The organism is Streptomyces griseoluteus, from assembly GCF_004784465.1.
Taxonomy (GTDB): Bacteria; Actinomycetota; Actinomycetes; order Streptomycetales; family Streptomycetaceae; genus Streptomyces; species Streptomyces griseoluteus.
In genome coordinates, this window is sequence record NZ_SRRU01000013.1 from 56,313 (window position 1) to 160,300 (window position 103,988).

Annotated in this window: 87 protein-coding genes and 6 pseudogenes; 53 read left to right on the forward strand and 40 right to left on the reverse strand. The window is 70.4% G+C overall.

Features of this window, described 5'->3' with window-relative positions:
* The first annotated feature begins 23 nt into the window (after positions 1-23).
* From E5082_RS28950 to E5082_RS28965, 4 genes are all read left to right on the forward strand, one after another.
* On the forward strand, positions 24-1,121 hold the full coding sequence (locus E5082_RS28950) for a UDP-glucuronic acid decarboxylase family protein (RefSeq protein WP_135794206.1): 1,098 nt from the start codon (positions 24-26) through the stop codon (positions 1,119-1,121).
* Between the two features lie 104 nt (positions 1,122-1,225).
* A complete protein-coding gene (locus E5082_RS28955; RefSeq protein WP_135794207.1) occupies positions 1,226-3,115 on the forward strand; it encodes a glycosyltransferase family 2 protein in 1,890 nt (629 codons plus the stop codon).
* Between the two features lie 35 nt (positions 3,116-3,150).
* Positions 3,151-4,173, forward strand: coding sequence for a UDP-glucose 4-epimerase GalE (gene galE, locus E5082_RS28960; protein WP_229919001.1), 1,023 nt, complete (start codon positions 3,151-3,153; stop codon positions 4,171-4,173).
* A 50-nt stretch (positions 4,174-4,223) separates the two neighbouring features.
* The gene (locus E5082_RS28965; RefSeq protein WP_167514170.1) at positions 4,224-5,684 is read left to right on the forward strand and encodes a UDP-glucose dehydrogenase family protein; all 1,461 of its coding nucleotides are present in this window, start codon (positions 4,224-4,226) and stop codon (positions 5,682-5,684) included.
* Here E5082_RS28965 and E5082_RS28970 read toward each other — a convergent pair.
* Positions 5,681-7,303, reverse strand: a complete 1,623-nt coding sequence (locus E5082_RS28970) for a right-handed parallel beta-helix repeat-containing protein (RefSeq protein WP_229919000.1) — start codon at positions 7,301-7,303, stop codon at positions 5,681-5,683. The two genes, E5082_RS28965 and E5082_RS28970, sit on opposite strands and share 4 nt — an antisense overlap.
* 485 nt (positions 7,304-7,788) lie before the next feature.
* Between E5082_RS28970 and E5082_RS28975 the strand changes: the two genes are divergently transcribed.
* Positions 7,789-8,397 carry a hypothetical protein gene (locus E5082_RS28975; RefSeq protein WP_135794210.1) on the forward strand — a complete coding sequence of 203 codons (609 nt, stop codon included), beginning with the start codon at positions 7,789-7,791 and terminating at the stop codon, positions 8,395-8,397.
* Positions 8,398-8,540: 143 nt separating this feature from the next.
* Positions 8,541-9,956, forward strand: coding sequence for a sugar porter family MFS transporter (locus tag E5082_RS28980; RefSeq protein ID WP_135794211.1), 1,416 nt, complete (start codon positions 8,541-8,543; stop codon positions 9,954-9,956).
* Between the two features lie 10 nt (positions 9,957-9,966).
* Here E5082_RS28980 and E5082_RS28985 read toward each other — a convergent pair whose 3' ends face one another.
* Positions 9,967-10,392 carry an ATP-binding protein gene (locus E5082_RS28985; RefSeq protein WP_135794212.1) on the reverse strand — a complete coding sequence of 142 codons (426 nt, stop codon included), beginning with the start codon at positions 10,390-10,392 and terminating at the stop codon, positions 9,967-9,969.
* Between the two features lie 109 nt (positions 10,393-10,501).
* Between E5082_RS28985 and E5082_RS28990 the strand changes: the two genes are divergently transcribed.
* Complete coding sequence (locus tag E5082_RS28990) at positions 10,502-11,203, forward strand: SDR family oxidoreductase (RefSeq protein ID WP_135794213.1); 702 nt, start codon at positions 10,502-10,504, stop codon at positions 11,201-11,203.
* Between the two features lie 71 nt (positions 11,204-11,274).
* On the opposite strand, the gene E5082_RS28995 is transcribed toward E5082_RS28990, so the two are convergent.
* The 7 genes from E5082_RS28995 to E5082_RS29025 all read right to left on the reverse strand — a co-directional run bounded on the left by E5082_RS28995 (position 11,275) and on the right by E5082_RS29025 (position 21,187).
* Positions 11,275-11,658 (reverse strand): DUF3618 domain-containing protein, encoded by a 384-nt coding sequence (locus E5082_RS28995; protein ID WP_135794214.1) that lies wholly within the window; start codon positions 11,656-11,658, stop codon positions 11,275-11,277.
* Positions 11,655-12,071: a phage holin family protein gene (locus tag E5082_RS29000; RefSeq protein ID WP_135794215.1), complete on the reverse strand. Its 417-nt coding sequence runs from the start codon at positions 12,069-12,071 to the stop codon at positions 11,655-11,657. The genes E5082_RS28995 and E5082_RS29000 overlap by 4 nt, the downstream gene beginning before the upstream one ends.
* Positions 12,072-12,201: 130 nt before the next feature.
* Positions 12,202-13,227, reverse strand: a complete 1,026-nt coding sequence (gene sbnA, locus E5082_RS29005) for a 2,3-diaminopropionate biosynthesis protein SbnA (protein ID WP_135794216.1) — start codon at positions 13,225-13,227, stop codon at positions 12,202-12,204.
* 35 nt (positions 13,228-13,262) lie between these two features.
* Positions 13,263-14,330, reverse strand: coding sequence for a 2,3-diaminopropionate biosynthesis protein SbnB (gene sbnB, locus E5082_RS29010; protein ID WP_135794217.1), 1,068 nt, complete (start codon positions 14,328-14,330; stop codon positions 13,263-13,265).
* Positions 14,327-15,331, reverse strand: coding sequence for a TauD/TfdA family dioxygenase (locus tag E5082_RS29015; protein WP_135794218.1), 1,005 nt, complete (start codon positions 15,329-15,331; stop codon positions 14,327-14,329). The genes sbnB and E5082_RS29015 overlap by 4 nt, the downstream gene beginning before the upstream one ends.
* 46 nt (positions 15,332-15,377) lie before the next feature.
* A complete protein-coding gene (locus E5082_RS29020; RefSeq protein WP_135794219.1) occupies positions 15,378-18,602 on the reverse strand; it encodes a non-ribosomal peptide synthetase in 3,225 nt (1,074 codons plus the stop codon).
* Between the two features lie 11 nt (positions 18,603-18,613).
* Positions 18,614-21,187, reverse strand: a complete 2,574-nt coding sequence (locus E5082_RS29025; RefSeq protein WP_135794220.1) for a Pls/PosA family non-ribosomal peptide synthetase — start codon at positions 21,185-21,187, stop codon at positions 18,614-18,616.
* A 325-nt stretch (positions 21,188-21,512) separates the two neighbouring features.
* On the opposite strand from E5082_RS29025, the gene E5082_RS29030 reads away from it, so the two are divergent.
* Both E5082_RS29030 and E5082_RS29035 read left to right on the forward strand, forming a co-directional pair.
* Positions 21,513-22,472, forward strand: coding sequence for a Dyp-type peroxidase (locus E5082_RS29030; RefSeq protein WP_167514171.1), 960 nt, complete (start codon positions 21,513-21,515; stop codon positions 22,470-22,472).
* A 90-nt stretch (positions 22,473-22,562) separates the two neighbouring features.
* A complete protein-coding gene (locus E5082_RS29035) occupies positions 22,563-22,955 on the forward strand; it encodes a VOC family protein (RefSeq protein WP_135794221.1) in 393 nt (130 codons plus the stop codon).
* 63 nt (positions 22,956-23,018) lie between these two features.
* Here the strand turns inward: E5082_RS29035 and E5082_RS29040 are convergent, their stop codons facing one another.
* The 3 genes from E5082_RS29040 to E5082_RS29050 form a co-directional block, all read right to left on the reverse strand.
* Entirely contained in the window at positions 23,019-23,324 is a 306-nt protein-coding gene (locus tag E5082_RS29040; protein ID WP_031183373.1) for a DUF4235 domain-containing protein, read from the reverse strand.
* A gap of 28 nt (positions 23,325-23,352) precedes the next feature.
* Entirely contained in the window at positions 23,353-24,369 is a 1,017-nt protein-coding gene (locus E5082_RS29045) for a glutathione S-transferase family protein (protein WP_135794288.1), read from the reverse strand.
* Positions 24,370-24,708: 339 nt separating this feature from the next.
* Positions 24,709-26,169 carry an MFS transporter gene (locus E5082_RS29050; RefSeq protein ID WP_341869180.1) on the reverse strand — a complete coding sequence of 487 codons (1,461 nt, stop codon included), beginning with the start codon at positions 26,167-26,169 and terminating at the stop codon, positions 24,709-24,711.
* Between the two features lie 60 nt (positions 26,170-26,229).
* Here E5082_RS29050 and E5082_RS29055 point away from each other — a divergent pair, with 60 nt between their 5' ends.
* Positions 26,230-26,709 carry a winged helix-turn-helix transcriptional regulator gene (locus E5082_RS29055; RefSeq protein WP_229918998.1) on the forward strand — a complete coding sequence of 160 codons (480 nt, stop codon included), beginning with the start codon at positions 26,230-26,232 and terminating at the stop codon, positions 26,707-26,709.
* 55 nt (positions 26,710-26,764) lie between these two features.
* Positions 26,765-27,373: a type 1 glutamine amidotransferase family protein gene (locus E5082_RS29060; RefSeq protein ID WP_135794223.1), complete on the forward strand. Its 609-nt coding sequence runs from the start codon at positions 26,765-26,767 to the stop codon at positions 27,371-27,373.
* A 204-nt stretch (positions 27,374-27,577) separates the two neighbouring features.
* On the opposite strand, the gene E5082_RS29065 is transcribed toward E5082_RS29060, so the two are convergent.
* Positions 27,578-28,369: a hypothetical protein gene (locus E5082_RS29065; RefSeq protein ID WP_135794224.1), complete on the reverse strand. Its 792-nt coding sequence runs from the start codon at positions 28,367-28,369 to the stop codon at positions 27,578-27,580.
* Between the two features lie 77 nt (positions 28,370-28,446).
* Here E5082_RS29065 and E5082_RS29070 point away from each other — a divergent pair, with 77 nt between their 5' ends.
* Both E5082_RS29070 and E5082_RS29075 read left to right on the forward strand, forming a co-directional pair.
* Positions 28,447-29,364: an aminoglycoside phosphotransferase family protein gene (locus E5082_RS29070; protein WP_135794225.1), complete on the forward strand. Its 918-nt coding sequence runs from the start codon at positions 28,447-28,449 to the stop codon at positions 29,362-29,364.
* A 56-nt stretch (positions 29,365-29,420) separates the two neighbouring features.
* A complete protein-coding gene (locus E5082_RS29075) occupies positions 29,421-30,149 on the forward strand; it encodes a hypothetical protein (protein WP_135794226.1) in 729 nt (242 codons plus the stop codon).
* A gap of 37 nt (positions 30,150-30,186) precedes the next feature.
* On the opposite strand, the gene E5082_RS29080 is transcribed toward E5082_RS29075, so the two are convergent.
* The 3 genes from E5082_RS29080 to E5082_RS29090 all read right to left on the reverse strand — a co-directional run bounded on the left by E5082_RS29080 (position 30,187) and on the right by E5082_RS29090 (position 36,559).
* On the reverse strand, positions 30,187-31,614 hold the full coding sequence (locus E5082_RS29080) for an alkaline phosphatase family protein (RefSeq protein WP_135794227.1): 1,428 nt from the start codon (positions 31,612-31,614) through the stop codon (positions 30,187-30,189).
* 272 nt (positions 31,615-31,886) lie between these two features.
* The gene (locus tag E5082_RS29085; RefSeq protein WP_229919006.1) at positions 31,887-34,031 is read right to left on the reverse strand and encodes an OmpL47-type beta-barrel domain-containing protein; all 2,145 of its coding nucleotides are present in this window, start codon (positions 34,029-34,031) and stop codon (positions 31,887-31,889) included.
* Between the two features lie 50 nt (positions 34,032-34,081).
* On the reverse strand, positions 34,082-36,559 hold the full coding sequence (locus E5082_RS29090; protein WP_190045413.1) for a ThuA domain-containing protein: 2,478 nt from the start codon (positions 36,557-36,559) through the stop codon (positions 34,082-34,084).
* A gap of 208 nt (positions 36,560-36,767) precedes the next feature.
* On the opposite strand from E5082_RS29090, the gene E5082_RS29095 reads away from it, so the two are divergent.
* The 17 genes from E5082_RS29095 to E5082_RS29175 all read left to right on the forward strand — a co-directional run bounded on the left by E5082_RS29095 (position 36,768) and on the right by E5082_RS29175 (position 57,431).
* The gene (locus tag E5082_RS29095; protein WP_135794291.1) at positions 36,768-37,739 is read left to right on the forward strand and encodes a multicopper oxidase domain-containing protein; all 972 of its coding nucleotides are present in this window, start codon (positions 36,768-36,770) and stop codon (positions 37,737-37,739) included.
* A 146-nt stretch (positions 37,740-37,885) separates the two neighbouring features.
* Positions 37,886-39,067, forward strand: a complete 1,182-nt coding sequence (locus E5082_RS29100; protein ID WP_135794229.1) for an ROK family transcriptional regulator — start codon at positions 37,886-37,888, stop codon at positions 39,065-39,067.
* A 134-nt stretch (positions 39,068-39,201) separates the two neighbouring features.
* Positions 39,202-40,719, forward strand: a complete 1,518-nt coding sequence (locus tag E5082_RS29105; protein ID WP_135794230.1) for a sugar ABC transporter ATP-binding protein — start codon at positions 39,202-39,204, stop codon at positions 40,717-40,719.
* Positions 40,716-41,735 (forward strand): ABC transporter permease, encoded by a 1,020-nt coding sequence (locus E5082_RS29110; protein WP_135794231.1) that lies wholly within the window; start codon positions 40,716-40,718, stop codon positions 41,733-41,735. The genes E5082_RS29105 and E5082_RS29110 overlap by 4 nt, the downstream gene beginning before the upstream one ends.
* A 17-nt stretch (positions 41,736-41,752) precedes the next feature.
* The gene (locus E5082_RS29115) at positions 41,753-42,805 is read left to right on the forward strand and encodes a substrate-binding domain-containing protein (protein WP_135794232.1); all 1,053 of its coding nucleotides are present in this window, start codon (positions 41,753-41,755) and stop codon (positions 42,803-42,805) included.
* A gap of 58 nt (positions 42,806-42,863) precedes the next feature.
* The gene (locus E5082_RS29120; protein ID WP_135794233.1) at positions 42,864-44,054 is read left to right on the forward strand and encodes a Gfo/Idh/MocA family protein; all 1,191 of its coding nucleotides are present in this window, start codon (positions 42,864-42,866) and stop codon (positions 44,052-44,054) included.
* Positions 44,055-44,079: 25 nt separating this feature from the next.
* A complete protein-coding gene (locus E5082_RS29125) occupies positions 44,080-45,078 on the forward strand; it encodes a sugar phosphate isomerase/epimerase family protein (protein ID WP_135794234.1) in 999 nt (332 codons plus the stop codon).
* 116 nt (positions 45,079-45,194) lie between these two features.
* Positions 45,195-47,672, forward strand: a complete 2,478-nt coding sequence (locus E5082_RS29130; protein ID WP_135794235.1) for a PQQ-dependent sugar dehydrogenase — start codon at positions 45,195-45,197, stop codon at positions 47,670-47,672.
* A 14-nt stretch (positions 47,673-47,686) separates the two neighbouring features.
* Entirely contained in the window at positions 47,687-49,015 is a 1,329-nt protein-coding gene (locus E5082_RS29135; RefSeq protein ID WP_135794236.1) for a ThuA domain-containing protein, read from the forward strand.
* Between the two features lie 79 nt (positions 49,016-49,094).
* Complete coding sequence (locus E5082_RS29140) at positions 49,095-50,213, forward strand: inositol-3-phosphate synthase (RefSeq protein ID WP_135794237.1); 1,119 nt, start codon at positions 49,095-49,097, stop codon at positions 50,211-50,213.
* Positions 50,210-51,133: an SCO3242 family prenyltransferase gene (locus E5082_RS29145; protein ID WP_135794238.1), complete on the forward strand. Its 924-nt coding sequence runs from the start codon at positions 50,210-50,212 to the stop codon at positions 51,131-51,133. Before E5082_RS29140 ends, E5082_RS29145 begins: the two co-directional genes overlap by 4 nt.
* Positions 51,130-52,110, forward strand: a complete 981-nt coding sequence (locus E5082_RS29150) for a sugar phosphate isomerase/epimerase family protein (RefSeq protein WP_135794239.1) — start codon at positions 51,130-51,132, stop codon at positions 52,108-52,110. Before E5082_RS29145 ends, E5082_RS29150 begins: the two co-directional genes overlap by 4 nt.
* A 79-nt stretch (positions 52,111-52,189) precedes the next feature.
* A complete protein-coding gene (locus E5082_RS29155; RefSeq protein WP_135794240.1) occupies positions 52,190-52,846 on the forward strand; it encodes an EboA domain-containing protein in 657 nt (218 codons plus the stop codon).
* The gene (locus E5082_RS29160; protein WP_135794241.1) at positions 52,846-53,721 is read left to right on the forward strand and encodes a TatD family hydrolase; all 876 of its coding nucleotides are present in this window, start codon (positions 52,846-52,848) and stop codon (positions 53,719-53,721) included. Before E5082_RS29155 ends, E5082_RS29160 begins: the two co-directional genes overlap by 1 nt.
* 3 nt (positions 53,722-53,724) lie before the next feature.
* A complete protein-coding gene (gene eboE / locus E5082_RS29165) occupies positions 53,725-54,894 on the forward strand; it encodes a metabolite traffic protein EboE (RefSeq protein WP_135794242.1) in 1,170 nt (389 codons plus the stop codon).
* A complete protein-coding gene (locus E5082_RS29170; protein ID WP_135794243.1) occupies positions 54,891-56,306 on the forward strand; it encodes an alkaline phosphatase family protein in 1,416 nt (471 codons plus the stop codon). Before eboE ends, E5082_RS29170 begins: the two co-directional genes overlap by 4 nt.
* Positions 56,307-56,393: 87 nt before the next feature.
* Positions 56,394-57,431, forward strand: a complete 1,038-nt coding sequence (locus E5082_RS29175) for a sugar phosphate isomerase/epimerase family protein (protein ID WP_135794244.1) — start codon at positions 56,394-56,396, stop codon at positions 57,429-57,431.
* Between the two features lie 84 nt (positions 57,432-57,515).
* Here the strand turns inward: E5082_RS29175 and E5082_RS29180 are convergent, their stop codons facing one another.
* From E5082_RS29180 to E5082_RS29200, 5 genes are all read right to left on the reverse strand, one after another.
* The gene (locus E5082_RS29180) at positions 57,516-57,965 is read right to left on the reverse strand and encodes a spore-associated protein (protein WP_086693469.1); all 450 of its coding nucleotides are present in this window, start codon (positions 57,963-57,965) and stop codon (positions 57,516-57,518) included.
* Between the two features lie 92 nt (positions 57,966-58,057).
* On the reverse strand, positions 58,058-58,312 hold the full coding sequence (locus tag E5082_RS33110) for a hypothetical protein (RefSeq protein ID WP_229918997.1): 255 nt from the start codon (positions 58,310-58,312) through the stop codon (positions 58,058-58,060).
* Positions 58,313-58,915: 603 nt separating this feature from the next.
* Positions 58,916-59,314 (reverse strand): hypothetical protein, encoded by a 399-nt coding sequence (locus tag E5082_RS29190; RefSeq protein ID WP_135794245.1) that lies wholly within the window; start codon positions 59,312-59,314, stop codon positions 58,916-58,918.
* Positions 59,311-60,159 (reverse strand): IS5 family transposase, encoded by an 849-nt coding sequence (locus tag E5082_RS29195; protein ID WP_135794246.1) that lies wholly within the window; start codon positions 60,157-60,159, stop codon positions 59,311-59,313. The genes E5082_RS29190 and E5082_RS29195 overlap by 4 nt, the downstream gene beginning before the upstream one ends.
* 102 nt (positions 60,160-60,261) lie before the next feature.
* Entirely contained in the window at positions 60,262-60,588 is a 327-nt protein-coding gene (locus E5082_RS29200; protein ID WP_135794247.1) for a hypothetical protein, read from the reverse strand.
* Positions 60,589-60,842: 254 nt separating this feature from the next.
* Here E5082_RS29200 and E5082_RS29205 point away from each other — a divergent pair, with 254 nt between their 5' ends.
* Both E5082_RS29205 and E5082_RS29210 read left to right on the forward strand, forming a co-directional pair.
* Entirely contained in the window at positions 60,843-61,730 is an 888-nt protein-coding gene (locus E5082_RS29205; RefSeq protein WP_135794248.1) for an MBL fold metallo-hydrolase, read from the forward strand.
* 381 nt (positions 61,731-62,111) lie between these two features.
* Positions 62,112-62,432 carry a hypothetical protein gene (locus tag E5082_RS29210; protein WP_135794249.1) on the forward strand — a complete coding sequence of 107 codons (321 nt, stop codon included), beginning with the start codon at positions 62,112-62,114 and terminating at the stop codon, positions 62,430-62,432.
* 238 nt (positions 62,433-62,670) lie between these two features.
* Here the strand turns inward: E5082_RS29210 and E5082_RS29215 are convergent, their stop codons facing one another.
* Positions 62,671-63,453, reverse strand: a complete 783-nt coding sequence (locus E5082_RS29215) for a hypothetical protein (RefSeq protein ID WP_135794250.1) — start codon at positions 63,451-63,453, stop codon at positions 62,671-62,673.
* Between the two features lie 588 nt (positions 63,454-64,041).
* A complete protein-coding gene (locus E5082_RS33805; protein WP_135794252.1) occupies positions 64,042-64,332 on the reverse strand; it encodes a siderophore-interacting protein in 291 nt (96 codons plus the stop codon).
* Positions 64,333-64,513: 181 nt separating this feature from the next.
* Here E5082_RS33805 and E5082_RS29230 point away from each other — a divergent pair, with 181 nt between their 5' ends.
* A complete protein-coding gene (locus E5082_RS29230) occupies positions 64,514-65,296 on the forward strand; it encodes a helix-turn-helix domain-containing protein (RefSeq protein ID WP_135794253.1) in 783 nt (260 codons plus the stop codon).
* Between the two features lie 207 nt (positions 65,297-65,503).
* On the forward strand, positions 65,504-66,676 hold the full coding sequence (locus E5082_RS29235) for a 4-hydroxybenzoate 3-monooxygenase (protein ID WP_135794254.1): 1,173 nt from the start codon (positions 65,504-65,506) through the stop codon (positions 66,674-66,676).
* Positions 66,677-66,858: 182 nt separating this feature from the next.
* Here the strand turns inward: E5082_RS29235 and E5082_RS29240 are convergent, their stop codons facing one another.
* Positions 66,859-68,877, reverse strand: coding sequence for an N-acetylmuramoyl-L-alanine amidase (locus tag E5082_RS29240; protein ID WP_135794293.1), 2,019 nt, complete (start codon positions 68,875-68,877; stop codon positions 66,859-66,861).
* Between the two features lie 425 nt (positions 68,878-69,302).
* Here E5082_RS29240 and E5082_RS29245 point away from each other — a divergent pair, with 425 nt between their 5' ends.
* The 3 genes from E5082_RS29245 (at position 69,303) to E5082_RS29255 (ending at position 71,227) form a co-directional block, all read left to right on the forward strand.
* Positions 69,303-69,515, forward strand: a complete 213-nt coding sequence (locus tag E5082_RS29245; protein WP_229918995.1) for a hypothetical protein — start codon at positions 69,303-69,305, stop codon at positions 69,513-69,515.
* Positions 69,516-69,679: 164 nt separating this feature from the next.
* Positions 69,680-70,222, forward strand: coding sequence for an MOSC domain-containing protein (locus tag E5082_RS29250; protein WP_190045412.1), 543 nt, complete (start codon positions 69,680-69,682; stop codon positions 70,220-70,222).
* A gap of 486 nt (positions 70,223-70,708) precedes the next feature.
* Positions 70,709-71,227: a hypothetical protein gene (locus tag E5082_RS29255; protein WP_135794255.1), complete on the forward strand. Its 519-nt coding sequence runs from the start codon at positions 70,709-70,711 to the stop codon at positions 71,225-71,227.
* 735 nt (positions 71,228-71,962) lie between these two features.
* Here the strand turns inward: E5082_RS29255 and E5082_RS29270 are convergent.
* Entirely contained in the window at positions 71,963-72,385 is a 423-nt protein-coding gene (locus E5082_RS29270; RefSeq protein ID WP_135794256.1) for a hypothetical protein, read from the reverse strand.
* A 320-nt stretch (positions 72,386-72,705) separates the two neighbouring features.
* Between E5082_RS29270 and E5082_RS29275 the strand changes: the two genes are divergently transcribed.
* Entirely contained in the window at positions 72,706-73,689 is a 984-nt protein-coding gene (locus E5082_RS29275) for an AraC-like ligand-binding domain-containing protein (RefSeq protein WP_135794257.1), read from the forward strand.
* A 537-nt stretch (positions 73,690-74,226) separates the two neighbouring features.
* On the opposite strand, the gene E5082_RS29285 is transcribed toward E5082_RS29275, so the two are convergent.
* Complete coding sequence (locus E5082_RS29285) at positions 74,227-74,757, reverse strand: winged helix-turn-helix transcriptional regulator (protein WP_135794258.1); 531 nt, start codon at positions 74,755-74,757, stop codon at positions 74,227-74,229.
* 119 nt (positions 74,758-74,876) lie between these two features.
* Here E5082_RS29285 and E5082_RS29290 point away from each other — a divergent pair, with 119 nt between their 5' ends.
* The 3 genes from E5082_RS29290 (at position 74,877) to E5082_RS33125 (ending at position 77,031) form a co-directional block, all read left to right on the forward strand.
* Positions 74,877-75,389 carry an SRPBCC family protein gene (locus E5082_RS29290; RefSeq protein WP_135794259.1) on the forward strand — a complete coding sequence of 171 codons (513 nt, stop codon included), beginning with the start codon at positions 74,877-74,879 and terminating at the stop codon, positions 75,387-75,389.
* The gene (locus E5082_RS29295) at positions 75,389-76,435 is read left to right on the forward strand and encodes an LLM class flavin-dependent oxidoreductase (RefSeq protein ID WP_135794260.1); all 1,047 of its coding nucleotides are present in this window, start codon (positions 75,389-75,391) and stop codon (positions 76,433-76,435) included. The genes E5082_RS29290 and E5082_RS29295 overlap by 1 nt, the downstream gene beginning before the upstream one ends.
* Before the next feature lie 458 nt (positions 76,436-76,893).
* Positions 76,894-77,031 (forward strand): DUF6233 domain-containing protein, encoded by a 138-nt coding sequence (locus E5082_RS33125; RefSeq protein ID WP_229918994.1) that lies wholly within the window; start codon positions 76,894-76,896, stop codon positions 77,029-77,031.
* Between the two features lie 15 nt (positions 77,032-77,046).
* Here E5082_RS33125 and ku read toward each other — a convergent pair whose 3' ends face one another.
* From ku to E5082_RS29310, 4 genes and pseudogenes are all read right to left on the reverse strand, one after another.
* A complete protein-coding gene (gene ku / locus E5082_RS29300) occupies positions 77,047-77,931 on the reverse strand; it encodes a non-homologous end joining protein Ku (RefSeq protein ID WP_135794261.1) in 885 nt (294 codons plus the stop codon).
* A 227-nt stretch (positions 77,932-78,158) separates the two neighbouring features.
* Positions 78,159-78,506: pseudogene (locus tag E5082_RS29305) on the reverse strand (SDR family oxidoreductase); the annotation flags it as partial.
* Positions 78,507-78,518: 12 nt separating this feature from the next.
* Positions 78,519-78,674: pseudogene (locus E5082_RS33130) on the reverse strand (nitroreductase); the annotation flags it as partial.
* Between the two features lie 65 nt (positions 78,675-78,739).
* Entirely contained in the window at positions 78,740-79,705 is a 966-nt protein-coding gene (locus tag E5082_RS29310) for a LysR family transcriptional regulator (RefSeq protein ID WP_135794262.1), read from the reverse strand.
* A 94-nt stretch (positions 79,706-79,799) separates the two neighbouring features.
* On the opposite strand from E5082_RS29310, the gene E5082_RS29315 reads away from it, so the two are divergent.
* Both E5082_RS29315 and E5082_RS29320 read left to right on the forward strand, forming a co-directional pair.
* Positions 79,800-80,957, forward strand: coding sequence for a nuclear transport factor 2 family protein (locus tag E5082_RS29315; RefSeq protein ID WP_135794295.1), 1,158 nt, complete (start codon positions 79,800-79,802; stop codon positions 80,955-80,957).
* Between the two features lie 145 nt (positions 80,958-81,102).
* A pseudogene (locus E5082_RS29320) lies at positions 81,103-81,944 on the forward strand (IS5 family transposase).
* Positions 81,945-82,048: 104 nt separating this feature from the next.
* Here E5082_RS29320 and E5082_RS29325 read toward each other — a convergent pair.
* On the reverse strand, positions 82,049-82,777 hold the full coding sequence (locus E5082_RS29325) for an SDR family oxidoreductase (protein ID WP_135794263.1): 729 nt from the start codon (positions 82,775-82,777) through the stop codon (positions 82,049-82,051).
* 212 nt (positions 82,778-82,989) lie between these two features.
* Between E5082_RS29325 and E5082_RS29330 the strand changes: the two are divergent.
* Positions 82,990-83,217: pseudogene (locus E5082_RS29330) on the forward strand (IS5/IS1182 family transposase); the annotation flags it as partial.
* 20 nt (positions 83,218-83,237) lie between these two features.
* Here the strand turns inward: E5082_RS29330 and E5082_RS29335 are convergent.
* Positions 83,238-84,731, reverse strand: coding sequence for an alpha/beta hydrolase (locus E5082_RS29335; protein ID WP_135794264.1), 1,494 nt, complete (start codon positions 84,729-84,731; stop codon positions 83,238-83,240).
* Positions 84,732-85,041: 310 nt separating this feature from the next.
* Positions 85,042-86,085: an NAD(P)-dependent alcohol dehydrogenase gene (locus E5082_RS29340; RefSeq protein ID WP_135794265.1), complete on the reverse strand. Its 1,044-nt coding sequence runs from the start codon at positions 86,083-86,085 to the stop codon at positions 85,042-85,044.
* 92 nt (positions 86,086-86,177) lie between these two features.
* Here E5082_RS29340 and E5082_RS29345 point away from each other — a divergent pair, with 92 nt between their 5' ends.
* On the forward strand, positions 86,178-86,774 hold the full coding sequence (locus E5082_RS29345; protein ID WP_135794266.1) for a TetR/AcrR family transcriptional regulator: 597 nt from the start codon (positions 86,178-86,180) through the stop codon (positions 86,772-86,774).
* Positions 86,775-87,472: 698 nt separating this feature from the next.
* Here E5082_RS29345 and E5082_RS29355 read toward each other — a convergent pair.
* Positions 87,473-88,084, reverse strand: a complete 612-nt coding sequence (locus tag E5082_RS29355) for a TetR/AcrR family transcriptional regulator (RefSeq protein WP_135794267.1) — start codon at positions 88,082-88,084, stop codon at positions 87,473-87,475.
* Positions 88,085-88,204: 120 nt separating this feature from the next.
* Between E5082_RS29355 and E5082_RS29360 the strand changes: the two genes are divergently transcribed.
* Entirely contained in the window at positions 88,205-89,122 is a 918-nt protein-coding gene (locus tag E5082_RS29360; protein WP_135794268.1) for a carbon-nitrogen hydrolase family protein, read from the forward strand.
* A 17-nt stretch (positions 89,123-89,139) separates the two neighbouring features.
* A complete protein-coding gene (locus E5082_RS29365; protein WP_229918993.1) occupies positions 89,140-90,504 on the forward strand; it encodes an APC family permease in 1,365 nt (454 codons plus the stop codon).
* Positions 90,505-90,687: 183 nt separating this feature from the next.
* Here E5082_RS29365 and E5082_RS29370 read toward each other — a convergent pair whose 3' ends face one another.
* Positions 90,688-91,500: a M23 family metallopeptidase gene (locus tag E5082_RS29370; protein WP_135794270.1), complete on the reverse strand. Its 813-nt coding sequence runs from the start codon at positions 91,498-91,500 to the stop codon at positions 90,688-90,690.
* A gap of 444 nt (positions 91,501-91,944) precedes the next feature.
* On the opposite strand from E5082_RS29370, the gene E5082_RS29375 reads away from it, so the two are divergent.
* The 3 genes from E5082_RS29375 (at position 91,945) to E5082_RS29385 (ending at position 95,956) form a co-directional block, all read left to right on the forward strand.
* Positions 91,945-93,117 (forward strand): hypothetical protein, encoded by a 1,173-nt coding sequence (locus E5082_RS29375; RefSeq protein ID WP_373310123.1) that lies wholly within the window; start codon positions 91,945-91,947, stop codon positions 93,115-93,117.
* Positions 93,118-93,296: 179 nt separating this feature from the next.
* Positions 93,297-94,673 (forward strand): N-acetylmuramoyl-L-alanine amidase, encoded by a 1,377-nt coding sequence (locus E5082_RS29380; protein WP_135794271.1) that lies wholly within the window; start codon positions 93,297-93,299, stop codon positions 94,671-94,673.
* On the forward strand, positions 94,667-95,956 hold the full coding sequence (locus tag E5082_RS29385; RefSeq protein WP_135794272.1) for a hypothetical protein: 1,290 nt from the start codon (positions 94,667-94,669) through the stop codon (positions 95,954-95,956). The genes E5082_RS29380 and E5082_RS29385 overlap by 7 nt, the downstream gene beginning before the upstream one ends.
* A gap of 41 nt (positions 95,957-95,997) precedes the next feature.
* Here the strand turns inward: E5082_RS29385 and E5082_RS29390 are convergent, their stop codons facing one another.
* Both E5082_RS29390 and E5082_RS29395 read right to left on the reverse strand, forming a co-directional pair.
* Positions 95,998-97,041 carry an ArsR family transcriptional regulator gene (locus E5082_RS29390; RefSeq protein WP_135794273.1) on the reverse strand — a complete coding sequence of 348 codons (1,044 nt, stop codon included), beginning with the start codon at positions 97,039-97,041 and terminating at the stop codon, positions 95,998-96,000.
* 229 nt (positions 97,042-97,270) lie between these two features.
* Positions 97,271-97,642, reverse strand: a pseudogene (locus tag E5082_RS29395) (anhydro-N-acetylmuramic acid kinase); the annotation flags it as partial.
* 318 nt (positions 97,643-97,960) lie between these two features.
* Between E5082_RS29395 and E5082_RS29400 the strand changes: the two are divergent.
* Positions 97,961-98,194, forward strand: coding sequence for a hypothetical protein (locus E5082_RS29400; protein ID WP_135794274.1), 234 nt, complete (start codon positions 97,961-97,963; stop codon positions 98,192-98,194).
* A gap of 110 nt (positions 98,195-98,304) precedes the next feature.
* Here E5082_RS29400 and ppk2 read toward each other — a convergent pair whose 3' ends face one another.
* Complete coding sequence (gene ppk2 / locus E5082_RS29405) at positions 98,305-99,315, reverse strand: polyphosphate kinase 2 (RefSeq protein ID WP_373310121.1); 1,011 nt, start codon at positions 99,313-99,315, stop codon at positions 98,305-98,307.
* Between the two features lie 696 nt (positions 99,316-100,011).
* Here ppk2 and E5082_RS29410 point away from each other — a divergent pair.
* A complete protein-coding gene (locus E5082_RS29410) occupies positions 100,012-101,190 on the forward strand; it encodes a Cmx/CmrA family chloramphenicol efflux MFS transporter (protein WP_135794276.1) in 1,179 nt (392 codons plus the stop codon).
* Between the two features lie 445 nt (positions 101,191-101,635).
* Here E5082_RS29410 and E5082_RS29415 read toward each other — a convergent pair whose 3' ends face one another.
* Entirely contained in the window at positions 101,636-102,109 is a 474-nt protein-coding gene (locus E5082_RS29415; protein WP_135794277.1) for a hypothetical protein, read from the reverse strand.
* Between the two features lie 179 nt (positions 102,110-102,288).
* Between E5082_RS29415 and E5082_RS29420 the strand changes: the two are divergent.
* Positions 102,289-102,673 (forward strand): annotated as a pseudogene (locus tag E5082_RS29420) (transposase family protein); the annotation flags it as partial.
* A 43-nt stretch (positions 102,674-102,716) separates the two neighbouring features.
* On the opposite strand, the gene E5082_RS29425 reads toward E5082_RS29420, so the two are convergent.
* Positions 102,717-103,733, reverse strand: coding sequence for a hypothetical protein (locus E5082_RS29425; protein ID WP_135794278.1), 1,017 nt, complete (start codon positions 103,731-103,733; stop codon positions 102,717-102,719).
* Positions 103,734-103,988 lie beyond the last annotated feature (255 nt).

The following is a 103,988-nucleotide window of genomic DNA, read 5'->3' on the forward strand; positions in this document are numbered from 1 at the left end:
CACTTCTCATTCCTGGAGAACACATGCGCGTTGCCGTGACCGGTGGCGGTGGTTTCCTTGGGTCACACCTGTGCGCGGCGCTATTGCGGCGCGGCGACTCGGTGGTGTGCCTGGACAATTTCTCGACCGGCGACCCTGAGAACATCGCTCATCTTCTGTCCGACCCGTGCTTCGAATTCCAGCACGCCGACGTGAGCGAGGCCGTGGAGGTCGCCGGCCGCGTCGACGCCGTCGCCCACCTCGCGTCTCCCGCCTCTCCGCCCGACTACCTGCGTCGGCCGTTGGAGACCCTCGCGGTCGGTAGCCGTGGGACCGAGAACGCCCTGCGTCTGGCCCTGCGTCACGACGCCCGCTTCATCCTCGCCTCGACGAGCGAGGTCTACGGCGATCCACTGGTTCATCCGCAGGAGGAGGCGTACTGGGGCAACGTCAACTCCATCGGGCCCCGTAGCGTCTACGACGAGGCCAAACGATATGCCGAAGCGGTGTCCGCCGCGTACCGGCGCACCCACCACCTCGATGTCGGCATCGCGCGGATCTTCAACACCTACGGCCCTCGGATGCGCCCGCATGACGGCCGGGTGGTCTCCAGCTTCATCACCCAGGCTCTCACCGGCGAACCGCTCACCATCTACGGCGACGGCAAGCAGACCCGCAGCTTCTGCTTCGTCGACGACCTGATCCGCGGTCTCCTCGCGCTCCTCGACTCCTGCGCGATGGGCCCGTTCAACCTGGGCAACCCCGTCGAGCACACCGTCTCCGAACTCGCCGAGATCGTCCTGGCGATGACCGGTTCCACCTCCGAGGTGAAATATCTCCCGCTGCCGGTCGACGACCCCACCCGCCGCCGCCCGGTGATCACCCGAGCCCGCGAGGTGCTGGGCTGGGAGCCGGAGATCGACATCACGGAGGGCCTGCGCCGGACCGTCGCGTACTTCCGCGCCCGTCCGGAGCGGCTCGCCGCGTCGGCCGCGGCGATCCGCGGCGCCCAGAAGGAGACGGTCCCGCCGGCCATGGTGGCACGCGGGACCGGCCTGGAGCAGAGCATCCCGGGCCCGGCGGCCGCCGACACCGCCGTGACTCCCACCGCCGCACTCCGACCGTCCACCCTGAGCGGCTGATCCCGCTGTTGCGGCCGGCCGGTCAACCGGCCGGCCGCAACACCGCACTCCGACCGCTCCCCGTCCCAAGGCCCGCCGTCGCACCGCCTGGAGAACCCGCCGCCATGACGTTGTTGGAGCAAGGCCCCGTCCACGGGACCGGAGCCATCCAGGAACTTCCGCTCCCGTCTCCCGCTCCCGGTTCACCGGAGGAATGGGAGGCCCTGGGCAAGGAGATCCGAGCGCTGTCGAACGGGGCGGTCGCCTCGATCGGCCCGGACGGCCCCGTCCTTGCACTGCCGTCGCGGCGGCTCACCGCTCTTCCCTCCAGCTTCGTGCGGGCGTTCTCGCGCTTCGACCGTGTCCTCATCGCGCTGCTGTCCCTCGGCTGGGCGGCCTGCCTGGTCTGGTTCTGGACCTGGTGGCTCCAGCCGTCGCACCGCATCGGCTGGCTCGGCCTGATCGTCAACAGCGCCCTGCTGCTGTACCTGACCTACCTGCCCGTCCACTTCCTCGTCGCGCTGATCCGGATGCGGCGGTTCGATCCGGCCGTCGAGGTGCCGGAGCTGCGCACCGCGTTCGTCGTGACCCGTGCTCCGTCGGAGAGCTGGGACATCGCCCGCACCACGCTGGAGGCGATGCTCGACCAGGACTTTCCGTACGCCTACCACGTGTGGCTGTGCGACGAGGACCCTACCGACGAGATCCTCGACTGGTGCCAGGACCACGGCGTCAACGTCTCCTGCCGGCGTGGCCGCATCGACTACCACCGGGCCGAATGGCCCCGGCGCACGCGGTGCAAGGAGGGTAACCTCGCCTTCTTCTACGACCACTTCGGTTACGCCCACTACGACGTGGTCGCCCAGCTCGACTGCGACCACGTCCCCGGGCCCCGGTACCTCACCGAGGTGATCCGGCCCTTCGCCGACCCCGCCATCGGCTACGTCGCCGCCCCCAGCGTCTGCGACTCCAACGCCGACGGCTCCTGGGCGGCCCGGGGCCGGCTGCAGCGGGAGGCCATGTTCCACGGGCCCGTGCAACTGGGCCACTCCGCGGGCCTCGCGCCCGTGTGCATCGGCTCGCACTACGCCGTCCGCACCCAGGCGCTCCGAGACATCGGCGGTCTCGGCCCCGAGCTCGCCGAAGACTTCTCCACCACCTTCCTGCTCAGTTCGGCCGGCTGGCAGGGCGCGTTCGCGATCGACGCGGAGGCACACGGCGAGGGTCCGCTCACCTTCGGCGCGATGATCACCCAGGAGTTCCAGTGGTCCCGCAGCCTGGTCGTGATGCTGCTGGGCATGCTGCCGCGCCATCTGGGCCGGATGTCCCCCAAGCTGCGGCTCCGCTTCGGCGCGGCGCTGATGTACTACCCGCTCCTGGCCACGGCCACCGTCATGGGCATTCTGCTGCCGCCGATCGCCGCTGTCACCGGCGCCCCCTGGATCGACGTCAACTACTTCGCGTTCCTGGCGCACTTCTGGAGCATGTCCGTCTGGCTGATCCTGCTGACGCTGCTCTGCCGCCGCCGCGGTCTGCTCCGCCCCAAGGACTCTCCCATCTTCAGCTGGGAGATCTGGCTCTTCGGGCTCTCCCGCTGGCCCTACGTCGCGTGGGGCGTGCTCGCCGCGGTGATGCAGAAACTGCGTCCTCGTCAGATCACCTTCAAGGTCACCCCGAAGAAGCGTGACGGCCTGGAACCGCTTCCGCTGCGCTCCGTCGCCCCCTACCTGCTGATCACCACGTTCCTGTCGGGGTCGGCCCTGGTCGGCCAGATCACCGGCCCCGCCGTGGGCTACGTCTTCCTCTGCATCCTCGGCTCCGCCTCGTACACCGCCGTGGCCCTCGCGATCAGCGCGCTCCACGTCAAGGAGACCGCACGCGCGACCGGGGCATCCGCCCTCCGCGCGCTGCGCACCGCCGTGCTCCCGCTCGTCGCCGGCCTGCTCTCCCTGCTCCCCCTGGGGCTCGCCGTCACCCTCTTCCCCACCTATCTCACCGGCTTCTACGCATGGTGACGGCCCCAGCGGCCGATCGAGAAAGGAGATCCCCCGTGCCCCAGACGGTCCTGGTCACCGGCGGCGCCGGTTTCATCGGCAGCCACACCTGTGTCGAACTGCTCCGCTCCGGCCACGAGGTCGTCGTGCTCGACGACCACTCCAACAGCTCCCCCGAGGCCCTCGAACGCGTCGCGAAGATCGCGGGCCGTCCGATCGCCGCGGCCCACACCGCGGACGTGCGGGACCGGCGCGCCCTGGACGCCGTCTTCGCGAGCCACCCGATCGACGCGGTGATCCACTTCGCGGCGAAGAAGGCCGTCGGGGAGTCGGTGCGGATCCCGCTCACGTACTACGACATCAACGTCGGCGGCACCACGGCCCTGGTCTCGGCGATGCACGACCACGGAGTGCACCGGCTGGTGTTCTCCTCGTCCTGCTCGGTCTACGGCGACACCACCATCGTCCCGCTGACCGAGGAGTCCCCGGTTGCCCCGACCAACCCCTACGCCACCACCAAGCTGACCTGCGAGCGGATCCTCGCGGACCTGTGCCGGCACGTTCCGGCACTGCGGGTGCTGGCGCTGCGGTACTTCAACCCCGTCGGTGCCCACTCCAGCGGACTGCTGGGCGAGGACCCGCACGGCGTGCCGAACAACATCATGCCGTTCCTCACGCAGGTCGCCGTGGGCCGCCGCGAGGAGCTCAGCGTCTTCGGGGACGACTTCCCCACGCCGGACGGCACCGGGATCCGCGACTACGTACACGTCGTCGACGTCGCCGAGGGCCACCGCGAGGCCCTGGACCACCTCGACGACGAGCCCGGGATGCGGGTCTTCAACCTCGGCACCGGACACGGAGCGTCCGTCCTCGACCTCGTACAGACCTTCGAGGAGGTCTCAGGGCAGCCGATTCCGTACCGGGTCACCGAGCGCCGGCCCGGCGACGTCGCCGAACTCGTCGCCGATCCGGCCAGGGTCGCCGCGGCCTGGGGCTGGACCGCGCGGCGCGACCTGGCCGCGATGTGCCGCGACGCGTGGAACTTCCAGCAGCACAACCCCTACGGCTACGCCCCCTGACACGTCCCGTCCCCCCTTCTTCCCTCTCCGCCCCGACAGGAGAACAACGCATGCGCTTGACCGTCATCGGTACGGGATACCTCGGAGCCGTGCACGCCGCGTGCATGGCCGAGATCGGCCACGACGTCCTCGGTGTGGATGTCGACGTCGAGAAGGTCACGGCCCTCAGGGAAGGGCGGCCCCCCTTCTACGAACCGGGTCTCGACGACATCCTGATCCAGGCACTCGCCTCCGGCCGCCTGCGCTTCACCACCAGCTTGCGCGAGGCGGCGCTGCACGGCGAGGTCCACTTCATCTGCGTGGGCACGCCGCAGCAGGCCGGCTCCCGGGCGGCCGACCTGCGCTACGTGGACGCCGTCGTCGACGGGCTCGCGCCCCACCTGCCCGCCTCGTGCCTGGTGGCCGGCAAGTCGACCGTCCCCGTGGGCACCACGGCGCGCCTGACCGCCCGCCTCGCACGACTCACCCCGGCCGGAGTGCGGGCGGAGGTGGCCTGGAACCCCGAGTTCCTGCGCGAGGGCTTCGCGGTCGAGGACACGCTGCGGCCCGACCGGCTCGTGGCGGGTGTGACCAGCCGAGCGGCCGACGAGACGCTGCGCCGGGTGTACGCGCCGATGCTGGCGGCGGGGGTCCCATACATCAGTACGGATCCGAACACGGCCGAGCTGGTGAAGGTGGCGGCCAACTCCTTCCTCGCCACCAAGATCTCGTTCGTCAACGCCATGGCCGAGGTCTGCGACGCGGCGGGCGCGGACGTGGTCACCCTCGCCGACGCCCTCGGCCACGACAGCCGGATCGGCCGGCGGTTCCTCCACGCCGGCGTGGGCTTCGGCGGCGGCTGCCTGCCCAAGGACATCCGGGCCTTCACCGCCCGCGCCCAGGAGCTCGGTGTCGGCCCTGCGGTGGCGTTCCTCGACCAGGTCGACGAGATCAACAAGCGCCAGCGGGACCGGACCGTGGCCCTCGCCCGCCGGCTGCTCGGCGGAGACGCCGCCGGCCGCCGGGTGACCGTCCTGGGCGCCACGTTCAAGCCGAACAGCGACGACGTGCGCGACTCGCCCGCGCTGGCGGTCGCGGCGGCGCTGCACCGGCTGGGCGCCGAGGTCCGAGTCCACGACCCGGAGGGCACCGCCAACGCCCGGCGCGCCCACCCGGAACTTCACCACACCTCGGACCTGCTGACGGCCTGCCGGCACACGGAGCTCGTCCTCCACCTGACCGAGTGGGGCGAGTACCGCGAGGTGGACCCGGCCAAGCTGGCCGGTGTGGTGCGCGAGCCGGTCCTCATCGACGGGCGCAACGCGCTCGCGCACGACGAGTGGCGGGCGGCCGGCTGGACCGTCAAGGCGCTGGGCCGCCCGTCCCCCACTGACCGGCTGCCCGATCCGCTGTCGGACCTGCTGTCGGCCGCTCGCGGCGAACCGCTGCGGTCCACGATCGCCTCCCCTGCCGGTGAGCGGGGCCGCACCCCGACGATGGGGTTGCCGGCGGTCCCGGTCGCCAGAGCCTAGATCCGCGGACGAGACGACTCAGCCCTGCCTCCCGGCTCTCGGCCGGGAGGTGACGGTTCAGCCGACGGCGCCCGGCTCGACGGCGACTGCACGGCTCCGACCGTCAGCGCCTTCGGGACCCGGTTGCCGAAATAGTCGACCGGACCCGGATCGACGCCCAACGCCTCCGGGCCGAGGCCCACGGGCGCCCTGTCCCGGCAACGGGGCACCAGGTTCCCGGCGCCCGCGCCGTCACTGATCGAAGCGGCCAGACCCGCCAGGCAGGGGTCGCCGGTGGAGCCGGTCGCCCGGCCATGGAGCATCTCCTGCCGGGAGGTGGCGCGCCAGCGGGCCAGCGACACGAAGCGCCACGGACCCCACCTCAGCGCCCATGGACCTGAGCTGTAGTAGTCGTTGCCCTGGAGCCGGAACGTGCTGGGACCGTACGCCGACTGGGCCTCGACCAGGGGGCCGCCGTCGGTCGCGAAGATGTTGTTGTGAACGCGCACGTCACGCATGCCGTCGCGTAGCCGCAGCGCCGGCGGCCGGCTCCCCACCGCCTTGGCGGAGGGCAGGCCCCCGGTGCGCATCACGACCGTGTTGTGGTAAATCTGCAGGTTCGTCATGCGGGTGCCGTAGGCGACGATGCCGCCGTACTCGGGCAGCTTGCGCGCATCGTCCCAGCTCATGTTGAAGCGGATGACGTTGTTCTTGTGGGCACCGGTCGGCTGGCCGGAGTAGGCGAGGAAACCGGGCCCGTCGTTGCCGTACGCGAGGTTGTACTGCATCACCGAGGACGACACGTTGTTGTCGAGGCCGAAACCGCCGCCGTCGACCCGTGAGCCGGTGCGGTTGCGGTAGGACTTGTTCCTCTCCAGCACCACGCGGGTGGAGTCGTACACCCAGATCCCCTCAGGGCCCTCCTCCGCGGCGGCCGCAGAGTGTGCGCCGTTGTCGTGCGCCTCCGAGTGCGTCACCGTGGCCTGCCGGACGCTGCCGAGCGTGATGCCGCTGCCGGTGTTGCGCTCGACGCTCGTCGAATCGCCGGCGTTGGCATACGCCTTGACCCGTTCGATCCGGACTCCGACGTGCGCGTAGGCGGGGTGGTCGGCCTTGAACGCGGGCCCGTAGAAGACCAGGCCCGCCTCAAGGTTGTGATGCACAGAGACGTCGGTGATCCGCACGTCGCCGTAACCTGCGACGGCGCCCTTCTCCGCACCGACGCCGATGCCGTTCTGGAAGCCCCGGGCCTCCACCTCGGTGATCCTGACGTGGTCGAGTCGCCGGGCGCCGGGGAGCCTGTTCCGGAAGGCGATCCCGACTCCTTCGCGCAGCGCCTTGCGGTCGCCGACCAGCGCGATGTTCCTGATCTCCACGCCGGCGGTGTCGTACACGGTGATGCCGGACTTGCCGCGCGGAGCGATGGTGGCGCGGCCCGTGCCGTACGAAGCGACGACGACCGGCCGCGTCGGACTGCCCGCCTCTTCCTTGTCCAGCGTGAGGCTGCCGCGGAACCGCTCGCCGCCCTTGAGCAGGAGCCGGTCGCCGGGCCGGTATTGCGCCTCGTCGGCGTGGTCGAGCGTCCGCCAGGGCTTCTCAGGCGACATACCGTCGTTCCGGTCGTCACCGTCGGGGCTCACGTAGAAGGTGTACGGCCCCGGCCCTCTGGTGGCAGGACGGGCCGGCCGGTAGACCTCCGGCATGCCGGGGACCTCGCACCCGGTCAGAAGCAGCAGAACCGCGGTACAGACTCCGGCGGCGCTTCTCGTCCTGCCGTTCCGCTTCAGCGCGTTCAAGCGCACCCCTCCAGGACGTTCTCTTGCCAGATCCGGAACATAGCGCCATAGACTGCCAGAATCAGGTCATGCGAAACGCCGACGAAGGCGCGGCATCCGAGTCACGTCCGCGCGCTGCTCGACGGCGGTAGACGGTCACCGGTTTCGTATGGATTTCCTCCTGCCGCCCCACGGCCGGCGCATCGTCCTGGAAGTCGACGGATCCCAGCACTGCTCCCGCGTCCGCGGCCGCACCCCCGACACCGCCAAGTACGCGGCCCGGCCGGTGCGGGGTGGGGGAGTGGGTCGGGGAGACTGTCCCCTCGGATCAAGGGGAGGGGCTGTCGAGCATGAAGCGTGGGTTTCGAGGGCTGGTGACGGTCGCCGTCGTGCTGACCGGGGGCGGCTGCGCGGCCGACGCACTGCCGGCGCGTCCTGCCGCCGCCCGAGTCGCGCCTTCCGAACGGGCCTGCCCGCACCGGACCTTCCGGTGGGGCAAGGTCGTGAAGAGGGAGGTGCTGGCCGGGGTGTCGGACGCTCGGCGCTTCGATGTACGGCACGGAGCCATCGTCCACGCGACCTTCGAGGCGGCTCCCGTCCGCTCCCTCCACGCGGGCGTCACACCGGCCGAGGGCACGCTGGGCCAGCGTGCCGCCGTCGCAGCGCTGGAGAAGAAGACCGGCGTCGAACTCGCCGACGCCGGAACGGACTTCAGACTTGGCGCGGGCGGGGTGCAGGAGGTGTCGTTCAAGAAGTCGACGGGCGTCCTGTTCTACGCCGTCGGCGTCACCACCTACGAAGCGTCCTTCGCGTACTACTGCGCCCGGGCGGACGCGGCACCGACACGCGGCACCGTGGCCACCTGGTCACCGGTGACGTACGGCGATCTCGTCAAGTGCGGGATCGGCGAGAAGCTGGAACCGGCGAGCATCGAGGCCGAGAGGCTGGTGTGCCGCTGACCGGACCGTTCCGGGTGGGACGCCACGGCCGGTCGGCACGCTCAGCCGATTCTCCCCGCTGAAGCGAGCCGTTCCGGCTGGGGGACCCCCTCAGACGTACGGTTCTGGGCGGCGGAAACGGTCGAAACCGCCCTGGAGGAACGATGACGCAAGCCGCGGGTCAGGCGCCCCGGACCACCAAGGGGCTGAACGGGCACATGCTGATGGCGGCCGTAGTGTCCGCCATCAGCGGTCTGCTGTACGGCTACGACACCGGCATCATCTCCGGCGCGCTGCTCCAGATCTCCGAGGAGTTCCACATCGGGAACACGATGAAGGAGACCATCGCCGCCGGAATCCTGCTGGGCGCCGTCATCGGCTCGCTGAGCTGCAGCCTGCTGTGCGAGCGCTTCGGCCGGCACCGCACCATCCTGCTGATCTGCTGCGTGTTCATCGCGGGCAGCCTGACCTGCGCGGTCGCCCCCAACGCCGTAAGCCTGGCCCTCGCCCGCGTGCTGCTGGGCTTCGCGGTCGGCGGCGCCACCCAGACCGTACCGATGTACGTGGCCGAGCTGGCGCCCAGGACGATCCGCGGCCGCCTGGTGCTCTGCTTCCAGCTCGCCATCGGCGTCGGCATCGTGATCGCCACGATCGTCGGCGCCAGCGAGGCCGTGTCCTGGCGGGTGGCGATCGGCGCGGCCGCCGCACCCGCACTGCTGATGCTGCTGGGCCAGTTGCGGCTCCCCGAGAGCCCCCGCTGGCTGCTCCTGCGCAAGGGGGACGTCGACGCGGCGGCGAAGGTACTGAAACGGGTACGCCCCGCGGGCTACGACGTCGACTCCGAGCTGGACGAGATCAGCGCCCTGGCCCGCCGTCAGCAGCGCACCGACCGGAATCACCAGGGCTGGCGCGGGCTGCGGCAGAAGTGGGTGCGTCCGGCACTGGTCGTCGGCTGCGGCATCGCCGTCTTCACCCAGCTCTCCGGCATCGAGATGATCATCTACTACGCCCCGACCATCCTCACCGACAACGGCTTCGATCGCTCCTCGGCGCTCCGGGTCAGCGTGGCGCTCGGGGTGGTCTACCTGGTGATGATGATCGTCGGCCTGTGGATCGTCGACAAGGTCGGCCGCCGCAGGCTCACCCTGATCATGGTGCCCGGCGCCGCCCTGAGTCTGTTCGTGCTGGGCGGCTTCTACATCACCGGCCACGGCACCCGCGCGTACGTCCCCGCCATCGTCGCCTGCCTGCTCACCTTCATGTTCTTCAACGCCGGCGGCCTGCAGCTCATGGGCTGGCTCACCGGCTCGGAGATCTACCCGCTGACCGTGCGGGCCGCCGCCACCAGCGTCCAGTCGGCCACCCTGTGGAGCACCAACCTCCTGATCACCCTCACCCTGCTCAGCATGATCAGCGCCTTCGGGGTGGGCCAGGTGTTCTGGATCTACGCCCTCTTCAACGTCGCCGCCTGGCTGTTCGTCTGGCGGAAGATGCCGGAACTCACCGGGCACAGCCTGGAGGACATCGAACGGCACCTGAAGAACAACGAGTTCCAGCCAGAGAACTTCGCCCGCTCCTGACCGCCACCCCTCAACTCGCCGGCCGGAAGCAGGCCGTGACCTCCTTGCCGCGCGGACACGGGTAGGCGCCCCAGCTGTCTGCCAGCGCGTCCACCAGCAGCATGCCCCGCCCGCCGGTCGCCCCGGTGGTCGGCCTGCGCTGTTCCGGCAGCTCCGGCGAGGCGTCGTGCACGGTGACATGCAGGCACTCGCTGTCCCAGGTCAGCACGAGCTGCGCGGTGGCCCGGGCGTGCACATGGGCGTTGGTGACCAGCTCGGACACGGTCAGCAGCACCGCGTCCACCGTGTCCGGCGCGCTCCGCGCCCAGTCCAGGGTCTCCAGATGGTCGCGCGTCCAGTCCCGCGCCACCTTCACCCCATTGCTGACGGGCAGCGACCGCGCCCAGCCCACGGCGCGCAGGGAGGACTCGCTCAAGGAAGATTCATCGACGCTCATGACATTCGCCTTCCCCACGATCGCCCCGGCACCCCGCCGAAACCCTTGACTTCGTGAGCACTCCAAGTGATGAGCTCCTCGGTGTCCACGAACACCGAGGGGGATGGCCATGAACGACTCACCGGTCGCGCTCATCACGGGCGGCGGCAGCGGCATCGGCGCGGCCGTGGCGCGGCAACTGCTGGAAGCCGGCAACCGGGTCACCGTCACCGGACGCGGCAAGGACCGGCTGCGGGAGTTCGCCGAGAGCGTCGGCGACCCCGGCGAGCTGCTCATCGTCCCGGGCAGCACGTCGTCCTACGACGACGTCCGGGAAGCGGTGGACCGCACCGTCGAGCGGTACGGGCGACTGGACACCGTCATCGCCAACGCCGGTGTCGCCACCCACGACTCCGTCGCCGAGGGCGACCCGGCGGGGTGGAGCGAGATGGTGCTGACGAACGTCCTCGGCCCGGCTCTGCTCATCCGCGCCGCCGTCGACGCGCTCAAGGAGACCCGCGGCCGCATCGTCCTCATCGGCAGTGTCGCCGGATTCGTGAATACACCCGGCAACCTCTACGGGGCGACCAAGTGGGCGGTCACCGGGCTCGCCGAGAACACCCGGCGCCAGGTCACCGAGTACGGCATCGGCGTCACCCTGGTCGCGCCCGGCCGGGTGGAGACCCCGTTCTGGGACGGCTACGGCAGCCTGCCGCCGGGGCAGCTGCTGACCGCCGGCCAGATCGCCGACTCGGTGGTCTGGGCGATCCAGCAGCCGGCCGGCGTCGACGTCAACACCGTCGTCGTGCGTCCGGTCGGACAGCCCAACTGAGCCGACGCGACGGGCCCCGGCCGAGCGGACTTCCGTTCGGCCGGGGCCCGTTAGGTACGGGGCCATGCGCGCTAGCGGCGCTTGCGGCGGCTCAGCAGGGTCAGCGCGACCACCGCGACCGCGCCGGCGACCAGCAGCTTGCGCTTGTCGCGGACCTGCTCGGGCGCCCGCTCCTGCCAGAGCTGCTCGGCCTGGCCGGCCTTGGCCCGGACCTGGGTGGCCGCGAGGGCGGCCTTCTCCTTGACCGGGTCCGGCACCTTCTCCGCCAGCTTCTGCGCGGTCTCGGCGGTCTGCACCTTGAGCGCGGCCGCCTTCTCCTGGGCACGGGCCTTGACGTCGGCCTTGTCGGTGAGGGCCTCCACGGTCTCCCCGAGCTCGTGGCGGGTCCGCTCGACCTGCTCCCGAAGCTCCTGGGGGCTCGCGGAGGAGGACTCCTCGAACGGCTGCTGTGTCATCGCTTGGCACTCTCCTTGATCTCGGCCACATCGGCCTTCACGCTGTCGATGGTCTGTTCCGGAGCGGGCGGGGCGGCCTGGCCGATCTCCTTCTTGCCGGTCAGGGCGAGCACCGCCGTGACCGCGCCGAGGACGCCGGTGACGATGAGGGCCGCGGCCCACACCGGAAGAGGTACGGCCAGACCGGCGATCGCCGTGGCCACCAGGGCCTGGAGCGTGAGGAAACCGACCAGGCCGGCGCCTCCGAAGAGCCCGCCGCCCTTGCCGTAGCGCTTGCCCTTCTCCTTCATCTCCGCCTGTGCGAGGCGGAGTTCACCGCGCACCAGCTCGGTGAGCTGCTGCGAGGCGCGTTGCACCAATTCGCCGACCGGCTCCTCACGGGCCACCGCCTGTTCACGGTCGGGTTCGAACATGACCATCACCCCTCCTGCGTATCCGGAAATCCGGATGCCCCGGTTACGCCAAGAGACGCCTGCCAGGGCCCTGTTGCACAGGGCCCTCACACAGGCGGCACCGAGATGGACGGGGCAGGCGGGGAAGGTGTCACGGCTGTGGCCAGCGGTCCGCCTCGCGGGTGGCCGGCTCGTCCGTTTCGAACGGGCCGGCGGACCGGCTCGGGTCGAGGATCTCGTCGCCGAAAAGGTCCTGCAGCCAGTTGGCCTGGTACACGGTGTCGAGGTAGCGCTCGCCCAGGTCCGGCGCGATGGCCACCGCCGTCATGTCACGGGTGTCGTGGCGGGCCAGCCAGTGCGCCGCGCCGCTCACCACCGTGCCGGTGGACCCGCCGAAGAGAAAGCCGCGCCGGGCCATCTGATGGCACGCCCGGATGGTGTCCGCCTCCTCCACCCGGATCACCTCGTTGACGTAGGACTCGTCCAGCAGCGGCGGCCGCATGCTCATCCCGAGGCCCGGGATCATCCGGCGCCCGGGCTCCCCGCCGAAGGCGACCGAGCCCACGCTGTCCACCGCGACGATGCGCACCGGTCGGTGCCACTGCCGGAAGTAGCGGGCGCAGCCCATCAGCGTCCCGGCGGTGCCCGTACCGACGAACAGCACGTCCAGGCGCGGGAACTGCCGGGCGATCTGCGGCGCGGTCGTGCGGTAGTGCGCCTGCCAGTTGCCGGGGTTGGTGTACTGGCTGAGCCATACGTACCGGTCGTCGGAGGCGCACAGCGAGCGCACGTACTCGATCCGCGTGCCCAGGAACCCGCCGTTCTCGTCCAGGTCGGCCACGATGTGCACCTTGCTGCCGAGGGACTCCATCAGCAGCCGGGTGGACAGATTGCAGCGCGAGTCCGTGACGCACAGGAACTTGTAGCCCTTGCTCGCGGCGATCATGCTGAGCGCCACACCGAGGTTCCCGGACGAGGATTCGACGATGACGGAGTCCGGCTTGAGAATGCCCTCCCGCTCGGCGCTCTCCACCATCTCGTTCGCGGCCTTCAGCTTGATGGAGCCGGCGAAGTTGAAGCCCTCGCACTTCAGGTAGAGGGGACATCCGAGGATCGACTTGAGGTCGACGAAGAGATGGCCTTCGTTGAAGTCATGAGGAGCGGATATGACGGGCACGATGGGCCTCCTGGTGCCGGGGAAGGGCAGGGCTCTCAGCCGTACCGGCGCAGGTCGTGGAAGAAGTTGTCGATGAGGCCGAGGTTCCCTGCGGCGGCCGTCTCGTCGTAGACGTACTTGCCGACGGCGAGGTCGAGGACGCCGAGCCCGAAGGGCGAGAAGACGATCGGCCGGTCGGGCGGCGGGGCTGCCCGGCCGAGCATCACGTCGTTCAGCGTGCCATTGAGGAAGTCCCGGTTCCCGGTGCGCTGTTCGACCAGATGCGGGGAGGTGTCGGCCTTCAGGCAGTGCTCGACGTCGTCGACGAAGTTCGCCGACGCCAGGAGGACTTCGGGGGCCAGGTCGCGCAACGAGACGTGCAGGACCACGGGGTTGTGGGAGAACAGCGAGGCGTCGGTGACGTGCGGCTCTCCGGCGACGGTGGCGAAGACCACCAGGTCGCTCGAGCGGATCAGATCCGCCGCGCTGTCGTGGACCGTGACCTCGGCGCTCGTCCCGCTCAGCCGCAGGTAGTCGCAGAACCCGGTGGCGCTGTCGGCGGCCAGGTCGTGCACCCCGACCGTCTCGAACTCCCAGCCGGTGCCCGTCAGGAAGGTGTGGATGTAGCGGGCGATCAGCCCTGTGCCGAAGAACCCGACGCGGGTCGGACGCGGCCGGTCACGGCTGAACCAGTCCGCGGCCAGCGCGGCGGACGCGGCCGTCCGGGTCGCGCTGATGATGGAGCTCTCCAGACAGGCGAACGGATAGCCCGTCGTGGGGTCGTTGAGGATCAGCACCGCCGAGGCGCGGGGGAGCCCGGACCGGACGTTGTCCGGGAAGCTGGAGATCCACTTCATGCCGTCGACACCGACGGACCCCCCGACCGAGGCCGGCAGCGCGATGATCCGCGAGCTGGGCCGGTCGGGGAAGCGCAGGAAGTAGGACGGCGGGTTCACCGAGTCCCCGGCCCCGTGCAGCCGGTAGGTCGCCTCGACCAGGTCCGTGATCTCCCGCTCGCGCCCGGCGAGCGCCTTCTGCACCTGCTCGCCGGAGATCACCGCGAACGTCGGCGGGGCCGGGTCGGGGTGGGCCGGCTGCGCGGCGGTGGGCAACAGGTCGGTCATCGCTCGCTCGCCTCCGGGTTCATGGCACCGGCGTCCAGTCGGCGCGGGTCGGCCATGCCGACCAGCACCTGCCTGTCCCCGGTGTAGGGCTCCCTGCTGTGCGCGGTGCGCACGTTGTCGACGAGGAGCAGGTCGCCGGCCTGCCACGGCTCGCGCCGGGTGTGCTTCTCGTACGTCGCGTTCAGCAGCTCGACGACGTCCTCGCCGATCGGGCTGCCGTTCCCGTAGCGGGTGTTGAACGGCAGGCCGTCCGCGCCGTACATGTCCACCAGGTACTCGCGGACCTCGGGGGCGAGCGTCCACTCGTTGAGGAACGCGATCTGGTTGAACCAGCACGCCTCGCCCGTCGCCGGGTGCCGGACCACGGCCGGGCGCCGCTGTGCGGTGCGCAGCGAACCGTCCGGCTGCCAGGCGAAGTCGATGCCGTTGACCCGGCAGTAGCTCTCCACCCCGGCGCGGTCGGCGGTCCCGAACGACTCCTCCAGGGACGCCCCGATCTCGTCGTTGTAGGACCGGGTCAGCAGCCAGCCCTCCCGCTCGAAGCGCGTCCGCACCTCGGCGGGCAGCTCCCGCAGCACCTCCGCCGCGTCCGCCACCGCCGTCGCCCCGCCCTCCTCGGGCGCGGTCAGACAGGCGAACAGCATCAGACCGGGCGGCTCCTGGGCGTAGCTCAGCTCGTGGTGCATGCACATCGGCTGATTCGCCGGCCAGGTCGTGGACACGTAGAGCCCGGAGCCGAAGGTCTCCCGCGGGGCGAAGGACTCCCGCTCCGTCATCAGGCCGCCGGTCAGCCGGGCGAACACGGCACCGACCTGCTCCGGGTCCCGCAGTCCCAGGCCCCGCACCAGCAGCGATCCGTGCTCGGCGACCAGGGCGCGCAGCACTTCGCGGTACCGTGCCGCCCAGCCCGGCACGTCCGGCGGGGTGTCGATACGGGCCACCGGCGGTCTGCCCGGCCGCAGCTCCACGTCGAGCGGGGCTGCCACGGAAGAGGTCGACATGTCGGATTTCCTTTCGGTCGCCCGCCATTGGGCTGAAGGGGGGAGGTCAGGAGGAGGCCGGCGGCTCCACGGCGGCCAGTACGGCCTTGGCCGCCTCGGTGGGGCGCAGGCGCGGGAAGTAGTGCCCGCCGTCGGGGAGTTCGTGCAGGTCGACGCGGCCGACCAGCAGCAGCCAGTCCCGGTGGGCCCCGGTGTACCCGGCCGTGTACGGGTCGTCGGCGGCCACCACCACCGACACCGGCGCCGAGAGCCGCACCGCCGGAGGGTTCTCCAGGGCGTCGGAGAAGTACCGGTGCGCGGAGAGGCAGTCGTGGCGGTAGGCGGCGCCGACGCGCTCGGCGTGCCGGGCGGTCAGTTCCGCCAGCTCGACATAACCACCTTCCTCGGCGAGCCGCGCGGCGATCTCGGCGTCACTGCGGACCGACAGCGCCTCCACGGCGGCATGCCGCTCGGCGGCAGTGCCCAGCAGTTGGGCCCCCAGGAACAGCCGCGCCACCTCCACCCCGCGCTCCTCGAGCCTGCGGGCCGTCTCCACCGCCGCCGCGGCGCCGGACGAGTGACCCCACAGCATGACCCGGGTCAGACCGCGTGCGGTGATCTCCGCCGCGACCCGCTCCGCCACCTCGGCCACCGACCCGAACGGCTCCTGCCGCCCGGCCAGGTCGTGCCCCGGCAGCTCCACCGCGAGGACCGGCATCCCGCAGCCCGCCAGCGCGCTCGCCATCGGCTGGAAGTTGACCGCGTTGCCGCCCGCGTACGGGAAGCACACCAGGACGCACTCCGGCGTCCCGTCGGCCTCCGCCAGTGGCTGGAGCAGTTCCCCGTCCGGCCCGGCCGCGCCGTCCAGCAGGGCGGCCAGGTCGGCGAGGACCGGGTTGCGGGTGATGTCCTTCAGGGACACCGCGCGGTCCAGCGCGATCGTCAGCTTCACCGCCGTCAGGGAGGTGCCGCCGGAGTCGAAGAAGTGGTCCGTACGGCCGATCCGCTCCTCGGAGATGCCGAGCAGTCCGGCCCAGGCCGCCGCGAGCCTGCGCTCGGCCGGGGTACGCGGCGCACGGTCCCCGGCGTCGTCTCGCGCGGCCGGCGTGCTCTGCTCGGCCAGCCGGGTGAGCGTCTTGCGGTCGATCTTGCCGTTGGCCGTCAGCGGGAGGGCCGGCTGCCAGTGGAAGGCGGCGGGGACCATGTAGGCGGGCAGCCCCCCGCCCAGCGCGTCCCGCAGCTCGTCCACGGACAGTTCGCGCCCCGCGTAGAACGCGACCAACTGCTGGCCCTGCCCGGCCCGTTCGGCCACGACCACCGCGCCGTCCCGCACCCCGGGCACCCGCAGCAGCGCGTTCTCGATCTCGCCGATCTCGATGCGGAAGCCCCGGATCTTGACCTGGTTGTCCCGGCGCCCCAGGAACTCCAGCTTGCCGCCGGGATGCCAGCGCCCCCAGTCACCGCCCAGGTAGAGCCGCTCACCTGGCCGGTACGGGTCCTCCCGGTACGCCTCACGGGTGCGCTCGGGATCGTTGACGTAGCCCCGGCCCACGCAGACACCGGAGAAGGCGATCAGGCCCGGCGCGCCCAGTGGCACCAGCTCCAGCCGCTCGTCCACGACCAGGACGCGGACGTTGTTCACCGCGCGCCCCAGCAGGACGCGGTCGCAAGGCCCGTCGATGATCTCGTGGTTGGTGTCGTCCGAGGTCTCGGTCAGGCCGTAGGCGTTGACCAGCTTGATGCCCGGCTGCACGGCGAACCAGCGCTGCACCAGCTCCGGTTTGAGCGCCTCGCCGGTCACGGACACGAAGCGCAGGTTCGGGAAGTCGCGCGGGTGCCGCTCCAGGTAGGAGACCAGGACCTCCAGATAGGAGGGCACGAGCTGGGTGACCCCGACCCGGTTGTTCACGAGCGTGTCGGCGAACCGCTCCACGTCCATGAGCACGTCCTGCTCCACCAGCAGCGTCCGCCCGCCCACCAGCAGGGCGGAGACGAGCTGCCACAGCGAGATGTCGAAGCACTGCGGCGCCGTCTGCGCCACCACCCCGCCCTCGCCGACACCCAGGTCGTCGATCTTGGCGTAGAGATGGTTGAGCATCCCCGCGTGCTCGCACATCGCGCCCTTCGGCTCGCCCGTGGAGCCGGAGGTGAAGTAGATGTAGGCCAGTTGACCGGGCTCCACCGCCACACCGAGGTCGTCCTCGGCGTGCCCCTCCGTGTACGCGTCACCGACGAGCAGCCGCTCGGCGCCGGGCACCTCGGCCAGCGCCTCGTCGAGCGTGCCCGTGCTGCCCGACTCGGTCAGCACCAGCCGGCACCCGGCCCGCGAGAGGGTCGTCGCGATACGGCCCGGCGGGAAGTGCGGCTCGATCGGCAGATAGGCGCCGCCCGCCTTGAACACGGCCAGGGTGGCGGCCAGCCAGTCGAGGTTCCGCTCGGTGACCACGGCCACCACGTCCTCCCGGCCCAGCCCGCGCGCCACCAGCGCCCGCGCCAGCCGGTTGGCCCGGCGGTTCAGCTCCCCGTACGTCCACCGCCGGTCGCCGTGCACCGCCGCGACGGCGTCCGGGTGCCGGCGTACGCGCCGCTCGAACAGTTCGTGGGCCCGCGCGTCCGGCAGCTCCCGCTCCGGGCCGGCCAGCCCCGCCAACTGCTCGTGCCGCTCCTCGGCCGACAGCAGGCTCTGGTGCGTGTGCTCGGCGTCCGGGCCGGCCGCCATCAGCTCCAGCGCCCGCAGATGGTAACCGGCGACACGGCCGGTGCTCCGGGCGTCCAGGACGTCCGTGCGGTACCGGAGGACCAGGCGCCCCTCGGCCTCGGACCAGTGCACGTGCAGGACACGGCCGCCGGAGAGGGGGCTGTTCCCGGGACCGCACGTCACCTCGAACGCCGGTTCCGTCAGACCCAGTTCGCGGCGCAGATCCGCCACGGCGAAGTCCCGGTGCGCCAGCACCTCCGACTCCGCGCGGTGGGCCGCCCCGGCGAGCGAGCGCCAGCTGGCGGGGGAGACGGTGAGGCGGCAGGGCAGAGGCTCGGCGTCGACGGCGTACCCCGTCACCACGTCCTGCTCGCCGGTCAGGGCGGAGAGCACCTTGGCGTGGGCCGCCAGCAACAGCGCGCCCGCGGGCACGTCCAGCCGCCGGGCCAGGTCGCCCAGGGACTCGGGCAACCGCACCCCGTGCTCGGCCGTACCGGGTACCGGTACCTCTGCCCAGCGCGGTACCGCGGTGAATCCGCCGGCGGTCAGCACGCCGCTCCAGAACTCCCGGTCCGCCTGCACACGCGTTGCCATCGGATGCTCCCTCAATTCACGGACGCCGCGGCGGCGCTGTCGACGGACGGTGGGGTCCTGCGGCCGGAACCGGCGGGCAGCACCGCTGCCTCCGGCATCTCCACGGCGGGGTTGCCGCCCCAGCGCGCGTGCGCGGGGACCTCCTCGCCCTTCATGAGGAAGGAGTCGGGCGCCAGCCGCGCGCCGTCGCCCATGGTCACGCCGTAGTGCACGTGCGAGCCGACGCCCAGGGTGCACCCCGCGCCGAGCGTGCTGATGTCGGACTTGAACGTGCCGTCCTCCTGCGAGTGGCACTGGACCTTGCTGCCGGCGTTCAGGGTGCAGTCGTCGCCGATCACGGCGAGCGTGCGATCCGTCATGTAGCAGCCGTCGTCGAACACCCTGCGGCCGACGCGGGCACCCGTCAGGCGCCAGACGAGGGCCTTGAAGGGCGTGCCGTTGTAGATGTTCAGGTGCCGGTCCGGCACCTTCCACAGGCGCTCCTGGGCCCAGAAGGCCGGGTCGTAGATGGAGCACAGCGTGGGGCGGAGCCGGCGGAAGCGGGTGAGGCAGCGCTCCAGCAGCACGTAGTAGAGCGTGGTGACGATCAGCGTCAGCGCCATGTAGGTGGCGATCACCAGGTGCCCGAGCACGCCGTACAGCTCCATCGTGGCCAGGCCCAGCAGGGTGAGCCCGAGGACGTGCAGCCAGCGCACGAACAGCATGAGGGCCATCGAGCGCAGGTTGTAACGATTCTTCGCGGCGAGGCTCCGGCGCAGCGCGTCACCGGACCTGAACCTGTCGAACCGGCTGTCGCGCTCCACCGACCTCGGGATCTCGAAGCACGGCGAACCGAGGAGCCCGACGCCCTCGCGGACCTCCCCGTCGAGCGGCACCATCACCTTCGTCGCCAGCAGGCAGTTCTCCCCGGTCCGGCCGCCGATGGGATAGGCGATGTTGTTGCCGAGGAAGTTGTGCGCCCCGATCGTCGCGCGCGAAACCCGGAACGACGTGGCCGAGTAGTCCGCGTTGATGACGGAGAGCCCGTCGGCCACCATCGTGCCGCTGCCCACCGTGACCAGCAGCGGGTTCTCGTGCTGCATCTCGGTGCCGAAGTTCGACCCGGTCTGCTCCACGTGCGAGAGGTCGTACCCGATGCCGCGCAGGTAGTGCACGATGTACGAGCTGTCGCCGAAGAGCCAGGCGAAGAACTTGATGTTCGTCATCCGCGCGGTCGCCCGGTGCACCGCGTACCGGAAGCCGTAGAGCGGGAACACCCGGTCCGGCGGCACCACCAGGTGCAGCAGGCGCGGCAGGGTGCACAGCAGGACGAGGCCCAGGAGGACGAAGCCGGCGAACAGCACCAGGGAGAGCACGACCGCGTCGGTGACCAATTCGTCCGGGGGGAGCGCCGTCCGGGGCTCGAGCCGGCGGCGGACCGCCGGTACCGCGTCGAACAGGATGTACAGGCCGCCCACCCCGAGCGGGATGTACAGCAGGAACAACTGGAGCAGCGAGGCCAGCCCGAACCAGGCCCGGCGGCCGGTGCCGCAGCGGGCGGGCGCGACCCGCAGGTAGTCGACGTCGGTGGTCTGCGCGGGGGAGCCGTGCTGGTGTTCGCCGGCCGGGACGGACTGGCCGCGGTGCAGCGACGAGGAGTGCCCGAGCTGAGCGCCGTCGCCCATCGAGGTGTCGATGTCCAGGACGGTTTTCTCCCCGATGTACACGTCCCGGCCGATGCTGATCCGGCCGGTCTGGATGTACCCGGCGTGCGCCCGGTAGCCGAGGAAGAACGAGTCCTTGCGGATGACCGTGCCGGAGCCGATCGTCAGCAGGTCCGTGCAGACCGGTACCGAGTGGGAGAGGATCGTGACGCCCTTGCCGATCCGGGCGCCCAGGACCCGCAGGTAGAACACGTACAGCGGGTTTCCGATGAACAGGATCATCGGATTGGCGTGCAGGAGTGTCTTGACGACCCAGAAGCGCAGGTAGGCGAGGCCCCAGACCGGGAACTCACCGGCTTTCCAGCGCCCGACGAGCACCCACTTGGCGACGACCGGGAACGCGCACAGGGCCACGAATCCGACACCGCCGAAGACCAGGGACCGCAGATAGACCTCCCACACGCCCGAACTGGTGGCCACCCATTCGTAACCGCCGGCGGTGGCGAATCCGGCGACCAGTGAATAGCCCAGGAAGATCACCAATTGGGCCGTGCCGCAAAGGGTGTGGGAAAGCCCGCTCGCCCGCCGTACCGGCTCCGGGGGCATCACCACAGCGGTGGGAGCGGGGGCTGACGGGTGCTCCGTGAGCCCCTCCGCCAGGGCGTGGATCGTCGGGTACCGGTAGATGTCCTTCATGGACGGGGAGGGCAGATCCTCCCGCTTGCGGAGCCGTGCGCAGAATTGCGCCATGACCAGGGAATTGGCACCGAGACTCTCGAAGAAGTGCGCATCGGCCGGAACGTTCTCCACACCCATGACGTCGGCCAGCACATCCGCCATCCGCGTTCGGGTCTCGCTCACCGCCGGGCCGCCAACGCGCCGGCCCACGAGGGTTTCGTCGTCCATTCCTTCTATATGGACGTCCGAGGACTGTTCCACCATGTGATCTCCTGCGAGAACGTTTGGATAGCTTGCTCGGCCACGTGCTCTTCTCTGATCACGAACTGCTGATTCAGTTTCGGCCCGGCGCGGTGAGGCTGCCACTTCGAATCGATCAACCCGTAGGCCGGAAAGGCCCCGGCAGGCCCGTGGTTTCTGGGCAGCCGCAGGTGTCCGGGCCATACGGGATCACCTGTTTGGCGGACCTTTCCGGTAGCGCCGCCAGTGGCGGACCGCCCTTCTGTGCCGGATGCTGGACGGGCCGGGTTCCGCCTGCCACGCACCGCCTTGCCCGCTCGCTCCCGCGGGCCGCCCACCGGGAGAGGCCATGGATCACAGCGCCGTCGCCAAGCAGGACCTGATGACCGAGCCGCAGGACATCGACGCGCCCCTGACCGCCGCGGCCGCCTTCCTGGTGCTGACCATCAACAGCGGCGACGAGGCCATGGACCAGGCACGGTTGGTGGTGGCGAGCATCGAGGACCTGCTCAAGGACATCAAGATCCAGGTGAACACCGGGATCTTCACCTGCAATCTCGGTATCTCCCACCACGCCTGGGAACCGCTGACCCGGAAACCGCTGCCGAAGGAACTCAAACCTTTCCAGGAGATCCGGGGCGCCCAGCACACGGCGGTGGCCACCGAAGGCGATCTCCTTTACCACGTCCGTGCCGATTCGGTGGATCTCGTCGTGGAATTCGAGAAGATTCTCCTGGAGGCGTTCGGTGATTCCGTGACGGCCGTGGACGATGTCACCGGATTCCGTTACTACAACGGCCGCGACCTCCTGGAATTCGTGGACGGCACCGCGAATCCGATCGGCCTCTCCCTGCCGGCGGCCACCCTGGTCGGCGAGGAGGACCCGGCGTACGCGGGCGGCAGCTATGTCGTCATCCAGAAGTACCTGCACGACCTCAAGGACTGGCGTGCCCAGACCACCGAGACGCAGGAACAGATCATCGGTCGTACCAAGTTTGACAACATCGAACTCCCCGACGCGACCGAGGGGCAGAAGTCGCACAAGACCCTGTGCACCATCGAGGACGCCGAGGGCGAGCACGACATCCTCCGCGACAACATGCCGTTCGCCACCCCCGGCAAGGGCGAGTACGGCACCTACTTCATCGGCTACTCCCGGCACCTGTGGGTCACCGAGAAGATGCTGGAGCGCATGTTCATCGGGGACCCGCCCCCGCTGCACGACCGCATCCTCGACTACTCACGGGCAGTCACCGGCGTCACCTTCTTCTGCCCGCCCCGGAAGTTCCTCGTCGACCTCGCGGACTGAACCGCCCCGGAACCGGGCCGCCCGGGGAACGCCGACTGAATCGGGCCGGCCGGGACATCCGCAGGGGGAGGCGACTTTCTGGGAGGAAGCATGACGCTGGTCAAAGCGGGCGTGGTGGTGCTCGACTGTGCCGAGCCGGAGAAACTTGCCGCGTTCTACGAGGAGTTGCTGGACGGCGAACAGACCGTCGCCTCCGCCAACCTGGTGCAGATCCGGGGTGCGGACGGCTTCCGCATCGCCTTCCGCCGCGATGTCAACGCCACGCCCCCGAGCTGGCCCCGCCCGGAGAACTCGCTCCAGGCTCACCTCGAGTTCATGGTGGACGACCTGGACGGGGCCGAGCGGCGCATCGTCTCGCTGGGCGGCCGCCCCCTGGAGACACGGGACGCGGTGGGACCGCACGAGGAGCGCAGTTACTCGGACCCGTCGGGACACTCCTTCACGGTGCGGCTCGCCCCGCCGACCGCGCCCAAGCAGGGCTGAACACACACGAAGACCGGGGGTGGCGGGCATCGCACCGGCCCGCCGCCCCCGGTCTTCGTGTGCTCAGTCCCGGCCGCCCTTCTCGGCCACCGGCCACACACCCGTCGACCGCTCGATGGCCTTGGCCCCCGTACGGTCCACGGCGCTGCGCACCACCGCGAAGATCGCGCCCTGCACGGCCGCCGCGAGCAGCACCTCGCCCCAGCCCCGGTCACGGTCCAGCGCGTCGGGCGCGTCCTCCTCGTGCCGTATGGCCATCCACGCCTTGCGGAAGGCCAGTCCGGCCAGCGCGCCGCCGGCCCAGCTCATCACGAAGCCGACCGGTTTGTAGGTGAGCGAGAGTTTCTTCTTCGTCTTGTTCTTCGCCATGTCACGCTTCTTCCTCGTCACGCCCTCCTCATGCAGGCAGACCTCGGGGTCCCACCCGCTCGTGCGGCGCCACGGGTCCCGGCGGGGTGCCGTCACCGAACGGCCGGCCGCCCAACTCCTCGCGGTGGTGCGGGCTCAGCCAGCCGGCGAGGTCCGGGCCGAGCGGCACGATCCCGGTCGGGTTGATGCCGGAGTGGACCTGGTAGTAGTGCCGCTTGATGTGGTCGAAGTCGACCGTGTCCCCGAACCCCGGCGTCTGGAACAGGTCCCGCGCGTACGCCCACAGCACCGGGTTCTCCGTCAGCTTCCACAGATTGCACTTGAAGTGCCCGTGGTACACCGGGTCGAAGCGGACCAGCGTGGTGAACAGCCGGATGTCCGCCTCGGTGATCGTGTCCCCCACCAGATAGCGCTGCCCCGCCAGCCGCTTCGCCAGCGCCTCCAGCCGGCGGAACACCCCGGCGCACGCCTCCTCGTACTCCTCCTGGCCCGAGGCGAACCCCGCCCGGTACACCCCGTTGTTGACGTCCTGGTAGACCTCCGCCATCACCTCGTCGATCTCGTCCCGCAGGCGCTCCGGGTACAGGTCCGGGGCGCCCTCGCGGTGCAGGGCCGTCCACTCGGTGGCCAGGTCGAGGGTGAGCTGCTGGTAGTCGTTGGTGACCAGCTCGCCGCTCGGCACGTCGACGATCGCGGGCACACTCACCCCGCCGGGCGCGCCGGGCTCCCGCTTCTCGTACGCCTCGGCCAGGTACCGGATGCCGAGTACCGGGTCCCGGCCGCCGGGGTCCAGGGTGAACCGCCAGCTCCGGTCGTCCTGGAGGGGGTCGGCGACCGCCATGGGCAGCGCCCGCTCCAGCCCGAGCAGCCGGCGCGAGATCACCGCCCGGCTCGCCCACGGGCAGGCCCGCGAGACCACCAGCCGGTACCGCCCGGACTCCACCGGCCAGCCGTCCCGGCCGTCGGCGGTGATCCGGTCCGCGAAATGGCTCTTGGACCGCTTGAACTTCTTGTGGCCGTAGGCGCTGTTGCCGCCGCCACCCATGTCGCCTCCTCGCACCGCACGCTCTTCCCCGCCGGGCCCACCCGCTCTGGCGCGGCGGGCCCGTACCGTTCCGCCTGACGCGTTCCCCCTTTTGGGCCGGGAACCCCGCCGAAACGCTCAGCGGTCCCGGGACGGCCGCAGGAGGTCGGCGACGGTGCCGCCCGCGTGCACGAGATCGTCGTACGTGCCCTGCTCGGTGATCCGGACCCGCCGCCGTACCGCGCCAAGGCCGTACTGCGTGGCCCCCGCCACCTTCCCGTGGCGATCGACGGACTCATGGCCTGAGCGCCATGCGACCGGTGCCGACCCTCTGTGCCGCCTTGCGACGCCCGCTTCAGGTCAGGGCGTGTCCGCCAGAGCCTGCGCATCCGCCTCGGGCTTCTTCGACGCGGCGGACGCCGTCTGGGCCGGGCCGCCGCCACGGCTGAGGTGTACACCGATCGCTGACGTCACCAGGCTCAGTACGGCGGCCGCGCCCCAGGCGATCCGGAAGTCGTGCGATGAGGCCACACCGACGTGGGAACCACCGAGCACCGTGACCAGGACCGCGACGCCGACCGTGGCCGAGATCTGGCGGACAGAGTTGACCAGCGCCGACCCGGTCGCCGCACGGTGCCCCGGCAGGGCGTGCACACCGGCGGCCACCAGAGTGCCCAGGGCCAGACCGATGCCCGTACCGGTCAACAGCTGACTGGGCAGCAGGTCACCCACATAATCCGGCGTGACGGACGCGAAGCAGACGCGCCAGACCATGCCGCCGGTGAACAGCAACCCGCCAACGGCGACCAGCGGACCGTGCCCGAAGCGCTGCGCGGCGCGGGCGGTCAGAAGGGTGACGACCGGCACGAGTGCGGGACCGGGGACCAGGGCGACACCGGTGCGCAGAGCGCTCCAGTGCCAGACTTCCTGGCACCACAGCACGTTCGAGAGCAGCATGATCGCGAAGGCGGTGCCGAACACGAGGCTGCCCGCGTTCGCCGCTCCGAAGCGCGGCAGCCGCAGCAGGTCCAGCTCGAACAGCGGGCGGGGGTGCCGCAGGGACCTGACGACGAACGCGGTGCCGCTGATCACGGCAACGGCCAGGAGCAGCACTGTCCTGCCGCTCGTCCAGCCCCAGTCGGGAGCCTGCACCAGCGCCCCGGACAGTGCCGCGACCGACGAGATGAGCAGCGGGGCGCCGAGGAGGTCGGGCAGCGGCCCGGCCTCCCGGGTGGCCGGCTTCGGCAGCACCGCCCGGCCGGCGAGGAGCGCCGCGACGCCGATGGGCACATTGACGGTGAAGATCCACCTCCAGTCGACCTCGACCAGGAGGCCGCCGGCGACGGGCCCGGCGGCCGCGGCGAGGCCGCCCACCGCAGCCCAGCTCCGGGTGGCGTGGGTACGGCGCTCGGCCGGCACCGTCGCCAGCAGCAGGGCCAGGGAGGTCGGGATCTGGGCGGCCGCCCCGGCGGCCTGCACCACCCGGGCCGCGACGAGGGTCTCCAGGTTCGGGGCCAGGGCACAGCCCAGCGACGCGAGGGCGAAGACGGCGATTCCGGTGAGGAACACCGGCCGCTGACCCATGCGGTCACCCGCACGCCCGGCCACCACCAGCAGCGCGGCGAAGGTGATCGCGTACGCGTTGAGGACCCAGGACAGCGAACCGAGGGTCGCGCCCCCGACGCCCCCGGAGAAGCTCGCTCCCACGGCCGGAAGCGCGACGTTGACGATCCACAGATCCAGGTTGGTCATGAAGACGGCCACCAGGACGACCGCGGTGGCCGCTCGAGGGTGATTTGATTTTCCAAGCGTCATGGGCATGGTGCAAGCCAAGCACGGGGTGGTTTGGAAATCAAACCCTGCCGGGGTGATACTGGAGCCGTGACCACGCGCATCGATCCCCAGGACATGGCCGGACGTCCCTGCTCGCTCGCCGCCGCCCTGCAGGTCGTCGGCGACCGATGGGCCCTGCCGGCGATCCGTGAGGTCATGCTCGGCAACCACCGGTTCCGGCAGATCGCCAGGAACACCGGCGCCCCCACGGACCGCCTGGCGGCGCGCCTGAAGGCGCTGGTGGAGAGCGGTGTCCTGGAACGGCGCCCGCTGCCGGACGACACGCGCCACAGCGGCTACTACCTGACGGAGGCGGGGCGCGACCTGGCGGGCATCACCCGCGAACTCATCGGCTGGGGCGACCGCTGGGCCGTCACCACGCCGCCCGTCCGGCTCCTTCACCAGGACCACGAACTGGTCACCCGCGCCGTCTGCGGGACCTGTGGCGAGCCGGTCCACGCCGAGGACGTCCACCGGGAGGAAATGATCCCCGGCTGGGACCGCTCCGGTCCGGTGCAAGCCCCCTAGACGATGGCGCGCCAGGGAGCAGTGCAGATCTCATGCCGTAGCTGAAGGAGATGTGATGCAGGTAGCCGTGGTCACCTTCGACGGGTTCAACGAACTCGACAGCTTCATCGCATCCGCGTTGATCAACCGGTGCCGTAAGGACGGCTTGGAAGCGTTCATCACGACGCCGGCACCGGTGGTCACGTCGATGAACGGTGTCGAGGTGACAGGGCAGCGCCCGATGGAGTTCGTGACCGAAGCCGAGGTCGTGCTGATCGGTAGTGGTGTGAAGACACGAGATGCGGTCGCCGACGACCGGCTGATCTCCCGGCTGCCGCTCGACCCTTCTCGACAGCTCATCGGTGCGCAGTGCTCCGGCGCGCTGGTGCTCGCCCGGCTGGGGTTGCTGGACGGCATGCCGGCTTGCACCGACACGAAGAGCCGGGCCTTTGTCGAAGCCTGCGACGTGACCGTGCTGGACGCGCCGTTCCACGCTGAGGGGAACATCGCCACGGCAGGGGGCTGCCTGGCGTCCCAGTACCTCGCCACCTGGGTGATCACCCGCATGCTCGGGGAGGACGCCGCGCGCGACGTCATCGGCTACGTGGCTCCGGTCGGCGAGAACCAGGCGACCGTCGAGCGCGCCATGCGCGCCGTCCACACGGGCGAGGTCGCACTGCGCTGACGCCCGGCGGTCACTCTCGGCGCGGGAGTTGGGCGTACGAGAGGGAGAGCTGCATCAAACACACGTGTTTCGGCCGCAGCGGAGTCCGCACCGACCGCCGTTCCGGGAGCCCCGGAAACGCGTCGTGGACCCCACCGCGCCGGGGCTCCGCACGGCCCTGGCCGAATCGCCACGGCCGATACGGGTGTGACGGATGAGGTCCGCTCAGTCCCTGAGGCGGTCGCGGTCGCCCATCACCACCATCGGGTGGTCGGCGGGGTCGAGGGTGCCCAGGAGGGTCTTGATGCCGGCCTCCGGGACGGTCACACAGGCCGACGTGCCGTCACCGTGGTCCAGATGCAGCCAGATGCCGCCGCCCTTCTCCACGCCCTCGGGCCGGCTCCAGTCGTAGGGCGGAGTGCCCTTGAGCCGGTTGTAGTCGATGGCGATGACGTGGTCGAAGTCGTGCGCATGCGCCTCGTCGTCCGGGTCCACCACCGATGCCGCGTACGCGTGGTCGTCGTACCAGTACGGCAGTTTGGTGCCGGGGCTGCGCAGGGTGCCTCCGGCGTCGGTGAGCGAGAAGACGCCCACGGGGCTGCGCTCGTCGTCGAGCCGGTGGTCCGTCGTCCAGCCCCGGCGGCCGTTGTGCGAGGGCCAGCTCGCGGACGGCTTCCACTGCACGCCCTGCTTCTCGTACAACACGGCCGTGCCCTCGGCAGAGTCCCGGTCGTCACCGTAGACGACCACCAGTTGCCGGGTGTCGTCCGGGATCTGCCGGCCCATCCGCTCTCCGACACCGGGGACGCCAGGGGCGGTCACCGGGCGGGGGGAGCCGGACACGGCCGGGTTGCCGTTGCCCGCCACGCCGCCGGAGCGAGGCGTGGTTCCCGGATCCCCGCAGGCCGCGGCCAGCGCCAGCAGGACACAGCAGAGGGCCGCCGCGGATATGGCATGCCGGGCACCACCGTGCCGTGAGTACCGGGGACAGGACGGGGTGTCAGTGGAGTTCCGCATGATCAGAATCCTGGGACGGGACGACCGGGGCGCGCATCCCGGACCGGCATCCGGGCTAAGCGCTACCGTGGCTCCCCATGACAGTCACCGGCACGGACATCACGGCGGACCTGATCCGGTATCTGCTGCGCGAGCAGCACCCCGACCTGGCGGAACGCCCCCTGAAACTCGGCGCGCTCGGCTGGGACAACCAGGTGTGGCGGCTCGGCGACGACCTCGCCGTCCGCCTGCCCTGGGCCACCGAGTCGGCGGACGCGCTGCTGCGCAAGGAGCACGCCTGGCTGCCGCTCCTCGCCGAGGGCCTGCCCCTGCCGATCCCCGTACCGCAGCGCCTCGGTGAACCCTCCGACCGTTTCCCGAGACCCTGGCTCGTCACCACCTGGGTACCCGGCGAGCCCGCCGACCGCGCCCCCGCGACCCGCCCCGACGAAGCGGCCGACACCCTCGCCGCCTTCCTGACCGCCTTTCACCGCCCCGCCCCCGAGCAGGCGCCGGTGGGCCGGGACCGAGGGGGCCGGCTGGCCGACTTCGCCGAATCCTTCACCGGCTCGCTCGCCCGGGCCACCGAACTGGGCCTCGTCCAGAACCCCGGCACCGTCCGCGCCGTCTGGGAGGACGCGGCCGCCGCACCCGGCTGGACCGGCCCCCGCCTCTGGCTCCACGGCGACCTGCACCCCGCCAACATCCTCACCCTCGACGGCACCTTCTCCGGTGTCATCGACTTCGGTGACCTCTTCGCCGGCGACCCCGCCTTCGACCTCGCCTCCGCCTGGATTCTCCTCCCCGACGGCGCCGTCGACCGCTTCCACGCCGCCTATCTCCCGGCCCCGGACCCCGCCACCCTCCGCCGCGCCCGCGGCTGGGCCATCCTCCGCGCCTTGGCGGGCCTCCACATCGGCCACGCCGGCGACGAGGGCCGCCCCGGCGGCAAACCGACCTGGGGCCCACCGGGCCGGGCGTCCCTGCGGCGGCTCACGGAGTCGGTCCGGTCCTGACGCGGGCGCCTGCCGCGGCCGGGACTCGTGTCCTCAGGTGGGGCAGACTGCCGACAATGGACGACTATCCCTCGGTGCGCCAGCACCCCGCTCCCGACGTGTACGGACGCCTGCGTGTGCAGTCCGCCGATCTGGCGCCCGCCCGCTGGCTCGCCGAGCGTTTCCTCGGGGACGACCACTCCTGCACGGTGGCCGGTGTCGTCGCGCCGGGGTTCGATGCCTACGTCAGGGTTCTGCATCCGGCGTCGCTGGGGGAGCGGCGGGTGCGGTGGCGGGACGTGGCGGAGGCCTATGGGCGGGCGGTGGCCGCGAACCCCGGCTGGCACGAGGTGGCTGGGATGGAGCGGGACTGTCAGAACGCGTCCGAGTACGGCCTGCCCGGTGTCTGGGACGAGCATCCGGCGGAGGGGCCGACGCCGCCCGCTGTCGCCGAGGCGCTGATCCCCGTACTCGCCAGGCACACCCGTACCGCAGACCAGTGCTGGTTCGGGCTGTGGGAGGGATATGGGCGGTGGGACTTCTCCCGTTTCCCGGCCTTCGAGACCCCGTACCGGGCCGAGGTGCTCCTCGCGGGTCCCCTTCCGGACGCCGTGTCGCCGGTGGCGTGGGAGGAGTTCGCCGAGTTGCCCGACCTGTGGTGGCCGCAGGACCGTGCCTGGTGCGTGGGCGGGGACGTGGACCTGGTCAGCACCTATGTGGGTGGCAGCCAGGCGCTGATCGGGGAGTTGCCGGCCGACGGCGAGCTGGAGACGCACCGCGTGGCGCCGGGCGACCCCGTGTACTGAAGGGGCCGGTGCCGCGACCGGCACCGGCCCGGACGGCTCACACGTGCGGTCGGCGCCCGTGCTCCTGGCGGGGGAAGGTCTGGTCCGCGCCCGGCAGCGTCGGCTTCGGCAGCGTGGCCACCTCCTCCTTCGCCTTCTCGAGCTGCTCCGCCGTGTCGTCCGGCAGGCGCGGCGGGCGCGGGCGGCCGGAGCGGAAGCGGAAGGCGCTGGTGAGGTCGCCGAAGGTGGAACGGCGCCAGTCGCTGATGTTGGGCTCCTCCACCCCGGTGAAGTGCTCCAGGAACCGCAGCGCCGAGGTGTGGTCGAAAGCTTCCGTGGCGACCCAACCGCCCACGGTCCACGGCGAGATCACGATCGCCGGCACCCGGAAGCCACCCCCGATGGGCAGCCCCTGCACGAACTCGTCCGGCGTTCCCGCGGGCGGCACCGGCGGCGGCACATGGTCGAACAGGCCGTCGTTCTCGTCGTAGTTCAGGATGAACGCGGTCTTGCGCCACACCTTCGGGTTGGACGCGATCGCCTCGATCTTCGAGGCCACGAAGTCCGCGCCGGCCGCCGGGAGATAGTCCGGATGCTCCGACTGGTAGCTGGTCGGCATGATCCAGGACACCGCCGGGAGCCGGTCGTTGCGGGCGTCGTCCTCGAAGGTGCCCTCGGGCTGCGGGCGCACCCCGCGCTCGTACAGCTCGGAGCCGGGCGCGGCGTTCTTGAACGCGGCGAACTGCTCCAGCATGTTGCAGCCGTAGTCGTCGTCCTGCTGGTACACCTTCCAGCTCACCCCGGCCGCCTGGAGCCGCTCGGCGTAAGTGGTCCACTGGTACGGCTTGGGCGCCGAGTTCTTGATGACCGGGCCGCCCTTCGTGCCGCCGGGGTCGATCGAACCGGTCATCCACATCAGCCGGTTGGGCCAGGTCGGTCCGAACACCGAGCAGAAGTAGTTGTCGCAGATGGTGAAGGTCTCGGCGAGCGCGAACTGGAACGGGATGTCCTCGCGCGTGTAATAGCCCATCACGTAGGGGCCGTTGACGCCGTCGGCGGCGCGGTGGGCGGGCAGCCACTGGTCCATCCTCCCGTTGTTCCACGCCCGGTGTTGCACGGACCAGGCATGGCTGGTGGAGGGGATGGCCTGGGCGCTGGAGGAGTGGGTGTCGAGGTGGAAGGGCAGCAGGTAGCCCTTGGGATTCACCGCGTCGGGCTGGTAGAACACGCTGCGCCCGTTGTCCAGCTTGAGGGCATGGGGGTCGGCGAAGCCCCGGACCCCGGAGAGGGTGCCGAAGTAGTGGTCGAACGACCGGTTCTCCTGCATCAGCAGGACCACATGCTCGATGTCGCGCAGCGAACCGCCCTTGGGCGGCCCGGCAGCGACGGCCTTCTGGACGCTCGGCGGCAGCAGGGACAGAGCCGCGGCGCCACCCAGCGCGCCCGCGGCCGACCCCAGGACTCTACGGCGGGTCAACTCGGCCATGGTCGTCCCTTCTTGAGCGCGGTGGGCGCTCCGGCGGAGTGCAGGTCCGCCCGGCCGGGAAGCCGGGCCGCCGATCACTCTCCGCCCTCATGGCGGGACGCGTCAGGGGAGAGCGGTGAACATGTGGCCAACGCGCGGGAACGGCTTGACCAGGCCATGACCCTCAATGCCTGTACGTCGCAGGCAAGTTGCCACGTGTTCAGAGAAGGCGGCCCGTAAAGGGGAAGGGCTCCCACCGCCGAAGCGCGGTGAGAGCCCCACGGACTTGTCGCCTACAACTCCTTGATCCGGACGTCGCGGTACGAGATCACGTCCGACGTGCTGTGCACCTGGAGCCCGATGTACCCGGTCGCATAGCGCCGGCCGTCGGTGCCGGGGTCACCCTCGCGGGGCGGGGTGAAGACCTGGCCGCCGACATTGTCGAACTCGTTGATGACGACACCGTTGCGCAGGATCGTGAAGTGCTGGCCCTCCGCGCGGACCTCGTAGTCGTTCCAGGTGCCCTTGGGGGTGACTCCGGCGCCGCCCAGACCCACCCGGTCGAAGCCGTAGACCGAACCCGTCTTGTACATGTCGCCGGTCGGGCTGTCCAGGATCTGGATCTCGTGCCCGTAATTGATGGCGACCCACTCGGGCCGGGACTCCTCGGGGTGGTTGTGGACGTCGGGGAACCGGATGAACACCCCGCCGTTGGCGTTGCCCGTGCCGGGAGCGTCGTCGCGGAAGCGGAGCTTGAGCGAGAAGTCGCCGTACTTGCGTTCCGGGAACCACAGCATGCCCATGCCCGGCACGGTCGTGCTGCTCGTGATGGCGCCGTCGCCGGTCAGGGCGAACTGCCCGCCGCCGACCTGCTCCCATCTGGACAGGGACGCCTGCGTGCCGTCGAACAGATCGCGATAACCCTCCGTCTGGCCGGGCTTGCCGATCTTCGACTGCTTGGCCGCCTTGGTGATCTCGTTGAACTCGCGTTGGTCGATCAGACCGTCCGCAAGGAGCCCGTCGAGCACGCCGTCGACGTGCTTGAGGAACAGCGCCTGCGACGACCAGTCCTTCTCGTCCTCGATCAGCTCGTTGATCGTGCACCGGCTGCGCGTCAGCCGGTTCGGCACGCCCGTGTCCACGGTGCCGACGATGACCGTCAGCCGCTCGTCGTACTCGGGACAGGCCGGCGCCGGGACGCCCCCGCCCTGCGCGACGGTGAAGGTGACGTTCTTGGCGGCGGAGGTGTTCCCCGCCTTGTCCGTCGCCCGGTACGCCACCGTGTGGAAGCCGAGCCGGTCCACGACCACGGGTGCCGAATACGCCAGATACGGGCCTCCGTCGAGGGAGTACTCGACCCGGGCCACCCCGGACGCGGAGTCGGAGGCGTTGACCGTCACCCTGGCACTTGTGACGTAGGCCCCGTTGGAGTTGCGGGTGCCGCTCAGGGTCGCCGAGGTCTCCGGCGCGGTCGTGTCCTCGGCGGGCGGGGCCACGACCGTGAAGGCCACGGACTTCTCGGCGGACGCGTTCCCCGCCTTGTCGGTCGCCCGGTAGCGCACGGTGTGCGAGCCGACCGCGTGCACCATCACCGGCGCGGTGTACGGCTGCCAGGCGCCGTCCGTCCCGAGCGCGTACTCGATGGTGTTGACGCCCGACCCGGTGTCCGAGGCGGTCACGGTCACCGTGGCCATGGTCAGGTAGTTGCCGTCGGCGTCCTTCTCGCCGCTCACCGTCGCGGAGGTCTCCGGCGCGGTCGTGTCGTCCGTCGGCGGGGCGACCACGCTGAAGGTCACGGACTTCTCGGCGGACACGTTGCCCGCCTGGTCGGTGGCGCGGTAGCGCACGGTGTGCGAGCCGACCTGGTCGACGACCACCGGCGCGGTGTACGCCTGCCACGGTCCGTCGGCGCCGACCGCGTACTCGACCGACTTCACGCCGGACGCGTCGTCCGACGCGGACACCGTGACCTTGGCCGAGCCGACATAGGCGCCGTCGGCGTTCTGCTGCCCCTCGACCTTCGCCGAGGCCGTCGGCGCCGTGGTGTCCTCGCCGCCGGGCTCGGTCACCGTGAGGATGCCCTGCATCTGGCTGTGGCCGGGGATGCTGCAGAAGTAGCGGTAACGGCCGGGCGTCAGCGTCACGTCGACGGTGTGCTTGCCGCCGCTGTCGTCACCGGGGTTGGCCAGGATGTTCACCGGCACGTCGTGGTTGTACTCGGGGTCCGACACGTCGAACGTCAGCGTGTGCGGCATGCCGATGTCGTTGCCGGTCGCGGTGCTGTTCTCGAAGACGAGGGTCGCCGCGCCGGCCACCGCCGTCGTCGGGAAGCTCGCGTACCGGTCGGTGCGGGAACTCGCCGTCCACGTCAGAACCTGGGCCGCCGCCGCGCGGTCGCCGTCCCGTCCGTACGCGGCCGTCGAGGTGAGCCCCAGCATCAGCAGCAGCGCGCCCAGCAGCGCGGTGTACAGGCGGAGAGGTCGGTGTCTCACTGTGCCGCCTTCCTGGCCAGATCCTTCGCGGCGGGCGTGGCCGCGCCGCCGGTGTACGTCACGCGCCACAGCGCGGACTGGGAGTCGGAGGTGAAGAAGCCGCGGCCGTAGTCGAGGACGTAGAGCGAACCGTCCGGCGCGAACTTCCAGTCCATGAGGTTGCGGATGCCGCCCTGCCCGACCGGGATGATCTTCTTCAGCGACTCCGCCGTGACGGGCAGGCCGCCCTTGCCGACCGTCTTCGGGTCGGTGAGCACCGCGTGGCGCGGGTTGTCCGCGTCGTAGAAGTCACCGACGAACCACTTGCCGTCCCAGTACTCCGGCCACGCCCCGGAGCCGGCCTTCGCCGCGTCGTAGCGGTAGACCGGGCCGTCCATGGTGGCCTGGCCGCCGCCCTTCAGCCACGGCAGGAGATAGGTGGCCTCCTCGTTCTTGTAGCTCGGCACGCCCGCCGCGTTGCGCGGGAAGTCGGGGGCGCCTCCTTGTGGGGAGTACCAGATGGTGTTGCCGGTGACGGGCGGGAGGTTCACCAGGCCGTCGTTGTTCGGCGACTCGTTCTTCGGGGCGTCGCAGTCGTACCAGCCCAGCGGCTTGGTCGGGTCCGGCAGGTTGCGGTCGCGGTAGGGCTGCTTGTTGCCCATGCAGAACGGCCAGCCGTGATTGCCCGCCTTGGTGATCGCGGCGAACGTGTCGTACTTCGCCGGCCCCCAGGTGGTGCTCGGCGCGCCCGCGTCGGGGCCGACCCAGCCCGCGTAGAGGATGTCGGTCTTCTTGTCGACGGAGATCCGCGCCGGGTTCCGTACACCCATCACATAGATCTCGCCGCGGGTCTTCCCGCCGCCCTCGTCCTGCTCCTTGCCGGTGAAGAGGTTGCCCTCGGGCAGGGTGTACGTGCCGTCGGGCTCCGGGTGGATGCGCAGGATCTTGCCGTTGAGGTTGTGGGTGTTGCCCGCGGTGCGGCGGGCGTCGGCGAAGGAGAGGCCCTTGTAGTTGGGCTGCGGGTTGTTGCCGGAGTAACCGTCGCTGAAACCGGAGGAGTTGTTGTCACCGGTGGCGATGTAGAGGTTGCCTTTGGAGTCCCAGGCCATCCCGCCGCCCGCATGGCAGCAACTGTGCACCTGTACCGGCCACTTGAGGAGGACCTTCTCCGAGGCCAGGTCGAGCTTGTTGGTGGCGCGGTCCAGCGTGAAGCGGGAGACGCGGCGTTCGGCCACCTGCTTGTCGCGGTCGAGGCCGGAGTGCGGGGTGTAGTGGAGGTACACCCAGCCGTTGGACTCGAAGCCGGGGTCCAGCTCGATGCCGAGCAACCCCTCCTCGACCTTGGTCAGTTCGTCACCCCCGCCCTTGTTGCCGAAGACGGTGAGGGCGCCCGCGAGCGTGACCTTCTTCGTGGCGGGGTCGTAGACGTGGATCTGGCCGGTGCCCTTGCCGATGTCGGGGTTGTTCCAGTCGGTGACGACCGGCGCCTCGTTGGTGCCGCCGCCCCGGCCGATGTACAGCACCCGTCCGTCGGGCGCCACGACCAGGCCGTGCGGCTCGCCGATCTGGTCCTGCTGACCGGGCTGGTTCGGCTGAGTGACGCGCACCGCCGAGTAGTTGGCGTCGATCGTGGCCTTGCAGTCGGCGCGCGAGAGGCGGGTGGTCCACAGCAGGGCGCCTCGCAGATGGTCGCGGAAGTCGGTCTCCGCGAACGACTCCACCGTGCCGCCCATGCCCGTGTAGAAGGACCGGCCGCCGGAGTAGTCCCGGCACCAGGAGACCGGGTGGTCCACCCCGTTCGCCCCGGTGCCCGGCCGGTAGCTGCTCTCCCGGACCTTGGCGACGGTGTGCACCTTGCCGGTCGGGTTGCTCGCCCAGTTGAACCACTTGTCGGGCCGCTTCCACTCCAGCGGCAGCCCCCTGGTGGCCGGATGACTCCGGTCCGGGATCTCCACGGTGGCCCGCTGTACGGCGGCAGGGCTCGCGCTCGCGGGCCGGGCGCCGATCAGACCGGTGAACCAGTCGGAGTACGGCTCCGTCCGCGCCGCGTCATGGATGCCGAGAAAGCCGCCGCCGGCCTTCAGATACGCTTCGAGACCCGCCTCCTGCTCGGGATCGAGCACGTCCCCGCCACCGGTCAGGAACACCACGGCGTTGAAGGTGCCCAGCCGCTTCTCGTTGGTGAAGACCGAGGCGTCGTCCGTCGCCACGGTCTTGAACCGCTGATCCTCGGGACCGGTCAGACCGATGGACTCGATGGCCTCGATACCGGCGTCGACGGTCGGTGACTCCTCGGCGGCCGAGGCGTGGAAGACGAGCACTTTGACGTGTCTGCCGCCCGGCGGCGAGGGCAGGGCCGACGCCTGCGGCTCCGGGAACGGACTGGCCGTGGCCGCGGTGCCGCCGCTCAGCAGGGATGCAGCCAGGGCTCCGGCCGCCAGGGCCGCCGCCGCTGTCCGCCGGGATCTCGACCGGTGATGTGGTGCGCTCTGCATGGGTCACCCACCCTCCGTGGTCTCAGCAACAGCGCCAGAAGCTAGACGCCTTTCGCCGACCCGCCAATAGCTATGGACGGAATCTCACCAACTTTGTCCTGGGTGTGGATAAACGGGATGCGCGCCTCTACCGTGACCGTCCCCGGGGGCCCGCCCCCGCCCGTCTCCTCACAGCACTCCGCACAGGACTGGAGAGACCGGTATGGCTCTGGACAGAAGGACTTTCGGGCGACGGCTGCTGGCCGGCGGTGTGGTCGCCGCCACCGGTACGGCAACGTTGTCGGTGGCCTCCGCCCCCTCGGCGGCGGAACCCTCCCCGCCCGCCGCCCCGGCAGGCGGCCAGGTGCGCCACCTCAAGCTCTACGCCGAGAAACTGCCGGGCGGACAGCTCGGCTACGGCCTTGAGAAGGGCAGGGCGACCGTACCGGGACCGCTCATCGAGCTGGTCGAGGGCGACACCCTGCACATCGAGTTCGAGAACCTCACCGACACCGACGCGAGCCTCCACGTCCACGGCGTCGACTACGACATCGCCAACGACGGCACCCGGATGACGGGCAGCCATGTCGAGCCCGGCGGCACCCGCACCTACACCTGGCGCACCCACGCCCCCGGCCGGCGCAAGGACGGCACCTGGCAGGCGGGCAGCGCCGGTTACTGGCACTACCACGACCACGTCGTGGGCACCGACCACGGAACCGGCGGCATCCGCAAGGGCCTGTACGGCCCGGTCGTCGTACGCCGGAAGGGCGACCTTCTGCCGGACAAGCAGTTCACGATCGTCTTCAACGACATGACGATCAACAACAGGACGGCGGGGGAGACCCCGGACTTCGAGGCCACGGTGGGCGATCGCGTCGAGATCATCATGATCACGCACGGCGAGTACTACCACACCTTCCACCTGCACGGTCACCGCTGGGCCGACAACCGCACGGGCCTTTTGACCGGCCCCGACGACCCCAGCCGGATCGTCGACAACAAGATCACCGGGCCCGCCGACTCCTTCGGCTTCCAGGTCGTCGCGGGCGAACACGCCGGCGCCGGCGCCTGGATGTACCACTGCCATGTCCAGAGCCACTCCGACATGGGGATGGCCGGACTGTTCCTGGTGGCGAAGCCCGACGGCACCGTACCGGGCCACACGGGACACCACACCGCCGCGCACCACACCCACTGACGCCCCCGGCCTTTGTCCTGTGAGTGGAGAAAGTGAGCACGAATTCCCGCGCTACTTCTTCCCAGCCCCGGCAGCCGCTGCTACGTTCCCCCCGAAAGAACGCGACGGACGGCCGGTACCGAGGCGGGGAGGGACTCGTGAGACGCATGACGGCACGACCCGCCAACGCCCACCAGGCCCGGCTGCTCCGCATGCTGCGCGACGAGGGTCCCAACTCCCGCGCCCAGCTGGGTGACCAGATCGAACTGTCCCGGTCCAAGCTGGCCGTGGAGGTGGACCGGCTCCTGCAGACCGGGCTCATCGTGGCCGACGGACTCGCCGCCTCGCGCGGCGGGCGCCGCTCCCACAATCTGCGGCTCGCCCCGAACCTGCGCTTCCTCGGCATCGACATCGGCGCGACCTCGGTCGACGTCGCCGTCACCAACGCCGAACTCGAAGTGCTGGGCCACCTCAACCAGCCCATGGACGTACGCGAGGGCCCGGTCGCGGTCTTCGAGCACGTCCTCGCCATGGCGGCCAAGCTCCGCTCCTCCGGTCTCGTGGAGGGGTTCGACGGCGCCGGCATCGGCGTACCGGGCCCCGTCCGCTTCCCGGAGGGGGTGCCGGTCGCCCCGCCGATCATGCCGGGCTGGGACGGCTTCCCCGTGCGGGAGGCGCTCAGCCAGGAACTCGGCTGCCCCGTCATGGTCGACAACGACGTGAACCTGATGGCCATGGGGGAGCAGCACGCGGGCGTCGCCCGCACGGCAGCCGACTTCCTCTGCGTCAAGATCGGCACCGGCATCGGCTGCGGCATCGTGGTCGGCGGCGAGGTCTACCGGGGGGCCACGGGCAGCGCGGGCGACATCGGCCACATCCAGGCCGTACCCGACGGCCGCGCCTGCGCCTGCGGCAACCGTGGCTGCCTGGAGGCCCACTTCAGCGGCGCGGCGCTCGCCCGCGACGCCATGGACGCGGCCAGTCAGGGGCTCTCGGCCGAACTCGCCTCCCGCCTGGAGACGCACGGCACTCTCAGCGCCGTCGACATCGCGGCCGCGGCCGCCGCCGGCGACACCGTCTCGCTCGACCTCATCCGGGAGGGCGGCACCCGTACCGGCCAGGTCATCGCGGGCCTGGTCAGCTTCTTCAACCCCTCTCTCGTGGTGATCGGCGGCGGGGTGACCGGCCTCGGCCACACCCTGCTCGCCGCGATCCGCACCCAGGTCTACCGCCAGTCACTGCCGCTCGCGACCGGCAACCTGCCCATCGTCCTCGGTGAGCTGGGCCAGAACGCCGGAGTCATCGGCGGCGCCCGCCTCATCAGCGACCACCTGTTCTCCCCAGCGTGACCACGCCGTCCGGCACCCCGCCGGACGGCCCGCAGGAAACAGCGCCACCGCACCGCTCCGTTCTGCCCCGGTACGCCCCGTCCACCGGCGTACCGCCCTGAAACAGGCCCGCACGCCCGCCGAGGGGAATCCACATGGCACCAGAACCACCCCTGCTCAGCATGACCGGCATCACCAAGGCGTTCCCCGGCGTCCGGGCACTCGACGGTGTCGACCTCGACGTGCAGGAGGGCGAGGTGCACTGCCTGCTCGGCCAGAACGGCGCGGGCAAGTCCACCCTCATCAAGGTCCTCGCGGGCGCCCACCAGCCCGACACCGGAACCATCCACTGGCGCGGCGGCCCCGTCACCCTCCGCTCGCCCATGGCCGCGATGCGCCTGGGCATCGCCACCATCTACCAGGAACTCGACCTGGTGGAGCACCTGTCGGTCGCCGAGAACATCCACCTGGGCCACGAACCCACCAGGGCGGGATTCGTCGTACGGCGGCGCACGGCACGCACCTCGACGGCCGCGCTGCTGCGCCGGCTCGGGCACTCCGAGATCGAACCGGGGCGCCTGGTGGGTCAGTTGTCCGCCGCGCAGCAGCAGATCGTCTCCATGGCACGGGCGCTGTCCCACGACGTGCGGCTCATCGTGATGGACGAACCGTCCGCCGCGCTCGACCCCGACGAGGTCGACAACCTCTTCCGCGTGGTCACCGGACTCACCGCCGAGGGCGTCGCCGTCGTCTACATCTCGCACCGGCTGGACGAGATCCGCCGTATCGGCGACCGCGTGACCGTACTGAAGGACGGCCGGGCGGTGGCCCGCGGACTGCCTGCGAAGACCACGCCGACCCGCGAGGTCGTCACCCTGATGACGGGCCGCGACGTCGAGTACGTCTTTCCCCCGCGCCCGGCCGAACCCCCCACCGGGGAAGCCGCATTGGAGGTGCGGGGCCTCGCCCGCAACGGTGAGTTCGACCCGCTCGACCTCGTGGTGCGGCCGGGCGAGATCGTCGGGATCGCCGGGCTCGTCGGCTCCGGCCGCTCGGAGATCCTGGAGACGGTCTACGGCGCCCGCAAGCCCGACGCCGGCCACGTCCTGGTCGGCGGCCGGCCGGTCCGGCCCGGCAGCGTACGCGCCGCCGTGCGCGCCGGGATAGGGCTGGCCCCGGAGGAACGCAAGGCGCAGGCCCTGCTCATGCTGGAGTCCGTCACCCGCAATGTCTCGGTGTCCACCCTCTCCCGCTTCGCCCGCGCCGGCTGGATCGACCGGCGCGCCGAGCTGGGCGCCGCGCGCGCCGCGACCCGCGAGCTGTCGCTGCGCCCGGACAACCCGGCCGTCCCCGTCCGCACCCTCTCCGGCGGCAACCAGCAGAAGGCCGTCCTCGCCCGCTGGCTGCTGCGCGGCTGCCGGGTGCTGCTGCTCGACGAGCCCACCCGCGGCGTCGACGTCGGCGCCCGCGCCGAGCTGTACGCCGTGGTCCGCCGGCTCGCCGACGAGGGCCTCGCCGTGCTGCTGGTCTCCAGCGAGGTGCCCGAGGTCCTCGGCCTCGCCGACCGTGTCCTGGTGCTCAGAGAAGGCCACGTCGTCCACGAGGCACCCGCCCGCGAACTCGACGAGCACCGCGTACTCGACCTCGTCATGGAAGGAAGCCCGGCGTCATGACGCAGCCCGTCTCCCCGCCCCGGTACGACAGCGGCAAGGCGCCCGCGGCCGCGCGGCCCCCCGCCTGGCGCACGCTCGCGGCCCGTGCCGATGTCCGGACCCTCTCCCTGCTCGGCGTCCTCGCCGTCCTGACCGTGATCGGCGGGGTCACCAAGCCGGACGAGTTCCTCGACACCCGCAACCTCCAGCTCGTCCTCACCCAGGCGTCCGTGATCGGGGTCGTCACCGTCGGCATGACCTTCGTCATCACCTCCGGCGGCATCGACCTGTCGGTCGGCGCGATCGTCGCCCTCGCCTCGGTGTGGGCGACCACGGTGGCGACCCAGGAGTACGGGTTCGCGGGCATCCTCTTCACGGCGCTCGCCGTCGGCGTGGGCTGCGGCCTGGTCAACGGCCTCCTCGTCGCCTACGGCGGCATGGTCCCCTTCATCGCCACCCTGGCCATGCTCGCCTCGGCACGCGGACTCGCCCTCCAGATCACCGACGGACGCACCCAGATCGTCACCGTCGACTCCGTCCTCGGCCTCGGCGAGCGCGACGCCTACGTTCTCGGTATCCCGCCGCTGGTCCTGGTCTTCGCCGTCGTCACCGTCATCGGCTGGCTCGTGCTGAACCGGACCACCTTCGGCCGCCGCACCGTCGCGGTCGGCGGCAACGCGGAGGCGGCCCGCCTGGCCGGCATCGACGTCCGCCGCCAGCGCCTCTACCTCTACCTGCTCTCCGGACTGTGCTGCGGCATCGCGGCCTTCCTGCTGATCATCCTGGCCGGCTCGGGCCAGAACACCAACGGCAACCTCTACGAACTCGACGCCATCGCCGCCGCCATCATCGGCGGCACCCTGCTCAGCGGCGGCCGGGGCACCATCACCGGCTCGGTGCTGGGCGTGCTGATCTTCACCACGATCACCGACATCTTCGCCCTGAACAACCTGCAGAGCGACGTCCAGCAGATCGCCAAGGGCGCGATCATCGTCGCCGCCGTGCTGGTCCAGCGCCGTACCGCGAGCACGACCTGAGGAAAGGGTTCACCGCCATGCGACCGACCGCACCGACACCTCTGACCAGCCGCAGAGGGCTCCTCTTCGGCACCGCCGCCGTCGGCGCCGGGGCCTTCCTCGCCGGGTGCACCAGCAACGACCCGAAGGACGAGAAGACCGCCGCCGAGGACAGGCCCGCCGACGACAAGCCCGGCAAGCACGTCACCATCGGCTTCGCCGGCCCGCAGGCCGACCACGGCTGGCTCAACGCCATCAACGACAACGCCAAGCGGCGCGCCCGCACCTACTCCGACGTCACCCTGGAGATCACCGAGGGCTCCAACGACACCGCCGCCCAGATCGGGCAGATCGAGACCCTCATCAACAAGAAGGTCGACGTCCTCGTCGTCCTGCCCGCCGACGGCAAGGCCCTCACCCAGGTCGGCCTCAAGGCCATGCGGGCCGGCATCCCGGTCGTCAACCTCGACCGCGTCTTCAACACCCCGCAGGCGTACCGCTGCTGGATCGGCGGCGACAACTACGGCATGGGCCTCAACGCCGGGCACTACATCGGCGAGAAGCTCAAGGACACCCCGGACGCCCGGGTCGTGGAGCTGGCCGGCCTGGACAACCTGGAGCTGACCAAGCAGCGCACCAAGGGCTTCGACGACGCTCTGAAGAACTACCCCAACATCCGCAAGGTGGCCCGCCAGGCGGCCGACTTCACCGTGGAGTCCGGCCAGGCCAAGATGGCCCAACTCCTCCAAGCACAGCGCAAGTTCGACGCCCTGTGGAACCACGACGACGACCAGGGCGTGGGCGCGCTGCGTGCCGTGGAGCAGGCGGGCCGGGACGGCTTCCTCATGGTCGGCGGCGCCGGCGCGCTCTCCGCGTTCCAGGCCATCAAGCGCGACGACGGCGTACTGAAGGCGACCGTCCTCTACCCGCCCACCATGTCCGCCTCCGCCATCGACCTCGCCCGCGCCCTCGGCCAGGGCAAGGGCGTGGGCGGCATGGCCGAGTACGAGATCCCGGCCTCCGTCACGCTCTACTCCGCCGTCGTCGACAAGGACAACGTCGACCGGTACATGCCCACCGGCTTCCGGTGACCGGCCCCCGCCCCACCCGCACGGCACCCCGTACGAGGACGAGGAGAGGACCCACCGCATGGCAGCGCCGCAGAGTTCAGCAGGGGACGGCACCCGGCCCGGCCTTGAGGACAAGCCGCCGTTGCGCATCGGGATGGTCGGCTACGCCTTCATGGGCGCCGCCCACTCCCAGGGCTGGCGCACGGCGGGCCGCGTCTTCGACCTGCCCCGCGAACCGGTCCTGTCCGTGCTGTGCGGCCGGGACGCCGACGCCGTCCGCGCCGCCGCCGAGCGCCACGGGTGGGCGGCCACCGAGACCGACTGGCGTGCGCTGATCGCCCGCGACGACGTCGACCTGGTCGACGTCTGCACCCCCGGCGACAGCCACGCCGAGATCGCCCTCGCCGCGCTCGCGGCCGGCAAGCACGTGCTGTGCGAGAAGCCGCTGGCCAACACCGTCGAGGAGGCGGAGGCCATGGCGGAGGCGGCGGAAGCTGCCTACGCACGGGGGAAGTCGGCCATGGTCGGCTTCAACTACCGCCGGGTGCCCGCCGTCGCCCTCGCCCGCCGGATGATCACCGAGGGGCGGCTCGGCACCCTGCGCCATGTCCGGGTGAGCTATCTCCAGGACTGGCTGGTGGACCCGGAGTCCCCGCTGACCTGGCGACTGCGCAAGGAGGCGGCCGGCTCGGGCGCGCTCGGGGATCTGGGGGCCCATGTCATCGACGTCGCACAGTACTTGGCGGGGGAGAGGCTCGCCGGGGTCTCCGCGCTCACCGAGACCTTCGTACGTCAACGGCCTCTGCCGGAGGGCGGCTCGGGCCCGGTCACGGTGGACGACGCCGCCTTGTTCACGGGCCGGTTCGCCTCCGGCGCGCTGGCCTCCTTCGAGGCGACCCGGTACGCCACGGGCCGCAAGAACGCTCTGCGGATCGAGCTGAACGGAGAACGGGGTTCCCTCGCCTTCGACTTGGAGCGGCTCAACGAGCTGTCCTTCCACGACGGCACCGAACCCGGTGCGCACGCGGGGTTCCGCCGCATCCTGGTGACCGAGCCCGACCATCCCTATCTGGACGCCTGGTGGCCGCCCGGCCACGGCCTCGGCTACGAGCACACCTTCGTCCACCAGGCCCGCGACCTCGTCCACGCCATCGCCGAGGGCCGCAGGCCGGTTCCCTCGTTCGCCGACGGCCTGGAGGTCCAGCGGGTGCTCGCCGCCGTGGAGGAGAGCGCCGCGAAGAACTCCGTCTACACCCCGATCGTGTTCTGAATCCGTGTTCCGAGGAGGGCCGGCCATGCCGCGTACGTTCACCCTGTTCACCGGCCAGTGGGCCGACCTGCCGCTGGAGGAGGTCTGCCGCCTCGCCCGCGACTTCGGCTACGACGGGCTCGAACTCGCCTGCTGGGGAGACCACTTCGAGGTCGACAAGGCGCTCACGGACCCGTCCTATCTCGCCTCGCGCCATCAGCTCCTCGACAAGTACGGACTGAGATGCTGGGCCATCTCCAACCATCTGGTCGGCCAGGCCGTATGCGACGCCATCATCGACGAACGCCACCAGGCGATCCTGCCCGCCCGGATCTGGGGCGACGGAGACGCCGAGGGCGTACGGCAGCGGGCGGCGGCCGAGATCGCGGACACCGCCCGGGCGGCCGCCGCCTTCGGCGTGGACACCGTGGTCGGCTTCACCGGCTCCGCCATCTGGCACCTCGTCGCCATGTTCCCGCCCGCCCCCGAGACGATGATCGAGCGGGGCTACCAGGACTTCGCCGAGCGCTGGAACCCGATCCTGGACGTCTTCGACGCCGAGGGCGTGCGGTTCGCCCACGAGGTCCACCCCAGTGAGATCGCCTACGACTACTGGACGACCCATCGGGCCCTGGAGGCGGTCGGACACCGGCCCGCCTTCGGGCTCAACTTCGACCCCTCCCACTTCGTGTGGCAGGACCTGGACCCGGTCGGCTTCCTGTGGGACTTCCGGGACCGGATCTACCACGTGGACTGCAAGGAGGCCCGCAAGCGTCTGGACGGCCGCAACGGCCGGCTCGGCTCCCACCTCCCCTGGGGCGACCCGCGCCGGGGCTGGGACTTCGTCTCGGCCGGACACGGTGACGTCCCCTGGGAGGACGTGTTCCGGATGCTGGCCTCCATCGGCTACCAGGGTCCCGTCTCCGTCGAGTGGGAGGACGCCGGCATGGACCGGCTCCAGGGCGCCCCCGAAGCCCTGACCCGCCTCAAGGCGTACGACTTCGACCCGCCGTCGGCCTCGTTCGACGCGGCGTTCGGCCACTGACGCTCCCCATCGGTCCCTGACGCTCCCCACTGGTCCCTGACTCTCCCCACCGGGATGACGGCGCATCCCGGCGCACCCCCACCCGCCCGTACAACCCGCTTCTTCTGGAGGCATCCGTGCACGGGAACGACCGCCCCACCGGTACTCCAAGCCGCCGGCCACGCCTGCGCACCGCTCTCGCCCTCGCCTGCGGTGCGCTCCTCATCGGCGCCACCCCCGCCCTCACCGCCCCCGGCGCTGCCGCCGCCGACCGGAACGGTGCCGCCGCCGAGGACTTCCAGCAGGTCACCCTCGCCCGCGGCGAGGCGGAGGTAGGCGAGCCCATGAGCCTCGCCGTCCTGCCCGACCGCTCCGTCCTGCACACCTCCCGCGACGGCGAACTCCGCCTCACCGACGCCACCGGCACGACCCGCACCGCGGGCAAGCTCGCCGTCTACTCCCACGACGAGGAGGGCCTCCAAGGCGTCGGCGTCGACCCGCACTTCACCGACAACCGGTTCGTCTACCTCTACTACGCGCCCCCGATGGACACCCCGCCCGGCGACGCCCCCGAGACCGGCACCGCCGCCGACTTCGCCCCCTTCGACGGCGTCAACCGGCTCTCCCGCTTCGTGCTGAAGACCGACGGCACCCTGGACGCCGCGAGCGAGAAGAAGATCCTGGAGGTGCCGACCTCGCGCGGCATCTGCTGCCACGTCGGCGGCGACATCGACTTCGACAAGGACGGCAACCTCTACCTGTCGACCGGCGACGACTCCAACCCCTTCCAGTCCGACGGCTTCACCCCCATCGACGAACGCGCCGACCGCAACCCGGCCTTCGACGCCCAGCGCACCGCCGGCAACACCAACGACCTGCGCGGCAAGATCCTGCGCATCAAGGTGCAGGACGACGGCTCCTACACCGTCCCCGACGGCAACCTCTTCGCACCCGGCACCGCGAAGACCCGCCCCGAGATCTACGCCATGGGCTTCCGCAACCCGTTCCGCTTCAGCGTCGACAAGGAGACCGGCGTCCTCTACGTCGGCGACTACGGCCCCGACGCCGGTGCCGCCGATCCCGCCCGAGGCCCCGGCGGCCAGGTCGAATTCGCCCGCGTCACCGGCCCCGGCAACTTCGGCTGGCCCTACTGCACCGGCAAGAACGACGCCTACGTGGACTACGACTTCGCCACGAAGACCTCCGGCGCGGCCTTCGACTGCGCCGCCCCCAAGAACGACTCCCCGCACAACACCGGCCTCACCGACCTGCCCCCGGCCCAGGCGGCCTGGCTGCCCTACGACGGCGCGTCCGTACCGGAGTTCGGCGACGGTTCCGAGTCCCCGATGGGTGGCCCCGTCTACCACTACGACCCCGCCCTCGACTCGCCCGTGAAGTTCCCCGAGGCGTACGACGGCGACTTCTTCGCCGGTGAGTTCGGCCGCCGCTGGATCAAGCGCATCGAGACCGGCGCGGACGGCGCCGTGCAGTCGATCAACGCCTTCCCCTGGACCGGCACCCAGGTGATGGACATGGCCTTCGGCCCCGACGGCGCCCTGTACGTCCTGGACTACGGCACGGCCTGGTTCGGCGGCGACGACAACTCCGCCCTGTACCGCATCGAGAACGCCACCGACGGACACTCGCCCGTGGCCAGGGCCGCCGCCGACAAGACCTCCGGGCAGGCCGCGCTGAAGGTCCGCTTCTCCTCGGCCGGCACCACCGACCAGGACGGCGACACCCTCACCCATCACTGGGACTTCGGTGACGGCACCAGCTCCACCGCCGCCAACCCCACCCACACCTACCGGCAGAACGGCACCTACACCGCCACCCTGACCGCCAAGGACCCCTCCGGCCGCACCGGCAGCGCCGCCGTACGCGTCGTCGTCGGCAACACCGCGCCCACCGTGACCCTCCAGCTCCCGCAGGACGGACAGCTGTTCAGCTTCGGTGACGCGGTCCCCTTCACGGTCAAGGTCACCGACCCCGAGGACGGTCAGAACATCGACTGCTCCAAGGTCACCGTCCACTTCATCCTCGGCCACGACACCCACGGCCACCCGCTGACCTCCGCCAAGGGCTGCTCCGGCACCATCCAGACCAGTGCCGACGGCGGACACGACGAGAACGAGGACATCTTCGGCGTGTTCGACGCCGAGTACACCGACAACGGAGGCGGCGGCCAGGCCGCGCTCACCTCCCACGACCAGAACGTCACCCAGCCCCGCCACCGCCAGGCCGAGCACTACACCGACTTCTCCGGCGTCACCCTCCAGTCCAAGGACACCGCCCACGGTGGCAAGACCGTCGGCGACATCCACTCCGGCGACTGGATCTCCTTCACCCCCTACGCGCTGGGCAACGCCAGGAAGATCACCGCACGCGTCTCCTCCGGCGGCGCCGGCGGCACCCTGGAGATCCGCGCCGGATCGGCCAAAGGCACCCTGCTCGGCAAGGCCACCGTGCCGGTGACGGGCGGCTGGGAGACCTTCCAGGACGTCAGCGCCGGCCTGTCCCGCGCGCCGAAGGCCACGACCACGCTCTTCCTCGTCTTCAAGGGCGGCACCGGCGCCCTCTTCGACGTGGACGACTTCACCTTCACCACCGGCTGAGCGGAGGGCACCCCATGCGCACCACACGCCTGCTCACCACCACCGCCCTGGGAGCCGCACTGCTGCTCGGCTGCCTCACCGGCCCGGCCGCCGCGAAGCCCACCGAGACCGGACGGGTCCTGGTCTTCTCCAAGACCGCCGGCTTCCGCCACGACTCCATCCCGGACGGCATCGCGGCGGTACAGCAGCTCGGCGAGACGGACGGCCTCACGGTCGACGCCACCGAGGACGCCACCGCCTTCACCACCCGCAACCTGCGCCGCTACGACGCCGTCGTCTTCCTCTCCACCACCGGCGACGTCCTCGACTCCGCCCAGCAGCGGGCCTTCGAGGGCTACATCCGCCATGGCGGCGGCTACGTCGGCGTCCACGCGGCCGCCGACACCGAGTACGACTGGCCGTTCTACGGCGGCCTCGCCGGAGCCTGGTTCGCCTCGCACCCGGCGATCCAGCCCGCCACGGTCGTGGTCGAGGACCACGCCCACCCCTCGACCGCCGCCCTGCCCACCCGGTGGGAACGCACCGACGAGTGGTACAACTACCGCGCCAACCCGCGCGAACGCGCCCACGTCCTGGCCTCGCTGGACGAGTCCTCCTACAGCGGTGGCACCATGAACGGCGACCACCCGATCGCCTGGTGCCAGAGCTACCAGGGCGGCCGCGCCTTCTACACCGGAGGCGGTCACACCCGCGAGTCCTACGCCGACCCCGCCTTCCGCGCTCACCTGCTGGGCGGCCTCCGCTGGGCCGCCGGCACCGCCCAGGCCGACTGCCGCCCGGAGAACGGCTACCGCCGCCTCTTCGACGGCAGCTCGCTGGAGGGCTGGCGGCAGGCGGGACCGGGCTCCTTCACCCTGTCCGCCGGCGGCACGCTCACCTCGTCCGGCGGCATGGGCCTGCTCTGGTACGCCGCCTCGGGCTTCTCGTCGTACTCCCTGAAGCTCGACTGGAAGATCACCGGAGACGGCAACTCGGGCGTCTTCGTCGGCTTCCCGCCCTCCGACGACCCCTGGTCCGCCGTGGACAACGGCTACGAGGTCCAGATCGACGCCACCGACGTCCCGGAGAAGACCACCGGCTCGGTGTACGGCTTCCAGTCCGCCGACCTGGCCGCACGGGACCGCGCGCTGAACCCGCCGGGGGAGTGGAACACCTATGAGATCCGCGTCGAGGGCGAGCGTCTGCGGATCTGGCTCAACGGGGTCCCGGTGAACGACTTCACCAACACCGACCCCGCCCGCAGCCTGCGGGACGGCCACATCGGCATCCAGAACCACGGTGCCGACGACCAGGTGTCGTTCCGCGACGTCCGGATCAAGGAACTGCCGGTGCGGGGGCGCTGAAGCGACGGCGGGCGGGGCACGCCGTAGCCCCGCCCGCCGTCTCCCGTCCCTGATCAGTACGCCCACAAGGAGGCCGACCATGTCTACGTCCCGTCCCGCCGGCGTGTGGCTCATCGGCGCCCGAGGCTCGGTGGCGACCACCGTGGTTGCGGGCTGCGCCGCGATGTCGGCCGGCCTGCATCCGGCCTCCGGCATGCTCACGGAGACACCCCTCTTCGCCGACTGCGGTCTGCCGGAACTGTCCTCCCTGGTCTTCGGAGGCCACGACACGCTGGACTGCCCGCTGCCGAAACGAGCCGAGGAACTCGCCGCGGGCGGCGTCCTCCCGCACGGCCTCCCCTCCGCGGTGGCCGCCGAACTCACCGCCGCCGACTCCGAGATCGTCCCCGGTGGCCCGCTCCGCCACGACGACCGCGACGAGGAAGAGCTGATCGAGGCGTTCGCGGCCGACATCCGCGACTTCACCGCACGGCGGGCCCCGGCCGGAACGGTCGTCGTCAACGTGGCCTCCACCGAGCCCGTCCCCGAGGGCGACACCCTCCCACCCAGCTCGCTCTACGCGGCCGCCGCCCTCCGCGCCGGCTGCCCCTACGTCAACTTCACCCCCTCCACCGGCCTCCACCACCCGTCCCTCGCCGCCCCCTTGGCACGAAGCCGCCTGCCGTACGCCGGCCGGGACGGCAAGACCGGCCAGACCCTGCTGCGCTCGGTACTCGGCCCGATGTTCGCCCAACGCGCCCTCGCCGTCCGGGCCTGGTCCGGTACCAACCTGCTCGGCGGCGGCGACGGCGCGGCCCTGGCCGACCCGGCCGCGGCCGCCGCCAAGAACGCGGGCAAGGAACGCGTCCTCGCCGACACCCTCGGCACCCCGGTCCAGGGCCAGGTCCACATCGACGACGTCCCCGCCCTCGGCGACTGGAAGACCGCCTGGGACCACATCGCCTTCGACGGCTTCCTCGGCACCCGCATGGTCCTCCAGACCATCTGGCAGGGCTGCGACTCCGCCCTCGCTGCACCTCTGGTCCTCGACCTGGCCCGGCTGATGCTCCGGGCCCGGGAGGCGGGGGTCTCGGGTGCGGTGGGTGAGCTCGGGTTCTACTTCAAGGACCCGGTGGGGGAGGGAGCTGCGGGACTGGGGGAGCAGTACGCGGCACTGGGCGACCTCGCGGCTCGACTGCGGGTGGGGGAGGCGCGGTGACGGGGGAGGGGCACGGGGGTGTCTCCGCATGGGCCGAACTCCTGCGCTTACCGGCTCTGTTCACCGTCCCCGGGGACGTCCTGGCGGGAGCGGCCACGGTTCCTGGCCGCCCTGGCCCTCACACCCTGTGGGCCATCGCCTCCTCCATCTGCCTCTACGAGGCGGGCATGGCCCTCAACGACTGGGCCGACCGCGCCGAGGACGCCGCCGAACGCCCCCACCGCCCCCTGCCCTCCGGCCGTATCCACCCCACCGCCGCCCTGACCGCGGCCTCCGCCCTGACTGCCACCGGCCTGGCCCTCGCCGCACGGGCCGGCCGCCCGGCACTCACCGTCGCCACCCCACTCGCCGCTACGGTATGGGCCTACGACCTGGGCCTGAAACGCACCCCGGCAGGCCCCGCCGCCATGGCGACGGCCCGCGCCCTGGACCTTCTGCTCGGCGCCGCCACCGTCTCCGGCCGCGTCCGCCCCGCACTCTCCTCCGCCGCCCTCCTCGGCACCCACACCCTGGCCGTGACCACCGTCTCCCGCCACGAGACCCAGGGCGGTTCTCCGCTCACCTCCCTGACGGCACTGGCCGCTACGGGCGCGCTGGTACTTGGCCTGGGCCGCAGGTCCATTGGCGCTCGAGCCCCAGTCAAAGCACGGCAGTTGAGCACCGACAGACACGAACTGGCCCACCCCCTCCGCGCCGCCCTCGCCGTTGTCTACGCCGCAACTGCCGCCCGCCCGTACCTCCACGCCACCCTCAACCCCTCACCCCCGCTCACCCAGAAGGCCGTCGGCGGCGGTATCCGGGCCACCATCCCGCTCCAGGCCGCGCTCTCCGCCCGCGCCGGCGCCCCGGTCAGCGCCCTGATCACGGCAGCCCTGGCGCCGCTGGCCGCCCGGTTCGCCAAGAAGGTGAGCGTGACATGACCCCCACGCCCGAGGCAGCCGGGCAGCCCGGCTCCGTACCCCTCCGCTTCGGCTACGGCACCAACGGCCTGGCCGACCTCCGCCTGGACGACGCCCTCGCCCTCCTCGCCGACCTCGGCTACGACGGCGTCGGCCTCACCCTCGACCACATGCACCTCGACCCTCTGGCCACGGACCTCGCGGGCCGCACCCGCCAGGTCGGCCGCCGCCTGGCCGCACTCGGCCTGGAGGTCACCGTGGAAACCGGCGCCCGCTACGTCCTCGACCCCCGCCGCAAACACGGCCCCTCCCTCCTCGACCCCGACCCCGCCGACCGGTCCCGCCGCGCCGACCTGCTGCTCCGAGCCGTACGGGTGGCCGCCGACCTGGGCGCCCACGCCGTGCACTGCTTCAGCGGCACCCTCCCGCCCGGCACCGATGAGGCAACGGCCTGGAACCGACTGGCCGAGGCACTGGCCCCCGTCCTGGAAGCCGCCACCGCCGCCGGCATCCCCCTGGCCGTCGAGCCCGAACCCGGCCATCTCCTCGCCACCCTCGCCGACTTCCACCACCTGCGCCACGTCCTCGACGACCCCACCCATCTGGGCCTGACCCTCGATCTGGGCCACTGCCAGTGCCTCGAACCGCTCCCACCCGCCGACTGTGTCCGCGCCGCCGCCCCCTGGCTGCGCCATGTCCAGATCGAGGACATGCGCCGCGGCCACCACGAACACCTGCCCTTCGGAGACGGCGAGATCGACTTCCCCGCAGTCCTGTCGGCCCTGGCCGCCACCGGCTACAGCGGCCTCACCGTGGTCGAACTGCCCCGTCACTCCCACGCGGGCCCCCACTACGCCGAAACCTCCCTGCCGTTCCTCAGGACTGCCGCCGCCCGCCCGGATTCCTCCGCGTCCGTGAGCGGACAGGTGTCGTCCGCCCCGACTTCGGCGTTCCTCGACGGCGTCCCGTTGGCTCCATCCGGCCCTCCGTTCCCGTAACAGCCCCACGATCAAGCAGCCCCCGCCGGCACCCCGACCCCCTCCACCCAGCCCTCCGCCCCCACGGAAGGGACCACCCATGACCCACTCCGCCCCCAGTACCGCGACCCCCCTCCCGAACGGCCTACGCCGCGACCTCACACCCCCCGCCCGAGCCTGGCTGGACCAAGCCCTGGCCGAAGCCGCCCAAGGCATGACCCCCACCACGGAGTTGCGCCTGGCCGAAGCCGCCCGCCGCTGCGGCCGCCCTCACGCCGACACCGCCCGCATCCTCATCCTCCAAGCCGCCCACCCCACCCCCGCCGACCTCACCCGCGTCTACCACCGAGGCACCGCCGAAGAACGCCGAGCCGTCCTCCACTCCCTGCCCCACCTCGTAGCGGGCCCCGAAGCCCTCCCCCTCGTCGAGGACGCCCTCCGCACCAACGACACCCGCCTCCTCACCGCCGCCCTCGGCCCCTACGCCGCTCGCCATCTGAGCGCCCACCTCTGGCGGCACGCGATCCTGAAGTGCCTGTTCACCGGCGTACCCGTGACCGGTGTCGCCCAGCTCGCCGCCCGCGCCCACGGTGACGCCGAACTCGCCCGCATGCTGGCCGACTTCGCCGCCGAGCGCACCGCCGCGGGCCGCCCCGTCCCCGACGACCTGCACCGCGTCCTGGCCCTGACCGACCCCGAGGCGGCCCCGCCGCTCCCCGCGCCAGACGGCGGCGGCCCCCACGGCAAGGAGTCCTGATGCGCCTCTTCGACCCCCACATCCACATGACCTCGCGCACCACCGACGACTACGAGGCCATGCGCGCCGCGGGCGTCCGCGCCGTGGTCGAGCCCGCCTTCTGGCTCGGCCAGCCCCGTACCTCCACCGCCTCCTTCCTGGACTACTTCGACTCCCTCCTCGGCTGGGAACCCTTCCGGGCCGCCCAGTACGGCATCGCCCACCACTGCACGATCGCCCTCAACCCGAAGGAGGCCAACGACCCCCGCTGCACTCCCGTCCTGGACGAACTGCCCCGCTATCTCGTTAAGGACCGAGTCGTCGCCGTGGGCGAGATCGGCTACGACTCGATGACCCCGGCCGAGGACACCGCGCTCGCCGCACAGCTCCAGCTCGCCGCCGACCACGGGTTGCCCGCCCTCGTCCACACCCCCCACCGGGACAAGGCCGCCGGCCTGCGCCGCACCCTGGACGCCGTCCGGGAGTCCGCGCTCACCCCGGAACGCGTCCTCCTCGACCACCTCAACGAGACCACCGTCAAGGAGGCCAAGGACAGCGGCTGCTGGCTCGGCTTCTCCGTCTATCCCGACACCAAGATGGACGAGGAGCGCATGGTCGCCGTCCTGCGCGCCTACGGCCCCGAGCAAGCCCTGGTCAACTCCGCCGCCGACTGGGGGAGGAGCGACCCCCTGAAGACCCGCAAGGTGGCCGACCTGATGCTGGCCGAAGGCTTCACCGAGGACGACGTCGACCGCGTCCTGTGGCGCAACCCCGTCGCCTTCTACGGCCTCAGCGGACGGCTGGACCTGGACGTCGCCGCGACCGAAGCCACCCACGAGGGCAACACCATCCTCCGCGGCGCCCCCAAGGGAACTGCCCCCGCAGGACAGGAGTGACCCGTGCGCTTCCGCCACCCCGACGGCTCCCTCGTCCACCTCGCCTACTGCACCAACGTCCACCCCGCAGAGACCCTGGACGCCGTCGTCGCCCAGCTCCGCGACCACTGCGAGCCCATCCGGCGCCGTCTCGGCCGCGACCGTCTCGGCATCGGGCTCTGGCTCGCCAAGGACGCCGCGCTCGCCCTGGAGAACGACCCCTGCGCGCTGGCCGCCCTCCGAGCCGAACTCGACCGGCGCGGGCTGGAAGTCGTCACACTCAACGGCTTCCCGTACGAAGGCTTCGGCTCGGAGCAGGTCAAGTACCGCGTCTACAAACCCGACTGGGCCGACCCCGAGCGCCTGCGCCACACCACGGCCGTCGCGCGTATCCTCGCCGGCCTCCTTCCCGACGACATAGTGGAGGGCAGCGTCTCCACCTTGCCGCTCGCCTGGCGCACCGTCGCCACCCCGGCCCGCATGGAGACGGCCCTGACCGCCCTGCGCACCCTCGGCGACCGCCTCGACGCCCTCGCGGAGCTCACCGGCCGCTCCCTCCGCATAGGCCTCGAACCCGAACCCGGCTGCGTCATCGAGACCACCGCCGACGCCCTCACCCCCCTCACCGACATCGCCCACCCCCGCATCGGCATCTGCGTGGACACCTGCCACCTCGCCACCTCCTTCGAAGACCCCGACACCGCCCTGGACGCGCTCGCCCAGGCCGGCGTCCCCATCGTCAAATCCCAGCTGTCAGCCGCACTCCACGCCGAGCACCCCCACCGCCCGGACGTCCGCGAAGCCCTCACCGCGTTCGACGAGCCCCGCTTCCTGCACCAGACCCGCACCCTCACCGCCACGGGCCGACACGGCACCGACGACCTGGGCGAGGCCCTCCAGCCCGGCGCCCTGCCCGACTCCACCCCGTGGCGCACCCACGTCCACGTACCCCTGCACGCGGCCCCCGCCGCGCCCCTCACCTCCACCCTCCCCGTCCTCGCCACCGCCCTGACCCGGCTCGTCGGCGGGCCGCACCCCCTCACCCGCCACCTGGAGGTCGAGACCTACACCTGGCACGCCCTCCCCGCCGAACTACGGCCACGCACCCGAGCCCAGCTCACCGACGGCATCGCCGCCGAACTCTCCCTCGCCCGCGACCTGCTCACCGACCTCGGCCTGAAGGAGCTGCCATGACCGACCACCCGGCGGCCCCTGCCCAGCCCTCGCCCGGCCGCCCCACCCCGCTGCTCGTCCTGGACGTCGTCGGCCTCACCCCCCGCCTCCTCGCCCACATGCCCCACCTGCGCGCCCTCGCGGACCAGGGCTCCCGCGCCCACCTCGGCACGGTCCTGCCCGCCGTCACCTGCGCCGCCCAGTCGACCTTCCTGACCGGCACCACACCCGCCGAGCACGGCATCGTCGGCAACGGCTGGTACTTCCGCGAACTGGGCGACGTCCTGCTGTGGCGCCAGCACAACGGCCTGGTCGCCGGCGACAAACTCTGGGACGCCGCCCGCCGCGCCCACCCCGGCTACACCGTGGCCAACATCTGCTGGTGGTACGCCATGGGCGCCGACACCGACTTCACCGTCACCCCCCGTCCCGTCTACTACGCCGACGGCCGCAAGGAACCCGACTGCTACACCCGCCCTCCCGACCTGCACGACGAACTGACCGCCGAGTTCGGCACATTCCCCCTCTTCCAGTTCTGGGGCCCCGGTGCCGGCCTCGCGTCCAGCCGCTGGATCATCGACGCGACCCGCCACATCCAGCGGACCCGCCGCCCCGACCTGACCCTCTGCTACCTCCCTCACCTCGACTACGACCTCCAGCGCTACGGCCCCGACGACCCGCGCTCCCTCCAGGCGGCCGCCGACCTGGACGCAGCGGCCGCACCCCTGCTGTCCGACGCCCGCGCGGAGGGCCGTACCGTCGTCGTCCTGTCCGAGTACGGCATCACGCGCGTGGACCGTCCCGTGGACGTCAACCGTGCTCTGCGCCGCGCCGGCCTGCTGGAGGTGCACGAGCAGGACGGCATGGAGTACCTGGACCCGATGGCATCACGTGCCTTCGCGGTCGCCGACCACCAGATCGCCCACGTCTACGTACGCCGTCCCGAAGACCTCGACGCCACCCGCGCCGCCCTCACCGGCCTGCCGGGCATCGCCCAGCTCCTGGACGACGAGGGCAAGAAGGAACACCACCTCGACCATCCGCGCTCGGGCGAACTCGTCGCCGTGGCGGAACCGGATGCCTGGTTCACGTACTACTACTGGCTCGACGACGCCCGCGCACCCGACTTCGCACGGCTCGTCGAGATCCACCGCAAACCCGGCTACGACCCGGTCGAACTCTTCATGGACCCCCTTGACCCCTACGTCAAGGTCAAGGCGGCGGCCGCGCTGGCCCGCAAGAAGCTCGGCCTGCGCTACCGCATGGCGGTCGTACCCCTGGACCCGTCACCTATTCGGGGCAGCCACGGCCGCCTTCCCGCGAGCGACGACGACGGTCCGCTCCTCATCTGCTCCACCCCCCGTGCCGTCGGCGACCGCGTCGCGGCCACCGATGTGAAATCACTCCTGCTCCGACTCGCCGGCCTCACCTGACGAGCCCTCATCAAGCCTGTCTCGTGTGCCTGGTCCCCAGTGAAGCACTCACCACTGACAACGCCCTCTCACACCCCGGAGTTCCGCATGATCCGCATCTCGCACGATGACCCCGAACTGACCCACCGGCTGACGAGAAGGGGCATGCTGGGCGTCGCCGCGGGCGCCACGGCGGCCGCCCTGCTGGGTACAGCCGGCCCCGCCTCGGCCGCGACCACCGCGCCCGCGCCCGCAGGCCGCCGGGGTCGTCCCGTCCTGCCTCCCGGCCGCCTGGGCATCCAGCTCTACAGCCTGCGCGACAAGGTCGGCACCCTGGGCTTCGCCCCGGTCTTCGCCGAACTGGAGAAGTACGGGTACGACGAGATCGAGTTCGCCGGCTACACCCAGGGCTCGGCCGGCCCCATCACCCTGCCGCGCCTCAGGCGCCTGGCCAGGGAACACGGCCTGACACCCATCGGCAGCCACGTCGGCTACTACTCCGACGACCCGAACGCCTACACCTTCGCCCAGAACCTCGAGAAGGTCCTTGACGACGCCCAGGCCCTAGGCCTGAAGCACATCGGCACCGCGTCCGGTCCGTTCCGCTACGGTTCGACCGTCGACGCCTGGAAACGCGCCGCAGAGGAGTTCAACACCTACGGCGCGGCGGCCAGGGCGCGCGGCATGAAGTTCTACCAGCACAACCACTCCGACGAGTTCGCCTTCGCCGCCGACAACCCCAAGGTCCGCCTCTACGACGTCCTGCTGGCGGAAACCGACCCCGACCTCGTCTACCTCGAAATGGACATCTACTGGGCCTACGCGGGCCAGTTCCGCTTCTCCAAGCGCCCCGACGGCACCCCCGCGCCCTTCGACCCGTTGGACTACGTTCTCGCCCGCCCCCATCGCTACCCGCTCTTCCACGTCAAGGACGGCGTGAGTGACCCCACGAACGAGTTCGGCTACCGCATGACGGACGTCGGCGACGGCGACATCGACTACCAGCGTTTCATCTCCGCCGTCACCCACCTGCGCGGCCAACGCCAGGCCCACCACTGGCAGACGGAGCACGACAGCCCGCCGGACTCCCTGAGCTTCGCCCGCCGCTCGAGCGCGTACCTGCACTCCCTGCGCGAGAAGTGCTGACGGTCACCACACGAAGACTCGCTCCGGCGGGGGCGTGAAGCCTCCGACGGAGCGAGTCGTCATCGTGCGTTGCGGTGCCCTGGATCAGCGGGTGTAGGTGACCCGCTTCTCCTTCAGGGACGCGCAGTTGGAGCCGGAGATCTGCACGTACACGTTCTTGATCTGGCCGCCCCAGTCGACGCAGTGCCCCTTGCCGTAGACGTAGGTCGGACCGGCGTACGAGGTGAAGCTGCCGTAGTCGTCGTCACCCTGGTCGGTGTCGGCGACGTAGAGCCAGGCCGACATGTCGACCGCGGTACCGGGGCTGTTGCGGATGGTGGTCACACAGTTCTTGCCGTTGGACGCGTTGTAGGTCAGGTAGACGGTCCCGAGCGAGCCGACGGCCGCGGAGTTGACGGTCCGGTAGCTGCTCCCGCAGACCTTCTGCGGAGTGGTGTTGGGTGCGGCGGAGGCCGGCGCGGCCAACGCGGTGCCGGCCCCGAGCGCGAGCGCGGCCAGAGCACCGACAGTGAGGGCAGTACGGTTGAATCGCATATTTCCCCCTTGTGGCTGTAGGAGCTCGTTGCTCCTGACTGGTCTGACTGGCGACGCATACGGATGGTTGTACCGGTCTCCGAAGAAACCTGTCACTCGTCGGCGTCGGCCCGCCGCTGCACGTCACAGTGGCTGATCCGGGAGACGTCTCCCGCGCGGCAGCCGAACACGCGGCGGGTTGCCGTGCCCTTCGCCGGCACCGACACCTGGTCGGTGGTCTCGGCCATCTTGAACCCGGTCCCATCCCTGAAACCGACCTTCACGGTGAAGACCGCGTCACGCGCGTTCGGATTCCTGACCTCGACGGTCGTGTAGGGATCATCCGCGTCCGCACAGTGCTTGAGCACGGCGGTGCCGTCCTTGAGGGGCCGGGCGGACGCCGTGGGGGAGGAGCGAGTGGTGGGCCGCGAACGGTACGCACCGCTGCCGCGGTACCTGTCGGGCGTGCTGGTGCGGTACGGGCCACCACTGCCCGAGGAGGACGAACTGGCGTGGTCCTGACTGGAGTTGCTACATCCACCACTACTGCTGTGATGGCTCCCGCTGCCATGCCCCCGACTTGACGAGAACCCGGCCAGGGCCAGCACGACCACCCGGACACGGCCGTCTCCTCGTCGGTAGCGGGTGTGGCTTCGCCTTGGGCGCAGCGGGTGCACAGGCGGACTGTGGCGGGTCGACCGTCAGGGCTCCTTCGGCCAACAGGTGCTCGGTCATCTCCAGCGCGGGGGCGGCCACGACGGGAGCGGTGTCGGTGAGGACACCGCCGGCCGGGGCCGGGCCCGGAGCGTACTTACGGCCTGACCCACGATTGATCGCGAGTGGGTTGTAAGGCTTCTGGTGCTCTCTGTTGCCGCCGGTCCGTCCGAGCCGGACTCTCAGAGGGCGGTTCGTGAGGTGGTGTCCGTTTCTGGCCGAGGTGAGAGCAAGGCCGCTGGTAGAGGGTTCGTCGGCTATTGCTTCCTGGCGAAGTTGCCGGTGTCGGCCTCGGTGAGGAGCCCGAGTTTGACCAGGCGTTTCAGCTTGGCGCGGGTGCCTTCGACGTTCTTCGGCAGCAGTTCGTGGCCGAGGGTTTCGCAGACGTCCTTGGCCCGTAGCGGCTGGGTCGCATGGTTGAAGGCGGCGAGGATGCGGGGGTAGTCCGGGTGCTCGGGCAGGTCCGGCGCGACGACAGGGAGCCGGTCGGTGAGGCCGGTGACGGTCTTGCGGGTGATCGCGAGGTGCTCCAGGTGCATCTCGGCCTCCCGCAACCGGCTCTGCAGGTCGTCGATCTGTGCGCGGAGGTCGTCGGCCAGGGCCCGGGCGGCGTCTTCCTGGAGGTCCAGGGCATCGAGCAGGGGACGGATGTTCACGCTGCCACCGCCTGTGCCGCGCGCCAGGTGGGGGCGTTCGAACCGGTGAGGCGTCGGGTCATGACGTGGGTCATCGCCCAGTAAACGTGGGAGGCGGAGGAAGAGGGGCGGTGCTCGTAGTCGCGGACCAGGCGCCGGTGCATTATCAGGATCCCGTAGGTCTGCTCGACCCTCCACCGCTTCAGCTGCGGCACGAACCCCTTGTCCTGCGGGTTGCGTGCGACGATCTCGACGTCAATTCCCAGGCCGACGCCGTGCACGACGACCTTGTTCTTGAAGCCCTGGTCGACCAGGGCTTTGCGGACGGTTCCGCCAGCGTGCTCGGCGACCTTGTCCAGCAGGAGGATACCCGCGGCGTTGTCGTGGGTGTTCGCGGCGAGGACGACGACCGCGATGACCAGGCCGAGGACGTCCACAGCCAGGCCGCGTTTGCGGCCGGGCACCCCCTTGGCCGGATCGTGGCCACTCGTGGCGGCGGGAACCCCGGCGGCCACATGGACACTCTGGGTGTCCAGGACCACCAGGGTCGGGTCCTCTAATCGGCGGGCGCGTTCACGGACCTGGCAGCGCAGAAGTTCATGGATGACCTGGTCGGTTCCGTCGTCCCGCCAGGCGGCGAAGTAGTAGTAGGTCGCGCTCTTCTGCGGCAGGTCGTGCGGGAGATAGGCCCACTGGCAGCCGGTCCGCCCCTGGTAGAGGATCGCGTTCACGATCTCCCGCAAGTCGTAGGCGCCCTGGTGGCCGCTGACCGAGCGGTGCCGGTCCTTCCACGCGGTGATCACCGGCTCGATCAGAGCCCACTGCTCGTCCGATAAGTCGCTCGGGTACGGCTTGCGTTCGCTCACCCCGCCACACCAGCAGACCATCAGCTGTGGACTGGCAGGTTCCGCCCGCACCCACGCCATCAGGCGACTACAAATAGACACAAGAGCTCATGAATCGCCATCTCAGTACCCGAACTCAGGTGCCTGATAGGGAGCCCACCAACTCGTCAGACCCCAGATCCCCAGGGCGACCGCGGTTACGGCGGCCAGGGCGGCGAGCCACGGGCGATGGAACCGGCGCAAGGTGAGCATCCAGAAGGCGAGCGGCACCAGAGCGCCCCCCGCGGCGACGAGCGGCAGGTCCACGTAGAGCACGCTGAGGTCCCGGTGTCTCCCCTCGAATCCACCCTCCACATTGACCCTCGCCAGCGGGGCCCAGGCCAGCAGCGCCGCTGCGGCACCCAGACCGGCGACGAGGAAACCAGCAAGACCCTTGATCTCTTCCTTCACGACAGGTCGGACGCCACAGCCCTGCTCGCAGTTCCCGAGTCGGCCGGACTGCATTACGCGCGGGGAGGCCGGCCGCCACCGGCCGCTGTGGGCGAGCCGCCAGGAACGGACATCAGCTCACGAACCGCGCTCTCAGAGCAGCCCGATGCCACAAGTACAAGATCCAGTCTCTCTTCCTTTGTCCGCACAGGGCTGGATATCTCTGATGGTGAGCGGCCGGTCGGCGGGCGCGTAGTGCGGAGGGGAGCGGGGCCATGGACGATGGACGGATTGAGGGCGGCTGGCATGTGGACGAGCGCTGCATGAACTGCGATGTAGCCCGGCAGCTTGCCCCAGGCTTGATCGGCGAGGTCGGCGGCCGCTCGGTCGTCCTGCGCCAGCCGCATGGCCAAGCCGAGCTCCGGCAGTTCCATGCCGCTGCGCATGCCTGCCCCACCCGGTCGGTCCGTCCCCCGGCCGGGCGGTTGGATGCAGCGTTGGATCCCTTTCCCCTGGCCCTGGATGACACCGTGTACTTGTGCGGGCACAACTCCGTGCACACTGCGGGAGCCAACTCCTACCTGTTACGCCGCCCCGACGGCACCGCGATGATGGTGGACACGCCGCGCTGGAGCACTTCGTTGGTCGCGCGCTACGAGGCGCTGGGCCCCGTCACCGATGTCCTGCTCACCCACCGCGACCACGCCGCGCACGGCCGCCGCTACGCCGACCGCTTCGGCGCCCGGCTGTGGATCCATGAGGGCGACCTCGATGCCGCCCCGGACGCCGACCGTGTGCTCCGTGGCACCGACCCGGCAGAGATCGCCGACGGGGTGATCGCCTTCCCGCTTCCCGGACACACGCGGGGCAGCGTGCTCTACCTCGCGGACGAGCGGTACTGCTTCAGCGGCGACAGCTTCTACTGGTCGCGCACCACATCGGACATCGAGGTGACCGACACTGTCACCTGGTACTCCATCGGGGAGCTGGCAGCCTCCCTGGCCCGGACCGCCGACCGGCTGCGCTTTGAGTGGCTGCTGCCGGGCCATGGCGACCGCCAGCGCCTCCCCGGCGACGACATGGCCTGGCGGCTGCAACAGCTGACCGCGCGTACCCGAGAACTGCGGCCCCGACCCGTTGATTTCACGGCAGTGCGCTGGTAGCGGCGCAGCCCGCATGATTGGTTGACATCGACCGTGACATGACGGTGGTCGCGCGGGTTGTTGTGGTATACGCCAATGGCGCCCTCCGCAACGGTACGCAGGAAGACGCGAGGACTACGGGGAGAAAACCACAGCGACTGTCCCAGGGCGGCGCTAAGGGGCTGTAGCTGAGCCAACTGTACGGGCTCCTCCAGGGGGCGGCCTTTGCTGGGGCCAGTCGCACTCCCCGCCGGGTGGGCCGGGCCGGGGTAGCACGGAGGGTCGGTCAGCCTCGGACGCTTCGCGGGCCTGCTCTTCGAGGTCGCCCGCGCCTGTCGGGGTCATCGTCCTGGTCGTCGCCGTTGTTGGGGCCGTGGACGGTGCAGACGAGTGAGGCTCTTGATGGCCTCCAGCGCCTGGCGGGGAGAAGCGACCGAACTGCAGGCCATCGCGAACTGGCTTACAGCAACTGCAGTCCAGCCAGCCGTCGGCGCCCGACTCCCCCCGGTGGAGCACTCCGCCGAAGACGTGCGTTCCCGGGCGGAGGCGACCGGTATGCGTCAGGCGAGGGTGGTCAAGGATCTCATTGCCCACGGCTTCGTCATCGCTGACCGCGACACCGTCATCGACGAGTTCTCCCTACGCCGGCTGCTGCGCGACGGCGCGGCAGGCGGCCAAGTCGTCGCGGCCCTGCTCAGGCGGCGCAACCCGCCGCCTTTGTAGTGCGCTCTCAGATGCGCGAGTCCGGGCCGACGGCCAGGGTCCTCGAAGTCTCCGCCAGCACCCCCGGCAACCCTCCGCTTCGGCGGGCAGGCCGTACCTTTTCCAGAGCTCAGATGAGGGCCGCCTGTTCGTCAAGCGGCTCTCGCTCCGTTCGCCAACCGCTGTAACCCGGCGCAACAGAGACCCGAACCCTGACCGAACGGTGGCTGGACGACGGAGCGCCGACATCCCATCAGTTCTACTGCTCCCAGACAGTCGCCTTGAACGTGTAGTCGACGGCCCATTCCACCGAGGGCTCATCCAGGTGACTCCACCGCACTTCCTGAACGACGGCTCGCACGATTCGACCTTCGGCCGTCACCAAGCACAAGGTGCTGCCCCGTCTGATGGGGTCTTCATCTCGGAGCTGCTCATAGCTGTCAACACTCACGAGGCCGCCCTGATTGGCGTACTCAAGACACTGTTGCTCCGTCTTCACTGGAGCGGTCGAGACTCCGGCGGACGTGGTGTTCATCCAAAGGCCGAACGAGATACACCTTTGCAAGGCGATCTCCGCGTCATCTGGCGTCGTCTCATCACCGGTGGTTGCTTGCCCCCTGTCGAAGTCGACGGCTGAGGTCACGCAGTTGTTCGACCGTGGGGTACGGAGCTTCAGCGTGCGTCCCTCGTAGACCACCCTGGGGCCCGGAGGTGGTTCCTCGGACACCGATGGATCAGATGGAGGTTGGCTGCTGCCAGAGGGAGACAGGCCCGGAGCCTTAGGCGCCTGAGCCGACGGCTTGGACGCATCCTCCGACTTGTCATCCTTACCACTGTCGGCCAGGACGGGAATGAAGGCGTTGATCACACCAAACGCCCCACCCATGACAGCTACGATCAGGGTGATCTTCCCGGCCTCGCTCAGGCCACTGAACCAGCCCTTGGCCCGGCCCAGGCGTGACTGTTGCGAGGGTAATGGTGCTGGTCCCGAGCCAGACGGCGGGTTCGGGGTGTTGCTCTGGGACGGCGGGGTCGAGGACAACGAACCTCCATGCTCTCTTCGTTGGTGGCTCAAGAGCCTAGACGTTCGGTGGCTGCTCGACCTCCGAGCAGCGAGTGCCATCGGTGGGTCTTGATCCTGGCGGATGTTCGCCGGTGACCACTCCCACGACGGGGCAGCGCTACGCGATACTCGTCCTGTGGAGTGGTGCGAGCAGGCCCGGGCAGCGGAACAGCGCCGGGATTGGGATGCGGCCATCGCGTTGGTTAGCGCGCACGCCGAGTGCTACTCCACCGATCCTTCCAGGCACGACAACCATCTGTGGCACATGGATCTGCTCATCCGTGCGGAACGACTCTCGGAACTCGCAGAGCGCTCTCTCACCGATGTTCACGCACGTCGGAGACTCAACAGATCGCTTCGCGAGCGGGGGATGGAGGCGGCGCTGCGCAACCGCGCCAAAGACGGTGATCGCGATGCCCTGTACGTCCTTGTCCGACTGCTGTGCGAGACGAGTCGGACCCAAGAGGCCCATCGAGTGGTCCAAGACCTCGGCCCGGACGATCAGTACGCACATCAGATCATGGCTGGCCTTCGATCGAACGGACACCTTCGTGCCCGGTGCGGCGGTCAGCGCCCACCGGCTAGCCGGGGCTGATGCGTGACTGGAGTCGTCGACCTCGTGGAGCGCGACCTCGATGTCGAACGCCGCTTCCTGTGGCCTGAACCTCCGGTCGTGTAAGTCCGTACCCGTGGGCGCCGCTTGCCGCCCTGCAGCATGAGGTGGAGGCCCCACCGCTCACTGCTGAGCAGAAACACCCCGCCGTTCTCGGCGGGATCGGCGAAGAACAGACGGCCGGCCTGGTCGAACCTCGTCTGTTGCAGGTGCCGGACGTCGTCTCCGCCCAGCGTGACGGTCATGAAATGAGGGCGCTGGTCTGCTCTCTGGCCTCAACGGTCAACGACAGCATCCGCCGCTTGCTCGGGCGCGGGATACGCGGCGTCACGGCCGCCCACCGCCTCCCCAGATCGTGCTGCTTGTGGCCATGACACCACTGTCCGTCGTGTCACTCATGCGGGATCACCCATAAACTGACGCCTGATGCCGAAAGACCGCCAACCTACACCGACGCACCCCCATCCGGACGCGACCTCGCTCCAAGGCGCCGCGACGCTGTCCCACGGCTACCAGCTCGCCCCCCACTCACATGCGGAGGGGCAACTCGTCTACGCCGCCGCCGGTGCGCTGGCCACCGCCACGGAACGCGGAACATGGGTCGCCCCGGCCAACCGCGTCACCTGGACGCCCCCGCACTTCACGCACTCCCACCGCTTCTACGGCGAGACCGACGTACGCCTCCTCCAGGTCCCGCTCCACCTGTGTGCACAACTCGTTGACCACCCCAGCGTCTTCACCGTCAGCCCGCTGCTACGCGAGGCGCTCCTCGCGCTCACCGACAGCCCGGAGCGGCGCCCCGGCGCCCATGGACGCCTGCTCACCGTCGTCGTGGACGAGCTCGTCGACGCCGCCGAACAGTCCCTCCACCTGCCGGAAGCCGACGATGACCGGCTTCGCGCAGCCACCGCCCTCCTGCACAAGGACCCCGCCCAGCCCACGACCCTTGCCGAACTGGGCCGCAGGGTGGGAGCCGGCGAACGCACCCTGAGCCGCCTGTTCCACACCGAGCTGGGCATGAGCTTCCACCGCTGGCGCACCACCCTGCGCATCCACCACGCGCTGGCCCGCCTCACCGACGGGATGTCCGTGACGGATACCGCGGTGGCGTGCGGATGGTCCAACCCCTCCAGCTTCATCGACGCGTTCACCGCAGTCATCGGTCAGACGCCCGGCCGCTACCAGGCCGGCCTGCGCCATCGCTCCTGACCGTCAGCGTCTGCGCAGTTCAGGCACCTGGCCGGCCTCCATTCCAGGTTGGCGGCTTTCCGGTATCAGCCGTCCAATCGCCGGTGGTGCGCACCGTGGCAGTCGTCGCAGGGTGGAGACCGAACGCCGCACCACCCGGGCGGCACCGCCGGTGGTGGCCCTGCCGCGAACCGGTCCACCGCCCTGAGCACGGAGGCTCGCACACACATGACCACGACACGCGACGACACGGCAGTCGTCATCATCGGAGCCGGCGTCGCCGGCCTGACCCTCGGCAACTTCCTGCTGCGCAACGGCATCGAATGCATCGTGCTGGAAAGGCACCCCCGCGCCTACGTCGAAAAGCGCCAGCGTGCCGGAACCATCGATACCTTCGGGGTGCGCATGTTCCGCGAGTGGGGCCTGGAGGAAGTTCTGGCGGGCGACCCGATCCCGCACAGCGAAGGCGGCTTCTACATCGACGGCCAGGCGATGCCGATCGACGTGGACGAGGACAACAACGAGAGTCTGTACTGCCCACAGCAGGTCCTCGTGCGCAATCTCACCGAGGTCTTTCTGCGCGAAGGCGGCGATCTGCGCTACCAAGCCGCCGACGTCGCCCTGGAGAATCTCACCGAGGGCCGTCCCGTCGTGCGCTACCAGGACGCCGATGGAGCGGCCCGGGCCATCGACAGCGACTTCATCGCCGGTTGCGACGGCTTCCACGGTGTCTCCCGTCGCAGCATCCCCGCCACGGCCCTGACCGAGTACTCGCACGAGTACGGCTACTCCTGGCTCAGCGTCCTGGCCGCCACTCCGACCAGCCCCTCCGGCATGGCCATTCACGAACTGGGCCTGGCCGGTATGATCCCCCGCGGACCCGAGACCAGCCGCATCTACCTCCAGTGCGCAGTCGACGACACCCCCGAACAATGGCCCGCCGAGCGCGTCTGGAGCGAGCTGGAAGCCCGCTTCGGCACCCCTCCCTCACGCGGCGAGATCCTGTCCAAGCAGATCGTGCCGCTGCGCAGCGTGGTCTTCGACCCGATGAGTCACGGCAAGCTGTACCTCCTCGGCGACGCCGCCCACATCGTCCCGCCGATGAGCGCCAAGGGCATCCATCTCGCCCTGCATGACGCCGAGGTCTTCGCCCGAGCCGTGATCCACCACGCGCAGGAAGGCGATTCCACTCTCCTCGACAGCTACTCGGAGACCTGCCTGCCGCACATCTGGAACTACCAGGCGTTCGCCACGTGGATCACCGACACCATGCACAACGCCGGATGCACCGGCTTCGAGGGCGAGTTCAAGAAGCAGATCGCCCGCGCCGAGCTGCAGCGCCAGTTCGCCTCGGAGTCGGCGAACAAGCTGTTCAGTGAACTCACAGCCGGAACCAACTAGACCCCACCTCCTCCGGAATCATGCTGCGTCGTCGTCCTCCTCCAGCTCCGGCCCCTCCGGGCCGCGCAGCGGGCGCGCTTCGTGATCGCTGAGATGCGAGGTGGTCATGGAAGGGCGACGATCAGGCACCGCAACGTGCAGGCGACACGGGCGATCCACCCGACCACCGCAGGGTGCCGGCTCTACGCGGTGGCACGTACCACGTCCACGTCGTCCGCCCGGACGTATGCCAGTCGGTGGCCGAACTGGATCTCGTAGTACAGGGCTCGTCCCTTCACGAATCGGCCGGGCAAGGCGCTGTCGACGTCCGAGGGCTCGAAGTACTCGCCCCTGACGGTGCCCCGCGTCGCATACCGCTGGCCGGCGAGGAACTCGTAGGGGAGTGGTGAGTCGGGCTGCACGGCGGTGCCGTCGGGGTACGCCGAATCCTCGGGTCTGGCGCGTCCGTACACGGGGATGTCGGGCAGTCCGGGTTTTGGCGTGACCATCCGGCCGACGCTGCCGACCGCTGTGGGGTGCGCCGACGGGTTCCTGAACCATGCCTTCTGGCCCAGGTACCAGATGGCGGTCCAGTCGCCGCGGCGCTGGGCGACCGCGTAGGTCTGCCCCGTGGAGACGCGCGACGTCATGTCGTAGACGCCGATGGTGGAGTCCTCGCCGTCAGGACGCTTGCCCACGTCCTGAACCAGTGGGGCACGCTCACTCGGCTCGGTGTACAGACGCACGGCGCTGGATCCGTGCGGGGCGCAGAGCTTGGCCTGCCCCGTGCACCCCGTATATTCCGGCCTGTTCGTTGCGAAGTCGGGAAGAACGGTCACCAGTTCGCTGTTCGGGCCGGCCGTCGCGCGCAGGGGTGAGCCCAGGAGGTCGAAGTAGTGCCGCCAGTCCCAATAGGGGCCCGGGTCCTCGTGCATGTCGGGGATGCTGGCGGTCACTGGGCCGGGCACGTCCTCATGGCCGATGATGTGCTGCCGGTCCAGCGGAATGGCGTACTTCTTGGCGAGGTACGACACCAGGCGGGCCGACGACTGGTACATCTGCTCCGTGTACCAGGTGTCCGGCTGGGCGAGGAACCCTTCGTGCTCGACGCCGATCGAGCGGGCGTTGAAGTCTTGGTTTCCGGAGTGCCAGCCGATGTCCTTGGTCCTGAGGTGCTGCGTCACCTGACCGTCGCCGGAGCGGATCGTGTAGTGCCAAGACGCCTCGGACGGAGTCTGCACCGTCTGGAACATGGTGTTCTGGGTGTCCTCTGTGTCGTGGATGACGACGTACTCGATCTTCAGGTCCGCGGGACGGTCGGCCACGTCATGGTTGCCGTACCGATTGTCGCCGTACAACACGCGCGGGGCTGGAAGCCAACCGCACGCGAGGGTCGCCGGACACTCGACCCCGGTGCCGGCATCGCTCTTGGCGTTGGCCTCGGGGCCGTTCCCGGCCGCCGACATTTCCCGCGGCGGTACGGCCTCCCTCTCCGTGGTGCCCGGTCGCACTCCGGGGCTCGCCGCGAGGGTCACCCGCTGCCCCGTGTCCGTGGTGCGCTGCGCACCCTTACGGATCACCTCGAACACGTTGTCGGCATACGTCGCCGCAGCCACGCTGTCGGTCGACCCGGAGAAGCGCGCCACCGCTCCCCACCATTCGGCCGGATCCGCACCGAGCGGCCTGCCCAGCTCTCGCTGCGTCGCCGCCAGGAGCGCGGCGCCGCCACGTACGTTCTCGACGGCGTCCGTGCGCAGCCTGACCGACGGAACACCCAGAAGTCCGGCAGCTCGCTCCAGCGTCGCCACCTGATTGAAGAAACCTTTCTTCACCATAGGCGCGCCTTGGGAGGCCGGTGGGTCCGCCGACGACGCCGACGGCCCTGGCGCGGAGCGGTACACCGCGCCACCAGGTGCTCCGGCAAGCGCCGCGCGCACGTCGGTGAGGTGCATCGGCCCATAGCCGCCGATGACGCTCGGAGCGCCTGCGTGCGCGTCCCACCGGGACTCCATGTACGACACGCCGAGGAGCACGCTCCGCGGCACCCGGAACTCGGCGGCTGCGTCGGAAAAGGCCCGCTGCAGCCGGATCACGGAACCCCCGTCGTGCGGACCGCCCGGCGGCCAACTGGCCAGCAGAGGCGTTATCAGCGCAGCCGCCGCGATCACGCATGCCGTCCGGTACAGATGCCTCACGGCGCGGCGAATGTCAGATCCTCCCATGCGGGACCTCCTGTAAGAGCCGGGGGCGACGCGGGCGCGACGAAGCACCCGCGGGCAGCACGAGATCCGCGGCAGGCGGCTCCCCGTGGATCTGCCCAACAGCGCCGGGACAAGGGAACTTGTGCCCGAGGCGGCCGCTCCTCCACGTTCTCCCGGCTCCCGCGCGTCGGCTTGCCAAGCGTCACTGGCGCGGCCTAGTTGTGCGCTCGGTGCCACCCGGTCGGCGGCCCGGCGCCCGCTGCTGCCGAACGACGCGATGGTGCCGTACGCGGTGCGGCGCGGACTGGAGTCGGCAGTCGGCGACCGCGTCGTGCGGGCCACCGAGCGGCTGGCTGCGATCCATCCGCGAGTCGACGCTGGAAGGGCTCGACACCGCGGCCCGCAAGGGCAAGCACGGCGGCCGGCCGCCGGTCATCACCGACGACATGCTCCACACCCTGCTCCGGCGCCGCGCGGGCGGCGAGTGCGTCGAGCAGATCCAGCTCGACCTGATCATCCCCACCGTCAAGCGCAAGGGAGGGAACCCCTCCGTCGCCGGCATCTACCGGGCGGTCGCCGAGCCCGCCAAACGCGAACGGCTGAAGTCTGCCGACGCCGACGCCTCTCAGCGAATGCCGCCCGCTCCGAGCAGCAGGTAGTGCGTGACGCGCGTGAGCTTTCTCCGGGGCAACGTCCAGGGCGGTGCCGAGGACCTTCCCGTGGAGAGAGCCCCACCGCAGGCGAACGTAATTGAACGTGGGCCATTGAGCACCCAGAGCTAGGCTGTCGGTGGAGCTAGGCGGCGAAGAGGGGGGTTCCGCACATGAGCGGGGTCGTGACGGCGGTCAGCAGCAACAGCGAGTACTCGTTCACGAAGCCGAACCGGGAGAGCATCACCCTGCTCGCCGGCCTCGGTGTCGAAGGCGACGTTCACGCCGGTGTGACGGTCAAGCACCGCTCGCGTGTCGCCCAGGACCCCACCCAGCCGAACCTGCGCCAGGTCCACCTCATCCACGAAGAACTCTTCACCGAAGTCAGTGCGACAGGTTTCCGGGTGGCCCCCGGCGAACTCGGAGAGAACATCACCACCCGCGGCATTGACCTGCTCAGTCTTCCGGTGGGCACGCTGCTGCGCATCGGCGCTCAAGCCGTGGTCGAGGTGACGGGTCTGCGGAATCCCTGCCTGCAGATCGACAACTTCCAGGAGGGACTGCTGAAGCAGGTCGTTGGCCGCGATGACCTGGGCAACATCGTGCGCAAGGCCGGAATCATGAGCATCGTGGCGGAGGGCGGCCTGGTGCGCCCTGGAGACATGATCAAAGTGGAGCTGCCGGACAAGCCGCATCGGCCGCTGGACCGCGTCTGACAAACCGTTCCAGCGGGGCACCAGACGGAGACGTCTCCCGCGAGTGGTGACACACTCAGCCGCTACGAGGTACGCGCCGACCTGCACCTCGGCCTCCTTCAACTCGCCTGCAGGGGTGGCCCATCGTGTCGCACGGCCCTGAAGTCGTTGTGGTCGGAAGCGCGCGGGTTCCCGGTACCCGGAACGTTGGTAAGCCCGGACCTGCATGCCAGCTGATGGCTGCGGCGGTCCCACGCGCGGGGTCCGGCCTCGCTGACGGGACAAGGGCGAGCGAAGCCGGGATCGGCCAGGAGGATCGGGAGGACGACGGCTGATCTGAAAGCGCATCCTGCCTGGGACTTCGACTTCAACGACGGCGATGAACTCACCCGGCGACCGCCCTGACAAGCTGCTCTGTACGATCACCGCATACTGGGCGCTGGTCCGCCTGTCCTGTGCGGAGATCAGCAAGTGGTGCCTTGTCCGGATAGTTGAGGGAGTTGGCGGGTGTCCGCTTTGGACTTCTACGCTCACGTCGCCGTTGGCGGTGAGGTCCTGGGAGTTGGCCTCGGTGCCGGCCCGGAAGCCTGGGAGGCCGCCCTGGGGGCGACATGCCTCGATGTTCCCGGTGGTGGCCTACTGCGGCGGGACTATGGGCTCGTGGACATCAACTTTTCGCCGGACCGGCCTGGGCGGCAAGGGCAGATGTCGTGCTTGGGCTTCGGCGTGAAGATCCACCGGCTGTTGTACGACCAGTCCCCGAGCACCGTGCCGTCCCCGCTCTCTCGGGAGTACGGGAGATTCGCACCCAGAGTCCCCTTCAAGGACCTGCAAAACGCCATCCTGGCCCTGGGCCACACGATCGAACTCGACAAGCACACCACGTCGAGTGACATGGACTGCTACCGCGTATCGGCGTCCGCCGCCCGCATCCACGTCGTCGCTGACCCTGACCCCTACGGGTCAGGCGACCCAGATCTACACGGACATCAGCGAGGCGACGTCTGGTCCGTCGACGTGTGGTGACCGGCCGGCGACCTCCCAGCAGCGTCCGTGACATCTTTTCGCCCCGGCGGTGGCCGCGACGACGGCGAGGCAGAAGGACGGTGTGCGCTCCGACCCTCACGTCAGCGGGATGGCGCGGCAGGCGGCGGCGTCCGCGCTGGCCTTCTCCCGCATGCTCCACAGCCAGTCCTCGTCCGGAAGCGGGAGGAGTCCTTGCATCCGTGGCACTTCCATTGGTTCTTCTGGTGCTCTCAGCCTCCGGTGACGTCGACGAAGGAGCCACCGACGGTCACGTAGCGGATCCGGAGGTCCTTGGGCCGGTCGGGCTCGGTGCAGGCGGCGGTGCGAACGGCGGGTCGCAGCGGCCCTGGGTGCGCAGCGGAAGACAGAAGTCGTAGCGCCTGTGGCACTCGCGGCAGGTCTGCCGGGCGGCCATCGCCTGATCGGAGCGCCCACTGATGAGCGAGCGTGGGTGCGCGCTTGGGCGTGGCCAGGTCGACACGGGGCAGGAAGCCGCGGGTGAGGTGGGTGCACGACCACTGCGGCCGGGTCGCGCGCAGCTGGCGGCGCAGGATCGTCGACCGGGCCCTCGTTGCCGCAGGGGCTGAGGCCCAAGTCCCTCTCCCCGGCACCGCTCGTGACCGGAGACATCGAGGTGACTGCGGGGTACGGAGAATCAAGTCGAACCTACGGGATACCCCACAACCGGCGCCCCCGGTCCGCCGGGCGGACCGGGGGCGTTCCGTCTGGGAGTTCTCAGTCCTTGTCGTAGTACCAGCCGGTGCAGAAGCTCGCCCCGTTGAACCGGGCGCACGCCCGCATGGAGTAGTGCAGGTTGTTCAGATCGTTGGAAAACCGGCTGTTGAACGGGCCGCACTGGGTCCAGTTCTTGCCGCCGTCGGTGGAGCGGTCCACCCAGGTCTGGTCGCCGGACCGGTAGCCGCTCCGGATCGCGGCGAACGAGTGGTCGCTCAGCCTCTGGTTGACGAGAGCGATCTTCACCGTCCGCCCGCCGTGTGTCACGGTTCGCGTCTTGACGTCATGATCGGCGATCCCGTTGCCCGGCCAGCTGCCGCAGTTCGTGCCCGCCGCGGCGGTCGGTGCCCCGACCACAAGCAGGGGCAGGGCAAGAGACGCCCCCGCGAGAATCGCACCGGTACTTCGCCGGATGTTCGACACTAGTAACCGTCCTCTCTGGACCTGGATGGGAGAGACGACACCGGACGGCCCGAAGGCGCGTCCCGGCGTCCCGGACAGTCTTGCCCCAGCGGCGCAACCCCGTCCTTGTCGTGGAGCGCCAGACGTTTGTCGGCGAGTGCCAGCCACCCGCCGGGCCCCGGCCGCCGCGACGCCACGCCCGGGCGCCGGACACCACCGCGTCGGAGCCGGGCGTAGGCGACGGGTGGCCGGCGTCTCCGCTCCGGACCCGACCTGGCCCGCAACCCTCGCGCGGCCACGCCCGTCTCAGTGGACGACCGCGTTACCCCGGGGGAGTGCAGATGTACAGCGTGATCGACTTGGACGGACTTCCAGCGGCCGACCGTTTCTCGTTCTGGTGGGAGGCCGTCGCACGCTCGGTGGTGCCGGTCCACGCCTCCAGCGAGGACGCGCCCAGCTTCTGGGCCGAAATGACGTCGGTGGACCTCAGAGGGATACAGATCTCCAGGGTGCGCTGTCTCTCCTTCGAGGCGCGCCGGACACCGCGGCTGATCCGCCGCGCCGACCTCGGCCTGCTGCAACTGTCGCTCACCCTCCAGGGACGGTCAGGGATCGAGCAGGAGGACCGTCAGGCGTCGCTCGCCCCGACCGATATGGTCCTGTACGACACCTCCGTACCCTTCCGGGCGTGGACCCTCCCCGAGGTCACGGCGGACGGAATCGTGGTGCAGTTCCCCCGCGAAGCCCTGCCACTGTCCGCCGGCGCCGTCCGGTGCCTCACCGCCCGCCGACTGCCCGGGCGCAGCGGGATAGGCGCGTTGCTGGCGACTACCGTGCGGCAGGCCCTGCGGCAGGCTCCCGCCCTCACTCGCGCCGACGCCGGCCGCCTGTCCGGGATCGTCGTAGATCTCGCTGCCGCCGTACTGGCGCACGAGCTGGAATCCGGCCCGGAGACCATGCCGTCCTGTACCGGAGAAACGATGCTGCTGCGCGTGCGGGACTTCATCCTGCGGCACCTCACCGACCCGGAGCTGTCGCCCGCGACCATCGCGGCCGCGCACAGCATGTCCGTGCGGTCGCTCCACCGGCTCTTCGAGGCGGAGGGGGCCACAGTCTCGGCCTGGATCCGTGAACGCCGGCTGGAACACTGTCGCCGTGACCTCACGGACCCGCTGCGCGGACGGCAGCCGGTCCGGGCTGTGGCGGCCCGCTGGGGGTTCACCGACCCGGCGAGCTTCAGCCGGGCCTTCCGCGGCGCGTACGGGCTGAGCCCGCAGGAGTACCGCAGGCAGTGGCTGGCGGGTGAGCTCTCCAGCGGCAGATGACGGACCGTCTACGCGGCGACGCACACCGAGAGTTCGGGTGCCGGTAACAACCAAACCCCGGACTTGAAGGGAGGCCGACCGGAATACGGCTGGAACAGGGGGATCGCCGAGGTGAGCCCAGAAGCCGCGAATAGTTGCACTTGGAGGCGTCAGCCCTTCCGCCGGGCGCGCTTCTCAGCGCGGGCCTTGGCCAGGGCTGCCCGGTGGGTCTCCTCGACCCCCGACCACGTCACATGTCGAGACGGCGCCGGTCCTCCATCTGCTCCTGCTGGGCCAGGCGACGCAGGCCCGACCGGCCGGCCACCTGTCGGCGACCCCACGGGATCACCTGCTTCCACGGCTGCTACTCGGTCGGCGACGACAAGCCGTGGGGCATCAACCGAAGACGCAAGGGCATCGACCACACCTGGGCAGCCCTGCGCTCGGTCCGCGCCGCCCGACCCGATAGCACCCCCGATCTACGTGATCCTCGACAGTTGGACGCCATCGTCGGCCCTGTCCTGGACGGCCGCGCCCCGGCGGCCGACCGGGCCGGGGTCAGTCGGTGTCCGTCGACGGCTGCCCCGGCTCGTCCAGCTTGAACCGTCGTCGGATGTCCGGACGCCCGAGCAGCTTCCGCGGGTATCCGGGGCCGGGGCGCGGGGTTACGTTCTCCCAGGCCAGCGGCTCCTTGCAGTGCGAGCAGACCACCTCCCCGTGGGCGTCGTGGCCGCAGGTCTCGTGGCGGGTGACCACCGGTGGCCCGGCTTCGTCCGCCAGCCACCGGTCGCCCCAGCTGGTCATGGCGAGGATGACGCCGTAGAAGTCGCGGCCGGACTCGGTCAGCAGGTACTCGTGGCGGAGAGGCTGCGTCTCGTAGACGCGCTTCTCGATCAGTCCCGCCTCCACCAGTCTGCGCAGCCGCTCGGACAGCGTGTTGCGGGCGATGCCCAGCTCCTGCTGGAACTCGTCGAACCGGCGGATCCCGTAGAACGCCTCCCGCAGCACCAAGGGGGTCCACCAGTCCCCGAGCAGATCCATGGTCCGGGCCACCGAGCAGGGCCAGTTCGCGAACGACGTACGCCTCATGAACCCCGATGTTACGAGTCTTTCTACGAAACTCAGCAGAAAACGGAGGCGTTCGACCTTGCGGGAGTGAGTCCTAATACGCAACTATGCAGGTCGTCGAGGGAAGGGAGTCAGGTGCCATGGAGTGGACGGGACAGGTCTACGCGGACACCCCGACGGTCTCCGCCAGGACCTACATCGACGCACCCCCCGAGCGGTTGTGGAGGTACGTGAGCGACATCCACCTGATGCCCGAACTCAGCGCCGAGCTCCAGCGCGTCGAGTGGCTCGACGGCGCGGCCGGTCCCGGAACGGGCAACCGGTTCCGCGGGTGCAATGCCCACCCCGCCCTGGGCGACTGGGAGACGGTCAGCACCATCGTCGACTGCGAGGAGCCGCGCCGGTTCGCCTGGGCGGTGGGCGACCCCACCCACCCGATGAGCGTGTGGCGGTTCACGCTGCACCCGCAGGACGCCGGCACGGTGCTGGAGCAGTGGGCCCAGCTCGGACCGGCCCCGTCCGGGCTCAGCGTCGCGATCGCGGCCATGCCCGACAAGGAGCAGAAGATCGTGTTCGTCCGGCTGCGCGAGTTCGAGACCGGCATCAGGTCCAACCTCGCCGCCATAAAGAACCTCGCCGAACGGGAGAAGTGATGCGCACCGCGACCACCATCGAAGGTTCCGGCGGAAACTGGGGCGAGACCGCCGAGTTCGTCCTGGAGGCCGAGAAGCTCGGCCTGGACATCTGCTGGGTGGCCGAGGCATGGGGGAGCGACGCCCCCTCACCGCTGGGCTACCTGGCGGCCCGTACCGAGACACTCCTGCTCGGCTCCGGGGTCATCCAGCTCGGCACCCGCTCACCGGTCACCATCGCGCAGACCGCGATGACCCTCGCACACCTGTCCGGCGGCCGGTTCCGCCTCGGCCTTGGCGCCTCCGGGCCGCAGGTCATCGAAGGCCTGCACGGCATCCCGTTCGCGCGCCCCCTGACCCGGATGCGGGAGACCGTCGAGATCATCCGCGCCGCCTTCACCGGCGAGAAGATCACCTTCCAGGGCCGCCAGCACACCATCCCCCTCCCCGACGGCGAGGGCCGCCCGATGCGGCTCAGCCTGGAGCCGGTGCAAGTGCCGATCTACCTGGCCACACTGTCGCCCAAGATGCTCGAACTCACCGGCGAGATCGCCGACGGCTGGCTGGGCACCAGCTTCGTCCCCGAAGGCGCCGACGCCTACTTCACCCACCTCGACACCGGGCTGGCCCGAAACGGCCGGACCCGCACCGATCTCGACATCTGCCAGGGCGCCGAGATCAACATTGTCCCCGACGAAGGCAGGCTGACCAGCGTCGTCGGCAGCCGCAAGAGAGAACTGGCCTTCTCACTGGGCGGTATGGGCTCCGGCTCGACCAACTTCTACAACAACGCCTACAGCCGCCAGGGCTGGGCCGATGTCGCCGCTCAGGTCCGCGAACGCTGGCAGGCCGGGGACCGCGACGGCGCCACCGGCCTCATCACCGACGAGATGGTCCTGGCCACCACTCTGATCGGGACCGAGGAGATGGTCCGCGCCCGCCTCGAGGACTGGCGCGCCGCGGGAGTGGACACCGTCCGCCTCTACCCGGCGGGCGACACCCTCGCAGCGCGTCTGGACAACCTCGGACACGGCATCGGCCTCATCCGCGCCCTCGATCCCCGGTAGAGGCCCGGTTCCCGGCCGCGTACCGGAGCCGGATCAGGCCCCGCCGGCTTGGCACCCGTGGCCTCGACGGCACGACGGCCGGCGGCTTGCCGGCCCAGGTCAACCCCCGGCTCCGTTCGACCGCCCACCGCCTCCCGCGAAGGCGAGGAGGCCTTGCGAGGGCAGGCTACCGCTGCGTCCGCCCGCGCCTTATCCGGCCGTACCCGCCCGCTGTGTCCATCCGCTGTCCGGGCGGTGGCCGGATCCGAGCCTGAACACGGCTCCGGCCGCCGCCATCGACCGCGCGAGACGTCGGGCAGCACCTCGAGTGCTGTCGACCGCCCAGGCACGGCACCGCCCGGCGGCCCCCTCCCCGCGAGCGCGCGTCCCCCGTCACGGCCACGCGCCCCCCCCGCAGGCAGACACCGCGAGGCGCTGCTCAGTGCCGTTAGAACCCCCGCAACATCGAGGCGTTGCACGTGGGTGACTGCCCGATCCCCTGCCGGAGTCGGCGCAGCCGTGGCATCACCCGGCAGCAGGCTGTTGACGCCCTCCGCGAGCAGGCACCCGCCTGCTCCCAGTGCCGCCCCGACACCACGCTGGGCGTCCTGGACTGACGTTGGTCTGGCGGTTCAGGCGCCGCGCTGGTGGCTGGCTGCCTTCTTCGCCGGCGGCTTTTTGGCGGTCGCCTTCTTCTTCGGCCTCTTAGGCATCTCGTGCACCTCGGCTGGCTCGCCGCGCGCCTCCCGTGCCTGGGCCACGGATTGGTTGAGCGCAGCCATGAGGTCGAGGATCTTGCCGGGCTGCTCCGGCTCGGGCGCCTCTGGCAGGGCGTGGTCTTCCCGCTTGGCGTCGATGATCTCCCGTAGCGCCTCGGTGTACCGGTCCTTGAAGTCTGGCCCGTCGAGGTCGTCGCGGGTCATCGTCTCCATCAGGGCCAGGGCGCCCTCCAGCTCCTCCGGGGACACCGCCGCTTCGTCCGGCAGCAGCTCGGCCGGGTCGCGGATCTCGTCCGGCCAGCGCATCGCGTGCAGAACGAGGGTGTCCTCGCGGACCCGCAGCAGACCAAGCCTCTCCCGCCCGCTCCAGGCGTACTTGGCGACGGCCACCCGGCTGGACCGGCTCAGGGCCTTCGTCAGCAAGGCGTAGGGCTTGGCTGCCACCTGGCCATCGGCGACCAGGTAATAGCCCTCCGCGATCCGGATCGGATCGACCGAGTCGACCGGGACGAAGGCGACGATCTCGATCGCGCGGGCGGTTGGCAGCGGGAGGTCGCGGAGGTCGGCGTCGCTGATCGGGATGATGACGTCCTTGGTGAGCTGGTAGCCCTTGCCGATCTCGGCCTGACTGACCTCGCGGCCCTCCAATTCGCACACCTTGCGGTTCCGGACGCGGCCGCCGTCCTCGGTGTGGATCCGGTGGAAGTGAACGCTGTGGTCCTCGGTGGCGCTCACGACCTTGATCGGGACCGTGACAAGGCCAAACGATATGGCGCCGCTCCACACGGTTCGGGGCATGGCGACCTCCAGGAGGAGCCCCGAGCGAGTCCAGCTGTGGGATCTCACATGTCGCTGCACAGCCTCAGGGCCGACTGCACTCTGGCTGCACTCGTGCAACAGCATGAGACCCACTTTTCAGTATCGGCACCAATTCGAGTAGCGGCACTCCGATGGACGCTCGCCCCTTGCCCCGACGGCACCTTGACTCCGCACCCCCGGCCGGGCGCCCGGGTTCGAGGCGGCGTTCAGTGGGTGGTACATCCGCCGTCGACGGGCAGGGCGACACCGATCACGAAGCGGGCGCCGGGGCTGCACAGCCACAGGGCAGCGGCGGCGACTTCCTTGGCCTGGCCGAGGCGGCCGATGGGCTGCTCGCTCATGATCGCGCCCATGGGGGTTTCGATCACGCCGGGACAGACGGCGTTGATGCGGATGCCCTTGGGCGCGTACTCGACCGCGGCGCTCTTGGTCAGGCCGATCACACCGTGCTTGGAGGCGTAGTGGGCGGTGCGCTACGGCAGGCCGACCGGCCCACCGAGGGAGGAGCAGTTGACAATCGCGCCGGAGCCCCGGGTGCGCATCTGGTGCAGTTGCCTGTAGCCCACCGTGGCGTCCTCGAAGCCGATCGACATGCCGCAGAAGAGAATGAGCTCGTCCGGGGATGACAGGATCTCCGCGACGGTCTTGCGTTACACCGACCACGCCATCTGCGGGCAACTCTGCAGTCCTTCGGCACGGAGCAGCGGCATGACGGTCTGCAGAGGCCGCGCAAATAGGCTCGTGGCTCCGGCCCCTGCTACCGGGTTCGGGTCTGTGGTGGGGCGTTTCATTGGTGCCGTCGTGAAGTGCCGGGCGCAGCGTCATGGGCGTCCGATTCGGTCGGCTGGTAATCAACTTGGGCCGGATGGACCGAAGCGAAAGCTGTGGTGAGCTGGTCCAGCAGAGGTACTGCGCAGGGGTGGGGGTCGCGGCGTGGCGTGATCGCGTAAATCCCACGCGTGGGGGGCCCGACGAGGGGCGTGGTGGTGACGTCGGCCCGCAGCGCGCACGTCATCACCCCGGGTATCAGCGCGATGGCATGACCGGTAGCGACCAGGGCCAGCTTGCCGGGCAGATCGGCCGCGGTGAGGTCGATGCGGACGCTGACTCCCGCACGGGCGGCGTGCTGGCGCAGGAGCGCCGCAGAGCCGTCGTTGTCCTCGACCCAGGTCTCGTCGGCCAGCGCCTGGATGCGCACCGGTCCGCACCCGGCCAGCGAATGGCCGGCGGGCAGTACGACGACCATCTCGTCCAGCCCGAGGAACCGCCGGTCGACCCGCGGGTCGGCGGCCAGCCCCGGCGGAGCGTCTGTGACGACGGCGATGTCGAGATCGCCCGCGATCACGCGGCCGTGCAACTGTGCGCTCAGGCCGGGGAGCAGGCTCCACCGAACCGGTCCGGCCTGCCTCAGCAGGCCCCGGAGAGCCTCAGGAACGATCCCCGCGGCGAGAGACGGCGTTGCTCCGATGGCCAGGGGCCGATCACACACCCCGTTACAAACATCTCGTACCGCGCGAACGGTGCGGTCGGCCTCGTTGAGCGTGGCGAGGGCGTGGCGCCGGAATACCTCACCGGCCGGCGTCGGACGCACACCACGCGCATGGCGCTCCACCAGAGGCACGCCGAGCTGCCGCTCCAGCCCGGCGATCTGCCGGGAGACGGCCGATTGCGTGTGATTCAGCTCGGCTGCCGCCGCTGACAGCGATCCGACCCGGCACACGGTCACGAAAGCCCGCCACACAGTCAAGTCCACGACGGCAGTATGGCAGTCGGTATGCGGACTCCGCAGGGCAGACTTGCGAAATCTGCGCTTGTCGCATCTATCGAGGTGCACCAATGTGGCGCGCATGACCACACCACACACGACTGCCGTCCTCGGTCTGGGGCGCATGGGTGGCGCGATCGCGACACGACTGGCTGCCCAGGGCTGGGACGTCGTCGGCTGGACACGCTCAGGGCGCGCGTCAGGCTCTGTGAAGATGACCGGCGACCCGAACGAGGCCGTGGCCCAGGCGGACCTCGTCCTCCTGGCACTGTTCGACGGCCCGGCCTGCCAGAAGGTCCTCGACGACGTCCGTGACTCGCTGCGAACGGACGCGATCGTGCTCAACACCAGCACCATCGCCCCCGCCGAAGCAACGAGGCTGGCGCGGCGACTTGGCCCGTCCTACGTCCACGCGCCTCTTCTCGGCTCGGTGTCGGCTGCTGCCGCCGGCGCCCTGCAGATCATCGCTGCCGCCGACCAGGAGGCACTTGACCGAGTTCGACCGGTTCTGGAAACGCTGGGCACCGTCCGGCACGTGGACGACGTCTCCACCGCCGCCGCGCTCAAACTGATCGCCAACAACAGCCTCGCCGGAGCCGTCCTCGCGCTGCGCGACTCACTGCGGCAAGCCGACGCCCTCGGCCTGCCCCGTACCCAGACGCTGGACGTCCTCGAACTCGGCCAGCTCGGCGGGCTCGTGGCCCGCAAGCGCCCCTTCCTCCTCGGTGAGCCAACCGCTGCCACGGCCGAATTCACGATCGGTGCGCTGGCCAAGGACATGGCTCTGCTGGCCACCGCGTCGGATACCCCCTTGCGCAGCGCGGCTGGCCTGGCCGACACCCCTACCGCCCTTGAGGCCGATATCGCTGTTGCCGCCACGGTCACCGCCGTGGAGGACGCCGTACTCGAACCGCTTCGCGCCTACATCCGCGGACACGCCACCGGCGACCCCTCCCACTTCCGCGACGCGTTCCTTCCCACCGGCCACATCGAAGGGATCCGAGACGGCGCATTCGTCTCCTGGCGCCTGGATGAGTACTGCGCCCTCTTCCAGGGCCAGCCGGCCCCGGACGAACCGACCCGCACCCGCCGCATCGACGCCATCGATGTCCACGCGACCGTCGCGACCGCCACCATGACGCTCTCGCACGGGGCAGACACGTTCACCGACATCTTCCTGCTGGTCCTCGCCGACGGCAGCTGGCGCATCGCCAACAAGGCGTATCACCGCCACGACTGAGAACGGGAACCGATCCATGTCCTCGGGGAACGATCCATACCCACATGGGGAACGATCTTCAGAGTCTCTTGTGGCCGCACGTCAGCCCCACTCGTGAACACCCCAGTTCACCCCACACCAACCATCAGATCGCCGAGGGACGACTGTGCCCGCTTTGCCGCGATGGCTGACCGAACCGCTGTGGAACCAGTTCACCGTGCTGCTGCCCGAGCGGCCGCGCTACCACCCGAACCATCCGCTGGGCTGCCATCGCAGGCGGATCAGCGACCGGATCGTCTTCGACAAGTTGCTGCAAGTCCTGCGGTTCGGCTGCTCCTCCGAGGCGATAGCCGACAGCACCTGCTCAGCCAGCACGATCCGCAACCGCCGCGACGAATGGATCCACCTCGGAATCTTCAGCAAGCTCAAGCGGATCGCACTGGACGCCTACGACCGCATCGTCGGCCTGGAACTGGACAGGATCGCCACCGACGGCGCGATCACCAAAGCCCCCGGAGGCGGCGAAGCCGCCGGCCGTTCTCCAGTGGACCGTGGCAAACAGGGTCCGAAACGCTCCGGCATGACCGACGGTTACAGAATCCCCCTCGGTCGAGTCCTGGCCGGAGCGAACCATCACGACTCCCCACTACTGGCACCGACCCTCGACCGACTCTACGAACTCGGCCGCTCCCGACTGGCATCACCGTGCACCTGGATGCCGGATACGACTCGGACATCACCCGCGCTCTGCTCGACGCACGTGGCCTGCAAGGACAGGTCGCCCACAAGGGCGAGAAAGCTCCCGTCCAGGCCACCGGACGCTGGCAGGTCGAGCGAACCCACGCCTGGCAAAACGCCTTCCATCGCCTGGCCCGCTGCTAGGAACGGCGAACCACAGTGATCGACGCGTTCTTCGACCTCACCGACACCATGATCACCATTCTTAGCCTCATCCGCCGAGAATGGACGACGCACCGCTGGGACGACCGCCCCACCCGATGCCCATGAACACTCACCAATTTGCGCGGCCTGTAAGTCCCCCTACCACGAAGGCCGGTCCACGTTCGGTCATGAGCGCTACAGCGCATTGGGTATCACGAGGACGCGAGCAGTCAGGAGAGCCAGTCGGTGTAGCGGGTGGGGGCGAGGTGGGCGTTGTCGTCGGTGAGGACGTCGCCTTTGACGGCGGCGAACATGCCGGCGGTGGGGTCGGTGACGACGGTGCGGTTGTCGCCGTGGTGGGACAGGGTGATCCGGCCCAGTTCGTCCAGGGGGAAGACCTCGGGGCCGGCGATGTTGTGGATGCCGTTCACCGGGGTGCCTGCGGCGACCTCGGCCACCGTGTGGGCAACGTCCTTGGAGGCGATCGGCTGGATCGGTGTGGCGGGCAGCCGGACGGTGTCGCCGTCGGCGGTCCAGGACAGGACGGCGTCCATGAAGTCCATGAACTGCGTCGCCCGGACGATCGAGTAGGGGATCGGGCCGGCCGCGAGGATCTTCTCCTGGAGCGCCTTGGCCCGGTAGTAGTCCAGCTGCGGTACCTGGTCGACGCCGACGATCGAGAGGATGACGAAGTGACCGACGCCGCCCTTGCGGGCGGCGGCCAGCAGGTTGTCCATCGACGTCTGGAAGAAGGCGAGCGAGGCGTCGTCGAAGGTCGGGGAGTTCGTCACGTTGACGACGACGTCGGCTCCGGCCACCGCCTCGTCCAGTCCGCGGCCGCTGAGGATGTCGACGCCCGTGGACTGCGAGTGCGGTACCGCCTCGTGTCCGGCGGCGTTCAGTTCCCTGACCACCTGCGACCCGATCAGCCCGGTACCACCGATGACTGCGATCTTCATGACGCACCTTTCGCGGGGATTGCGTGGCAGATGCGACATATATGCCACTTTGTGCCGAGGCGACACATGCGCCTCAACCGACGGAGAAGGCGGCTTCAGCCCGCCTGCTCATCGAAGCACGGTGCCCAACCCCTGTTAGCCCGTGACTCAACTCCGCCGGTAACGCTGACGTGGCTCCAGAAGCCACTCCGCCTCCTGGAGCCTTGATCAGCGAACAGCGGGCCACCGATGAGGAGAAGGGGTCCAGCAGCGGTCGGCCCGTCAGCCACGACGCCGGCCTCTACAAGGAGAGGAACACCGTTGAGCGCCTGATCGACAGGCTCAAGGCCTGGCGAGGCATCGCCACCCGATACGACAAGAACCCCGACAGCTACTTCGCAGGCCTCCATCTGCGCGCCTCGATGATCTGGATCAAGGAACTCACCCGGATCACCCATTGATCACGACTCGTTAAGCCCCTCTAGGGGCAGTACACGTCCCCGTCGGGTCGCTGACCGGTGGCCAGGAAGCGGGAGACGGTGCGGTCGCCACAGGCGTTGCCATTGGCGAGGTAGGCGTTGTGGCCGGTGGAGTCGACGGTGACCATGACGGCGCGTGTGCCGAGGGCCCGGCGGAGTCTCCGGGCGCCGCTGAGCGGAGTGGCCACATCACGGGCGTTCTGCACGAGCAGGATGTCGGAGGGGCCTTGTCCGGTGATCCGTACCGGGGACCGCCGCGGCGGGTACGGCCAGGCGGCGCAAACCATCGCGTTGCGGGGCATCCCTGCGGTGAGCGGATGCAGGCGGCGGCTGTCGGCGACGGCCTTGCGGTAGTCGGCCGTCGATGTCGGCCAGGCCACGTCGTTGCAGAGCGTGCCGATGCTGACCGCGGCGAGGTTCTGCAGCGCCTGGTCCGGCGGCTGTTTCGGCGCGGGAGGCACCGTGCCGTGCCGGGCGGCCAGCATCAGCTCGGCCAGGGCGGGGAAGCGGCTGGGTGCGTAGAGGCTGTCCAGCATGGTCTGGCGCAGCACGTTGCCGTTCAGCTCCGGGGGGTTGGCGCCCGGCCAGGGGAGCGGTGCCCGGTCGAGGCGGGCGGCGAGGCGTAGGAACAGCGGCCGTACCTCGTCGGCGGTCGCCGCGACCCGGTCCGGATTTCCGGCGGTCGCGGCCCACCGGGCGAACTCCGGGAAGGTGTCCTCCACCCCGCGCTCGTACGCGTGCAGCCAGCCGCGCTCGACCAGGGTGGGATCCGGATCGTCGTTGCTGTCCAGCACGATGCGGTCGGTGTGCTGCGGGAACCGCTCGCTGTAGACAGCGCCCACGTATGTGCCGTACGAGACGCCCCAGGCGGCGAGCCGGTGTTCGCCGAGCGCGACGCGGATGCGGTCGATGTCGTGGACCTCGTCAAGGGTGCTGATGTGCCGGATCAGCTCGCCCCCGTTGCGCGTACAGGCCCGCGACAGCCGGCGGGCGGTGGCCACGTTTCCGGTGATCGAACCGTCCGGAGCCGGCCAGGGACGCAACGTCGACGTGGCGAGGTCGGCGTGCCGGAGGGCGCAGCTGACGGTGGTGGACGGAGCGAGCCCACGCGGCGCGAAGCCGATCAGGTCGTACTGGTCCCGCACGGCCTGCGGCAGCTTCTGCCCCTTCCCGGAGGGGTCGGCGAGGCTTGTGTTGCCGGGCCCGCCTGGAATCAGCAGCAGTACCCCGCGCCGAGTGGCCGGTTTCGCGGCGGGAATCCGGGAAACGGCGATGTCGATCGTGCGGCCGCCGGGGTCGGCGTAGTCCATTGGCACCTTCAGCGAGGCGCACTGCTGACGCGCATCGAGCCCGTCGCCCGCGCACCGGGCCCAGCGGAAGGCGGGGGACGGGGATGCCGCTGTCGCGGGAGGGGAGACGCTCAGCGGAGTAGCGAGGCCGAGGAGCGCCGCGGAGACGGTGAGCCAGGCGGCTCGTGAACTTCTGCTCTGCTTCATGCAGAGGAGCCTCGCGGATTCGGTGGTCCGCTCACATCCGGTGAACCCCCCTGCTGGTAAGGGGGCTTACTTGTTTGCCGAGAGGCCGTCATGAAGCCCCTCCGCCGCTCTCGGCATCGGATGAATCGAGGGCCGGGCTCCGCCTGCGTCCCTCGATGATGTGGATCAAGGGTTTGAAAACGACCACCCCCTGCTGGGGGTGCCCCCGGACCTGCTCGATGGATCTCCCCTCCCATGCGGCACCTGACCTTCGTCCGGGCGGCTCTCATGGTTGTCGCCGGACTCGCTGTCGGACAAGCCGCGCCGTCGGTCAGTCCAGGTCGGACATGTCGAGCACGAAGCGGTAGCGGACGTCGTTGCGCTCCAGGCGGTCGAGAGCCGTGTTCACCTGGGACGACGGCAGCAGCTCGATGTCGGCGGTGATGCCGTGCTCAGCGCAGAAGTGCAGCATGGCAGCGGTGGACGGGCGGCCGCCGCTGCCGGCGGAGCTCAGCTTCTTGCGGCCGATGAGCAGGTCCATGGTTTCCACGGTGACCGGTCCGAGGTGGCCGAGGTGGCTGAGGGTGCCGTCCATGGCGGTTACGCGCAGGTACGGAGCCAGGTCGTGGGGGGCGGAGATGGTGTCGATGACCACATCGAACTGGTCGCGGACCGCCTTCATCTGCTTCGGGTCGGTGGAGACGACGAATCCCTGCGCCCCCAGGCTGCGCGCTTCGTCAGCCTTGTCGGGGGTCCGGCTGATGACGGAGGTCGTGGCGCCGAGCCCGGTCGCCATCTTGACCGCGAGGTGTCCCAGGCCGCCCAGCCCGGCCACGGCGACGGTACTGCCCGGGCCCACTCCGAGCGCCTGCAGCGGCTCCCAGACGGTGACGCCGGCGCAGAGCAGGGGAGCTGCGGCGGCTGCGTCGAGGTTCGCAGGGAGATGGTAGGCAAACTGATTGCTCACCACGTACTCGCGGGAGTACCCGCCCAGTGTGGTCGACCCGTCCTGCCGGTCGGCTCCGCCGTAGGTCAGTGTCGGGAACTCTCGGCAAAAGTTCTCCTGGCCGGCCTGGCACATACGGCACATGCCGCACGAGTCGACGATGTTGCCGACGGCCACGGGGTCGCCCGGGGAGAAGTCGGGAACCGCGCTGCCGACCTCGGTCACCACGCCTGTGAACTCATGTCCGGGTACGAGCACGCCGTTCGCTTCGCTCTCGTGCGCCAGCAGCGCGTGGAGGTCTGTGTGGCAGACACCGCAGTAGTCGACACGTACCGCGATGTCGTCCGGGCGCAGGTCCCGGCGCTCCAGCACAGTGCGCCGCAGAGTCCGTCCCCTGCTGTCCGCCTGCCATCCGGTCGTGGAACGCATCTGACTCCTAAGACAGACTGTTCGGTCTATTTGACGGTAGAGGCATGCGAGCCAAGAAGCAAACAGACGAGTCTGTCTGTTAAGGTCCTGCTATGCCTGACCAGCCATCCAGCAGCCGCGGAGCCGCGACGTATCAGCGCATCGTCGACGCCGCCACCCAGGAGTTCGCCCGGTACGGCATCGCCGGTGCACGCATCGAGCGGATCATCGCAGCCGCACGCACCAACAAGGCACAGCTCTATGGCTACTTCGGCAACAAGGAACAGCTCTTCGACGCGATCTTCTTCGCCTCACTGGAGCGGATCACCAATGTCGTCCCCATCGACGCCACGGACCTCGCCGACTGGGCGGTGCGCCTCTACGACGAGTACCTCAGCCGCCCCGATCTGATCCGGCTCGCGACCTGGGCGCGCCTGGAGCGGCGCCCGACCGGGCATCTCGTGGCGGACCACGACCGCTACGACGACCACAAACTCCGCGCCATCGCAGACGCCCAGGCCGCCGGGCGCATCAGACAGGGAGACCCCTTCGACGTGATGGCCATGGTCATCGCCATGTCCATGGCCTGGTCTCCGGTGAGCAACGTCTACGCCGCCTCCACCGAGGAGCCCACGAGCGTGCACGACCAACGGCGCACCCTGCTCCGAGACTGCGTAAGCCGCGCCGTCGCCCCGGACCGGGGAGCCTGAGCACACCACGAGGGTTCGGTGCGGCACGCCCACCCCACGCGCGTGCGGGCCCAGCCTTCACCTGTGATGCGCTTGTCTTCGCTCCCCCTCGGTCGAGGGGCGAAGCGAGTGGGGCGACGAGTAGCCCTGGCCGATTCCAGAGATCCTCCTCAGCCCGCGCCCACGGAGCCGTCCGGGCCGCGTGACCGGTCGCCCCGGTCGACCAGGAGCACGAATTTGCGGCAAGGGTTGCACCCGTCTGTTGCGCTGGGGGTTGCACCTACTGTTGCGCCGACCACCGGGCCGTCCCCGTGTCCGCGCAGGTCACCAGGCCGTTTTGCCGAGGTCGGCCTGCTGACATTCCCGTTGCGGCTGCTCTGCCCATGTCCTTTGGCTGAAGTGAAGGAGGAAGGTATGGGCGGTGCGGCCGCGGCCGGGTATCGGGGCGTGCTCGGCCGGTTGCGCGTCCGCCGGGGCCGCCGCGCCCGGCCGCTGTCAGCGCGGCGGTGTCGTCAGGAGGGGAACGTCGGCGGGGGAGAGGCCGGGGCGGGCGCGGTGCCAATGCGCAGGATGGCGCCACGTGCACCGTTCCTGCGGCGGCGGGGAAGTGACGGACCGCTGACCTGCGGCAACCGGAACCGGAAGCGGGCCCCGGCGCCACACGCCGGAGCCCCGCCGTGTTCCGGGCGCGGAGCGCCGACTCGGACGGCCGCGTCCGCTCAGTTGCCCCGGCCGAAGGCCGGATTGCCCGTGACGACGCGGGCGTGTTCGAGCAAGCGGTCCTCGATGTCCTGGGCGGTCGCGTCGCCGACCAGCAGGTCCATCGCGTAGCCGTCCTCCAGCGCCACGAAGGACCGCCCCAGGGCCCAGGCGTCGCCGGCCAGCGTGAAGTCGCCGCTCGCCTGCCCGAGGTCGAGCACCTGGCGGTAGAGCTCGGCCTGCCGGTGTGCGAAGGTGCGCTGCCGGTCGGCGGCGCCCTCGTTGCGCAGGGCCACCGGGAACAGCTCGAAGAGCAGCCGGGTGCTCTCCTCGCCCTCTCCGGGCCAGGGCACGCCGGAGCGGATGCAGGCCCGCAGCCGAGACACCGGACCGTCCGCCGCCGCGATGGCCTCCTCGCGGCTGACGAAGTACGTCGCGGCACTGCGATCGAAGACGGCGGCGAAGAGTTCCTGGATGTCGGCGTAGTAGTAGAGCACCGACGCCGGGGTGACGCCGGCGGCCCTGGCGACGTCCCGCAGCTTGGTGGCCGTGGCCCCGCGTTCCACCACGGTCCTGGCGGTCGCGTCGATCAGCTGGGCGCGGCGTTCCGCCTGGTTCCTGGGTCGAGCCATGGTCGACATGCTCGCACACCGTCGAACGCCGTTCGTATCTCACCTGTGGCGATCCATTGACCTCTCCCTGTTCGTTAACTAAATTTCGTTTAACTAATCCCGAGTCAGACCTGGTGACCCATGTCCCGTCCCCTCCCCATAGTGCTGGCCCAGGCCGCCCAGCGTGCCGTAGACGACCTGGACGGCCTGGCCGCCGACGTCCGACGGCGCACGGCCGGGCTCCCCGCCGCACCGCTGGTCGTATATCCCGAGCTGCATCTCGGTGCTCCCGCGGGCGATGCCACGCTCACCCCCACTGAGCTTCCCGAGGCCCTCGCCGAGCCCCTGGACGGCCCGCGCGACCGCGCCCTCGCGGAACTCGCCGGCGATCTCGGTGTCTGGCTCGCCCCGGGCAGCGTCTACGAGCGCGGCGCCGACGGACGCGTCTACAACACCGCCCCCGTGTACTCCCCGCGCGGCGAACGGGTCGCGGCCTACCGCAAGGTCTTCCCGTGGCGGCCGTACGAGACCGTCACCCCCGGCACCGGGTTCACCGTTTTCGACCTCGACGGCGTCGGCCGGGTGGGGCTGTCGATCTGCTACGACGCCTGGTTCCCCGAAACCACCCGCCATCTGGCGTGGATGGGCGCCGAACTGGTGCTGAACTTCGTCCTGACCTCCGGCAGCGACCGGGCCCAGGAGACCGTGCTGGCCCGCGCCAACGCCATCGTCAACCAGGTGTTCGTCGCCAGCGTCAACTGCGCCGCGCCCGCCGGTACCGGCCGCAGTCTGCTCGTGGACCCGCAGGGCACCGTCCGCACCGAGGCCGCGGCCGACAGCGACACCACCCTCACCGACGTCATCGACCTGGACGAGGTCACCAACGTCCGCCGACTCGGCACCGCCGCGCTCAACCGGCCCTGGGAGCAGTTCCGCCCCGGCGACCAGCCCTTGCCCCTGCCGCTCTACCAGGGCCGGATCGACCCCGCCACCTGGGCCGGCGACACCGGCGCCCGCACCGAGACCCGCCGTACCGCCGGGGAAGAGAGCAACCCGTGACAGACCAGCCCACCCGCATGAGAGGAGACCTCGGACTCCTGTCCGTGGTCGCCTTCGGCATCGCCTACATGGCCCCCGCCGTCGTCATCTCGATCTTCGGCGTCATCGCCGCCACCAGCAAGGGCGCCGCGCCCACCGCCTACGCGATCGCCACCGGCGCCATGCTGCTGACCGGCCTCAGCTACGCCAAGATGGCCAAGGTCCACCCCAGCTCCGGCTCCGTGTACACCTACGCACGCAAGGAGCTCGACTCCCGCCTCGGTTTCCTGGCCGGATGGGCCCTGCTGCTCGACTACCTCTTCCTGCCGATGGTCGCCTGGCTCATCCAGGCCATCTACCTGCACGCCCAGTTCCCGGCCGTGCCGGAGTGGGCCTGGCTGGTCATCAACGTCGTGCTCGCCACCCTCATCAACGTCGTCGGCCTCAAGGTCGCCGACCGCATCAACCGGGTGCTGCTGCTCGGCGTCACCGCCGTCCTGGTCGTGCTCGCCGCGCTCTGCGTCCACTACGGCCTCGGGCATGGCGGCACCTCCTCGGCCGGCCACGCCTTCTGGAACCACGCCACCAGCTTCTCCGCCGTCACCGCTGCCGCCGCCGTCGCCGCCTACGCCTTCCTCGGCTTCGACGCGGTGAGCACCCTCAGCGAGGAGGTACGCGACCCGCGGCGCACCATCCCGCGCAGCATCATCCTGACCGTGCTGACCGGCGGCGGCATCTTCATCGTGATCTCCTTCCTGATGCAGTGGGCCCACCCCGGCGGCTCCTTCCCCGACCAGGACTCCGCCGGATACCTGCTGTCCACCACTGTCGGCGGAAAGACCTTCGCGGACGTCGCCAACATCGTCGGCATGCTCGGCGGGTTCGCCTCCTGCGTCGCCATCCAGGCCAGCACCAGCCGCCTGATGTTCGTCATGGGCCGCGACGGCGCCCTGCCCCGGCAGGTCTTCGGGCGCCTGCACCGCAAGCTGCTCACCCCGGTCGTCAACGTGCTGATCATCGGCGCCGTCGGCCTGCTGGCCATGAACCTCTCGCTCGCCGACGCCACCTCCTTCATCAACTTCGGCGCGTTCCTCGGCTTCACGCTCGTCAACGTCTGCGTGATCGCCTACGCCGTGCGGCAGTGGCGCTCCGGGACCCGCCACTCGCCCGTGCGGTACCTGTTCCTGCCCGCCGTCGGCGCCGCGGTCGACGTCTACCTCATCACCCAGCTCGGCGGCACCGCCGTCAGGCTCGGCCTCGGCTGGCTGGTCATCGGCATCGTCTGGCTCGGGGTGATCACCAAGGGCTTCCGCCGTCCGGCCCCCGAGATGCGCCTCGACTCCGACGAGGCTTCCGGCCCCACCGAGCCGGAAGCCTCCGGCCCGCTCCTCCCGACGGCCTGAACCACCCCCGAGGCTCCCGGCTGCCGACGACGGCATCCGGGAGCCTCGGGCGTACCCGCGCGGGGGGCGGGAGCGCGGTGCCTGCTGCGGGGACGACGGTGGCAGCCGTCGAGCGACGCCTCGCGGGGCGCGCGCAAGGGCCGGCCCGGAGGTCTCCGGGCCGGCCGGTTCACCGCCGCCGGGTCAGCAGAGGGGGACGCCGGGGAGCTGGGCCGCGGGGTTGTCGATGTAGATGTTGCTGATGAAGCCGTTCTGGTCGCGCAGCTTGCTCCACCAGTTGTTGGTGTAGCCCTCCGCGTTCACCGTGTCGCCCTGCTTCTGGCACAGGACCCGGACGCTGGTGGGCCCGGCGAGCGTGGTGACCACCGGCGCACTGAGGTAGGCGTCGCTGCGCACCCGCACCCCGCTGCCCCAGGTCATGAACGGCACGCCCGCGCCGCCGCAGCCGTTGTCGCTGGTCAGGAAGTACTGGTTGTAGCTGCCGGGGTAGGCCAGAGCGACCCCGTTGATACGGATGTCCTGTCCGACGCCGTCGTAGAGCTGCTCGTAGTGGATGTGCGGGCCGCTGGAGTTGCCCGTGCTCCCGGTGGTCCCGATCTGCTGGCCCTGCTCGACGTGCGCTCCGTCGGCGACGCTGTAGGCGGACAGGTGGAAGTAGTAGGTGCGCCAGCCGCCGCCGTGCTCGATGGATATGTAGTTGCCCGCGCCGTTCGCCTGGTAGTACCGGTAGGCGGTGCCCGCGGCCGAGGCGAGGACCGGGGTTCCGTTGGTGGTGCCGCCGTCGGCGCGGACGAAGTCCAGTGCGCGGCGGACCTCGGCCGAGTGGTGGCTGTAGGTCCACTTCTGACCGCACGGGTAGGGGGCCTTGAAGTTCGGCGCCGCCGCCACCGTGCTGGTGGTGGTCGCGGCGCCGGCCGGCTGGACCGGGACGAGCAGCAGGCCGGCCACTGCGATCAGGGCGGTCACCGCTGTGGTCCAGAGGCGTCTGAGGGGCATCGCGCATCGCTCCTTCGTGGGGAAAGCAGCTGGGGACGCCGGCGTCCGGGCGGACGGCGGGCCGGGCCACAAGGTAGGGACGGGCCCGATGCGGCACAAGAAGCGGACGGCGTCTTTCGTTCAGAACGCAATGTCTTGCCCATGACAACTCCGTCGGACCACCATGCGTGACCGGAGTGCGGCCGACTCGCGCCACCGCGGGTCTCGTTGGCGTGACGGACGGAGTGGGCAACGATGCAGCGAAGACGCCCGGAAGACGGGGCCTCAACACGCTTGCAGCAGCCGGTGACGGCGCGTCCGGAGCGTCGGCCGGCGGCTGCCGCGACCGGCCGCGGCCCGCAACTGCGGTGTCGTGCGGCGGGGTCCGGCCCGTCCGCAGCCCGGTCGGCGGCCCGGCCGGGGAGCGGCACCCGCCGCCGTGTCCGGCACGGCATCGGCCGACTGGTGAGCCTCACCGTCGCCCTGGGCGTGCTGGGCGCGCTGACGGCGGTGCCCGCCCTGGCCGCTTCGCCCCGCCCGTCGCCCGACCCGGACGTGCCCATGGGCGTCACCGCCGGCGTCGCCGTCTTCGACCGGTCCACCGGCCGCTTCACCGAACTGCTCAACGAGGACCGGCAGTTCCGGTCGGCGTCGGTCGTGAAGCTGCTGCTCGCCCTCGACGTCCTGTGGGACCTCGGGCCCGGCTACCCGGTCCCGGCCGAGGACCGGGCGCGGCTGGAGGCCATGCTGCGCAGCAGTGACGACGCCGCGGCGAGCCACTACTGGTCGCAGCGGGGCGGCAGCCTGATCATCGAGCGCATGGTCGCCCGGCTCGGGCTGACCGGCACGGCACCCCCGCCCGCCACGCACCCCGGCTTCTGGGGGTACACCGCCCTGACCGCGTCGGACACGGTGCGGATCTACCGCTACGTCCTCGACAGCGCCCCCGCCCCCGTGCGGGACCTGGTGATGGGCGCTCTGCACCGCTCGACCCGGTGCGCCAACGACGGCTACGACCAGTACTTCGGCATCCCGTCGGCCTTCACCGGCCCCTGGGCGGTCAAGCAGGGCTGGTCCGGCTTCACTTCAGGCGGCTGCACCGCGGACGCGGGCACACCGGCGCGCGTCGCCGCCCCGGCCGGCGCGGGCTCCGTCCACGATGCCCGGAAGCCGGGACCGTCCGCCGCCGGCCCGTCCACGGCCGCCGCCGGCGGGGGAGTCGATCTGGTCAGTGAGGCCCTGCACTCCACCGGCACCGTCGGCGCGGACGACCGGTCCATCATGGCCGTCCTGACCCTCCACCCCGACGGCACGCCGTACGGGACCGCGTACTCCCGGCTCACCCGCCTGGTCGATTCGCTCGACGTGCCCGGCGCCCAGCGCCCCCTCGGCGTCCGCTTCGCCACGCTCGGCTCGGGCGTGCGCGTCCGCGCCGGCGCCACGACCGACTCGGCCGTCGTCACGACCCTCCCGGCCGGTGTGGAGGTCCTGGTCACCTGCCAGAAGCAGGGCCGGCGCATCACGGACGACGCCCGCAGCAGCGACTGGTGGGCCCATCTCCCGCAGTACGGCGGCTATCTGACGAACGTCTACGTCGACACACCCTCGGACCGCCTCCCCGGCATCCCCGTGTGCTGACGAGCCCCTGGCCACTTCCGCGCGGCACTTCCCGCCCGGGCACGCCCAGGGACCGTCGCCGGGACCTCCCCTCCCGGCACCCGGCCGCACACCGCGGCGGTCGGCCCTCCGATGTCCGACGACGGTGCGCCAACTGCCGTCCCACCCCACTCGGCACCCGAGAAACGGAGCAGCCCCACATGCCTTCCGGACCTCCCATAAGACGCCTGCGCACCGCCCTCCTCGGGCTGGCCCTGGCCACCGGTCTCGCCCTGACCGGTCAGCCGGCCGGCGCGGCGAGCACCTCCCCGTCCACCGCGCCGGCCGGGACCGCCCTCAACGAAGCCTTCGCGCGGGCGGCGTCCGCCTACGGCGTACCCCGCGACCTGCTGGTGGCCGTCGCCTACGCCGAGACGCGCCTCGACGACCACCACGGACTGCCCAGCCAGGACAACGGCTTCGGAATGATGCACCTGGTCGGCAATCCCTCCCGGCACACCCTCGAACAGGCGGCCCGGCTCACCACCGCCACGGCCGCCGAACTGAAGCACGACCCCGCGGCCAACATCCGCGGCGGGGCCGCCGTCCTGCGTGCCATGGCCGACGAGTCGGGCCTCCGCGCCGCCGGACGGCACCGGCTCGACGCCTGGTACCCGGTCGCCGCCCGCTACGGCGCGCCCGGCAGCGACACGGCGGGCCGCCTGTACGCGGACGCCGTCTACGACGTCCTGCGACGGGGCGTCCGCGCCCACGTGCGGGGCGGCGAGGAGGTCGGCGTCGCCCCGCACCGGGTGACTCCGCAGCGCGGGAAGTACGCGGAAGCCGCCCCGGAGGGACTCACCGGAGCCGCCGACTATCCGACGGCGCTCTGGTCACCGGCCTACGCCGGCAACTACGCCGCCGGCCGCACCTCGGCCGTCACCACGGTGGTCGTCCACGTCACACAGGGCTCCTACGCGGGCACCATCAACTGGTTCAAGGACCCGGCGGCACAGGTCAGCGCACACTACGTGGTCCGCTCCTCCGACGGCCAGGTGACCCAGACGGTCCGGGAACGCGACACCGCCTGGCACGCCCGCTCGGCCAACGCCTCCTCCGTGGGCATCGAGCACGAGGGCTACATCAGCACGCCGTCCTGGTTCACCGACAGCATGTACCGGTCCTCGGCCGCGCTGACCCGCTACCTCACCGACAAGTACGGCATCCCCAGGGACCGCACGCACATCGTCGGCCACAGCGAGGTGCCCGGCAACGACCACACCGACCCCGGCCCGTACTGGGACTGGTCGTACTACATGAGCCTCGTACGCGGGGACGGCGGCGGCACCACCACGCCGTTCCCCACCTGGGGCACGGACGTGAGCATCCGTCAGCAGGCGACCACCACGTCCACCCGCGTGGCCACGCTGCCCGGCCCGACCACCGTGCGCGTCAGGTGCCAGGTCCACGGACAGCTCGTCACCTACGACGGCCACAGCAACGACGCCTGGTCCTACCTGCCCGACCACGGCGGCTACATCTCCAACATCTTCATCGACGTCCCCGACGCCTGGCTCCCGGGAGTGCCGACATGCTGACCCCCCTTTCCCCGAGCAAGAGGCCCGCACCGCGCCGCAGATCCCGTCTGCTCCGCGGCACGCTCTGCCTCCTCGCCCTGGCCGGTACGGCGCTCGGCACGGCCCCCGCCGCCGGCGCCGCCGACGCGTCGCGCGCCGCCACCGGCGCGGTCTCCTGGCGGGCCGATCTCTCCCACCCCGGCTCCGACGACGTCAACGTCCGCTGGAGCGCCGGCGCGCTGCGCGTGCGCGACCGTTCGCTGAGCCCCGCGTCGCTGGGCCATGACCGCGGTTACGCCTCGGCCGTGCTGGAGTCGCACCACGTGAGCCGGCCGGTGAACCGGGTCGCCGTGGACCTCGACGCCGCGGTGCCCGGCGGGACGAGCGTGGTTGTCGACGTGCGAGGCCGCGCTGCCGACGGCGCGTGGACGGAGTGGCGGCAGGCGACGGCGGGCGCTCCGGCGGAACTGCCCGGCCTCGTCGACGACGTGCAGGCCCGGCTGACCCTGTGGACCGCCGAGGACGGCACCACACCGGCCGTGGAGGAACTGACGCTGAGCGCGGACGACGGGGGAACCGCCGCCGCCCGGCCGCTGGCGGCGGCCTCGGCCTTCTCGGCGCGTGTCTTCGCCACCCGCGAGGGACTGGTCGGCGGCACGACCGCCAACGGGCACGTCATACGCAGCAACGACCACTTCGTGGCCCTCCCCTCGCGGCGCGCCCTGTCGCCCAACGGCAGCGGCCAGTACTCGGTGCAGGTGTGCGGGCCGGCGCGCTGCGAGACCGCGCCCGTGTGGGACGTGGGCCCCTGGAACACGCACGACGACTACTGGAACCCCTCCACGCAGAGGGAGCAGTGGAGGGACCTCGCCCGGGGAGTGCCCGAAGCGCAGGCCGCCTACCAGAACGGGTACAACGGCGGACGCGACGAGTTCGGCCGCCAGGTCGCCAACCCGGCCGGCATCGACCTGGCCGACGGCACCTTCTACAACATCGGCCTGAGCAACAACGGCTGGGTGACCGTCACCTACCTGTGGACCGACGGCGGCGGCGACACCAAGTCCTTCCCGACGTGGGGCACGGACGTGAGCATCCGTCAGCAGGCGACCACCACGTCCACCCGCGTGGCCACGCTGCCCGGCCCGACCACCGTGCGCGTCAGGTGCCAGGTCCACGGACAGCTCGTCAACTACAACGGCTACAGCAACGACGCCTGGTCCTACCTGCCCGACCACGGCGGCTACATCTCCAACATCTTCATCGACGTCCCCGACGCCTGGCTCCCGGGCGTCCCGACCTGCTGAGTCCGTCCCGGCGGGCGGACGCACCCGCGTCCGCCCGCACCCTACGGCGAATCCGGCGACCCGTCGTGGGGTACGGCCCCCGGCCCGGGGGCCGTTCCTTCCAGCAGCGCCCGTCCAAGCGCGGTGCGCCGGTGCAGCACCCGGTTGCCCTCCCTGCGGGTCACGACGAGTCCCGCCTCCCGCAGCACCGTCGCGTGCCGGCTCGCGGTCGACGGCGCGAGCCGCAGTGCCGCGGCCAGCGCCGTCGTCGTCATCGGTCTCTGGAGCAGTTCCAGCAGCTGCGCACGCGAGGTGCCGATCAGCTGGGCCACGGACGGCCTGCCCGCCCCGGCGCGCAGCCGCGGCAGCCAGCCGGGGCCCGGGGGCGTCGGGTACACCAGGACCGGCGGCAACGCGTCGTTCACCAGCGTCAGCGGAGCCCGTACGCAGAAGAAGCCCGGCACCACGGTGAGCGTGCGGCCGCGTAACCGCACCAGGCGGGCTTCGGGGTAGGGGGCCGCGAGGCGCGTACCGTGCCACCGCCAGCCGGGGAGTTCGGTGTAACTGGCGAGCAGCCCCTCGGCGCCGCCGCCGAGCGCCGCCTCGGCACGCCGCGCCCGGTCCTCCGCGACCCGCGCCCCGACCGCGCCGAGGTAGGGCGACACCGCCACGGCGTGGTACCGCCGCAGGGTGGTGCCCAGCCAGTGCAGGGCGGCCGGGTCCCCGGTGGCCACCCAGCGCACGCTGCGCGGCACCGGACCCCGCAGATCCGCGCACAGCCGGGTGAGTTCGGTGACGAGTCTGCGCCGGGGTGTGGACATCACCCGGTCGACTCCGTGCTCCAGACTCGCCTCACCCGTGCTCGGCGTGAGGAAGTCGGGGAAGTAGCCCGAGGCCGGACACAGCGGCATCAGCGCCCGGACGTCCTCGGTGAGCCGCTCGCGGTGCAGGGCCGCACGCACCTCGCGCCGCCACGCGTCGTACACCAGGGACTCCTGCCTGTTCTGCAGCAGGTGCAGGCTGAGCGCCGCGTCCCACAGCGGGTCCGCTCCGCGAGCGACGCGTAAGCGGGTCAACGCCCGTTCGCCGAACTCCACTTGCAGCACCGTGCACGCACCCCCTGGAAGGGCCACGACCGTCGCGGGATCGATGGCTCACTATAGTGAACGCCCGGTCGCGGCAAGGGCCGGCCGGAGACGAGAATCGCCGTCCCGCCGCGCGGCCGGCACGCCGGCGCCTCGCCAGGCCGGACGGACACATCGCCGGGCCTGGCCCCCGCCGCCCGGGTCCGTGCGGCGGGTCCGGGCACCGCACGGGGTGTGCCGCGGCCGGACGTCAGCGGACGATCCGCGGCAGGCGGGGCGGCTGCGCGGCCGGTTCGGGCAGGCGCAGCGGCGACAGGCCGGGGGTGCTGCTGCCGAGGACCGCCGCCCGGCGGGCGCCGGTGGCGGAGGGCGGGGAGCCCGGCGGTCCGTGGGCCGTGAGGAATCCCAGGACCGCGAACGCCCGGGCCTCCTTGGCTCCGGAGGGCAGTCCCAGGCCGTCGCTGGGGCGGAGCGGAACGCCGGGCAGTTCCTCGGCGATCATGCGCATCAGCACCGGGTCGCGGGCGCCGCCGCCGGAGACGACGAGTTCGGCGACCCTGTGGGCGCGGCAGGCGCCGGCCACGGTGACGGCCATCAGCCGGGTCAGGGTGGCCAGCACGTCCGCCAGATTCCGCCCCTCCCTGCCCCGTCGAGCAGGGGGACCCACCAGTGACCGGCCTCCTGGGCCGCCGAGGCGCCGGGCAGGATCGGCCCGCTCCCCGGCCGGCTGTGCGAACGCACCCTCCGCGACGCGCCGCGCGAGGGAGCCGTGCGGGGCGCGGACACCGCGCACCCGCCGGAGTGATTCCCGGGTGCCGCTCGGACACAGGGCAACGTGCCGCCTCGGGGCCGTCGCCTCTTCCGGCTACGGTGCAGGGGCACCGGCAGGCGCCGGTGCGGGAACGGTCCTGCCCGTGCACCGATGAGGAGCTGAGCGTCCATGGCCGAGTGCGAAGTCTGCGGCAACGACTACGAGATGTCGTTCGAGGTGCACGCCGCGGGAGCGGTCCACACCTTCGACAGCATCGAGTGCGCCGCCCAGAGGATGGCGCCCATCTGCGACAACTGCCAGTGCCGCATCCTCGGTCACGGCCTCCAGGCGGACGGGGCGTTCTTCTGCTGTGCGCACTGCGCCCGCCTCCAGGGCAAGGCGCAGCTCGTCGACCACGGCTGAGCCCCGCGCCTCGCCGCTGGGGAGGAGGGCCGGCAGCGCGTCGTCCGCCCTGCCGGTGCGGCGACCCCGACGGCCGCGTGCCCGCGGGCGGCGACGGCGTCCTGCGACGGTCAGGCCGAGGGCCGCGCGGTGTTCCCAGGGTGGTTCCCGGGGCCGTGAGTGGGGCCGGCCAGCGGGGTGGGTGAGAGGTCCGTGGGTTCCTCGCCGGGCTCGAGCAGAGTGTGTGCCGCGCCCACGATCAGGGGGTCCGGCTTCCCTACTGCCTCCTGGTCCTTCGTCGGGTAGTCGCAGCGGTCGAGGAAGCTGCGGATGGCCTCCAGCCGGCCGCGCCGCTTGTCGTTGTTCTTCACCACCGTCCACGGCGCGTGGGCCGTGTCGGTCGCACGGAACATGTCGACCTTGGCGGTGGTGTAGTCGTCCCACCGGTCGAGCGAGGCGAGGTCGGTGGGCGAGAGCTTCCAGCGGCGTACCGGGTCGACCTGGCGGATCGCGAACCGGGTGCGCTGCTCGGCCCGGGAGACGGAGAACCAGAACTTCACCAGCAGGACGCCGTCGTCGACGAGCAGCCGCTCGAACAGCGGGGCCTGCCCGAGGAACCGCTGGTACTCGGCCTCCGTGCAGAAACCCATGACGCGCTCGACGCCCGCCCGGTTGTACCAGGAGCGGTCGAAGAAAACGATCTCGCCGCGGGCCGGCAGGTGGGACACGTAACGCTGGAAGTACCACTGCCCCGCCTCCCGTTCGGTCGGCTTCTCCAGCGCCACCACGCGGGCCCCGCGGGGGTTCATCCGCTCGGTGAACCGCTTGATCGTGCCGCCCTTGCCGGCCGCGTCCCGTCCTTCGCAGACCACGACGATCCGCTGGCCGGTGTCCTTCACCCACCGCTGCAGCTTCAGCAGTTCGATCTGAAGGATGCGCTTCGTCCGCTCGTACTCGCCGCGGCCGATCCGGCGGTCGTAGGGGTGGTTCTCCCGCCAGGTTTCGATCGGACGGCCGTCGACGTCAAGGAGTATCGGCCTCTCGGGACGACTGTCGTCCACTTCCAGTCCTCGCAGCAGCCTCTCCTCGGGCGCGGGATCCCCCGCGCGCGCCGTGTCCACCGTGCCGTCGTTCTCGGACACCACCTGCGTTCCCGCCTCCCGGATCGCTCGAACGGCCGGCGCGCGCCGGCCATCCCGCGCATGCCCCGGTGGACGCATTCCAGGCCCCGCGCCGAGGTGTACTTCGCCGATCACGGAGCAGGCGGCTGCCAGGGTGGGCGACCCCGACAGGGGTGAGATCCGCTGGGAGCACTGGGAGCCCGCGCTGATCATGACGCACATCGACCCGACCCGCGTCACCCGCGATTTCCCCGGCCCCCTGTCCACCGCCTTCGGCAGACCTTGCACACGCCACCGCCCTCAGCGGCACGCGTCGAACGTCGCGTCCGGGGCCGGCCGTCGAAGTGGGCGACGGTCCAGCAATAACCGCCGTGCCCGTCCTCGGTGACTACGTTTCGGATCACGTCGACACCTGCTCAAGCGCACCCTCATCACCCCCTCAGCCAACTAGCTGTTGCGGGGCAGGACGGTGGTGACGCAGGCCGGTGCCCGTGAAAGCGGGATGCTCCGACGGGCATCGGTCGGGTAGCGTGCGGGCCATGTCGAGTCCTGAGTCAGACAAGGTGGGGGCTTTCGGTCACGCCGTCAGCCCCCTGCACCACTGAGCTCGTAGCCCTGTCGTCGTGCCGCTTTCCGCGGTGGGACGAGTGTGCGTTCGGGGCTGGCCGCGGTGACGAGATGACCTTCTCGTGCCTCTCCTCACCTCGGAGCCACTCGATGCCTCTCCCGCTGTACCTGCTTGCCCTGGCGGTTTTCGCCATGGGTACCTCGGAGTTCACGCTCGCCGGCCTTCTGCCGGACATCGCCTCGGATTTCGACGTCACCGTCGGGACAGCAGGCGTGCTCACCTCGGCCTTCGCGATCGGCATGATCGTCGGCGCACCCCTGGTGGCCGCGCTTGCCCGCAACTGGCCCACGCGCCCAGCCCTCGTCGGGTTCGTCCTGGTGTTCGCGGCAGCTCACGCCGTGGGCGCCGCCACCACGAGCCTCCCCCTCCTGTTCGCCACCCGAGTCGTGGCCGCGCTTGCCAACGCGGGGTTCCTCGCCGTCGCTCTGACGGCTGCGGCCACGCTGGTCTCACCCGACAACAAGGGACGCGCCCTGGCCGTGCTGCTGTCCGGCACGACGGTGGCCACGATCGCCGGCGTCCCTGGCGGGTCGGTGCTCGGCATGGCGCTCGGCTGGCGGGCCACCTTCTGGGCTGTCGCCGCTCTCTGCCTGCCTGCCGCTCTCGGCATCCTGCAAGGCATCCCCGCAGGACGTGACGAGGACGAGGCGATCGGCCAGCTGACGTTGCGAGCGGAGCTCGCCCAGCTCGCCCGGCCGCGGTTGGTTCTGGTGATGCTGCTCGGCGTGCTGGTGAACGCGGCGACCTTCGGAAGCCTCACCTTCCTCGCCCCCGTGGTGACCGACAGCGCCGGGCTGGGCGAATTGTGGATCCCTGTCGCTCTGGTGATCTTCGGTGCCGGTTCCTTCATGGGCGTCACCGTCGCCGGACGGCTGTCCGACCGCAGTCCCGGCCCGGTCATCGCGGTCGCCGGTCCGCTGCTGCTCGTCGGCTGGCCGGCTCTGGCGGTCCTGGCCGACGAGCCGGTCGCCCTGCTCATCCTCGTGTTCGTGCAGGGCGCGCTGTCGTTCGCGCTGGGTAGCACACTGATCACGCGGATCCTCTACGAGGCCGCAGGCGCCCCCACCATGGCCGGTTCGTATGCGACGGCGGCGCTCAACGTGGGTGCCGCCGTCGGCCCCGTCGTCGCTGCGGCCACGCTGGGCAGCGAAGCCGGGGTCCTCGGGCCGCTCTGGGCGAGCGGGCTTCTCGTCGCGGTCGCGCTGCTCATCGCGCTCCCCCTCCTCACCGTCATCACCGGCGGCCAGAGCACCGAGGTGTTGCGGTGATCCATGCGAACGCCCCTTTGCGCGGATGTCCTGGAGCATCAGGGTGTTCACTCGGCGAACCGGAGTGGGCGGACCTTTCTAGGCCCGCCGACCGGCGGACTGACCCCCCGTTCTGCTCCCACGTGATGCCGAAAGCGGGGGAGACGCCAGCGGGATCAACACGCAGAACCGAAGTCGCGCCTGCGATGAGGCCCCCGGCATCCAGGACATGAGCTGCGCGGAATCTGATAGCGCTGCTGCGGAGCCCTCATCGACCACAGCCATGTCGATCAGGGCTCTGCGACGTTTGACGACGACACTGACGGCAGCGGACGGCGGCTGCGGCGCGTGGCTCACTAATAGATCAGCTTGTCCAGGTCTTGATCTGAGCGGCGACCTCGCGCACCGGGAGTCCGCCCCGGGCGGCGCGTCGCAGGTATCTTTCTCCGGTCCGCTGGGTGATCCGCTAGCTCAAGTGGTGCTGTGCCCACGTGGAGACGCTGCTCAGCCGGGCGGCGGCTGTGACCGGGTCACCCGTTCGGGTGGGCTGGTCCACCTCGAAGTCGTGGCCGGTCAAGCCGCTCTCGTCCTCGACGATCCGAGCGATGCGATAGGCCAGTTCCATCACTTTCAGCGTCGCCGGACCCGAGTGGCGGTAAGCGACCTCGATGTGGGCTGTGTCGCCGCAGTAGTCGAGCTGCACACGTCCTGGCCGACCAACGGTCTCAAGGGTGAGGCTGTATGGGTACTCCGCAGACTCGACGGGGCCAGCGTCCCGCGAGACTCGTCTCAGGATCCGGTCCCACGCGCTCCGTTGCGCCTGAGTAAGTCGGAGCGGCTGCAGGTCGGCATCGGGATCGAAGTTGGCGTTGAGGCGGTCAACCGTTCCCTGAAGTGTCAGGCCCGGCTGCACCCGCACGAGCATGATGTCGTAGCTCACCAGGTGAATGTATGCAGACTTCTCCTACTCGGTCACAGCATTAATCCTGTCCCCCCGACTGACCCGCTCGGGGTGATCTGAACGACACGGCCGAGGGTGGCAGGTCAGTGATTCTGATCCCCGCGCAGCGGCGATGCTCTGGCGAGGAAGCCTCCCGACGACGGCGTGGGCCAGCCTTCAGGCCCTCCACCAACCACCTTGTGGTCATCGACGCCGATACTCGTCTTGTTCTCGCGGTTGGACGGCCGCTGCCAGGCCACCGCAACGACTGCAAGGCGTGGGAGGAGTCCGGTGTCAAGGCTGCCGTAACACCATCACCATCGCTGACGGAGGCTATCCCGGCACGGGCCTCGTGATGCCGCACCGCCGCCGAAAGGGCGAAGAGCTGACCGACTGAAAGAAGGCGCACAACACCTCCCACAAGCAGGTTCGTGCACGCATCGAGCACACCTTCGCCCGCATGAAAACCTGGAAAATCCTCCGCGACTACCGTCTCAAGGTGACGGCGTACATCACGCCGTGCTCGGCATCGTACGCCTGCACAACCTCGTCTCCGCCGGATGAGGACGTGTGCCCGATACTGTTGACCTCACCCGCAGAAGCTTCCCTAAGTGTTTTCGCCGCCTTCGAAATCCCGCTCCGGGCCGCGCATATTGCCCAATACCTTATTCCCCTGAGCATCGATCATTCGCGTGACAGTCTCCTGTGCAATTCCAAAAATAATCGCCCAGGCGGCAATCTGGGCAGCGGAGTCCAAATTCGAAAGGCCTGGAACGACCTGACCGTTGATGAGCATGATCCCGAAGAGGGCCGACAGGGCGCCGATGGGCAGCCTGAGGAGGATGAGCATGGCGGGAATTGAATACGGCATGTTCGTGCCTTGAATTTTTCGAAGCGCAAGGGATCCCGCCATGGCTGCCGCGCCGGCGCCGATACCTTCCACCAGCAGGGTGTCAATTCTGCTCGCCTCCTTCCCTGTTGGGCAAACTTGCCCGGTGGAGGGGCTGAAGCAAAGGAGCGTGGATATCGTCGAACGGTCTTTCAGATTCCAGATGATGAACAGTGCGGCAACGATACTGGTAGCGATGGCCGCGGCCAGGAGGACGTTACGGAAGCTCCGGGCCTGGGCTCTTTCCGCTTCCTCCGCCTCGTGTGCGGCAAGCAGGGTGGCGATGGCCAGCTCTTTCAGGTCCGGTCCCATTTCCTGCCCGTTACTCTTTAAGCGGTCCTCCAATGCCACCAGTCTAGGGTCACTCGGCCCGAGGTGCTGTCTGGCTTGGGCAAGGACAACGGTCCCGGCCCACTTCAGTTCTCCTTCGTCTGCGGGCACCAGTTTGAGGAGCTTCACTTCCGCCTTGTGGACGTTCGAGTATGCCCGATCGACGCGAGCACCCGTTAGCATTGAAAGGGGGGTCTTCCGGCCTCCGGCCGCATTCCGGGCTACAGTCAGATGGGTTTTCACCTTCTCTGCGATCTTTTTGTCGCCGGGTGAGAGTTCGGATACCTCCTCCCTTCTGTTGAGCAGCGCCTGGAGATGTGCCACATGTGCGGTGATGCGCTGCGCCCAGGAGGACTTTCCTTTGCCTGCCACGTCATCATCGGAGTCGAGCTCTCCCTCTTCCATGGCTCCAGTGGAGGCTTCGAGGTGAGGGGCGGCCACTGGGACGGGGCTGTTGGGGTGGCGCTGCCGCCTCGGGACTCGGGCCGACCCACGCAGAGGTCGCGGCAACGGTGCGGGCGGCCGCTGACGCCCTAAGACATCGTTTCTTTTGGCGGCTGGGGTCGTTGTGTTGGTATGACGAGCCTTGCTGAGCGCCTGGTGCCAGATGAGTTGTGGGAGTTGTTCCGGCGGGTGGTGCCGGAGACGGTGGTCATACGG

Excerpts from the sequence above, each read along its gene's own strand:
- E5082_RS28950 (WP_135794206.1), top strand. The coding sequence starts at position 24 with ATGCGCGTTGCCGTGACCGGTGGCGGTGGTTTCCTTGGGTCACACCTG.
- E5082_RS28955 (WP_135794207.1), top strand. The coding sequence starts at position 1,226 with ATGACGTTGTTGGAGCAAGGCCCCGTCCACGGGACCGGAGCCATCCAG.
- E5082_RS28965 (WP_167514170.1), top strand. The coding sequence starts at position 4,224 with ATGCGCTTGACCGTCATCGGTACGGGATACCTCGGAGCCGTGCACGCC.
- E5082_RS28975 (WP_135794210.1), top strand. The coding sequence starts at position 7,789 with ATGAAGCGTGGGTTTCGAGGGCTGGTGACGGTCGCCGTCGTGCTGACC.
- E5082_RS28980 (WP_135794211.1), top strand. The coding sequence starts at position 8,541 with ATGACGCAAGCCGCGGGTCAGGCGCCCCGGACCACCAAGGGGCTGAAC.
- E5082_RS28985 (WP_135794212.1), bottom strand. The coding sequence starts at position 10,392 with ATGAGCGTCGATGAATCTTCCTTGAGCGAGTCCTCCCTGCGCGCCGTG.
- E5082_RS28990 (WP_135794213.1), top strand. The coding sequence starts at position 10,502 with ATGAACGACTCACCGGTCGCGCTCATCACGGGCGGCGGCAGCGGCATC.
- E5082_RS28995 (WP_135794214.1), bottom strand. The coding sequence starts at position 11,658 with ATGACACAGCAGCCGTTCGAGGAGTCCTCCTCCGCGAGCCCCCAGGAG.
- E5082_RS29000 (WP_135794215.1), bottom strand. The coding sequence starts at position 12,071 with ATGTTCGAACCCGACCGTGAACAGGCGGTGGCCCGTGAGGAGCCGGTC.
- sbnB (WP_135794217.1), bottom strand. The coding sequence starts at position 14,330 with ATGACCGACCTGTTGCCCACCGCCGCGCAGCCGGCCCACCCCGACCCG.
- E5082_RS29015 (WP_135794218.1), bottom strand. The coding sequence starts at position 15,331 with ATGTCGACCTCTTCCGTGGCAGCCCCGCTCGACGTGGAGCTGCGGCCG.
- E5082_RS29020 (WP_135794219.1), bottom strand. The coding sequence starts at position 18,602 with ATGGCAACGCGTGTGCAGGCGGACCGGGAGTTCTGGAGCGGCGTGCTG.
- E5082_RS29025 (WP_135794220.1), bottom strand. The coding sequence starts at position 21,187 with ATGGTGGAACAGTCCTCGGACGTCCATATAGAAGGAATGGACGACGAA.
- E5082_RS29030 (WP_167514171.1), top strand. The coding sequence starts at position 21,513 with ATGGATCACAGCGCCGTCGCCAAGCAGGACCTGATGACCGAGCCGCAG.
- E5082_RS29035 (WP_135794221.1), top strand. The coding sequence starts at position 22,563 with ATGACGCTGGTCAAAGCGGGCGTGGTGGTGCTCGACTGTGCCGAGCCG.
- E5082_RS29040 (WP_031183373.1), bottom strand. The coding sequence starts at position 23,324 with ATGGCGAAGAACAAGACGAAGAAGAAACTCTCGCTCACCTACAAACCG.
- E5082_RS29045 (WP_135794288.1), bottom strand. The coding sequence starts at position 24,369 with ATGGGTGGCGGCGGCAACAGCGCCTACGGCCACAAGAAGTTCAAGCGG.
- E5082_RS29050 (WP_341869180.1), bottom strand. The coding sequence starts at position 26,169 with ATGCCCATGACGCTTGGAAAATCAAATCACCCTCGAGCGGCCACCGCG.
- E5082_RS29060 (WP_135794223.1), top strand. The coding sequence starts at position 26,765 with ATGCAGGTAGCCGTGGTCACCTTCGACGGGTTCAACGAACTCGACAGC.
- E5082_RS29065 (WP_135794224.1), bottom strand. The coding sequence starts at position 28,369 with ATGCGGAACTCCACTGACACCCCGTCCTGTCCCCGGTACTCACGGCAC.
- E5082_RS29070 (WP_135794225.1), top strand. The coding sequence starts at position 28,447 with ATGACAGTCACCGGCACGGACATCACGGCGGACCTGATCCGGTATCTG.
- E5082_RS29075 (WP_135794226.1), top strand. The coding sequence starts at position 29,421 with ATGGACGACTATCCCTCGGTGCGCCAGCACCCCGCTCCCGACGTGTAC.
- E5082_RS29080 (WP_135794227.1), bottom strand. The coding sequence starts at position 31,614 with ATGGCCGAGTTGACCCGCCGTAGAGTCCTGGGGTCGGCCGCGGGCGCG.
- E5082_RS29085 (WP_229919006.1), bottom strand. The coding sequence starts at position 34,031 with ATGCTGGGGCTCACCTCGACGGCCGCGTACGGACGGGACGGCGACCGC.
- E5082_RS29090 (WP_190045413.1), bottom strand. The coding sequence starts at position 36,559 with ATGCAGAGCGCACCACATCACCGGTCGAGATCCCGGCGGACAGCGGCG.
- E5082_RS29100 (WP_135794229.1), top strand. The coding sequence starts at position 37,886 with ATGACGGCACGACCCGCCAACGCCCACCAGGCCCGGCTGCTCCGCATG.
- E5082_RS29105 (WP_135794230.1), top strand. The coding sequence starts at position 39,202 with ATGGCACCAGAACCACCCCTGCTCAGCATGACCGGCATCACCAAGGCG.
- E5082_RS29110 (WP_135794231.1), top strand. The coding sequence starts at position 40,716 with ATGACGCAGCCCGTCTCCCCGCCCCGGTACGACAGCGGCAAGGCGCCC.
- E5082_RS29115 (WP_135794232.1), top strand. The coding sequence starts at position 41,753 with ATGCGACCGACCGCACCGACACCTCTGACCAGCCGCAGAGGGCTCCTC.
- E5082_RS29120 (WP_135794233.1), top strand. The coding sequence starts at position 42,864 with ATGGCAGCGCCGCAGAGTTCAGCAGGGGACGGCACCCGGCCCGGCCTT.
- E5082_RS29125 (WP_135794234.1), top strand. The coding sequence starts at position 44,080 with ATGCCGCGTACGTTCACCCTGTTCACCGGCCAGTGGGCCGACCTGCCG.
- E5082_RS29135 (WP_135794236.1), top strand. The coding sequence starts at position 47,687 with ATGCGCACCACACGCCTGCTCACCACCACCGCCCTGGGAGCCGCACTG.
- E5082_RS29140 (WP_135794237.1), top strand. The coding sequence starts at position 49,095 with ATGTCTACGTCCCGTCCCGCCGGCGTGTGGCTCATCGGCGCCCGAGGC.
- E5082_RS29150 (WP_135794239.1), top strand. The coding sequence starts at position 51,130 with ATGACCCCCACGCCCGAGGCAGCCGGGCAGCCCGGCTCCGTACCCCTC.
- E5082_RS29155 (WP_135794240.1), top strand. The coding sequence starts at position 52,190 with ATGACCCACTCCGCCCCCAGTACCGCGACCCCCCTCCCGAACGGCCTA.
- E5082_RS29160 (WP_135794241.1), top strand. The coding sequence starts at position 52,846 with ATGCGCCTCTTCGACCCCCACATCCACATGACCTCGCGCACCACCGAC.
- E5082_RS29170 (WP_135794243.1), top strand. The coding sequence starts at position 54,891 with ATGACCGACCACCCGGCGGCCCCTGCCCAGCCCTCGCCCGGCCGCCCC.
- E5082_RS29175 (WP_135794244.1), top strand. The coding sequence starts at position 56,394 with ATGATCCGCATCTCGCACGATGACCCCGAACTGACCCACCGGCTGACG.
- E5082_RS29180 (WP_086693469.1), bottom strand. The coding sequence starts at position 57,965 with ATGCGATTCAACCGTACTGCCCTCACTGTCGGTGCTCTGGCCGCGCTC.
- E5082_RS29205 (WP_135794248.1), top strand. The coding sequence starts at position 60,843 with ATGGACGATGGACGGATTGAGGGCGGCTGGCATGTGGACGAGCGCTGC.
- E5082_RS29210 (WP_135794249.1), top strand. The coding sequence starts at position 62,112 with ATGGCCTCCAGCGCCTGGCGGGGAGAAGCGACCGAACTGCAGGCCATC.
- E5082_RS33805 (WP_135794252.1), bottom strand. The coding sequence starts at position 64,332 with ATGACCGTCACGCTGGGCGGAGACGACGTCCGGCACCTGCAACAGACG.
- E5082_RS29230 (WP_135794253.1), top strand. The coding sequence starts at position 64,514 with ATGCCGAAAGACCGCCAACCTACACCGACGCACCCCCATCCGGACGCG.
- E5082_RS29235 (WP_135794254.1), top strand. The coding sequence starts at position 65,504 with ATGACCACGACACGCGACGACACGGCAGTCGTCATCATCGGAGCCGGC.
- E5082_RS29240 (WP_135794293.1), bottom strand. The coding sequence starts at position 68,877 with ATGGGAGGATCTGACATTCGCCGCGCCGTGAGGCATCTGTACCGGACG.
- E5082_RS29245 (WP_229918995.1), top strand. The coding sequence starts at position 69,303 with ATGCTCCACACCCTGCTCCGGCGCCGCGCGGGCGGCGAGTGCGTCGAG.
- E5082_RS29250 (WP_190045412.1), top strand. The coding sequence starts at position 69,680 with ATGAGCGGGGTCGTGACGGCGGTCAGCAGCAACAGCGAGTACTCGTTC.
- E5082_RS29275 (WP_135794257.1), top strand. The coding sequence starts at position 72,706 with ATGTACAGCGTGATCGACTTGGACGGACTTCCAGCGGCCGACCGTTTC.
- E5082_RS29285 (WP_135794258.1), bottom strand. The coding sequence starts at position 74,757 with ATGAGGCGTACGTCGTTCGCGAACTGGCCCTGCTCGGTGGCCCGGACC.
- E5082_RS29290 (WP_135794259.1), top strand. The coding sequence starts at position 74,877 with ATGGAGTGGACGGGACAGGTCTACGCGGACACCCCGACGGTCTCCGCC.
- E5082_RS29295 (WP_135794260.1), top strand. The coding sequence starts at position 75,389 with ATGCGCACCGCGACCACCATCGAAGGTTCCGGCGGAAACTGGGGCGAG.
- ku (WP_135794261.1), bottom strand. The coding sequence starts at position 77,931 with ATGCCCCGAACCGTGTGGAGCGGCGCCATATCGTTTGGCCTTGTCACG.
- E5082_RS29315 (WP_135794295.1), top strand. The coding sequence starts at position 79,800 with ATGACCACACCACACACGACTGCCGTCCTCGGTCTGGGGCGCATGGGT.
- E5082_RS29325 (WP_135794263.1), bottom strand. The coding sequence starts at position 82,777 with ATGAAGATCGCAGTCATCGGTGGTACCGGGCTGATCGGGTCGCAGGTG.
- E5082_RS29335 (WP_135794264.1), bottom strand. The coding sequence starts at position 84,731 with ATGAAGCAGAGCAGAAGTTCACGAGCCGCCTGGCTCACCGTCTCCGCG.
- E5082_RS29340 (WP_135794265.1), bottom strand. The coding sequence starts at position 86,085 with ATGCGTTCCACGACCGGATGGCAGGCGGACAGCAGGGGACGGACTCTG.
- E5082_RS29345 (WP_135794266.1), top strand. The coding sequence starts at position 86,178 with ATGCCTGACCAGCCATCCAGCAGCCGCGGAGCCGCGACGTATCAGCGC.
- E5082_RS29355 (WP_135794267.1), bottom strand. The coding sequence starts at position 88,084 with ATGGCTCGACCCAGGAACCAGGCGGAACGCCGCGCCCAGCTGATCGAC.
- E5082_RS29360 (WP_135794268.1), top strand. The coding sequence starts at position 88,205 with ATGTCCCGTCCCCTCCCCATAGTGCTGGCCCAGGCCGCCCAGCGTGCC.
- E5082_RS29365 (WP_229918993.1), top strand. The coding sequence starts at position 89,140 with ATGAGAGGAGACCTCGGACTCCTGTCCGTGGTCGCCTTCGGCATCGCC.
- E5082_RS29370 (WP_135794270.1), bottom strand. The coding sequence starts at position 91,500 with ATGCCCCTCAGACGCCTCTGGACCACAGCGGTGACCGCCCTGATCGCA.
- E5082_RS29380 (WP_135794271.1), top strand. The coding sequence starts at position 93,297 with ATGCCTTCCGGACCTCCCATAAGACGCCTGCGCACCGCCCTCCTCGGG.
- E5082_RS29385 (WP_135794272.1), top strand. The coding sequence starts at position 94,667 with ATGCTGACCCCCCTTTCCCCGAGCAAGAGGCCCGCACCGCGCCGCAGA.
- E5082_RS29400 (WP_135794274.1), top strand. The coding sequence starts at position 97,961 with ATGGCCGAGTGCGAAGTCTGCGGCAACGACTACGAGATGTCGTTCGAG.
- E5082_RS29410 (WP_135794276.1), top strand. The coding sequence starts at position 100,012 with ATGCCTCTCCCGCTGTACCTGCTTGCCCTGGCGGTTTTCGCCATGGGT.
- E5082_RS29425 (WP_135794278.1), bottom strand. The coding sequence starts at position 103,733 with ATGGAAGAGGGAGAGCTCGACTCCGATGATGACGTGGCAGGCAAAGGA.